The sequence below is a fragment of the Sphingomonas sp. SKA58 genome, assembly GCF_000153545.1.
Classification (GTDB): domain Bacteria; phylum Pseudomonadota; class Alphaproteobacteria; order Sphingomonadales; family Sphingomonadaceae; genus Sphingobium; species Sphingobium soli.
The window spans coordinates 857,277-970,276 of sequence record NZ_CH959307.1 but is presented as its reverse complement, the minus strand read 5'-3'; the positions used below and the strand labels follow the sequence as shown (position 1 = coordinate 970,276).

The window sequence follows — 113,000 nt, the reverse complement described above, 5'->3', positions numbered from 1 at the left end:
AAGCCGAACGGCCCGACACCCATCTCGGAGATTTTGCAGGCATCCTGCAAGTCGACGGCTATGGCGGATACACAGCGCTTGCCAAACGCCGCGGACAGCAACTCAGCCTCGCCTTCTGTTGGTCACATGTCCGGCGCAAATTCTATGATCTTGCCGCCAGTTCCCCGGTCGCGACCGAGATCCTGCGTCGGATCGCCATGCTCTATGCCATCGAGGATGAGGTGCGCGGCTACTCTGCTGAACAGCGCCGCATCCAGCGCGTCGAATGCAGCCGCATCATCGTCGCGGATCTCAGGCTCTATCTGGACGCCCGGCTCCGCCAGATCAGCGCCAAGAGCAAGCTGTCCGAAGCCATCCGCTATGCGACAACGCGCTGGGACGGACTCGTTCGCTTCATCGACGATGGTCGGATCGAACTCGACACCAACACCGTCGAGCGATCAATCCGCCCCTTGGCTTTGAATCGAAAGAATGCCCTCTTCGCCGGTTCCGACGAGGGCGGCGATAACTGGGCGGTCATCGCCACGCTCATCGAAAACTGCAAGCTGGGCGGCATCAATCCGCATGACTGGCTGAACCAGACGCTGACCGCGCTCGCCAACGGCTACCGGGCCAATCGCGTTCATGAACTCATGCCCTGGATCTACGTGGGCTGAGAACAGCGCTTACTGAGCAGTCGCTGCGCCGCTCGCTGAATCCTCAATCTCGTCCGACACCGGCCACCCCGCTCAAAGAGCGGCAATCATCCCCGCGAATGGGCGCCGTGCAAGGCGGCCGTCAGACCTCGCTTACAGAGGTCCGGCAAATCGGTGCCTGAAATTGAGGACATCTTCTGATGGGCCGGCGCAGAGCGCACCTCCCGCCAAGCCTTATTCTCCGCTGGTGCCGCTGGGCTCCGCAGTCGTTGGCGGCTCTGTGGCCTCGAGATCATAAACGAGTCGCTCAGGCAACTTGAATGCGGCGGCGTTCTCTTCAAGCAGTGTCATCGCCCTCGCAACGATCTTCTCGTCGAAACTCGCGAAGCCGAGAGGCACGGCGAGCCCGGAGGCCTGGCCGATCGGCGCATGGACCGTGGCCGCCATGAATGCGCCAGGCACCAGAAGCATCTCGAACCCGCCGGGGAACACCTTCTTGTCGGTCTCACAGCACTTCTCGAAGGCCTCTTGGATCCAGCGGTCTGGTCGTCCCGCGCTGAAGCTTACCGTATCCACGGGGCGGCGGGCGGTAAGTTCCTCGTTCGTGCGCACGATACGGTCCCGGAAGCGCTCCACGACTTCCGGTAGTATGCCACTACTGCCCCATAAGGGCGCTTGCGGCACGACCCAATAGAGCGCGGAAGCGCCGCGCTGGGCCCGACGGAACCCGTAGTTTGCTACCTCCACGAGACGCCGCGCATTCTCGAGCGTGAAGAGGCTGCCCACGATCGGAGTCGTCTTGCGATCGATACGCACATCGCCAAGGTTAGTAAATGCGTTTCTGTAGTAGCGCTGGATGCTCAGACCGTCCTGCCGCGTCCACTCCTTCAGATATTCCGGCGCAAGCCGTAGCAGGAGCTTATAAGCCTCGGTGTCGTCCGCACGCCGGTGGATCGACAGCGTGTCGACAAGTTGTGCCACCGCGCGGCCGACTGCTTCGCGGTCGGAAAGGTCATAGTCCGATTTCCACTCCGACAGGTCGATCTCCGCTGCGGATGGCTTGAGGCCCGTTGACACGAGATGCACGCGTACGACAGTCGAGAATCGCTCCTCTGCTGAAACGGCGTCGATAGAATAGAGCGACCGCCTTGCCGTCGCGTTCGGGTCAACTTTCGGAGCAAACTCCCTGAAGAAGCGCCGGAACGAGTTGGGAACTCGCTCCGTTGCGGTGCTGACTTGATTAGGGTCCGTAAGCGGCAGCTCCGGAAGGCTCTGATCGAAGTAGCTTAAAAAGCGGCGCTCTGCAGGAGCCAGCGACAGCAGGTCGAAAGCGACCCTGGCAGACTTTCGCTCCACCTCGTAAATCAGTGGTTCCTCCACACCTGGCCGGAACAGTCCCTGCCCTGTCGCGGTCAGGCTGATGCGTCCATCGCTGCGTGTGACGTAGTCGGCGTCCTCGACTTCGTGCAGTACATACGCCATCTCACGACGGGTGTAGCCAAAGAAGGCCTGCGCGGCATCCTCGGTGCAATTTCCCATCGAGCGGATGAAGCGAAGTAAGAACTCGGCTGTCACCGACACTTTCCCGACGTCGGCGATCTTGTGTTCAACGGCGAACTGACGGCACGGGAGGGTCACGTCAATCGTAGCCAGCTGCAGCGGGCGGTCCTCAATCTCGTCAATGAGGCCCTCGCGGACCGGGCGAACGGTCAGCTTCCCTCGCTTAATGTCGGTCATGCCACGGTATCCAGAATATTGTCGTCAGGACGGCTCGTGCCGGAGGTCTGCTCTTCTCCCTCAAGAAAGACCAGCGCGTCGATCTCAGCCGCATCACCCGATTCGAGGTTGCGCTCGAACGCGCTTGCTATCCGATCCATCGGTCCATCCGCCTCCCAGCGCGAAAGGCTTCCAACGACCACCAACCGGTCCATCGCGCGACTGATGGCGACGTTGATGCGATTCTGCTTGGCGAGGAATCCGGGGCGGATCGTGCCGATGCCGTCCCTCTGAGCGCCGTCCCAGTTGTTCCGTACGAGGGAGACGATCACAATCGGATTCTCCTTGCCTTGGTAGCTGTCGATCGTATCGACCTTCAACGCGGCTTGGAGCGATGGATGGATCGCAGCCATGGCGATCTTCCTCTTCAATAGGTCACGTTGCGCGGCATATGCGCAAATGATGCCGATGGCGTGCGCGTGCGCCGACGGCTGCTCAAGCCAGCCGATGAAACCCGTGCATTCGCTCCAACGTCTGAGCATCTGCACGATCACATCGGCCTCTACCGTATTCGTTAGGCTCCCTCGATGGTTGCGGTCGGACTGACGGGCGCGCTTCCCGTAAGACGCTGTGTTGAACCAGGTCACTGGCGTCACGAGTTCGTCTGGAATGACATCCGCATCAATCATGGGCTTTGTGCGTCCATGTTCCAAGTGGCCGTCGTAAAACGCGTCCGAGACGATCTTTCCGATCGGGGGCAGCATTCGGTACTGCCGCTGGAGAGTATGACCGGCGGCGCGTCCGTAGGCGGTCTCGAAGACGCGTTCGAAATCGCTTCGCGCCACCTCAGCGACGCTCGTATCAAGCCTGTCCGATACCTCTTCGACCACCGATTCCGGGTGCTGCGGCTCGAGTTGTTTGTGATCTCCGACGAGTACAACCCAAGCTCCCGCCTGGATCGGAACCGCAAGCTCACTGGCAGTACAACGCGCCGCCTCGTCAACAATCACGAGGTCGAACGGTGTTGAGGTGAGACCTAAAGCCGAGCGGCCGAGACCGACGCACGTGCCTGCGACGATCTGCCGTGTGCCAGCAAGAAATGTCTCGAGGCTGCGTTGCTCAGTCGAAACCGTTCCAACGAAGTCGCGCGCTAAAGCCGCGACCGCCTGGAATCTGGCGACCTTATCCGCGCTCGGCCTGATATCAAGAGGAACTGCCTTCAAGCATGCATCTACGACGGCGGGAAGAATACTTTCTGCTGGCGTCGCTCTATCGACAGTCCCTCCCAGCTCAAGCGACCCTATCTGCTGCTCGATCGTATCCCAGAGAGCTTCCGCGCGGCGCTGAGTTCCGTCATCACCACTCAGCGAAACGAGCTTGGTGGCGACCGGCCGGATTGCCAACTCGACGTGCACGAGTGCATCGCGGAGCGAATCCGGAATGCCCAATCCTTGCGCTGCGATAGCCAGCCGCTCTCTCATCTCGGCCCTAAACCGATCCTTCTGTAGCTGCTCAACCCTCTCGACATGGAAGGGTAGCAATCGATCTGACACGACGCCTTCGTTTCCGACGCGCAGGATGCTAGGAACTTCGCCGGCGTTTGCGAACAGCTTGAGCACGGCTTCAGCCGCGTTGTTGACCGCCTCGTGCGCCTGGCTCGCAAGCAGAACGTTCCGTGCGAGCCCCAGTGTAAGCGCCGCATGCACAAGCGCCGCGATGAAGACGGTCTTGCCGGTTCCCGGAGGCCCTTGAACGAGCGCCAACGGACGCGTCCCTAGGACCGACGCTAGCGCCTGCGCCTGCAGATCGTTCAGCGCATATTGCTCCTTGAGCGACTCGGTCCTGTATGCCTCGGTGAGGCGAAACGGGGTCGCGCCCGTCCTCGGATCGAAGATGTCGATGAGGTTTCTGGTTCGCGACTGTCTACCCACGATCCGCGTTACTGCCGCCTGCCGGCGATCCAGACTGGTCTCTTCCATTCGGCTCCGGAAGCGCAGCTCGTCCCCCTCTTCGGTGAGTGCAGCGCCGTTGCTCTGCTCGGCTCGGAAGCTCTCAATGAAGAGATGGTCTGGCTTGGACCTTTGGAGATCCAGCTGTCCGATCGGTCGCCAGTTGCCGCGTCGATCTTCGCGCTCGACCAAGACGCGATCTCGGCGATTGTAATCGAGTGAGCCGCTATGAAGATCGAATTGGACTTTGTGCCGGTTGCTGGAGCGTTCGTAGACGCTGTCCTCTGAGACATGGCCGTAAGTGATCAGCTCCCGTTCGGCATCAACTAGCAGCTTCCATAGGCGCGCGACGTCGACCTTGCCGCTTGGGTGAGACTGAGCCGCAATGGCCTCAATCAGGTCGTCCTCGGGAGGCTCGGACGAGACCACACCGTCCTCCGTCGATGGGGAGGACTCATCGGCATCCTCGATCGGATCTTGTTCTACAGCGTCCTGTTCCTGCGTTATCTGGCCGATAGCCTCCGTCACGGCCTTTACGACGTCATCCCGTTCGAGAACAGGCAGGAGCGCAGTGACATCCGTCACGGCGCCATCCTCCACCACGATGCTGCCTTCAAAGGAACCGAACTCGTGCCGCTCAACCCGGCGGATGCGCGACTGTTCGATATCGCGCCGCTCAATCCGAATCGGCTTGCCTGCGACGTCTAGCCTGATCTCTAGCTCCTCGCAGGCGCCGCGCAAGACGAGCATCCGCTTGCGCGGGGGCATTCGGAGATAATATCGTCCTTCGTCGGCAAGCATTCTTCCCGCCGCAACGTGGGGACTGAAGACACGCAACGGCTCCGCCTCGCGTGCTTCCGGCTCCGACGCCGATAGCGCGTCGAGGAGCGGCATGAGCGTAGCATTCGCTGGCTCGTCCATCCTGATCTTGTTGATAGCCAATCGCGCACGGCCGGCGACGGAACACTCGTCGTCGGCGAACAACTGCTCAGCGATCACGGTGACGGCGAAGCAGTCGCGCTCGAAGCGGCCGCCCGACTCTGGTACATAGGCCGAGGATATCCGTTCACCGTCTGATGCGCTGGAGAAGTCGAGCAAGTCTATGAGGACTGGATCCTCTGGGCGGGTAGGGTCGACCAAGATGTTAGCTGGCTTTAGGTCCCCATGCGCTAGCCTGAGCGTGTGAAGCTCCTCAACGCGCGAGCAAAGGCTGGCAACCAGCGAAAGCCTTGCTGGCCGGTCTAGGTGGCCGGAGGCTCCGTCGATCAGGCTGGCCAAATCCGGACGATCAATCCATTCCTGAATCATGACGATGGCATCGCCCAACCACATCGCGCCAACGATCGGAGCGCAGCCACCAAGATCGCCGGCAGCAATCTCTGCCACCCTATCGAGGAAGTCGAGGATTCGCGGCCCCTCCTTCTGCTGATCTCCCCAAGAGGCCCGCTTCCAGACCTTCACGAGCAATTCGCGGCCATCTTTGCTGGTCCGCCACATTGCGCGGGCGTCGTCGTCACGAAGTGGCTGCTGCGGCGGGTAAGTCATGAAGAGATCGAGCTGGGTCTTGATCGAACCGCGATGTCGCTCGAGCCCCTCGATCACCTCCGCCGGAGTCGGCCGCACCGCGACCGCCGCGTTGAACGCGCTCAGGGCCTCACCAGCGTTGGCGAATCTGACCGCTGGGTCCGCCGATAGAGCGATCCCCAACCAGCCGTGGAGTTCGAGAAACTCGCCTTCCGCATCAGCACCGCTATCCCACTCCGAGAACCCGGAGTTGGCGGAGGGAGGCACATTGAAGAGCAGGCGGTGGACGGCCGATGCAGCGAGGAAAACGTCACGGCGCGTTGGCGAGGAAGGAACGTCGAATAGGTCCTCGGGCAACTTTCCAGTCGCAAGGAACTGGAAGCGTGACTCCCCGAGGGAACGGACGTCTGGATAGCTGGCGGCCATCAGGTGCGACAGCTTGACCGTAGATGGGCGCTGGACCCAGACACTATGTTGCCCGAGATCGAGATGAGCAGCGCCCGCAAGGTGCAGTGCGTCCACCGATGTCAGCAGCTGCCTCGCGAGCTCGATGCGATCAGACCTGCTGAGGTCGCTTAACTCGTTGGTTGCGAAGTCGTTCAGCCGCAGAAGGCGACGGCGACGATCATACACCTCCCAGTATCGGACGCCAAACTCAGGGTCCCGTACCTTGCCGTCGACGAGCACTGCGTCACACTGATCGCAGCGATCCTGAAGGTATGCCACCACCTCCTGCTCGCGGCCCGCGATCTCGCTTCGTCCCTGCTCAGTCTGAAAGTGTGGCTGCGCCTTGGTGAAATCCCACAAGCGAAGCACGCCGAGAGTCGGAGATGGACGCTCATCACTGGCTTCGAACTCGGCATAAACCCCCTCCGGATGTTCGAACACCGAGTCAGTGGAAGTTGCATAGTATCCACCGTAGGTTCTTCGCCCCGGCACAAAAACGCCCTTGCTGACGTTGAAGAACTTGGAAAGCTGAGCCTTCCATTCGGGCGACGTGAGGTTGCCGGCCGGACTGGCCTTGCCTAGTAGTTCTATCCGCTTGTGGAAGGACTTCAACGCAGGCACCAGCGTGGTAACCGGCACAACCGCCATTCGTTCGGTCTCCGATATACCGCTGAAGTCGGCATTCGTCGTGAGGACCACCAACCCCTGCACCTTCGGAACCACGACGTTCTTGTCTTTGGTGTACTTACGAAGGTGAGTCTCAAGCTGCGTGTAAATCGTTCTGGCGTTGGAGAGGATCTTTCCTACAGGCGACGGTCCATGATCCCGGCTGTCGTTAAACCAGTGCCCGTCGCGGCTATCGATCGGCCCCCTCCATTCCTTGAGGTCGATGACCAGGATGCGATCCTCCGCCACTATGATTACGTCGATTTCGCGGCTGTGACCGGTGGTCGTGGCGAGGTCGAGGTTTGTGTAGGCGAACCACTCAGGCGGCAGGCTTGTCAGCGCGCTAACCCCACGCACTTCGCGCTCATGAAGCCCACGGCCAGAATTATTGATTTTCAAGTCGGCCCCCAAGCTCTTGTTTCGTAGACAATACGCATAGTCAGATCGCTTGCAACTAGCTCCCCAACCGCCCCGACTGTCTAGTATTGATATTTTTGTCCGGTGCGTTGTGCTTGATCTGGCAATTTCCGTCCGAGAAAGCAGGTTCGAAGATGTCGGCTGGAGAGTTATCTAATGCTCCATCACGCATCATTGCCAAATGTCCTGAAACTCATTAAATGATGCCATATGGAGATATGGCATGTCGATGCTTGAGTTGGTTGATACGGCGCCTGGGCCCTTCCAGAATAGCCCCGTTACTCAAGAAGAAGGGGCAGCGATGTTTCGGGCGGCCACGACCCTTTTTGGGAAATGGGGCATAACAGACGAGCAGGCAGCAATCCTGACCGACATGCCTGTGCGCACCTACCGACGTTGGAAGGCCGAGGGGCCAGGGCGCATGTCTCGCGATGGGCTTGCCCGGTTATCCAATCTCATGGGCATCCATAAGGCTCTCCGCATCATTTTTCAGGAGCCGCTGCGGGGCTACGACTGGATAAAGGCGTCCAATGCGGCCTTTGAGGGCGCGAGTGCGCTGGCGGTCATGCTGGGCGGCGAACTGACGGACTTGATGCGTGTGCGGCGCTATCTTGATGCGGAACGCGGCGGCTGGTGACCCCGGCTAACGAACTGCCAATCTGCAGAGTTGAATGGGACGGCGCAGTGCGGATCATCCGCAGCGTTTACCCACCCATCGACCTATTCGAGGATATCGCCGATCCGGCGGATTGGCCTCTGTTGCTGTCGGCCGAGCAGAAGACCAACCCGCGCATCAGGGCATCGATCGGGAATCTCGACCGTGTGCCTCCCGAGCGACGGGTGGGTGGGAACGGAGCTTCCTATCTGATGGCGTCCTTTACCCATGTCAGTGTTGACCGTCCTAGCCGGTTCTCCGACGGGAGCTATGGCGTCCTCTACGTCGCCGATCGCTATGAAACCGGCCTGTTCGAGACGATCCATCATCATGCCCGGTTCATGGCGCGCACGGCCGAAGCTCCCGGTTGGACCTCCCAATTTCGGGAAATCATCCTGACGGTTTGCGCGGACCTTCACGATCTGCGCGGCCAGGGCGATCTGTTCGCTGCTTGCCTCGATCCGGATGATTATACGGCCGCCCAGTTGCTGGGGGCTGCCCTGCGCAATGCTGGTTCTGATGGGATAGCCTATCCGAGCGTGCGGCAAGCTGGGGGAGAATGTGTCGGGCTCCTCTACCCCGACTGTGCCTCCAGTCCTGTCCAGGGCAGGCATCTCGACTATCATTGGGACGGTAAACGGGTTGATCTGGTCAGGGATGCCGGCAGCGGCGCGGTTTTCCGGGTGGTGGAAGAATGACAAAGGGATCGTTGGCATCATGACGTTCTCTGCTGACGGTCGTCACGAGCGCGCAGCGGAGGCGCTAAGCAGTCATCCTGATTATCGGGTCCTGCGCCGGTTGATGCCTGTGACGGCTTTCCATGATGCTGATCCACGGGCGCCCAGCAGGATTGGCGTTGCGGTTGACGTAGAAACGACCGGCCTCGATCGAGAAACCGACAGGATCATCGAACTGGCGGTTCAGCGTTTTCGGTTCGATGCTCTGGGGCGCGTGATTCAGGTCGGCGTGCCTCGGGTCTGGCGTGAGGATCCGGGCATTCCGATCGACCTCAGGATTACCAAATTGACCGGGCTTATGGCGGATGACCTTGCTGGTCAGGTCATAGACGAGACAGCAGCCGTCGAGATCCTTTCGTCCGCCGACATCATCGTCGCGCACAATGCGGCGTTCGACAGGCCGTTCATTGACCGTCGTCTGCCTGCCATCGCCGGCAAGCCCTGGGCCTGCTCCATGGCGGAACTGGATTGGCTGGAGCTTGGATTTGACGGCCGCGCCCTTGCCCACCTCGTGTCGCAATGCGGTTGGTTCTATGAAGGCCACCGGGCAGAGAACGATATCCTCGCACTCATCTATCTGCTGGCTCATGGTCTGCCGGACGGCGAAACCGTCCTTGCTAAGCTCATCGCCTGTTCGGAAAAACCCACCTATCGCGTCAATGCGATCGATGCGCCCTTCGACGCGAAGGACCGGCTGAAATCGCGGGGATATCGGTGGGATTCGGCCCTGCGCTTCTGGTGGAAGGCGATCGCCGAGGCCGACAAGGAGGCCGAGGAGGCATGGCTTCTGAGCGACGTCTATGTCGGTCATGGCAGGCCGGCCTTCCTTACTGTCACCGCGATGGAGCGCCACCGCTAGCCAATTTCAAGCGCTCTTCGGACCCACAGCATGTTCGGTGCCGATCAAGGTCTGAAACTCGGCGTCATAACTCGCACACGTTCCAGATTTTGCCTATAGGTTTCGTCTTCACATGGCTGCTCCTGATTCATCCGGATGTCTCCATGCAGCTGCGCACGCAGGCGTTCCCAACGCGTCATCAGAACACGCAGGTTGTGTTCGGCATAAGTGCCCTCGACATATGGGATAATGATCTCAATCTGGGGGGCATCCCCGCTTTGTTCGGATGCCGCCGCAAAGTCAGCGGCCATTTCCCGCCAGAGGCTACCCAGGCGATCGACCCGGCCGATCTGCTGTTCGCATATGGCCGGATTCCATTCTGGATGGAACATTAGGATGGTTCGGCAGGCCGTATGTAAGTCTAGCCCCTCGCTAGCTACTTTCGATTGAGCGACTAGAACACGAGGCCAACTGCGCTTGCGATTAAATGCCAGTTGCAGGTTGCGCCGTGTTTGAGCGGCCACATCGCCATGGAGAAAACTGGCGAAATGTCCGGAACGGCCTTCGAACCCCTTTAGGTATGCCAGAACGGCCTCTGTTGATGTGAGGCCATTTTCGTCCTGATTATCCCCCAAGAGAAGTTCGTCAAAGGCGCATTTTACAGCGGCTTGGCGGTCGATGCCGCCTTGGGCGAGAAGCTCATCCACATGGGGCTCAAGCGCACGGAATAATGCTGCCAAGGAAACATCATCTAGTTCAACGTGGTGGTTACTAAGAAGGCTGGCGAGAATGGGCCGGACTTGCTCACGCACAGGACGTCGTGCATTTTCGTGCTGTTGATATTTCTCGGTAAGATATTTGTCGATCCCGTCGGCGTGCCGGATTTCACATCGCGGGCCGCGCTCAAAAAATGCCACCGAGAAAGCTTGTTTTTGAGCAAGTGATAGGTGGGTTTGTGGCCATTCGAAATTTTCTGGTTCATTGAGCCGCCTGACGAGTTCACGCATGTCGAGTAGGTTCGTTAATGCTGCGAGGGGAGCATTATAACGACCGAACACAAGCACCTTTTCGCCCCGCGCAGTTCGTTCCTCGATCAAGCGAACTGCTTCTTTCAGCAGGGGGTTAGTGAAACGTGCTAGAGGTTTGTCGAGACCAGCGGTTCTCAGGAGATCTAGCCACGGCCCCGTGGTTCCATCTGTAGTAAGCTTCTCCTCATCAAAGATGGCGGGATCAGCATCGACGGCGGCCGCCAGTCCCAATCGGAGACGCCTTTGCTCGGGGGAAACATCCTGTCTCTTCAGTGAGAGAGCTTCCATCGCTAGAAAGGCACGCTTCCAGGACAGCTCCATTTGGCCGAACGCAATCGGATTATCCTTTCGTTTGCGATGGCCGTCATGCTGGTTGAGTTTCGCATGCCGAACAAAACCCTGAATAAATTCATCATCCCGCTGATCTCGGCGAAGAACCCAAGGGCCTAGAATTTCTGTCATCCGACGTGCCGGAGATTCAAACTTCGCTACTGCTGAATTGGTCAACGGTCCCCGGTTGAGGCAGGTGATGGCTTCCTCATAAGCCTGAACGACAGACTTTATTTCCCGAAGTTTTTCGGGAGGTAGGAGCAGGCGTTCTAGAGTTGAAATCCATTGAGAATTTTCCAATTCAATGGGGGTCGCTGTCAGGCCTATATTCAGGCAATCGGGTGCTCTCGATACGATTTTGCTCAGAATACGGCTGATGGAGGAATCGATGCGTCGAGCCTTATGAGCTTCATCTAGAATCACCAGGTCGAAAGGGCCGAGCGCGTGGCCGAGCAGAACCTGAAACCTGGCCCAGATGTCGCCGTTCTCACAAGCATCAAGCCGAGCGCGAAATGCATCAGTTTCGTTTCCACATAATCTATCCGCTAGTTCACGAGCAAACTGCTCATCGGGATGGTTGTTGCGAATGTACCGTCGCTTTCCTTCCAGCGATTTACGCAGCTGATCGAGAAACCGGCGGGCATATTCCTCCTGTTTCCTGGTACGCTGAAATCTACCTAAATTATGCGACAGAAGGAGAATGGGTTCGGCTGCCCAACTATCCTCTGGCAATTCTTTCTGATTGCGTCGGCGCTCATAGACTATGCGCCGATTTTCTGAGTTCGCGAGTTCGCCTTGTCGATAAGCGTCCAGGAGGGTCCAGATGCTGCGCAACGGGAGAAGAGGCTGGTGACGAGTATCGACCAGCCCGATCTCCTTCTGCCATTGACTACCAATGCCTGGCGGAATGACAGCAGCGACGCGACCGCCGGCATCAGCCACCGCGCTGGCGAGAGCCGCAGCGATCCGGGTTTTGCCCATGCCCACTTCGTCGGCAATCAACACACTGCGTTGGCCTTGCTCGATCCGAGAGGCAATGGCGCATAAGGTTTTGCTCTGGCCCGGCGTGAGAGCGAGATTTGTCCAAGGCTGGGCAACGAGTTGCTCGGCCACCTTCGTCCAGTTGCAACTCATTAGGCACTCACAAAAAGGGAGGGGAGGGCATCTAAGCCCCAAGCCGTGCTGACGCGAGACACCATCTCCGCATGGTTAGAGACCAACGGATCGTTTGGCTCCGACCATTCAGGCATGAATCGATATTCAGCCAATGCGGTCAGCGGATTGATGCCAAAGCCTCGTATCTGATTGATGAGTGCATCCTCCAGCGGCAGCAAAGATTTTAATTGCTCCTCGCACCGATTGGTCCACCTGCGAAATTCGTCCCTTGGGATTGTCGGCTGGCGATCACAAAGGCTGACCATCAGTCGCATGATCCGCCGGGTCGCGTAGTCTCCTGTTTGCCGGAAGCCGATCCTCGCTCCATCATTTGGATTTGCGTCATCATCGGAAGGATCATCGTCATCGGGATATTCAGGTGCCTGATCAGGGAAATGAGTAAGTCCGGCAAGTAGGTCTTCGATACGCATCGGTGCGCGGGGAGGAATGATGAAGCCGTCACCCTTTGCCAGAACTGGGATTTCCGCTTTGCTGACAGCTAAAGTGACAGCAGCAGGGGCTGGATCCCATGCGTAAGGAAGCGTTTGCTCCTGCCCGTCGGCGTCAAGGATTGTTAGCGCGAGTTCGGCTGAAACCGTCTCGGGTAAGTGCAGCTTCCCCTCGAACCAGACGAGGTATGGGATCTCTGGGGCATCGACCCCGGCTCCCGGATGCTCGAAATCTTCGCCATGCTTGAGTGATGCAGGTTCGACTTTTGCGCCTGTCACAGGAAGGTGATAGCCGAGGGTGCCCGGATGCTTTCCTTCTCGGATCAGGCTTTTGGGTTCGAATAACACACCTGCTTCAAGGTTATTGGAGGCGTTTGCCGCACGAGCTAGGCCCTTTTGGCTAAGGTTTCCTGAGCCGATGTAGCACCATGCGTTTGTGCATGTGTGGCTTCCGCCCGCCGAGAAGATAAATTTCGCGTGGAGATTTACCTGAGATTTATCGGGTTCGGGCGCCCTAAATGTCCATTGGTCCTTGCTTGCCTGTAGCTCTTTGGATTGGTCTGCGATGCCTTGGCAATTTAGGGTGTTGAGTATCACCTCATTATGTGAACTCTTCGTCAGCGCCTTGATTTCGCGCAGCCTTTGAACGATGTCGGCTAAGAGCCCTGAAGTTCCGCTCTCAAAGAAGCCCGATCCCATAATGAGCTGATTCCGGCGGACCGGCTCCAGCCGTTCCACACGTTGCATGATCTCGTCGAGCAGTGGCTTTTCTATATTAGAGAAAAACCGAGGGGCCGGGCGACGGCGTGCGAGCGCGATCCGGGCTAGATCCGCGTCAAGCGCCTTCGTTGGAGGATCTCCGTCGGCGGCAATCTCTATAATGCTCGTATCGAATTGAGGCTTCAACCAATCGAACATTTCAGCTGCCGCCAATATGTCCGATGCCGCCTGCTTATCTGGTTTGGTGCTGTCCCAATTCACCGACCAGAACAGATCGATGTTGCTAGTCAGCGTTTCATGGGTCCAGTTTCCTGTCGAAACTACAAGACGCAGAACAGTGTCGGACCCGCGGGTGAAGCGCAACAAAGCGACCTTCGCATGCAGAAGGCCACATTTCAGCTGGTGCTTTCGATATAAAAGGTGAAGTCCTGGAGTAACGGGGAAGTGGTTTTCCGGCGGGTGAAGGTAGATTGCAAGAGCGATGCGGCGTTGTCTATGCCCCTGCGTGAAGATCGACGTCATCCTGTGCAGGATGTCTGCATGAGCGGTAAAACCGCATACATAGCCAAAATCTCCCCGGTAATCTTCAGGTGGCCTGAACAGGCTGAGGATGGATTCGGATTTCATGCGAGATCTTCCAACAGAGCATAAAAATTGGCGATCCGTGGCAGCTGCGGCGGATAATCATTCTCTTCGGACATGCTGTGATTCTCGGCAGCAGTGGATTCTTCGATCTCGCCCCCTGCTGCCGGCCCCAGGAAGAGGTGATCGCCTTGCTCGATGACAACGGTGCCATCTCGTCTCGCTAGACTCGATATGACGTTGGTGGCACTACCAAGGCAAATTCTCGCGAAGCTATGGGCCGAGTGCCCCGATGAACTATCCACATGGTCGAGCATTTGTTTTGCTGTGCTGGTCAAGAAAGCTAGTTTCTCAGCTACAGCCGTGTTGCGCGCAAGTTGACCGCAGGTCGCCTTGCTCGGACGACCGCCCTGCTTTTGCAGGTAATTCTCGACCTGGTTGAGAACGGCTAGTGCGGCGTCTCGTAGATCGATAAACGCTATCCCTGCACGAATATCGGCAAAATGATCTCGGGATAGCGGGGGAGGGCAAGCTTTCGCCGAGGCAAGCAGTGCTGCGCCCCTCATGCCGAGTTCCTGAAGTGCTCGGCGGCGGTTAGAATCCCTTCCGCGCTCGAGGAGTTGTCGTTGGATGATCTGACGGGCCTCCTCTCGAACCTTTCCACTGGGGAAAAGGTGCTTCAGAGACTTCGGAGATTCGTACTCCATCATCCATCTCTTCAAAGCGTTATATTCACGCCGATAGATTTCGCAGATTTCGCCTCCGGGCTCGGCGAGCGAATAATCGTTGAACCGCGTGCCTCCAGAGGAGACGAAGCCTAACGCGGGAAGCGCTTGCACTGTCCGCATACGTAGTGGCTGAGTGACGTAGGCGCCTTGCCTTGCAAGGGCTCTGAAGGTTGCGTCTCCCTCACCACGATTGGCAAGCTTTCGATGCCCTATCCCCCGGCTCATATCTCCGCCCTTGCGAAGTGCGGTCCACATGACCCGTGCTTCGATCGCGTTGGCAGTCTGGAGGCGGCGTGGTGACCGGCAATGAACTTGCACCTCTTCGTCTTCGCACAGCGCAATTGCGAGAACTGCCCATACGATTGGCATGGCGTAATAGATGCCGCCTATGCCTGGAACGGAACATTCATTGAAATGTCGAACTACCGATGCCAGCTCGAGTGTGCGGGTCCGCCGCAGTGATGGAACATCCTCTGGTGCGAGAATGCCCCAACTGAAATCTGTCATACCTAGTCCCATGTAGTCAGTGTTAGCGCTGAGTGCGGCTCGCCGCAGGGGAATGTTTAGGCGCTGACTACGGTCAGTTCGCTACGGCCCCGTGCGACTGGTGTCACTTCTATCTTCACGGGAATCCTTTCCTTTATCTCCTCGACATGGCTGATCACGCCGACCCGGCGGCCGGTTGCATGAAGATGCTCCAAGACCGACAGAGCTTGGCCGAGGCTTCCACCATCCAGGGCGCCAAATCCCTCATCGATGAACAGGCTCTCGATCTTGAGGCCGCGGCCAGTGGACATCTCGGCAAGGCCGAGTGCCAAGGCAAGACTGATCAGAAAGCGTTCTCCGCCTGAAAGATTGTGCACCCCGCGAATCTCTCCAGCCATGTCATGGTCGATGACCTGGATAAGCATGTCGCCGCTAGGAGCGCGTTGGAGTTCATAGCGGGGCTTGAGATCCGTAAGCCTCGAATTTGCGTGCGCAAGCAGCCGATCGAGGGTCAGCCCTTGGGCGAAACGACGGAACCGGGCTCCGGTCGCGTCGCCGATAAGTTCATCCAAGGCGAGCCACACCCGCGCCGCTGTGCGCTCGCGTTCCAGCTCGGCACGAAGCTTTGTGGTCTGTGTCCGTACCTCATCGTCCCGGCGCAGGACGAACTGGGCGTCCTGGAGCGCCTTCTGAGCGGCCTCGTCAGCTTGCTTGGCTTCGCTGATTGCCTGAACGAGGGCGTCGCCAGAGAGGTCAGGTGGATCGGTCTGATCGTGATGGATCAGATCCTCCTGTCGCTGCGCCAATAGGGCAGCAGCATTTTCGAAGGCCCGGTCGATTGCGGTAAGCGTTTCAACCTCCCTGTCGATTGCTACCTGCCCTTCCCGCGCTGCAGTAGCGACGGCTTCCTCCTCAATGACCAGCTCAGTGAGTCGTACGTGGAATCGACCTTGGCGGTCGAGATGATCCTGGACCACGCGTTTAGCTTCCTGATCGGCAGCCTCTTTGCGGGCCGCTGAAGCCGCCTGATTTTCACGGCCGAGAGCCGCCGCACTTTGGGCAGTCTCCAATGCCTGGCGACACTGCGACAGCGCGGCTTCGTTTCGGGCGACGACAGACTCAACAGTGTCGCCGCCCAGTAGGTCGTTCCGAGCGTTCGTTAGCAGTATCTGCTCTTGCTCCCAGGCTTTCGCCTGGGACTCGATTTCGTCGAAACGGACGATGGCTGCTGCGGTCTCCGCACGCGCGTCAGCGACCGTTTTCTCCAAGCCAGGCATGGCCTCGACGATCTTAGAATGGTCTGCAAAATGCGTACGCCAGGCGCCAGCTTGTTCATCTAGCCAGCCTATTGGGTCAGCAAGCTGCCGCCAATCTGCGGTGCCGCTAAATCTCACATCGATTGATCGTGCGAGCCGATCCCGCGTTTCGGTAACGTGCGATTTGCGCTCCAGTAGGCTGCTCAATTCCTGTTCGATATCGCGGAAGGTCTGAGCGGCGACGCCGGAAGCTGTGCGACTTTTCTCCCAATCGCTCCGGGCCTTTTCATCAGCGACCTGGGCGATGGTAACCGCCGTCCTGGCTTCGGTCATGGTGGATCGCTGACCATCGAGTGTGGCTAGTGCGCATTCCAGAGTGGCTTCGAAGTTTGGCTCGGCCGGATCAAGGCCCGTCGGGCTGCATTTTTCGGACAGGACAGCAAAGGCGGCCTCGGTCTTTTCTTCGGCCGTCGTCAATGCGGTTGTCTGGCATTCTATGTCGCGCTCCAGACGGTTGATCGATTCGTCAGTGGATTGGATGCGGGCGACAAGAGTGGCCTCTTCAGCGGTCTTCGACGTCAATGATGTGTCAAGATCGACGATGCGGTCCCGCTGTTCGTGGAGCTGCTTTCCCAAAAGGGAATTGATCGCGCTCAACGCATGTTCGGTGGCTCCGCAAACCGGGCAGGCCTGCCCTTCCTCTAGTGTTGCGCGAAGTTGCATTGCTGCTTCGCCAGAGGCTGCTTCGGCTAGCTCGCCAGCGCGGCGCGCCTCCTGCAATTGCGCCCGCACGATGGGAAGGCTGGAGCTTACCTCTGAGTGTCGACTGACGAGGTCTTCGCGCTCAACCTTTGCGTCACCGAAATTACGCCGCAGACGGGCCATAAGATCGCGGCATGCCCCTACCTGGGCTTCATGATGCTTCCAGTCCACCAGAAGAGGGGAAAGGGCTCCCAGGCGATCCCGCTTTTCGAGAAGCGCGGAGAAGTCGCCTTCGGATGGTGCGGAGGCCTTGGCTTCGTCCAATATGTTGCGAGCCCATGTGGCAGCGGCGGCTGTTCCCTCTTCAGCTGCCTTGAAGGCCTCCCATGAACTGTTGGCCGCGATTTTGGAGGCTTCCGCTTCGTCTACGCTCCCTGAAATTTGCGAAAGCTTTAGATCGACAGCGGTGATCTCGACGAGCTCTGCCGCAAGTTCTGTCTGCTGCGTCGCCAAGCTGGCAAATCCAGCGTACTTCGCAAGCCAAGATGCATGACCGTCACGGGATGCAACGGCCTCATACAAGGAACTGCCAGCAGCCCGCTCAACCTCTTGGCATTCGGCTAGAGCTTGCGTGCGCGCAGTGCGTGCGTCTGAAATACCGTTGAGCGATGCGCGCGTTTCGGAAAGCTTGCGGTCGAGTGTACGGGCTTCCTCTATCTCAGGAGATTGCGCCGCCACCCGCGCTGTCTCGCCCTGGAGGTTCACCATCGCCTGGCTCTCGGCGGCGACCGTCTGGGTCGCGCGTTCGCGTGCCTGATCAAGTTCACCTTGTCGCAGGACGGCATTTTGCTCAGCTCTGCGAGCCAGCGTCCCCGCCTCTTGGACGGCGGTCCAATCTCCTGCAAGGGCGAACGCCGCTTTACGAAGACGTAAAATTTCATGCCGAGGAGCGGCTTCCTCCCGGGCAGCGTTTGCGGTCGAAACGGCCAACTCACATTCCGTGACCTTGTTGGCCAAGGTAGCGCGCTCGGTTTCCCAGCGAACGGCTTTGGAAAGTTCTCCAAGCGTGGATGAAGTTCGATCGGCAGCATCTTTCGCGGCGATTTGTTGCTCTTCAGCGGTCCGACGAGCTTCGTCGTCGAGGCCATTTTGAGCTTCGATTCGGTCCAGAATCGCCTGTTGCTGCGCCCGGAGTGTTGCTGCCTTTTCATGCGCTGCGCGGCCAAGGCTCGCATAAATATGCGAACCGGTCAGCCGTTCGAGCAGCTGCGCGCGTTCGTTATCATCTGCCTTGATGAAGGCCTCGAAATCCCCCTGTGCTAGGAGGACTGCTCGCCGAAACTGCTCCGCTGACAAGCCGACTAGGCGGTGTATCTCCGCGAGTGTTTCAGTCTTCGTTCCACCAAGGATCTCGCCATCGGCAAGCCTGGTGAGACTGTGCCGGGTTCCCTGCATGCGACCATCGGCCCTCTTATGGGCCCGCTGAACAGTCCACCGCGCACGGTAACGTTCGCCGTCGCGACCGACGAAGTCCAATTCCGCATAGCCTTCACCTGAGCCATGCCGAAGGACCGCCCTGGGGTCGCCAGCCGACAACTCGTCACCTTGGACCGTCTCAATTCTGGCGCGTGCCGGTGCTGCACCGAGGCGCGGCACGGCATCGAACAACGCGAGGCACATGGCGTCGAGCAGGGTGGATTTCCCGGCGCCCGTCGGGCCAGTGATGGCGAAAATTCCAGCGTCGCTCAGGGGTTCGGCTTCGAAATCGACCTCGAAATCGCCATGGAGGCTGGCGAGATTACGGCCGCGGATCGCGAGCACGCGCATCAGACGTCCTCCCTCGACATTTGTGTTTCAATGAGCAGGGCTTGGAACGCTTGGCTCAAATCCTCTGGCGGCTCGCTGCCATGGGCGCGTTCGAATAGCTCTGCGAAAACAGCCTCGGGGAGGAGCTCGGCAAGATCGACTTCGCGTTCGGCTATGGATTGGTTGGTAGCCTCACGAGCCGAGACGCGCGCGATCCGCGTTAGCCGCAAAGGCTTGCCGTCGAGGGCCGCCATGACTCGAGCTTGCAGGTTGGGTTCGGGGCCATCAACGAGCACTGAAACTTCCACGAAGGGATGAAGCCCGCGAGGAAGCTCTGGATCAAAGTCCAATTCTTGGATCGCGAGCTCAACCTCGCCGATCGGCTTCGGACCCTCAGCGGGAACCGTGAGAAATGGAACAACGCGCGGGATTTCCTCTTCGCGAGCGGCTGCGCCGCCCCCGAGGAGATCGACTATGCTGATCGAATGGCGGTACAGACGCTCGGTCGCGGACAAGGGAAACGGCGATCCTGCATAGCGTATCAGAGTGTCGCCCTTGATCGTCTGTGGACGATGGAGATGGCCGAGCGCGATATAGGCGGCACGGTCGTCAAAGAGTGAAGTTGCCTGGGCCTCCTCACCGCCCACGGTGATCCGACGCTCTGAATGTTCGGAGACATCCCCCTCCGCTACATGGAGGTGGCCGGTCACGATCAGCGGCAGCCCGTTCGCACGTTCGGCACCGGCAGTCAGAACATTCTCATATAATTCTGGAAGCCCGCCCGACCCCATGTCCCCCGGCCGGCAGTAGGGCACCGCTGCTAACCACGCCACGATCGTGCCCGCCCGGTCCTTGAGTGGGACCAGCATCCTCTCGAAATCGGGTATGCCGTTCACACGGGGGAGAGAGCCGATAAGGTGGATTCGTCCAGGACCGAGGAGTGCGGCGGGCAGATTGATTCTTGCTGCACTGTCGTGGTTCCCGCCGATAATGACGATCTGCAGATTGGGGCAGCGTGTCGTCGCATCCCGAAGGAACGCATAAAGGCGTGCCATCGCTGACACTGGAGGGTTCGCGACGTCGTATATGTCGCCCGTGACGAGCAGAAGATCCGCCTCTTCGGCGACGAGGCGGTCGAGGAGCCAGGATAGAAACGCTTCATGCTCCGCCTCTCGTTCATGGCTGAACAGCTCATGCCCGATGTGCCAGTCAGAACTATGGATCAGTCGGAAGGCGGGTCTTGATTCGATCATGGCTTAAGCTTTGCGGAATTGGCGACAGAAATGGACGTAATTTCGACCATGGGTCTGGCCAGCGCTGCCTTGAAGCAGCAATATCAGTTTTGAGTGAGGTGCCTGGCTAGGACGATCATCGCTTCTGTGTCTCGCCCACAATAAGCTCGCAGCGCCGCATCTAAGGCAGCCCGACGATCGTCCGTCGTGGTAGGAGAGATGGCCTCCAGATAGGCAGCCTGGGCGTTACCACCGTCTTTCACCTCAAGCTCTGAATAATCAAGATCGGGGGCAACGGTCGGCAGCACGGCCTTGATTGACCAACTGCCTCGTTGGTCGCGGTGATACCAGTTGGCGCGAGTGACCGGCAGCAGATCAACCACCCGGTCGATGATCGAATTGAGATCGTCTGCTAGATCGGGAAAAAATTCAGAGAGCTCGCGAAGGCGCGCTTTCTCGAAGCCTGCATTGTAGGCAACTACCGCGCCTGAACTGGGAATCATCGTTACCAGCGCTTCGGCGCAAGCCCTTCGCGGGTCCGCACCATCCAGGCTCAGAAATTCATGGTGTTGTAGGCTTCCGTCTTCCGCTTCGACATGAGCGGAAAATTGGAAGGGCACCTGTTGATATGGACGCGTGCCAACCCAGCGCGGAATGGCGAATGCGATTGTCTCAAAGTCCAACCACGTCCGGGGGAAGCACCAATCCGCCATGGCGGTGCGGGCGCCCTCAACGTTATGATCGGGTTCACCTGTCACGGTAGCCTGGTAAACCCGTTGATGGGTGGGGTTCGTCAGCATCGTGGGGTCAATCTCGAAAAGATCTTCAACCCCGCGTCTCAGCCAGTTATTCCCGCCGCCATATGGAAGAACGGTGACCGGCCATTCCGGGCCTTGCGGAAGTGCTCCCTCGCAATATGCCGCGAAATTACATGGTAGGCCGTCGCAATGTGATCCAGGGAGGATGCTGGGTTCCTCACCGGCGAGCGTTTCGCGCGCTGCGGCTACAACCTCGGCCCGTGTTTCGACCCGGTCCTGGATGTTGGAAGTCAGATCGCTGTCGAAAAACAGGCCGTCGAGCGAACCATCTCCTTCGAGAACGAAGTCGGTATCGAGATGCCGGATCGCGGCGCTCTCGATTGGCACACCGGCTTCACGGGCGACCCAGACCTGAGTGGCTAGGTCATTTACGTGATAATCCTTGGGCTTGGTTGAGCTTTTAACCTCAGCCATGTGCCAGCCGCCAATACCGTTCGGCTCGAGAATATCGACTCTCACCAGAACGCCATCATGTTGAAATGTGGCTTCGAAGATCGGATCCTCATGGCCACTTTCAAGCAAAGCCTTCGTAGTGGCAAGCGCCGCGGAAAGATCGGGTTCAGCCTCGACCATGACCCCGCCCGGCAAGAGCGAGCATGCGGCCGCGCCAACCTCATGCCCGGCAGCGAATCGCGCTTCTGCGCCTTCGTCTGTCTCAGCCAGTTCGGGGCGATGCACAGATAACCACAGTCGCTTCGGGCACTGCTCGAAATAAGTGATCCTGGACTTGGAAAGCCCAAAGGTGCGAGGCGCTACGCTCATGCCGTCACCTTTACCGAGAGGCGGGCAAGGGTGAGGCGGAAAATCGAAGAGTTGATCGTCATGTCTTCAACCATGCATCGTAGGCGCGACAAAAATGGTCGTGTTAGGCGAGGCGGCTTCCGGTGGCAGCATCGTCAGCGCCGCCATGATGCGCTGGCGCATCATCTCAATGAGCGCGACAGGCTGCTCTATGATGAGCTCATTGCCCCAGGTGAATAGATGCTCTGCCAGCTCTCGCATGCCGCCGCTGGTGAAGCGGATCAGAAGATCACCATTCTCCAGCTGTTCTATTTGCTGATTGCGGTGGAAACGCCATTCGCGAGCCCGTGAGGCGGCAGATGCATGAATGCGAAGCACGACGTCTTGCTTTTCATCTCGCCAGACCCCGAAACTATCGGCCAGCCAGGCATCAATGTCCCAGTCATCCGGGGCACACCCGAGCTTTTCGCTAAGCCGGGGTTCGATCATACGGTCCAGTCGATAATAGACCGGGTCGTTTTCTCGATCAGGCATCTTTCCTACCAGATAGGACAGAGGGCCGTGAACAATGCCAAAGGGTATAACCCGTCGCCAGCGCGGTTCTTGTTGCTGTACCGCGGCGTAACTGAATTCAAGGCAGCAACCGGACAATATCGCCGCTTGGACGACCGCAATCGTCTCAGGCGGAACTGTAGCGACGGGGCCGGCGGTGACCATCGTCCGCTGGAGCCGGGTAAGAGCCTCCAGGTCAGGGTCAATGCGGCGCTTTTCGCGGTCGTCAAACGCGCCCTTAACCTTGGCGAGGAGGCTCGCCAGTTGGTCGGCACGAACTGTTTGGCCGGCCCCTCGTCGCCCATCAGCCTCGGCCGTAAGTGCTGCAACTTCAGCCGCAGTGGGGCGGGTGTAGACGCGCCGAAGGCTGTCTCTGATGATAAAGCGCTTACGGCGATCTTCTGTTACTTCTTCAAGGTCGAAGTGCCGCGCGATGACGTCGCGCATGCGCTCGGCGGTCCTTCGATTGACCCCCAGTGTTTCAGCCATTTCGTCGAGTGTCAGGCCCTCGGTCGATTCCGATAGCGCGTGTACGAGCGCCAATAATCGGTCCAATTTGGCCATACGATCGGTCATGCTGCACTACCCCCCCATTCGTGCCCAACTACGACCGCTTTCGCCGCTCTTTCAAGAGCCTAATGAAGGAAATCGAGGTTCCCGATGCCGAGGGATGGGGGTAGGGGGCAGGGCGACCGAAGCAATGGCGTCGCTGCTACAGCTTACCGGGATAAGAGCTGATCCGCCATTTCGCCAAGTCGCTCATAAGCGACGATCCGATGCCGCCATGCTTCTGGGATTCCGTCCTCGCCATAAAGGGCACCCGCGAGTTGGCCAGTAATGGCAGCCGTGGTGTCGGCATCCTCTCCGAGATTGGCGGCAGTCAGGACGGCTTCTGCGAAACTGCCGGTTCGACCAATGCACCAGAGTGCGGCTTCCAGCGAATGCGCGACATAGCCCGATGCGCGAATATCTTCCCTTGGCTTACCTTGCCAGGAGCCACCAACGATGTCGGCGATCTTCCTGGCCAGGCCCTCGGCCCTGATGTTGAGAACCTCGTCCAGGGTGCTACCGGAAATCGCGCTCGCGGTCATTCGTGCATAGATGACGCAGGCATCTACTGCTTCGGTCGCTCCATGCGTGACCCGGCTTTGACGTGCTGCCGCGTCATCAAGTGCTGGGATGTCGTCATGATATCGAAGAGCGACTGGCGCGAGGCGCATCAGGCTGCCGTTCCCTGCTGTGGCTGGATCTGTCGATCCGGCGATGGGATCTCCCGATTGGTCCCAGCGAGCCAATGCCGCGCTGACGGTCATGCCTATATCGAAGCAGTGCCCAGTTGACGAATAAGATCCCTCATCCCGCCAAGCCACGAAGCGCTTCATTAGGTCAGCTTCATCGATACCGTTGCGGGTCAAAAGACTATCCGCCAGGGCGAGGGCCATTGACGTGTCGTCTGTCCATTCGCCAGGCCTCAAGCCGAACGGGCCGCCACCGATCATGTCGGTTAGGAGGGGATAGCTGTCCCTGCGCGCAAACTCCAATGTCGTTCCAAGGGCGTCGCCTACAGCCAATCCGATCAGTGCGCCTCGGCCGCGAGCACGAATTGCCGTGGAGGTCTTGGCGGGACGAACCTCTTCGACTGTGACCCTTTGCTGCACATGGGTGAGTTGGTCGTGAGTTTCGATCGCTCCGGGGCGAGCCATTCTCACCCGCGCTATGGCAGCGTTCGGCTCGGTCCCCAGTTCGGCCAGTAGGCGCGCGGCTATCATTCCAGCGCGCCCCAAACCGCCCTTGCAATGTAGCACGATATCGAAGCCTTGGCGTAGGCGGGAGCGCAGATTGGCGCCAGTGACGGCCCATGCCTGCTCGAATGCCGGGGATGGAATGCTGACATCCTCAATGGGCAGATGAAACCAGTCCATGTGATGTGCGCGTACTTCCTCGCCGAGCCGTTCCACGCCGAGGCTAAGGAATTCTTCGGCTTCGATCAGAGAGACTACCGCGGCCGCGCCACTGGCTTGAATGGCTTCTAGGTCTACGCAGAGGTCACGGTTCCATGCCCCCGTCAGCGCATCTTGCTGCTTTTTACCCGGGCAGAATGTAATCCCTATTCTGCCACGGGTGCCGCCGGTTGGGACGAACGCGATCTTCAACGGATGGCTCGCACTGGTGCGAGGCAGATTAGCAGCGTTTCTTTGGTCCATTCATATCCTCTCGGGCCATATTCATGGCGCCAGCGTGAAGTTGGCGAGAGCTATTGCGACCGAATCTGACAGATGTGGTCGTACCTACATGCTCATGGCCTTTGAAAGGCCGAACCATCTTGACCCAGCAGCCAGGATGGGGTGGTGAGAGCATCAAACGGGGGAATTAGCATGAAGATTGATCGAGATACGCTGAAAGAGGCAGGAAACAGCGCCGCGAAGGTCGGCCAGAAAATCGGCGAGAAGACTGTCGATGGGGTGAAGAAAGCCTGGGACACCGAGATGGGACGCACGGCCATCACCGGCGCTGCAGCAGGTGCCGCTATCGCCGCGGTCGTGCCGTTCGTGACAGTTGGGGCAGGCCTGTTGATCGGCGGCGCGATTTCCGTGTTGGCGAAGAACATCAAGTCAGGTCAGTAAGCTTCGATTGGAAGCGGACTGTAGCCGCTGGCAAATGGCCAAAACTCCCAAAGGCTTGGTCCGCCGGTTGATGCTCCGGCAAGTTCGCTACTGCCGGGGCAATCGGTGAAAATCACTGAACGGAATCCATGATGATCGGAATTTTCTTGCTGGCAGCTGCTGTAACCGTCGTCGATGGCGATACCATCCGTTTGGATGGAGAACGCGTCCGCCTGGTCGGCATCGACGCGCCTGAAATCCATGGATGCCCGGAGGGGCGCGCATGTGCTCCGGGAGACGGGCAGGCCAGTAAGCGGAGCCTGCAGAATCTTATAAACGGTCCCATCAGCATCCGCCGCGTGGGATACGACCGTTATGGTCGTACCCTCGCCCACATATATGTGAATGGGGTCAATGTTGCCTGTGAGCAGATTGGCCGAGGGCAAGCAGTCTACATGAGAAAGTGGGACAATGGGCTTGAACTCGCGCGGGAGTGCAGGTGATGTCGCGTCGCTGGGATGAGCGGGATAGTGAGGCTGATGGTTCGCCTTTCCCCTATCTGGTGGCTCTAGAAGCGATTGTCATCGGAGGTCTTGTCCTGCTCGGCACGGGTATGATGTTCGCATCAGGCGTGAGACGGCTCATTGGCCTGTTCGGCTGATATGAAAGGCGACGGTGCGGAGATGCATGCTAATCGCGTTGAAATGGCGCGTGATCTGATCAGAAATTCACGTTCTGGTTCAATAAGCCGATTAGCCAAGGAATTAGAAATTCAATATGCATATGCGCGCCGAATTATGGACGATTTAGAAGCGTCGGGCTTGGTGAGTGCGCCAGACAAAAACGGAGCGCCCATGGTTGCACCAGGCGATTTTGTCGGGAACTTGTAAGTTGGGCCGGCTCATTTTCCTCGCACTTGTTTTGATCATGGGCGTCTTTCTACTACGCTTGATTGGGAAGGTGCTGCGCAAGGGGCTGCGAGGCCTCGTCCATGCCGCTTTTGTCCTCGCAAATGTTGCGGGCGCCGCGTTGGTGGCAGCATTGGCTGGCCTTATCGCTTTCGTTGTGCTGCCCATCGCTCTGGTGGGTGATTGGTTCGGAATTGCCGTATCTGGCGTTGCGATCTTGGTTTTCGTCCTGTGTCTGAGAAAATTCGGACGCCGTGAGGGACTTGCTGATCGTCAGCTGCCGGCGATTGAAGAGGAGTCGACGATTTCTTCTGCGGTCGTCGAGGACGCTTTCGAGCCCGAGGCGGATCCACATATCGCTGAAGCCTGGAAAATCGCTGGTGAACTTGCGCCAGAATACACGCAGCGTCTTTCTTCAGCTCGGCGTAGCTGTGCTCGGGTGCTGGAGATGGCAGCCGGGGAGGCGGTCGAATGGAGCATCATCGACTGTTCTACATTCATCTCCCGCACGGTTCCGGAAGCCGTGTCAACCGCAGCGGCACTGATGAAGGATGCCGCCGCCTCAGAGCGACGCTGCGTTGCTGATGAGCTGGTGGTTGACCTTGAACGGATCGCGAAGCGCGCGCGGGAGGAAATCGACAGCCGCCGGCTGCAGCTACGTAACAGTTGGAATATTGTCCGCACCCATATTGCAAGCAGGACATCCCGCGACGCGTTGTAGCGACGGTCCAGCCGCATCAGTAACATGTCGATCACGGCTCAGGTGATCAGGACGCTGCCGCCTAATCGATCACCGGATAGTGGGGCATCGGCCACTCATGATCTGCATTTTCCATCATCAGGTCGATAAACAGCGGCAGCAGACACCCCAGCAGAGCTGAGCCATCTCGAACTTGCGTCCGATTCACATCGCTGTTCCAAGTCGCGCCGCCATGGACTAGCTGGTTTCGCAGAACGTACAGGCGTCCAAACAGGATCGACAGCAGGGTCGCCGTGTCATGGCGACGAAGCGCATTCGCCGTCGCGTTACGCTCACGTTCCAACATTTCGCGCCAGTCCTCAAAACCAGCAATATGATTATGATGATGCCAAAAAGGCGCGAATACGTAGCGGTTGTCCAGCAGCAGCCTGATTTCCTGGCTGAAGCGCTGCCAGACCATGTCATAAATCCGATGCTTGCCATCGAAACTGACCAGAGTGGAGAAAAAGCGCGCGAAGGCGTCGCGCTCGCGCTGACTCTCGCCACCCAGCGCTAAACCAACGTCACCGGCATAGGCCGCGTTGAAACCGATCCACAGCAGGATGAAGCGTACGTCCTCGTCACCCTCGTCGGCTTCTGCCCTGCGGAGCCAAGAAAGTGCTCGGTGAACTCGAAGGGTGAGAGGCATAGCGAAGCCCTCGCGAAGGCTTCGCTGCTTCTGCTTGAGCGCTTCAGGATGCAGCGGACTAGAAGGTGGGTAACGGAACGACATATGCTCGAGCCTCGCATTCTCGAATGCCTAAATCACAATTTGAGCAGCACCATTTTCATGAATGCGGCACATCTTGTTTCGAAATCAAGAGAGGCGCGGGAGCAGGCTCTTCGCCATCGGCGATATACCCATGAATGATATCGCCCGCCTTGAACGTCGCATTGCCGCCCTTGTTCAGGAGGCCGAAAATGCCAAAGCCCAACACGCCCAAAATGACCCCGCCGGTGTTTGAGGCGCCTTCAGTACCTTTCGTACCGGTCAAAGCGACTGGCCCCCATTGGGTGTCGAGGTGAAGCAATCGGAGGCTTAGCTGCCCTTTGCCACCCGCCGCGCTCGTGCCCGAGACGGAAACAATCTCCCCCCAGGCGATAGCCCCGATTGGAACTGCCACTGCTCCAGCCACGGTGACGGGTGAATTAACGCGCAGCCTGAAACGCTCGCCGGCCTTGGCAGACCGGCTGTTCACTTCGCGAACCACCATCAGTTCAACATCTGTACCCTTCACCCAGCGAGGAGTGAATGAAGGGGCAGGGGCGATGGTGGTTTCCGAAGCGGCAGCGTCCTGAGCAGCTATTGCCTGACTGCTGGCCAGAAGAACGCCAGCGATAAAGGCTGCGCGCAACATCAAGTTAGTGGGAGCCAGCAGGTGCCGTTGCCGCAGTGGTGCTGCCAGCCGGCAAGAAGCGGACCGCCGTGCCGGTCGCGTTCGCTTTGCCCCAGCTGAATGCCGACACATGAGCATCACCATATTGCGCTTTGATCACGGCATCAGCACCCAGCTTCTGCGCGCGTTCCCACAGTTCTCTGTAGATTTTGTCCTGCGAAGGCGATTTGCTGAAGACGGTCGCCTTACGAACCCCAGCCTTAACCTCGCCCAGCACCTCGTAGGGGCGGTCGGTGATATCGTAGGGGAAAACAGGTACGCCGACTTCCTCGTTCACGAGCGACTGAGCCTGGGTTGGTTGGGCAAGGGCAGGCGATGCAATAGCCACCGAACAGGCGGCAATCAGAACGAAACGCATAAGAATTTAAGCTCCGTGTTAAAGTCGAATCACTTTGTATAAGGGGCAACCGCCGGAGCCGTTTTCACTGCGGCAGCAATAGAAGTGCCTGCTGCGACAGGAACGGTCGCAGGTTCAAACGGTTTGGCTTCGGCGAAAACCAACGGCACATCTTCGCCGATGAAACCCTTTACTTGCGATCCAGAAGCGATTTTGGCGCTCGTACCCGTGGTGAAGAAGCCTACGACCGGAACAAAGGCAACTGCGGCGACGACCCCTGCCGTTCCGGTGACGCCCTTATCGTCAAAGGTGCCGGTAAGCCGGATTTGGCGGCCGTTCACGCTCACATTGAGGAGAGAAGCGGTCAGGTGGCCGGATTTGCCCCACATCCCTTTGTTACGGACTTCGGTTATCTCGCCGACAGCAGGCGAACCGACCGGAATGACGATCTGACCACCTACAGATACGGGCTCAATCACCGAGAGCCTAAAATGCTGACCCACACGTAGTTTCTTGCCCTCGGTCGTCAGCGGCTCTTCCATCTTGAGTTGGATCTCCGTGCCCGTGCGAAGAACATTGTTGGCTGCGGGACCAACAGCCAGCGCAGGCGACTGGACCTGAGCATGAGCAAGCGTCGACGAGGCGACGGCGCAGGCGAGCACCGCGTACATGAATCTCATTGAAATACCCCCATATTTGACCTTCCCCAAGGCCAGTGAATCTGTTGTATGGCGCCGACCGAGATGTCAAGTTGTCGGCGCCGTGGTTGAAGTTTGTTATCTCAAAGGCGCGCGGCCATTACTGAACCGAGTCTGCATGTAATATCTGATCCATTTTGGATGCTATTGCCTTCCAGAAGGTTAGTCCCTCCCAGTCTCCGTCGACGGCAAGTTCGCCAATCCGCGCTGCTACCTTGGTGGGTGCTTGGTCGCCATGTCGTCTCAGCAACATTATGGCCGCGCCCAGCGCGATTTGATCGTTGGTCATCAATTCGCTTCCATGGTTGCTGCGAAGGTGGCCACGCTGCGAATCAGCCTCATGGATCCAGCTTCCAGTCATTATCGGCGATGATGTTCCGAATGTTCCAAACCACCCGCGGATTGGGGCCTCCTGCGCCGCTGAACTGTGGGTAAGCCGTGAAATGCGTGCGAAAACCTGGCTTCAGATCAAGTGTCAGATTGTCATGGCTTTCGCTGACGGGGGTGCATCGATCAATGGGTTCGTCGGGCGAATCGCATTCGTAAAGGCGACCTGCCAGGAGCGCGCTTTCGAGCGCCTCGTTCCCGCGATTTTGAAGCCACCCCTGCACCGAGTAGCGAAGTTGCTGATCGTCGGCATTGGATTGGAGATCCTGTGCCTCAATCTGCCATTCTGCATCAGGAGAGCCTGGCGGTAACTCATGTTCGCTCCACCAATCTTGGACGAACAGGAAGCCGAGCCAGGCAGTAAGCGCGTAAATGGCCCAGCGGAATGGGGCCACTTGCATCATCAATGCGAAGACGATGCCCGTTCCCACCCAGGCTAAAAGGCTATTCTCACGCTCCGACACACTTGCTCCCTGCTGGCGATGGGAGTCTGCTAAATTTCTTATGCGTCAAAAGCGGTCGTAAATTTGGAGGCGCGCACCTCATCCTTCTGTTATTGGATTTCAGAGTTTGTCGAACACCGATCCCATCCGAGGGGCAAAGAGCCGCTCATAGGTCCGCAAGAGATGGGCGTCGGTCATGCCCGAAACATAATCGCAGATAATTCGCATAGGTTCGGCAGATGCGCCGAATTTGACGTAGATGTCGTTGGGGAGGAACCGCTTCGGTTCGGACTTCATTACCTCGAAAACGGCGATCACCATCATTTGCCCTTTGAACTCCAGATGCTGGACGCTGGGGCTACAGATCACCTCTTCGTAAACCAGCTTCGTCACGGCGGCCAAGAAGTCCGCCACGGGTTTGGGTACCTCGGCTCGATACATGAGCCTTGGCTCCTCAAACTCGGCTTCCTCACGGATCTGAATGCTCGGAATGACGAAATTGAGAATCCGGTTGATCTGGTGCTTGCGGTCGTTGCCGTCTCCAAACAGGCGGTTAAGCAGGCCGCCATACACGTCATTGCCATATTGGCCACGATACTGGCTGTTCAGATAGTCGAGCAGGCCTTGGCAAGCCGATGCAGGCACATGTGTCTGAAACTGCTGCTGATCAATCAGCTTCAGGGCTAGCGCATCCTCCAGGTCATGGATGCCAAAACTGATATCGTCCGCGAGGTCCATGATCGAGCAGGCAAACCCTTTGTGACGCGCTTTCGCGTGCTTTTCTGGCCGGAGGTCAAACTGCCGAAAGGCCTTCTGATCACTCGTGGTCATCGGAGCGAGGATCCAATCTACGACGTCCTGCTCACAGTCCAGATAGCATTTCGGGGGCTCGGAAGCATTGCGGTCGAGCAGCGGCGTGCCGCTGGTGTCGGAAAGCATCCCCGGTCGGAGATCTGGGTTCGCCACCTGGCTGAAAGCAACAGGGTATTTGAGAACACCCAACAGCGTTTCGCGGGTTAGGTTGGAACCGGCGGACTCGGAGAATTTCTCCAATCTCGACAGGATCCGGAGCGTCTGGCCGTTCCCTTCGAAGCCGCCATGATCCCGCATGCAGTAATTCAGAGCGACTTCGCCGCCATGCCCAAATGGGGGATGGCCCAGATCATGGGTGCAGGCGATGGCTTGGATGAGAGCGTGTTCTGGTAGGTAGTCCAGCGCGGGGTGACCAGGAAGATTGTGTACGAGCTGTTTGACCAAGCCGCCTGCAATCTGCGCCACTTCCAGAGAGTGCGTGAGCCGGGTGCGGTAAAAATCGCTATCGCCAAGATTGAGAATCTGGGTCTTGCCCTGCAGTCGCCGGAAGGAGGCTGAGTGGACCACGCGGCCATAGTCAACATCGCCGGCGGACCGGGCATCGAAAGATTTGCGCGACTCCGGCGTTCTGCGGTCTAGCCAGTGCATCATACCCCCATTCCGTCAGCAGGATGTTTGCGCGCTAGCATGAAGCGTGTCCTGCGGGAACCGAGCCACAAATTTTCAGAGGTGTCGGTCGCAGAAGGGCCGGTTTTATGGAAGTGGGCACCTCAGTCCACTGTCTGTCTATTATCGTTGAGCAATGATCTGGGTTGTCTACTCAGCTGCGATGCATGCTGGCCCTGTCACCTTAGGTGTCCTCGCGACGATCGCGATGAATTTTTCGGCCGCGGCAGTGACCTCGGGCAACTGATCTGCAGGCGCACCAAGGATCGACCAGAATTTGGGTTCATTCATCATAGTCCGCCGAGTCGGTGTCTGCTGGGCTGTTTCGCGCTCGCCCTTCTGCGTAATGAAGCCCCAGAACCACAGATCGTCCCAGAGCGTCGGCCTTTCCTCGCAAATCAGGCCGCTTTTTCTGATTACCGCATTGATCTTGGTGAAGTTGGGAGACTTCATTCCGATTGCCGCGAAGATATGCAGGATCACTTTGTCCACAGGTACATGTAAGGTATCATGCGGATTAACGGTGAAATCCTGCAGGAACCGAAGTTCACGGTTGCAGTCCAGCGTGTGAATCTCGACGATCGACTTGACGAAGAGAGCGGCGGTCTTTTCGCCGAATCCTGCGACAGAACGAAGTGCCAGCCACATTTCTTCGAAAACTGGCAGTTTAGCGAACTTTGTTTCCGCGGCCAGATCCGAATTGCCGATTAGCCACAGGGCCTCAACCAACTCGCCAACTGTTTGGACCTTGCCAAAGGCCGCGCGGTGAATGTGCAGCTTTTTCCAGGCCTGTGCGAGCAGATCCAGTTTGGGGGCCGATTGGGTATTGGCCTTCGAATACAGCAGCGATCGGAGCTTACTTTCCGTGTCGAGCCATGGCAGCACGTCCTGACGATAGGCACAATGCTGCACATGCTCATTGAAGTGGCGATTGCGTTGCAGGAACTCGAATATCTCTTCCAGTTTTCCGGCAAGTTCTGTTGAAACGGTCATATTGTCTCCGCGCACCTCAAAGCGCTCCAATCGTCAATTCGCCAGTATGGGTCCAGAACACACCAGCGTGTGTCACCTTGCCCGCTCCCATACTTTCAACCGCTCCTGCATATGCGGCGAGTTGCGGCCAGTACGTCGCGTAGCGTGCTTCATGATCGGGGACAGGCCCGCTCTTGTGATCGACGATCATGAAGCCGTCCCGGCCTTGCGCTAGAAGGTCAAGGATCACGCACTGAGTTGTGCCGTCGGCGAGTGCGACGTCAAGCGGCTGTTCGACATAGAGCGTTGCAAATCCGCGTGCGGCAAGGTTGCTGCGGAGAGCATCGGCTTGGGCGGCCATCGCTGAAGCTTCGCTCGCGCTCACCTGGCAATGTGCGGCTACCTTTCCGAAAAGCTCGGGCCTCTGGAGACAGATACGCAAGCCTTCATGCAAGGCCGTGCCCTTGTCGGTGGCAAGAACGAGATCGGCATTGGCCAACTCGATGCCGGGGGCAAGGCGAGAGGTTAAAAGCTTTGTCGGCAAAGGCAGGTGCGTCGAGAGGGCAGACGAGGGGGCAACTATTGCTTCCGCCAGGGGCATCACGCCCTGCACAACCGCATGGCGCGCGGCACGAGCGATAGGCGCAGGTGCAACAAAGCCGCCATCGAAAGCAGCAGCGATTTCGTCGCTGCCTACCGTCAGGCGCGCGGGGAAGTTCGTGCTGCCAAGCGTGATGCAGCCGTTGCCGATCGCGAAGCCACATTCCTCGACAAGCATCTGTGCCGGGCTGATATTACCCTCTTTCCATTCCTTCGGCGGCTTGGGCCATTCGATCACGAGCCGGTCGCGTGCTCGGGTCAGCGCGACGTACAAAAGCCTGCGGCAATCCTCTCGCGCTTCTTCGCTGCGTTGGGCCAGCGCGCGCTCCAGCGCTTCCTCAGCCGCGTAATCTGCCGAATAGGAAAGGTCCGCCTTGGCAAGAATCGCATCAAAATCATCGAAATCAGGAATTTCAATACGAAATTCATGGGCTCGGGGATTACGATCGTGCGCCATCGTCGCTACGATGACTAGTGGCCATTCCCGCCCCTTCGAGGAATGCCAGGTAACAACCTCGATGCCATCGGTTTCAGTGCCGCTAGCATGCGGGCGACTGTCATCCTGACTCGTCGCGCGCGCCTCGAGCCAGCCCAGGAATACAGGGATGCCATTGCCGTAAAAGCCGGCGGCTTCGCGCGGGGCTGGCTCCGCGCAGGCAAATGCCGCAGCTTCCGCCTCGAACCGGGCAAGGTCAGCGCGCATTTGCAAGGGGTCCGGCAGCATCTCGCACCATTCGCGCAGACCCGCAACGGCAATAACCTGGGCTACCACGGCATCGGCCGGAAGGCCCCTGGCCTTATCGTGTAGCGCCTTGAGTTGCTCCAGCCCGGTTGCCGGAATCGCAGTTCCCGCCGTTAGCGCGGTGAGCCCCGTTCCAAGATCCAGCCTCTCCGGGCCAAGGCTCGCGAAACAAAGCGCGGCGTGGGCATCGGCCGGATCGGCCACGAGGCTAAGGGCAAAGACGGCGCATTGCACCACCGGACTTTTCCACCAGCCGTTCTCGGCGAGGCGTACGGGCAGGCCGAGGACGCGCAGCTTCTCGGCATAGTCCGCGCACTGCCTGGAAGTCTGGCACAGCACTGCGATATCGCGCGGCGCAAGAGGCCGCCGAACCCCTGTGTGCCGATCCTCGATGATCATCTCGTTCTTGTCGAGGATGTCCGCGATGCGCTCAGCCACGTTATGGGAGGGCTTTGCCGGATTGGGATTTTGCTTCGTGCCTCTTTCCCTGCCCGAGACCATCTGCTCAATCACTTCCAGGGCGGTCCCGTCGCCACCTGTCCGAGTCGGGGCAAGCGAACTGTAGCGCTCGCCGAAAAGGTACTGGCCCAACCCGTTCACAAACTCCATGATCGGTGCCGTGGAACGCCAGTTGCGCTCCAGTGGTGCGTGGGGATGCTGCAACGAAAGCGCCTCCGCAAGGCGTGGGTCTGCACCTTGGAAACCCATGATGGCCTGCTTGTTGTCACCTACAATCAGAGTACGCGGTGCGCGGCGGGCAAGCTGCCACAAGAACGCGAACTGGATCGGGCTCGTGTCCTGGAACTCATCGATGATCACGCAATCGATCTCGGCGAGAACGGCCTCTGTCACCTCATTGCGTTCAGCGAGCATCTTGGCTGCATTCGCGACCATATCGCCGTAATCGATTACGCCGATTTCTGCCTTGGCACGTCCATAGTCGGCCATGACCCGCTGGGCGGCTCGCACAAGTCCTTCGGCATGCGACATGGCATCGTCACGTGGTCCCGGTAGGAATGGCAAGGCTTCAGCGGCCTCAATTACGGCCGTCGCCAGTTCGTCGTAGCCCTCGGGCGCCTTGGTGCGGGTGGTGGAAACCCAAAGATTGCGTAGCTTCTGCCAGGCCCGCCAGTCATGCCTACCCTGCTTCAAGGCCCGCTGTGTGGCGAGCAGATCTTTGAAATTATCACGCAGATCTTTCCGTGCGGTTTTGGTCGTCACGCTGTCAGCGATCGCCCGCGGAAATCTCTCCAAAAGTGCATCGATCGAACGGAGAAGGCGTTCGGCGGTATCCTCGTTCCGCCCGCTGACAGGTCCATAGGCATCGCCGACCCACTGCGCGGCGCTCGCTGCAAGACTAGGGTCGGTGCCGCGTGCGCCAAGCGTACGAAGCTGTTCGACAAGGCGCAGAAAGCGTCTGCGAAATACATGCTCGGCGCTGGCGCCCGAATTGTAGTCGTAAGAATAGCCGTGCGCGGCAAGGTTGCGCGAAATCGTCCCGATCTCGGAAACGGCCTCGATCGAACGACGCAGCAGCAGGTCTTGCTCGCCCTCCTCGATGAGTCGCAGACGCGGCGAAGCGCCGTGTGCCAGCGCATGTTCGCCCAGAAGCCGCTGACCCAGCGCGTGAATGGTAGTGACATAGGCCTGCTCGACCTCGAGCGCGGCCTCGATATTGCCCTCCGCGAGCAGTTCTGCACGAATGCGCTGGCGCAGTTCGCTGGCAGCGGCTTCCGTAAAGGTGACGGCGAGGATCCGCCGCGGCGCAACCACCCCGTTTTTAACCCAACCGCCTAAAGTCGTCTTGATATGGTGGGTCTTGCCGGCGCCTGCGCCGGCGGGAACGATCGCAATCTCAGTCATCGTCATTCTCCGGTGCGAAGGCGGAAGGCATTGGATCTGGGCGAAGGAAGGCCCGGATCAACGGACTGTCGTCGAAAGCATATGTGCCGAGCGACGTCTCCCTGACGAAATGCTTCTCGTCTTCGCTCCAATTGGTTTCGAGATGGCCGCGGCGCAACGCATCGAACCGCCGCTCCAGTTCGACCATCGCGCGCCTGGAAATGTCATCGTCGAACGTCTCCAGGCCAGGCGCTGTAATCCCGGCGACGCCGTTCACCAGCACTCCGGAATCGTTCATCATATTGTAGGCAACGCCTGCTCTGCCTCTTGCCGCGTCCAACACCGCATGCTCGGGTCCTGGGGTCTCGCTGCCGGACTTGCCGTTCTTTACCTTCATCCGGCGGTAAAGCTCGACCTGCAGATCGCAACCGGCCTCCATGCGCTGACGTCGCTTACCCGAACCGCTCTTCTTGTGATCGACGATCACCGGTTGCCCGTCGCCAAGCCGAAGCAGGGTGTCGGCCTTGCCATGCACAGGATGCCCCAGCACTTCGCCCTCCAGCCAGAATTCATTGGCTACCACTTCGGCGTCCAGTTCCTTGAGGATTGCCGCCCAGCCCTCTGCGGCCCGAATGGTGTCGCCGATCATCGCATCGCGTTCCATCGTCCAGGCCGGGCCAGTCATGAAGGGTGCATCGATAGCGATGCATTCGTCGAGCAATTCTGGCACTCGTGACGCAATAGAGGCGGGGTTGCATACCGTCTCCCCCGCCTTGAACAAGCGTTCAAAGACGCCGTGCGTAAGAGTGCCGCGCAGTTTTACATCTAGCGCTTCTGGCACCCAAGGAACATGAGCAGCGTCCAGCTCCTCAAGGATCCATGCAAGCGGACTGACCAGCAGCTTTTCAAGCCTGCTCGGGCTTTGCGGGCGAGGTCTGCCTTCTTCGTCTAGCCTCAAGTGCAGCAGGTTGCGGCCAAGGTCGTAGTGAACCGGCGGCTGCGGGCGCACCTGCGGCTCGAACTCGGGCGGAACACGCCAGTCGAGCAACCGGTCCCATACCGAGGTGCCGGCGCGGCCGAGCGACGTGACGAGATCCTCGGGATCCTTCACCTCGGCGACGAGCCGGGCAAGGAGCGCAAGGCTGGAGGCTGGAAACAGTGCCTTACCGTAACCGTCGCGTTCCGCACACAGAAGCACGATTTCGTCGCTCGCTGCAGACAGTTGGCGGACAAAACGACCCAGTCCGTCCTCAAGCATACGCCGGCGAGTTGGCAGCGCAAGCCCGCACGCCCGCTCGATTTCGTCCAACTCACTATCCAAGAAGACGGCATTGCGCGGCGCCGCCACGGGATAGTTTCCTTCGTTGTAGCCCAGTACGACCAGTTTCTCGAATCGGCGCCTCGGCGTCTCCCCCGAATGCAGCACGCTAACTCCGCAGGAATAGAAAGCGCCACGGCTTTCCCGCTCAAGACGGTAGGTCCCGGCCGTTGCATGAAGTGCGCCCCAGTCAGGCGTGTCCTCCTCGTTCCTTGTTGCTAACGTGCGCAGCAGAAGCGTAATGAGTCTCTTGGCTTCGGCCATGTCGCGTTCGATATCTGGCCGGGAGGGGCCCAGCAGCTTGCGCAAGACGCGCAGGCGCGCTGAAAACTGCTTGTTGGTTTTGGCGCCGCCCCCGGTCAAAAGTTGAACAAGATCGCGCCCGTCCACGCCGAGATCGACGCCAGAAGTTATGGCTCCGCGCCCCTGCATCACCCTCCGTGCCATGCTCGCGCCAAGGTTGCGTGGCCATGGCATGATCGGCGATGCAAGCAGCGAGGCCCGTGCCATTGCTGGCGCCGGTGCGTTCATGCACTGCACGAAAAGATAGATCGTCTCCGCCCCGATGTTACGCGCAGAGGCGCTGGCGGGAAGCCCGCTCAAAAGCAGCCCGGCGCTTTGAGCCACCCCTGCGAGCTGCGCCGCATGCTGACTGCCGTCGGGAACGATCACCGCGATTTCCGCAGGCGAAATTTCGGGTGTTTCCCGCAGCCAGCGCTGGATGATCGCCACTGCCGCTTCGCATTCACCAAGACTGTCGCGCACCGAAAGAACGCTGAAGCTGTCGTCAAGTGGCATGGCCTGTGCAGTTCGGGCAAGCAGACCCCGTTGGATATGCCCGACCAGCCTATCGGCGGGAGCGGCGGCCTCGCGACGCGCGCTAACAAGGCGCGCGAAATCGGGATCATCTGCGTCAGCGATACCGTGATGCTGTGCCAATTTGTCCAGGATGGTCTGTTCCAGCCGGGTGCGCGAGATGGAGCTGGTTGGAGCGATCAGCCGTACCGCTTGCAGTGCATCGTCGGCATTACAGCCGAGGAAGTCGCGCAAACTGGCAATATCTGCTGGCATAACTGCGCTGTTCGTGCGCCACAGGCGCAGCATCGCGTCAAGATGCAAGCGAGCACGGCTGCCCTCGGCTAGAGCCGTGACATCGATGTTCGCCGGTTCAAGGCCCGGCACCTCGAGCATAACCGCGCGCAAGCTTGCGCCAACGACCCGAGCGGTTTCGCGCGGCGCGACCCGGAGACTGTCGGTCCAGGGCCAGACATTCCCGTCGGCCAGCAGCAATTCGGTAAGATCTGTCTCATTGTGATGGGGTAGCGCATACAGACTAGAGATTAGTCCGGCGCTCAGCGGTAGGCAGCCTTTGATCGGACCGCTGCCGATTTTCAGGTAACAATCCTCGAACATAAGCAGTCTTTTCCAGTCTCAACGCCGCAAAACATCTATTATCCCCAGCTTGCCTCCAATTGTGACAATTCCGGTCGTTCGATCGACACGACGCGGCCAAGTCTTTACGCTCTCAATCACGGGTCGGATTGGTGGGGTGTCCTGGGCGTTAAAAAGAAAAAGTAAAATACTTGTCAATCATAGAGATAAGTCTGACATTGCTGTAGCGGCGGCACGAAGTTCTGCTCAGCCAAAATGTCAGTGATGCCCGTGCTCGCAACTCAGTCTTTCGGGACAAAACTGCGTAACCTTGCGCTTACCCACCGTCACTGCATCGGTGCCACTTGGGGGAGAGGACGGGAACGGCTTTTCAATAAACGACCGTTTCTGTCGCCCTAGCCAAGAAACTCTCTCTTTATGACGATCACCGCCTACCAATCCGTACCGACAGGCAACGCGCTTCACCCTTCTGAAAGACATGGGCGAACGTTGGCTTCGGCATATCCGGACATTGGAGGACGGCCAGTACTAAAGCACGAAATGACCTGGGCTGAGCGTTTGCTGGCCGAAACATAGTGGCGGCTTGATTACAGGGCCTGAGAGAGCCGCAAATGCCGTTGAATACGGTGGTGCTTCAATGCGAACGACGTAAAATAATTAGGACATTTCTCATGGAAAAATAGCATCGTTTGCTGCAGAGAATAATGTGATTAAGAACGGGGCTGATTTTTGATGTTGTCCAATTTTGTCAACACCCTGGAGCAGCAAGGTGGCGCCTTTCTGCAATGGGTACTGGGAGTTTTTAGGGGAAAGAAACTCGCAGTCCTCGGGCCTCGCGCATCGGGAAAGACGACACTGATATCGTTCCTATTAAATGGCGAACTGCCACAAGAATATTTTGCGACTGCAAAGCCTGAAAAATTCGAAGGCAAAAAGATTTCCCTTGGAAGTCTGGAACTGCGGGTACACGCGGTCACCGATCTCCCCGGTGACGTGCAATCCCACAGTGATTGGGAACGGCAGTATAAAGACTCAAATATCGCATGTTACATGATTGACGCGAGCAAGGTTTACGCGCGGGACGAAACGTATATTAGAATGATAAGAAGTGAAGCCAGGCATATTGGAGAGTGGCTGGATAGCAGAAAAAGGCGACCACCAGCTTTCTTCTTGGTTGCCACGCATTGTGATTTAATCCCCGATTATGCATCGCTTCCAGAAGGGCAAGTTACAGTTTTTACAGATTCATTCTGGAAAGATGCTGATGTCCAAAAGATTATAAACCTTGCCGGAGGTTCAAAGTACGTAAAATGCGTCGCCGGAAGCTTAAAGGATATAAGTCGAAGTGAACGCCTTATAGGCGAAATTTTGTACCAGGTGATCGCATGAAGGATGCGTTATATTTCAAAGCACAAGCCTTGGATAATACTTCACCTGATCTTTATCAATATGGCGACTCAAAAGTTGTTCCTGACGAGGGTGTGATGCGCCAGCAGATCACTGACCTGATCTCTGATATTTCTCGGAGAGGAAGTCATCATTTAAGGGCAGACGGCGCCGAGTTGATCGTTGTTGATCGTGCTTTCCTTGTACAAGTATCGTGCAGAGAACGTGATGATGCTGGCCGGCGTGCCTCTATCATATGCTGCGGCGAATTTAGCCGAGACGATGATCCAGCAGAGCAGTCTATTCTAATCGTGGGGGCAATCCGAGAATTTGCAGCACGGATCGAGAGAACGGTTGAACCGTGCCATTTAAAGGCGATTGATGACAATCTCGGGGACTTAAAAAAAAAGCCCACCAATCGTGGGATACCGATATGGGTGGTGCTGACGCTCAGTATTGTCGCACTTCTAATTCTACTGCTGACTTACTAGAGGCCGCCACAATTTCAATCCCTATCGAGCACGATTCGATGTCCATCAAGAGCACTAAGGAAGCAGCCTTGTCGACAAGCCTTATGCCTGCCGAACCAACTAGCCGCCGTGTTATCGCGGTACTTGACCAGCATGACATTGAGAAGTGCTCTAGGACCGGTGAAACTCAAATATTGAATGACCCCCAAACGCATATCTTAGCCTATCCGGTCAAGCGGGAACAAGCCACTAAGGCCTTGAGCAACATTATAGATGCGGGCCTTAGTCTTCCAGGTTCGATTTTAATCCAGAGTCCTTTTGATCCCGACGAATACGCTGACGCTGCCGAAGCTGTAGAACGATTTGCTTTGGCTAAGCATATGCTATTTTCTAACTTCTGTCAGCTATTGGGAGCTACTAGGGTCATCGTCACCCAAGTAGATGTTGTCACAAGCGATTCCGTTCAAACCATAACAGCGGACGGCGGCCGTTTGATGACCAAGAGTAAGCTCGGTATCAAAAGGGCTGCGAGCGATAGTCTCAGTTCACAACTGAGTTTGGAAGATGAATATAAAGGCGGTACCCCTGACTTAGAGGCCGCCGAGCTTTTGTTGTCAAAGCATCGTCTTGCGGGAGACAGCAACATGAGATCTTTGCTTCAAGCAAGATCAAGTCCTTCTAACCCCATAAATAAGCGCACGCTGACTCTAAATCTTTCAACAGAAGCCAGCCGAAATCTGAAAGTCGCTAGCAAGCTTAAACTGCCCACATTTTCCTTCAATGCGGATTATCAGGTCGCGCTCAGTCACGCGAAGGAATATACATTGACGATGGAAGTGTTTTTTGAGAATTAAATGAACAAATTTTGCAAATAATTGTGGTAATTATTTTTAAAATTTGTGAAATGTTTGATCCCATGCATTGGCCATTTATCATTCATCAAACTTATATCCGTCGAGTGGATATTCATGAAGCTTTCGGAGGGCAGCGGCAAAGCGGTATCGTGACGCCTAAAGATGTGCCTGGAATTTTCATCTTCACAGGGCATGGCGGTGGCGCAATCGGATACCAGGATGTCTTTCAAGCTGACGGCTCGCTTCGCTATACGGGGCAGGGACAGACGGGCAATATGGTCATGGCCTCAGAGCCCGATCCGAAACTAAGTTGAGTGGTATCAGCGGGTTAGCTTGACGCTTGCGGCAGTCGTTGATTCAGGGGTTTTGCAACAAACTTCCGGAGATCAACGATGTGGACCGATACCACTCGGGCGCAATATGCCCGCGCGGGACTGACTTTGCCAAGCGATTTGACCGATGCCGAATGGTCGGTGCTCGAACCTTTCTTGCCGCCACCCTCCCACGTAGGCCGTCCGCGCAAATGGCCGCTGCGACGGATCGTCGAGGCGATCCTGTATCTGCTGCGTGGGGGGCTGCCGTGGCGAATGCTGCCGCCCTGCTTTCCGCCGGTCTCGACGGTTCGGCGCTGGTTTTACCTGTGGCGCGATAACAAACTGTGGCTCTCGCTCAATCATACCCTGCTGTTGATGGCGCGTGAAGCGACGGGTCGCGAGGCTTCGCCCAGTGCTGGCGTGATCGATAGTCAGAGCGTGAAAACAACGGAAAGTGGCGGCCCTCGCGGCTTTGACGCGGGCAAGAAAATCAAGGGGCGCAAGCGCCACATCCTCACCGACACCGAGGGCCATTTGGTTCATGCGGTGATCCATACCGCCGACATTCAGGACCGCGACGGCGCGCCGCTGGTCCTGTGTGAAATCATCCACCGCTTTCCATGGCTGCGCCATGTCTTTGCCGATGGCGGCTATGCTGGCGACAAGCTCAGGGAAGCGCTCCGGCGTACCGGCAAATGGACTGTCGAGATCGTCAAGCGATCCGATGTTGCAAAAGGCTTCGTGGTTCTTCCGCGCCGCTGGGTCGTCGAGCGAACACTGGCTTGGCTGAACCGCAACCGTCGGCTCGCCAAGGACTTTGAACAGACCATCGCATCGGCAACTGCGTGGCTGTTCATAGCTTCCATCCAGCTATTCGCGCGTCGCATCGCAAGACTATGAAATTTCATCGGATAATTATGAATCAGGCTCTCAGGCAATTTGGCTATCCGTGATCATTCGGTGACGGGTAAAGACCTTCTCGTTTTTGAACAACTCGGTAAAGGTGGACGAATACGCTTCCTCGGATTGTTTGCGTGTGCAGGCTGGGATACTGAGCTTCAGCCTGACATCAAAGGGACTGAACGCGAAGCCATCGTGTTTACCTTAGTTCCGCTCCGTGAAACTGATCTCGAGGGCGACGATCTCACCGTTGAGAAAGCACCTGCAGCCGATCTTGCCACTCTGCGAAATAGGGCGATTGCGGCGGCTGCGCCGGCGCAAATGCGGCAGGCTGCGAGTGCGGCAAGTCTGTATGTCCGCAGTCGCGATGTGCGGGACTATGTTCTTGCACGTGCTGCAGGTCACTGCGAGAACTGCAGTCAACCAGCACCATTTTTGACAGCCGCGGGGCGCCCATATCTTGAAGCGCATCATATCCGCCGCCTAAGCGATGGTGGACCTGACGATCCTCGATTTGTCGCCGCCGTTTGTCCCAATTGCCATCGCCAAGCGCATTATTCGGAGCACCGCTCTAACTTCAATGCGGATCTGAAGGCAAAAGTGGCTGCTCGCGAGGCTTTCATCGCGACTTAGCAGATCTGACCTCCCAACAGGGGCAGAACGGATTCTTTCCAAGCCCTTGTCCTCTAGGTGGCCAATCAAAAATCGGCGCAGGCTCGGCAGAAGCGCATCGTGCAAAGCCGGCGTGTCACCTTCCAAGCAACCGCTGTAGGCTGTCATAGCGGACCAAGGTCGCTCTTCCGACCTTCACGATCTCGATATCGCCCGCCTGGATCAGTTCATAGATGCGGGACCGACTGAGACCGGTAAGACGCACAGCCGCCGCCACGCGCACGGTGATGGGAGCAAGGCCCTGGTCAGCCGCGTCGGTCATGATTGGGCTCGCTGCACTGTTTCTCGCGCGCGGATAAAGTTGCGGTCGCTTTCCAGAAAGGCAGCCAACATCGCTGGGATGAGATCGGCCACCGGTTCCTCGGTCCCATAGGTCTGCGCGTAGATTGCTGCATAATCGCGCAGCGCATTGAGCAGGTCGGGCGTAACGGTGATTGCCAGCTTTACCGGTGTCCTGTCCGGCAGCTTGGCCAATTTCAACTCTGCCATGTTCATTCTCCTGTCGACCCGCGCCATGGCGCGAGGATGAGATCGCGGCTGACCAGCAGGCGGACCGGTGTCCCGGGGCGCACAATGATCGTCGGTTGGATGTCGAGATTGCGCGACGTGATCTGGTCGCCGGCCCGCGAGATATTCTGTTGAGTTGATTCCCGGATCGCCTCGACAAGGTCGCTTTCACCATTGATGGTCAGCTCCGATCCAACACCGAGGAGTGTTGCGATCGCGACGCCCTTGAGCAGTGACCAGCTATGGAAGTCGACCTTGTCCGCCAACCCCGCATAGCCCGCCGCGTCCGTCGCCGGGAAATTGTCGAGCCGGAGCGAACTGCCGTCCGGCAGGATGAGACGCTGCCAGATGACAAGCGCCCGTCGCTGGCCGAAGGCGACGATGCTGTCATATTTCCCGATCAAGCGGGCGCCCTGCGGCACGAGCAGGATCTGACCAGTTGTGCTGTCGAAGACATTCTGCGTCACCTGGGCCGTCACGAGCCCGGGTAGGTCAGAGTTCAGCCCGGTGATCAGGCTGCCGGATATGATGCTGCCGGCAGCCAGGAGGAAGGGCGACGCAGGTGGTGACAACCTGGATGTGTTCACGTCGCTGCCGGTATTGGGACGTTCCGTAAACGCGACCTTGCGACCCTGTGGGGTTTGCGGCGCCGTTGGATCCGGCGGAACCATTATGGTCGGCAGCGCCGGCACCTCGGCGGCATGGTCGTCAGCCTTTGTCTGGACAAGGATCCCGGACTCTCGGGCGGCCTTCAGTTCCGCCAGTCTTGCTTGCCTCTCAGCTTCTGCGGCGTCAGCGGCCGGTCGATTGCCGCCCGGTGCGTCGGCGTCCAGATGCTGTTGCTGGGCGCGCAGAATCGGTCGCCCGAGATCACCCGGCAATGGTGGTCCCAAGCTCGGAGCATCCCCATAGCCTGCCGGCAGGCCGGCCAATGCGTCGCTGGGGTTCGTCGATGGTTTTGAAAGCTCGCTCTCCTGCGTCACTTGCCGGAAGACCTGGGGCTTAAGAGCCATCCACGCGACACCCATGAGGCTTGCCGACCCCAATGCCGCGATGCCTATGATGGCACCGCGGCGGAAACGGATCGCTTTTATCGGTTGCGCCCGCAGGACGAGACTCTCCGGATCAACCTTGGCCTGGGGCGGAACTGGCTGGATCGGGGTGTCGGCCACACTCATGCGCCCCTCCGGCGCTTTGTGCTCTCGATGCGGGTGATGCGGACGATCTCCTGCTTTTTCAGCCCCAATCTTAGCTCCGCTGCGCCAAACAGCCGATCGACGACATAGTAGCGATCGCGCAGGCGGTAGTTGACGAGTTCTGCCTTGCCGTCTGCCCCCAGGACGAAGAGCGGCGGAGCATCGCCCTGGGCCAGCGTTGGCGGGAATTCGATATAGGTCTGCCGGCCGTCGTCAAAGGCGCGCAATGGTCGCCACGGTGGTCGGTCGCCGGAAATCGCATAGTCGAAATGAAGCTGGGCGATGTCGAGCCCGGAGGCGACCGGTTCGGCAGCGCGCGCGGCCTCTTCCTTGCGCTTGAAGGCGATGAGGTCATCCTGAGGGTAAGTCCAGCTTATGCCGGCCATGGCTGTCGCGGCCGTGCTCGCAAGGCGCAGGTGATAGGTCCGTCGGCTCGTCGTTATGACGAGGTTGGTCGCAAGGCCTGCTGAGAAGGGCTTTACGAGGATATGCGTTCGCTTGGGCGCGCCATCGTCACTGCCTCCCCCTCCAGAAGTGGTGTCGCCGATCACCCAGCGCGTCGTGTCGCCGCTTGCCACTGCGACCAGTGTCTCTCCTGGCTGCAGCGCAATATCCGTCACTGACCCTGGCGCTGTATAGGCCAGGAAGATCGAGCCCTCAGCATAGGGATAGACCTGGATCGCATTGACGAAGCCTTGGACTACCGGTTGCGCCATCGCCTTGCGGTTGGCGGAGGCGACGCTGCGCAGGGGGGACGGCCCCGTCTGCGCCTCGGCCTGCGAGGTGACAAGAATGATCGTGGATAGGAGAAGGGTGCGGGTCTTCATGGCTGGATCTCCTGGCTGTTCTGGAGGTTGGATGCGGCCAGCGCTGGCGGAAATGGCGAACTGAGGGCTTCGCCTGGCCGAGTAGGCGGTCGCTGGGGGGCAGGTCGGGCGTCGCTGTCGAGTTCGCGGCTCCAGTTGATCGCATCGACATAGATGCCGAGCGGGTTCTTTCGCAGGACATCGGCGTTGGCGGGCGCCTTGGTCACGATCGTCAGGATCGCGGTCCAGCGGCTGGTCCCAGCCTGCACGCCCCGTTCGAAGACAGTCTCGGTCCACTTGACCTGGAAGGACCTGTCCGAGGCCCGGACGACGCTCGTTACCTGGACCGAGACAGTCCGCTCGCCGATCCGGGAGAAGGGGTCATTGGCGCGGGCATAATCGCCAAGGAACTGTGCGCCGCGCTGGGTGGTGAATGCATAGGCTTCCAGCCAACCGCGCCGCACCAGGACCGGATCGAGCGAGCTGCCCCGCACATTGCTGATGAAGCGGGCGAGGTGCCATACCACCTGCGGGTCTGTCGGACGATAGTCGGTGACCGCCTCATTGACCGCCCTCGCTTCGCCCAGCCGATCGACTTCAACGACATAGGGGATGAGCTGACTTTGCGCCGATTGCCAGACGAGCCCGGTCGATGTTCCGGCGGAAAGGGCAAGGCTGGCCAAGGCTACCAGGCGCCAGTTTCGGGCCTGGACGCGGGCCGACCCGATCCGCTCGTCCCAGACCTGGCCCGCTCGCGCATAGGGCGTTTCGGGCGGCGGGGTGCGGCCATAGCGCTGGACGCTGCGCTTGAATATCATGGCTCAGTCATTCCTTTCTTTGATGTCGGGGGTGGCGGAGGCGCCGCCGCGATCCCCTTGCTGCAGGGCATGAAGGGCGACCTGGCGGTGGTGACGTTTCGCCTGTTCGTTTTGCATCGCGCGGGCCCAGCCAGGCATGGCCTCGCTGGCGCTCGATTCACCCGGGGACGGTGGGCGGCCATTGATGGCGTTCCAGGCTGCCTCGCGACCGCTGCTTGCTGCTCCGCCCAGGCCCAGCGTATCCGACATCCGAGCTCGTGCCGCATTGCCCGCCGCACGTGCGACGCCGGCGAGACCCGCACCCACCGACGGCGGATTGGCAGTCTCCCGGCCGAGACTGTAGGCGGTGCTGGCAGCGGCTCCCATGGATGTTCCTGCCCGCACGGCACCGAGAGTTGCGCCTCCAAGAGCTCGCGCGCCGCCGATGGCAGCGGCGCCGCCGATCATGACGGCGCCCGCAGCACCCACGCCCGTGCCAAGCGCAGCTCCGGCACCCAACTGGGGGGCGCCGGCGGCGAGGCCGCTGGCGATAGATGGGCCGAAGATGCCGAGTCCGAAGAGCGCGAGGGACGCCAGCACGAGGCTCATGGCCTGGCCGATGTCGGGCTCCTGTCCCTGGAGCGCAGCGGTGAATTCGGCGAAGAAATTGGAGCCGATGCCCACGATGACGGCGAGCACCATCACCTTGATCCCTGAGGAAACGACATTCCCCAGCACGCGTTCGGCAAGGAAGCTCGTGCGGCTCCACAGCGCGAACGGCACGAGGATGAAGCCGGCCAGGCTGGTGAGCTTGAACTCGAGGATCGTCACGAACATCTGCACCGCAAGGATGAAGAAGGCGATGATCACGAGCGCCCAGGCGAGCAGCAGGATCATGATGGTGAGGAAATTGTCGAAGAAGGTCGTGAACCCGACCATCTCGCTGGCTTGGTTGAGCAGCGGCCACGCCGCCTGGAAGCCGATACCGGCAAGACGCCCGGGCTTCAGCAGGTCGTCGGCGCTGAGGCTTCCGCCGCCCGCGGTGAGACCCGCTTGCGCAAAGGAGCGGAAGATGATGTCGGCGAGTGTCGCGAAGCTGTTCAGGATGAACGCGAACGCGCCGATGTAGAGGATCTTCCGCACGAACCGGCCAATGACATTGTCCTCGCCGCCCATGGCCCAGAACAGGCCGGCGAGCGTGATGTCGATGCCGATGAGCGTGGAGGTCAGGAAGCCGACGTCGGGGCCGAGCAGGCCGAACCCGCTGTCGATATAGGTGATGAAGGCTGCCAGGAAGCGGTCGATGACATTGAGGTCGTTCATGGGCTTGGGCTTCCTGGGGCTTGGGCGTCCTGCACTTGGCAAGGGACCGCGGGGCATGGCTGGGGGAGCAGAACCACGCCCCGCGGCGGCGGCAGGCGGGAGAGGGATACCGCGTTGCCGCCTTGGACCGGATCGGGCTGGCGCCCGCATGAGAGGGGCTATTGCGGCGTGTAGGCCGATCCGGAGCCGAGGAACTTCCTGGTGGCGGCACGCGCCTCGAGCGCCTGCGTCGCGCGCCGCGCCTGTTCCTGGCTTTCGCTCCGGAACTGGGCGGCCATCATCTGCTGGAGCTGGAACTGCTGCTTGGCGGTGAGCGCCAGCAACTGGTTGGTGGCCTGGGTCGCTTGCAGCGATCCTTCGGCGCCCTGGCTCCGGGCGACGATATCGGCGAGCGCCTGCGTATCGTCGCGGACATTCTCGACCACCTGCGCCTGGACCGTCATCGCATGACGAAACCCGTCCATGCTGCCATCGAGTCGGCTGCGCGCTTCCTGTACACGCTGGTCGGTGCGAAGGGCGTCGGCAAAGTCCCTGGGAAAGAGCTTGGCGAATTTTTCGTCGAGTTCGCTGACATGGAAGTCGATGCCCTGCGCCTGTCCCATCAGGCGATCGATGGCGGCCAGTTTCGCTCGGAGTGCGTCGAGTTGCGGAAAATCGATTCGCGAGAGATTCTTGCCCATGTTGACCAGCATCTGCGCCTCGTTCTGAAGCTGCCTGATCTGCTGGTTGACCTGTTGCAGCGTCCGGGCCGCTGTCAGGACATTCTGCGCATAGTTGCTGGGGTCGAAGACGGTGATGGCATGCGCTGGCGTCGAGGGGGCCATGAGGCCAAATGCGAGCGAGGTGGCAGCGCCTGTGGCTAGAGCAGCCGCGACGAGGTGCTTGGCGGTAATAGCGCGCATTATTGGTCTCCTTGCAGGGGGGATGGAAGATTGGAGGAATGGCCGAGCAAATCGGCAGCCCAGTCGAGCCCGGCCGAAGCGAGGAAGCGCGCGGCGAAGTCCTCGCTGCCACCCGCCTCGATCAGCGCATTGATGCGGGACTGGGTCGACGGATCGGACGTTGCGCAGAGCGCCAGGGCAATCGGCCCCAGGCCCAGTTCGAACAGGCGGTTGCCGCGCGCCGATTGCAGGTAATATTGGCGCTTGGGCGTGGCGCGCGCGACGAGTTCAATCTGGCGCGCATTGAGGCCAAAGCTCTCATAGATAGCGCGGGATTGCGGTTCGATCGCGCGGTCGTTCGGCAGGAGGATGCGCTGCGGGCAGCTCTCGATGATAGCTGGAGCGATCGTCGATCCGGCGATGTCAGCAAGGCTCTGGGTAGCGAACAGGACCGCGACATTCTTCTTGCGCAGGACCTTTAGCCATTCGCGGATCCGGGCTGCGAACAGCGGATGGTCGAGGAAGATCCAGGCCTCGTCGAGGATGAGCAAGGTCGGCCGCCCGTCAAAGCGGGCCTCGAGGCGATGGAAAAGATAGGCGAGGACGGGCGCAATGACGCTGGGCTGGCCCATCAAAGCCTCGGTCTCGAAACATTCCATGTCCCCGAGCGCCAGCCGCTGCTCCGCCGCGTCGAGCAGGCGCCCATGGGGCCCGTCCAGCGTGTAGGGTTGCAGCGCGGTTCTGAGCGCATTGGACTGGAGCAGCAGCCCCAGGCCCGTCAGGGTGCGTTGTTCGACCGGGGCGGAGGCGAGGCTGCCAAGTGCCGACCAGACCATGTCCTTGGCATCCGGCGTCAGCGTCGCGCCCTCATGCTCGAGAAGCGCACCTATCCATTCAGCGGCCCAGCTCCGTTCGGCCTCGCCATCAATCCCCGCCAGGGGCTGGAAGGCGAGCGCCTCCCCATTGTCGGCGCCCAGTTCGTGATGCGCTCCACCGCACGCGAGCACTGCCGCACGGGCGGAAAAGCCCTTGTCGAAGATGAAGACCTGTGCCCGCTCGTAGCGCCGAAACTGTAGCATGATCGCGGAGAGGAGGACGGACTTTCCGGCACCGGTCGGCCCTGCGACGAGCATATGGCCGACGTCCCCCACATGGGTTGAAAGCCTGAAGGGAGTGGAACCGGCGGTCCTGGCGACCAGTAGCGGAGGCCCGTCGAGATGGGCGTTGCGCGCGGGGCCAGCCCAGACGCTCGACAGCGGCATCAGGTGCGCGAGATTGAGCGTATGGACGAGCGGCTGGCGAACATTGGCATAGGCCTGGCCTGGCAGGGAGGAAAGCCATGCCTCCACGGCATTGGTGCCTTCGCGGATCGTCGTGAAGCCAAGGCCGTTGACGATCCGCTCGACGCGGCGGACCTTTTCCTCGACCCGCGCCCGGTCCTCGTCGGCTACCGTGATCGTCATGGTCAGGTAGCCGAAGGCGACATGGTCCTGCCCCAGCACCTGTAACGCGGCATCGGCGTCTGAAACCTTGTTGTCGGCATCGCTGTCGAGCAACTGGCTCGGCTGGTTGTAGAGGACCTCCCGAAGGAGAGCGGTAATTGACTTGCGCTTATTGAACCACTGGCGGCGGATGCTGGTGAGCGCCTTGGTGGCCTGCGTCTTGTCGAGCGCAATGAAGCGCGTGACCCAGCGATAGCCGAAATCCTGGTGGTTGAGGGCGTCGAGGATTGCCGGGCGGCTGAGGCTGGGGAAGCCAAGCACGCTCAGGGTCCGCAGGTGCTTTTGGCCCAGGCGCGGCTCGAGCCCGCCAGCGAGCGGCGTGTCGACCAGCAATGCATCGAGATAGACCGGGGTCTCGGGGACGCTGACCGGATGCACTCTCTCGGAGATGCAGCCATGGAGGTAGGTCAGCGTCTCGGTATCGTCGAGCGCCCGCACCTCTGGCATGAAGCCCGACAGGAGGTCGAGAATCCGGTCGGTCTCCGCCGCGAACTGCACGAGCGTCCCGCGCCAGTCTCGTCCCTTGTCAGCATCCGGTCGTTCGACCAGCGCGCGGCCGGCGCTGTCGATGCTGTCGGCAGGCGGCAGCCATTGCAGCGTCAGGTGGTAGCGGCTCTCGAAATGCAGGCCGGCAGCCTCGAACGCGGCGCGTCTTTCCCGATCGACGAGGGCGCTCGCGAGATCAGGAAAGACGCTGTCGGGGTAGCCCTGGCTCTCGAGCCGCTCAGCATCAAAGTAGAGCGCCCAGCCCGAGCCCAAGCGCTTCAGAACATTATTGGCGCGGGCGCAGGCCGCGATGAGTTCGGCCTCAGTTGCCGATTCAAGATCCGGCCCCCGGAAGGCGAGCGTGCGTTGGAAGCTGCCATCCTTGTTGAGGACAATGCCCGGGGCGACCAGGGCGGCCCAAGGCAGGTGATCGGCAAGACGGTCGGCGCGGCGCCGATATTCGGCAAGGTTCAGCACGAAAGATGCCCTTTCTGACGAAGATGGCGAAGGAGCACCGGGGCGAAACTCGGATCACGCCGCGCCGCGAGCACAGCGAGGCTGTGACCAGCGGCCCAGAGCAGCACCCCGGCGAGCCATTGCTGGAGGCCAAGGCCCACAGCGGCGGCCAGCGTGCCGTTGACGATCGCGAGCATGCGCGGTGCGCCGCCCAGGAGGATGGGACTTCCAAGCGCGCCGTGGATCGGCACCTCAAATCCCTCCAAATGCTGGCCACTGCCGGTCATGCGATCAGCGCTCCGCCACCAAAGCTGAAGAAGCTGAGGAAAAAGCTCGAGGCAGCAAAGGCGATCGACAGGCCGAAGACGATCTGGATCAGCCGCCGGAAGCCGCCGGATGACTCCCCGAATGCAAGGCTGAGACCGGTGACGATGATGACGATCACCGCGATGATCTTCGCGACCGGGCCCTGTACCGATTCCAACACCTGCTGGAGCGGCTCCTCCCAAGGCATGCCGGAGCCGGCTGCCCGCGCCTGGATGGAGATTGCGAGGGCGAATGCGAGACCTGTCGCCGCGCCAGCGAGGCGAGCCGACAAAGATAGGAAGCGAGTTTGGGCCGTCATGAAACATCTCCTTGGGTTTGGGATTTGAGAAGGCTGGAAAGGCGATAGGCGCCGGTGTCGGGATCGAGCCCGGCCATCCGGGCGATGCTGGCGATGCGCCGGGCGCTGCCACGTCCTGCAATGAAGACGATGAGGTCGATGGCCTCGGCAATGAGTTGGCGCGGCACGGTGACCACCGCCTCCTGGACCAGTTGCTCAATCCGGGTCAGCGCGGCCTGCGCGCCATTGGCGTGGACCGTGGCGATCCCGCCGGGATGGCCGGTGTTCCATGCTTTGAGCATGTCGAGGGCCTCGGGGCCGCGGACCTCGCCAACGACGATCCGATCGGGCCGTAAGCGCATCGTCGAGCGCACGAGATCGGTCATGGATGCAACGCCAGCCTTGGTACGGAGCGCGACCGTGTCGGGCAGCGGGCATTGGAGCTCACGCGTGTCCTCGATCAGGATGACCCGGGCGTCGACCCAGGCCATCTCCGCCAGCAGCGCATTGGCGAGCGTCGTCTTGCCCGAACTGGTGCCGCCGGCGATGAGAATGTTGAGGCGCTGCGTTACCGCGGCCCTCAGCGCGTCTGCTAGGGACGGCGGCATGAGGCCGTCGGCGACATAGTCGTCGAGCGTGTAGAGCCGCTCGGCAGGTTTCCGGATCGAGAAACAGGGGGCTGGGGCAACCGGCGGCAGAACACCTTCGAACCTTTCTCCCGCATGACCCTCCGCATGGGGCGGGAGCTCGGCAGAGATGATGGGCCGGTCGGCGTGGATTTCCGCGCGGCCATGGGCGGCGACGAGCCGGATGATCCTTTCGACCTGGGAAGGTTCGATCGATATGCCAGTGTCGACCCGTCCCTCGCCAAGCCGGTCCACCCGCAGAGCCCCATCCGGATTGACCATGATCTCCTGCGTCAGAGGATCGGCAAGGAGGGCTGCGATATCCTCGCCCATGGCTGTCCGCAGCATGGCACGCCGCCGGTCGGAGGCGAGCGAAGGGGGCTGGTGCGGATTCATTGTCCGTCCTCCGACCCGAGCGTCCGTCGTCCACTGGCGACATGGCGGCCAACCTGAGTGACGAAGGCCTCGAAACGCTTCGCTCCCAGCGCGCGCCCGGCCTGGTCATTCTCTGCAAGTGGCGTCTGGATCGCGAGCTCGAACCGGATGAACAGCGCCAATGTCTCGAGGATCACATGCGTGTCGGCTTCCACCCGGCCGATCGACCGGGTCATCCGGTCCAGCCGGATCGAGAACCGGTCCTCAAGTTCTGAGGCGCCCCGACGATTGAGCCAGGCGGTCAGCGCATCGACAAGGATTGCCGACTTGGTGGCGCCAGGCTTGGCGGCGAGGGCCTCGAGCCGGTCGGAGAGCGGGCGCGGCAGGAAAAGCTGGTGGCGGATCTTCTCCATGGTCAAAGCCCCAACTGCAGGTCGTCAGGACGGATGGAGGCTGCGTCGATGCCATAGACGGTCCGCGCAGTGCCCAGCGCCTGGACGCGGTCCATCGTGCGGCGTTCGGCCGCCTGATCGGTGTCGTCTTCGCCCAGGCCCAGGGGGTCGGCGACCTCCGGTTCGGGCGTGATCCTCAGTTCGATCTCGTGCGCAGGATGGCGGGCCTGTTCAAGTCCGCCGGTATCGCCATCTTCGCCGGCGTCGACCTGCACAGCGAGGCGCATGTCCGCCCCGCGAATCTGCCCCGCCCAGTCATCAGGACGTGCCTCGGGGAGGTCTTGATCGCGGGCTGCGTCCAGCGACGGTGGTGGTAGGACGCGCGCGGCAAACCGCCGATCCGCATAGTAGCGCAGCTTTCTGGCGCGGATCGGCGGGCTGCCCGAGACCAGCACCAGTTCGTCGGTCGGTGCCAGCTGCATCACCTCGCCCGGTGTCAGCAACGCGCGCGCAGTCTCCTGACGGCTGACCATGACATGGGCGAGCCAAGGCGCGAGGCGATGCCCTGCATAGTTTCGCATCGACCGCTGTTCGGTCGCGGTGCCGAGCGCGTCTGAGATGCGCTTGGCGGTGCGCTCGTCATTGGTCGCAAAGGCAATACGGACGTGGCAGTTGTCGAGTATCGCGTTGTGTTCGCCATAGGCCTTTTCGATCTGGTTCAGGCTCTGTGCGATGAGGAAGGCACGCACGCCATAGCCGGCGAGGAAGGCAAGGCTCGTCTCGAAGAAGTCGAGCCGCCCGAGCGCCGGAAACTCATCGAGCATCATCAGCAGGCGATGACGGCGGTTGCCAATCTCTCCCCCGCTACCAGGAACGTGAAGCTCTTCGGTCAGGCAACGGCCGATCTGGTTGAGGATCAGACGAACCAGTGGCTTGGTACGGCTGATGTCTGATGGCGGCACAACGAGGTAGAGGGACACCGGATGCCGGGCCTCGACGAGGTCGGCGATCCGCCAGTCAGAGGCCGCGGTCACTGCCGCAACAGTGGGGTCGCGATAGAGGCCGAGGAACGACATGGCCGTCGACAGCACACCCGAACGCTCGTTTTCGCTCTTGTTGAGCAGTTCTCGGGCGGCAGAGGCGACAACCGGATGAACAAGCGGTACATCCGCCGTGCCCACATGGTTGGTGGCCATCATCCGGCGCAGGGTCGCTGCGAAACTGCGCTGCGGATCGGAGAGGAATGTGGCGACCCGGGCGAGGGTCTTTTCCTCTTCCGCATAGAGGACATGGAGGATCGCGCCGACCAGCAGAGCGTGGCTGGTCTTCTCCCAGTGACTGCGGCGCTCCAAGGCACCTTCCGGATCGACAAGGATGTCGGCGATGTTCTGGACGTCGCGGACTTCGTTTATGCCGCGGCGCACCTCGAGCAGCGGGTTGTATCGCGCCGAGCGGGCATCGGTCGGATTGAACAGCAGGCAGTGCGAGAAGCGCGAGCGCCAGCCGGCGGTCAGCTGCCAATTCTCGCCCTTGATGTCATGAACGACGGTCGAGCCTGTCCAGGAGAGCAGCGTTGGAACGACGAGGCCCACGCCCTTGCCTGAGCGGGTTGGCGCGAAAGCCATGACATGCTCGGGACCATCGTGGCGAAGGTCATCGGACCCGACGCGACCGATCGCGACGCCGCGGTCGACGAGAAGGCCGGCATCCTTGATATCCTTGTGCGTTGCCCAGCGCGCCGAGCCATAGGTGGTGACGTTGCTTGACTGCCGAGCCCGCCAGACTGATCCGAAGATGGCAGCGACGCAGCCAATGAGGCCGCCCGCCGCCGCGATCGTCCCTGCTTCGTCGAAGATCGCCGGCGCATAAGCGTCGAACGAAAACCACCAGGGGAATAGCGACCAAGGCGGGTAGATCGGCTGCCCGAAAAGCAGGAGCCAGGGCGCACCAAGCTCAGGCTGGTAGGCGAGCTGCGCTGCTGCCCATTGGGTCGCGATCCATATGCTCGCGACGATGATAGCAAGCACGATCAGGATTTGCCCGATCAGGAGTTTTGTAGGGGTCATGCGGGCCTCCGCCCGCACTCGACTCATTGGTCTGCGGGCTGGCCAAGCATCGCGTAAAGGTGCGTGGCGCAGCAGGCACCGGCTGATGCCGCTGGCTACCTTTGCGGTGCCAGTGCGGCCCCTGCATTGGCCCGGGTCTTAAAGTCTTGGGCGGCGGAATGGACGAGATTGAGACGCCCGCAGGCCTTGTCGGTCCTTTGGCCGAACCTGCGTAAGGGCGGATCATGAAAAGGGGCCGGGAATTGCTTCCCGGCCCACAGTGTTGCCGATTGCCAAGGAGAGGTGTTGGCAATCAGGCGGCCACGCCCATGCCAGCATCGTGCAGATCATAGCTGGCGAGCATGGTGTCGACGAGATTGGTGGAGCTTTCCCAGTCGAAGGTCCGGAAGCTGTGGCCCTTCGTGACGAAGGTGGCTCCCGCGTAGAACATCTCATACTGGTTGTGCCGGCTCGCAAATTCAGAGCCGATTGCATCCCAGGCGAGCTTGAAGAATTTTACGCGGTCCTGCGAATTGGCCACCGGCGACTGCTGCGTTTTCCCGATGAGAGCGGCCGTTTCCGGGTTTACGAAGTCCGCAATGCTCGAGGGCAGCATGATGAGGCCGCCTCCAGCCAGGTCGCGCAGCGAGGTAATGACCTTGGAATAGAGCTGCTGCGTGAGGACCTGGGACGCATAGAGAAGGTGACCATCCGGTATGTAATAGCCGTTGCGAACCTTGCCCTTCGCCTCCATGCCATGGACCATTCCTTCCACGAGCGCGGCTTCGGCGGCCAATTGGCCGAGCATGTCACGGACCGGCGGCAGGGCAAGCGTCCCGTTGATCTCGGCCGTGCGACGCGCGATGCCCATGAGGAAGCGCATCTTGACCATCAGCCGAACCTGGCATTGATAATTCTGCAGTACGTGCGCAGGCGTCGCGTGGAACTGCTTCATCACCATCGCGGTATCGCCAGCGATGAATACCCGATCCCAGGGAACCTTGACGTCATCAAAGTAGATGACGGCATCATTCTCATCGAAACGGCTGGCCAACGGGTTGTCGAACTGGCTGGGCGACGCCGCCTCATAGGACTTGCGGGACAGGAGCTTCACGCCGGGCGCGTTCATCGGCACCGCGAGCGAGATCGCATATTTCTCGTCCCCCACGCCAAGCGGCTGGACGCAGCTGACGAAGACCTCGTTGGCCATGATCCCGCTGGTTGCCAGCATCTTGGCACCCCGGATTGTTATCCCGGTCGAATCCTCGTCGACAATCCCGGCTGTCAGATAAGGGTCTGCCTGCTCATGCGCGGACTTGGAGCGATCCGCCTGCGGATTGATGATCACATAGGTGAGGAAGAGGTCATTGTCCCGGGCGTAGCGGAAATAGTCCGCAAGCGCCCCAGCGCGCGCCCGGTCATGATTCTCGAACAGGTCGATGCCCATCATCATCCCGGCGAAGCAGGAGGCGACATGGTCGGGCGATCGCCCCATGAATCCGTAATGCGTGCCTGCCCAGGCCTCCATCGCCTTGCGGCGCATCACCAGGCCTTCATAGTCGGTCGGCAGGTCCCACGCCCGGTTTACCCGCTCGCCACTCGACGGGCTCGTGAAAGTCATCAAATCGGGATTCGCTGCCTGGAAGTCGTAGAGCCGGGCGGCCGACGCGACCGAATTGCAGAATGCGGGATGCTGAGTGACGTCGCCTGCAAGCTTGCCGTCGATGTAGATGGAACGGCCGTCGCGTAGCGTGGCGAGGTGTTGGCTTCCTGTTTTCATATCTTGTGCCTTTCGATCATCATTGAGCCGGTCCGCAGGCGATCGCGTGATATCCGCCGCGGAAGAAAATGAGGGGGGTGGTTTCGGGCTCGGTCCGGAAATCCAGGACCCGTCCGACGATGATGACGTGGTCGCCGCCATCATAGGTCGCAAAATGCCGACATTCGAACGCCGCGAGGGAAGGTTCGATCAAGGGGCAGCCGGTAGTCCCGGTGATCGGATCAATGCCGGCCCACTTGTCGGGTCTTCCCCCGGCAAACTGGTTGGATATGGCTGCTTGCCGGGCGCCAAGGACGTTGATCCCAAAAGTCTCGGCCTGAAGCAGGTCGGGAAGGCTGGGGGCCTCGCGCCCGACGCTGAAGAGAACGAGCGGAGGGTCGAGCGAAACCGAGTTGAACGAACTCACCGTCATGGCAATGGGCTCGCGCCCATCGGCTTCGGCGGTAATGACCGTGACGCCGGTTGCGAACTGACCGAGGGCGTCACGAAAGGCGCGGGCTTCGAAGCCGGCCATCTGTTGCGTCGTCATGCTGTCTTCCTTCGACGGGCCTGGACATGCAGAAGTGCAAGGGCGTCCTGCGAACCCCCGACGAGCTTGGCGAGGCTGTCGGAAAGGGCGCGCAACTCTCCCGGTGCCAGTGCACCAAAAATGGTGTCGTTGACGGAGCGCTGCAGATCGCCGACTGCCGCCAGCAAACCCCGTCCTTGCGCGGTCAAGGTCATGATCACCCGGCGGCGGTCCGCCGGATGGGGCTCCTTGGTAACCAGTCCGGCGCCAACCAGCTTGTTCACCTCCGTGGTAACAAAGGCGCCCGACAGGTGGAGATAGTCGCTCAGCAGGTTGATCCCGATGTCTGCCTTTCGACTGAGATGCTCGACGGCGACCAGGATGGAATAGGCCGGACCCGAAAGTCCGGCTGCTTGGCCCAGCCCAGCGCGCAGCTCCTGCAGGTGGATGCTGAAGCCCAGAGCGTCCTGGATCGTCCGGCGCAGCAACTGGTCAGAACCGTCGACCAGCAGTTCCGGTCGGCTGGCGGTCATCTCCAGGGCTGGCCTTTCTTGCTTAGCGTGCAGGCGGCCGTCGGCTTGGTCAGGCCGGGTCATAATAATGGATCTCAAGCAGCAGGCAGCCGCCCTCGGACTTGAAGGGACCGTGATAGACGCCGGGCGGGCGGCAGGCGTAGGTCGGGGCGACAAAGGCTTCGCCACCATTGCCTTCTTCGTCATTGCCGACGGTGAGGTCGCCCTCGAGCAGGAAGACTTCCTCCCAATAGTCATGCACGAAGGGCTTGGTGGTGAATACGCCAGGCTGAAAGCGCAGGAGGCGCGTGCGGCTTCCCTGCCGCTGTTCGGGGTCAAGGCTTCCTGACAGGATCTTTTCGTCAACGCCGCCGCCTGGCTTATAGCCCTCGGGCAGCTGCCAGCCGTCTCCCGACATGGCGATCGCGTGGAATTCGCGATGTTCTTTTGTCACGGGCATATCATCAGTCCTTCTGGTTGAGTACGCCTTGGCATGTCTCGGCCACCCCCAGGAGGAGGTCGTCCGAGCCAGCCAGAGCGGCGATGGTCAGACCCACGGGGCGTGCAGCCTCGGGGCAAGGGAGGGAGATCGCGCAGCCATCGAGTAGGTTTGCGATCGTGGAATTGCGCAGCATCAAGGCGTTGGCGGCGTGGTAGGCCGCATCATCCTCTAGCTCCGAGATGCTGGGAGCGAGCACGGGCACTGTCGGCCAGACGATGCCGTGCAAGCCGTTGAGTTGCTCGGCCATGTTGGCGATGAAGGCCTTTCGGCCCTCGACGAGGCGCGCATAGGCCGCCGCGCCCATCCTGTTTCCTGCCTCGATCCGTGCCAGGACCTTGGGATCATATTCGGCGCCCCTGCCCGCATCGAGATAGGATTGGTGCCAGGCTGCCGACTCGCTCGCCGGGAAGGTCGCATCCTTCACAAGCGATGGAAGGCGATCGAGCGGTGGCAGTTCGATAGGCTCGATCGCCACTCCTGCTGCCCCAAGCCGAGCAAGGGCCGCATGGAACGGGCCTGCTACCTCAGGTTGGACGCCCTCCATCACGTAATTGGTGACCACGCCCAGGCGAATGCGATGGGCAGGCACCGCGAACGGCTTGCCCGGAACATCGCGCAGCACGTCGAAGAGGGCCCGACAATCCGCGGCTGATTCGCCGATGATCCCGACCGCGTCGAGGGTGGTCGAGAGCGGTAGGACGCCATCCCGGCTGATGGCAGCCGCGGTTGGCTTGAAGCCCGTTACTCCGCAGAGCGCAGCGGGGATGCGGATGGAGCCACCTGTGTCAGTGCCCACCGCAACCCGTGTCAGACCGAGCGCGACCGAGACGGCTGCGCCGGAGGATGAGCCGCCGGGAATACGCAACTCGCCGGGATAGGCAGGGTTGGCAGGGGTTCCGAAATGCGGGTTGATGCCGAGGCCGGAGAAGGCAAACTCCGTCATGTTCGTGCGGCCGAGCAGGACGAAACCGGCGGCGCGTAGCCGCTGGACGACGACAGCGTCGCGTCTCGCCACGGGCGCGTCCCTAAGGAGGCGCGAGCCTGCCGTGGTGGGATGCCCCATGAGGTCGAAATTGTCCTTCACCGTCACCGGCATGCCCAGATAGGGCGCGCGCGACCTTGCGGCTCGCCGCGCGTCCGCCGCTTCGGCAAATCCTCTTGCTTCTTCATCGAGCCTGGTCGTCAGGACAAAGCGCATGGCATCGCTATCGAGCTTAGCGAGCGCCTCCTCGACGCGGACCTGGCTGGCGCATCCGATCATGCTTCGGCCACCGGCAGTGCCTCGATCGCATAGCTATGCCGCAGAGTGCGTCCGAGGACCGGGTCGTGGAGGGCAATGGTGAAACGATCGGAAAATCGAATTTCGCCCGAGACCGGCAGCGTGCCGCAAAACATGGCGAAGCCGTTCGGTACTGTGCCATGCTGGCGTTCATAGAGCGCCAGCAACTCGTCGGGGCGGCGTAGCCCGGCCACCGAACCATGCTGGTAGAATTGTTCGCCGTCTTCAACCGTATGCGATGAGAGCTGCAGCTGGTCCCAATGTCCGCATACATCCTGCCAGCGCCATGCCGAAGCAGCGATCGGCTTGGCGCAGGCCTGCTTGGACAGGCTGATCCCAAAAGCCTCCAGCGCCCGGTCGGTATGGTCCGACCCAAGGCCGACATAGAGAGCGCCCTCGTGCTTGAACAAGACGACCTCGGCCTCGCCGCTGCTTTCGCGGCCAACCACCTGGATGGCAGGGCGAGTCGACAGGAGCGCATGGTCTACGCGGTAGTAAACAGGGACCGAGCTTGGACGCTTTACCCCAAGCTCCTCCAGTTCCCGAATATGTGCCTCCAGCACGGCCTCATCGCGTCCGGTCCATCCAGCGATGACCAGCCGCTCAGGCTCGAACGGCACTGATTTCGCGCCATCGTCCGAGACGATCTTCAACTCCCTCATGACCTCTCCTTCAGCGAATCACATTAGCGCTAATGTATTGCGTGACGAAGCTTTGTCGATGGTTTTTTTCGGCCGGCGGAAATTTTCGCTGCGCGCGCCCTATTGAGGCGGGGCGGCAGACTCTCGGGCCATGATCGTGAAATCGAGCTGGCGATGGACGATCTTCGGGCTCTTGCGGCCGGACTGGAGTTCCTTGAGCAGAATTTCGGCGCCTAGCTGCACCATCTGCTCGACAGGCTGTTTGACGGTCGTGATTTTTGGCCAGACGGCCGTTGCCAGAACCGTGTCGTCGAAGCCCACGACTGATAGCTCGTCCGGCACTGAGATGCCCTTGCCATGGGCGAATGACAAGACAGCTGCCGCCATGTCGTCATTGCCTGCAAAGATCGCAGTTGGGCGATCAGCTTTGCCAAGGAGCGCCTCTGCCGCCTCGAGCCCGGACTTCCATTTATAGTCTCCCTGGACGACCAATTGGTCGGAGGGATCGATCCCGGCCTCTTCCATTGCCCTTCGATACCCCTGGAGGCGAAAGCCTGTGGAAGCATGTTCGGGATCGCCTGTGATGAAAGCGATTCGGCGATGGCCCATGCCGACCAGCCAGGACGTCATTTCGGCTGTCGCGGCTTCGTCGTCGATCCATACGCAAGAATGAGCCGCTGGCGGCGCGCCGCCAGGCGCGATGCTGACAGGAATGGCGCCGCTTGCGGCAATCATGTCGAGCAATTGCGTTGAAGCCGAGAGCGGCGGCGGGACGATGACGCCTCGTGTTCCGGCAGCCAGGAGCTTGCGAACCGCGAGAAAGGCGTCAGTGAGGCTGGTCCATCGCTCGATCTGCAACTGGGCAGCGAGATTGCCGCTGGCTTCCACCGCTGCCGTGACGACAGCAAGCATATATGGTGTTGCAGGTGTCAGCAGCAGCACGCCAATTCGATTGTCCGCAGCACTTGCGAGGCGCTTGGCGGCCAGGTTCGGAGTATAGCCAAGCTCCTCGATCGCGGCCATGACAGCGCGCTTGGTGGCGTCGCGATAAGATCCTTGGCCATTGAGGATGCTGGAGACGGTCATCTGCGAGACGCCCGCACGATCGGCAACATCCTTCATGGTGACGCCGCCAGCGCGCTTACGCCGTGCTCTACCCGTCGTGGTTGCTTCGGAAATCTCGACCTCCAGGCATCTGATCTGCAAGCAGGCTTCACCCTGCCTCTAGGACATGGCTCGATAACAGCGGCACCCGACAGTGTCGATGCAACAAAAACATTAGCGCTAATGTGATTTTACTGGCAAGGCTTTTGCTGCACTGTTAGATGGTGCGAATCACCAAGGAGATGATGCGTGCCGCTTGACCCACAGTTTGAAGCCTATGTCCTTCAGGCCCCTTTGGCAGAAATGCCGCTGGAGGAATCCCGGCAGTTGTTGCGCGAGGCTTCGGCTTCCATGCCCAAGGCGCCGGTTGCCCGTGTGGAGGATCGCGTGATTACGGGTCCGGCAGGCGAACTGCCCGCCCGAATATATTATCCGGAGAATGCCAAAGGCGCTCCGCTCCTCATTTTTATCCATGGGGGAGGATGGACCTTTGGCGATCTGGAGACCCACGACCATGTCTGTCGGAGCCTTTCCGAGGCGGTGGGCGCGGTAGTTGCCGGCTTTGAATATCGCCTCGCACCCGAGCATAAATATCCGGCCGCGGCCGATGACAGCCAGGCTGCCGTCGAGTGGCTGCTCGACAATTGCGAGGCGCTTGGATGCGATCCACGCCGGGTCATCATCAGCGGGGATAGCGCTGGTGGTAATCTAGCTGCTCTCGTTGCGCAGCGTCTGCACGGCCGTGAAGGCACGGCAATTGCGTTCCAGATCCTGTTTTACCCGGCGACAGATTTTTCGCGCGAACGCGATTCCTTCCGGCGCCATGCGGATGCTCCAGGTCTTACTACCGCTGATGTCGCCTGGGCCATGGGCAATTATCTGCGCGACGAGGCCGATGCGGTCGATCCGCAGGCCGCACCCCATCTTTGCAGCGACCTCTCAGGCCTGCCGCCGGCGTTCGTCCTTACCGCCGAAATTGATCCCCTGTGCGATGATGGGGAGGATTATGCGCACCGGTTGCTCGAGGCGGGGGTGCCGGTAATGGCGCGACGCTATCTTGGCGCCCCGCATGGGTTCCTGTCCGCTTCCGCCGAACTTCCGGCTGTCCGAGAGGCCTTTGGGGACATCGCGCGGGCGGTTCGCTGGGCTCTTGGCTGAGGATCCGCGGACGATCGAAAAAACAGGTCAGCTTTAATAAAATTAGCGCTAATATAAGTAGGGGAGATATGATGGGTAGTCTTCGATTTTGGCTTTTGGGGGGAACGGCCGTGGTGCTCTGCGGTTCGATCCCAACCTTCGCTCAAGAAAAGGGCGTCGCCACGGGCGGATTGTCTGATATCGTTGTCACCGCGCGAAAGCGCAGTGAAAGCATGCAGAAGGTGCCGGTTGCCGTGAGTGTTGCCAGCGCTGATGCACTGGAGCAGCACCAGATTTTCGAGGCGGCCCAGCTGCCGCAGCTGGCCCCAAGCCTTCAGGTGCAGACCGTCAATAGCCAGGTCGGTGCCAAGAATTTCTCGATCCGCGGTGTCGGTACGGCCGTCTATGGCCCCCAGGTGGAATCGAGCGTCGCTGTCGTCATCGATGATGTCGTGATGAGCCGCCCGTCGATGGGCGTCGTGCAGTTCTTCGACCTGGATCGCGTCGAAGTCCTTCGCGGTCCGCAGGGCATGTTGTTCGGCAAGAATGCGTCTGCCGGCCTTATCAACATCGTCACCGCCAAGCCGAAGATCGGCAAGACGGAATTTCTCGCGCATGCCACCTGGGGGAAGACCAACTCGGTCACTTCCGGGAACGAGGCGACGCTCGAAATGGCGGGCAACATGCCTGTGTCGTCCAATTCAGCATTGCGCGTCAGCGGGTTCGTCACCCGGCAGGACGGCTTTGCGAAGAATGTCTACCGTTCCGAGAATCTCGGCCTCACCGAATATGGCGCCCGGGCCAAATATCTGGTCGAAGGCGATGTCTTGCAACTCTATGTTGCGGCCGACATCGCGCATGAGGAAGGTCCTGGCGGCAGCGTCCTGATCCGTCGCTTCGCGGCGCCCGGCGGGGTCATCGACACGGCGAGCCGTGCCGACGGCGTCATCCCTTCAAAGGATAATGGCTTGGTTTCGGGCAATGCCCGCACGACCAACAGCTTTGACTTGGGCGGAATCCAGGCAACGCTGGGCTATGACCTGGGCGATGGCTATTCGCTTTCGAATATCACTGCCTATCGCAGCTACAAGGACAGCCTCCAGTTCGACACGGACTCGACCTCGCTTTCGCTATTCGACCAGAACCAGGGTGGACGGGATTATTGGCAGTTCTCCAATGAACTGCGCCTGACCTCGCCCGGTACCGGTCCCTTCACCTTCCAGGCCGGCCTCTATTATCTCTATGTGAATGCGCGGGAGTTCCTGACCCAGGGGGGCAATCTCGAGACACTGCTCCCGGCGCCGCCGGCGGGGATGAGCAATCTTGGGGTCGTCCTCGATTTTCGGGCCCGCTCCAAGTCGGCCGCCGCCTTTGCTGAAGGCCAGTGGGCGATCACGGACAAGATCAAGCTCATGGCAGGTGGACGTTTCACCCATGATGAGCTTCGCTTTTACAGCTCGCGGACGAACCCCAATGCCTTCGCCCCGCTTGCCGACCTTGGCGTCGACAATGTGGCAGTGAAGAATGACGACTTTTCCTACCGCCTGGGTCTGCAATATGAGGTCAACAACCAGACTTTGGCCTACGCCACCTATTCCCGCGGCTATAAGGGCCCGACCTTCGACCAGGTAGCCGTTACCCCGGTCGACGAGGAAATCGCGAAAAGCTACGAGATCGGCATCAAGTCGACCTTGCTGGACAACCGGCTGCGCCTCAACCTGGCGCTGTTCCGGACCGATTTCTCCGGATACCAGGCGCAGGTTCTGGCAGGCAGCACCCTGGCCTACCGGACCGTCAACGCAGGCGACCTGCGCACCCGCGGCGTGGAACTCGAATTCAGCGCCCTGCCGATTGATGGCCTGACCTTCAATGGCGGTGTTACCTACAATCGGGCGGAATATCGCAACTTCGGGTCGGTTCCCTGTTACCCGGGCCAGCCGACCGGTACGTCGGGCACCAATGTCTGCCTGCCCAACGGGTCAACGAACGTCAGCGGTAACCAGTTGGTCGTTGCGCCCAAGCTGACCGGGACACTCGCGGGGCGGTACGAGGCCGCGGTCTCGTCGGATGCCACGATTTACGTCCAGGCGGACGGCTATTATCGCAGCGCATTCCGCTACACCGCGGACCTCGATCCGCAGATGCGTATCGGAGGTTCGGTGATCGTCGGGGCGTCCATCGGCGCCAAGCTCTTTGGTGACAGCGTCGATGCCAGCCTTTTCGTGAGGAACCTGTTCGACAAGCGTATCCCCACCTGGATCACGGCCGATCCAGTTGCTGGTGCCTATGGCGACGCGGCAGGGGGCGGTGACTATTGGCACCAGTTCGGGACCACGTCCTTCCGCACCGTCGGCATCTCGCTGAACTATCGGATGTGAGGCGAAAGATGGGCGAGACAGAAGCAGAAGCCACCATGAGCCTACAACCGCAAACCAGGGAAGCCGGCCCTTTGCAGGGCATCGCCCTGCTCCTGTCGGGGACGCTTCCCGCCATGGGCGTGGTGCTTGTCTCGCCCAACCTGTCGCTGCTCAATGCAGCCTTCGCCGATGTGCCGGGCGGAGCCTATCTCGTGTCGATCGCCATGACGGCGCCTGCCTTGTGCATCGCGCTGTTCTCCCCCTTTGCGGGGTTAATTGTGGATCGCTTCGGCCGCCGGCGTGCCTTGCTGGGAGCACTGCTGCTCTACGGCCTATTCGGCATGGCGCCGCTCATCCTGGACGACTTGCCCGCGATCATCGCATCGCGGGCAGGCGTCGGCCTCGTCGAATCCGTCATCATGACGGCCGCTTTCGCCTTGTTCGGCGATTATTTCGAGGGTGAACGCCGCAATCGCTGGCTCGCCTATAATGGCGCCTTCAGCGCCTTCGCCGCGACCCTTCTCTACCTGGCAGGGGGCGCGCTCGGTCAATATGGTTGGCGTGCGCCCTTTGCGGCCTATGGGTTCAGCTTCTTCATAGCTGTTTTCGTGGCGCTGACAGCTTGGGAACCCGCGGCGCGATCGGCGATGGAAAACATCTCAGCAGAGGCGATGCCGAAGATATTGCGCTCAAGGCAGTTCGTCGCTGTTTGCGCGCTCGGTTTCCTGTCCTCCATCCTCTTTTTCATCATTCCACTCCAGATGTCGGTCTTCCTCTCGGCACGTGGCGAAGCCTCCACCGTCATGATCGGTGCGATCATTGCTGTGGCCAGCATCGGCAATCCGATCGGTTCCTATCTATTCCGCTTCCTCTCCAGTCGGACGCTGCCGCAGTTGTTGGCGCGATCGTATATTGTCGGCGGCGCCGGACTGGTCGGAATGGCCATCTCGCCCTCCGTGCTTGCGGTCGGGCTCTGTGCCTTCGTTAATCAACTTGGGTGTGGTTTGCTGACGCCCGCCCTTCAGGCGGCCGCCATGCGCGATCTTCCTCCGCATGCACGGGGCCGAGGCGGCGGCTTGCTCATCACCTTCATGTTCCTAGGCCAGTTTGTCTGTCCGCTGGCCATCATGACGCTCACTAACATCACGAGCGGTATCGATCTGACCTTCCTGGCCTTAGGGTTGTTCTCAGTCGCGTCCGCCATCCTAGCCGCCGTGCTTCCACGGCTTCCAGGCCGGCCGGCTCAGTCTGAGAACCAAACGCCCTCAGAGCCGTCCGTGGTTCCGTTCATCTGAGCGGTCTGGAGGGGCTGGAAGGCCGCGGAAGCGGCGTTTCCGGCCCTGCTCTTTTCCCAATCGCCCACTTCGGTCTGACGGCGAGGCCGGCCAGACATTGGCTCCATCAGGAATGATGAAATGCCTTCCATCTTTGTCGGGAACCATATTCTCCTGATGTGCCGTCTAAAGGCCCAATGGGAGGAGGTCCTCCGGGTCTGCCTTGATCGGTGACGCGGGCCAACTGGCAGCCTTGGCCGATGATCTGCTTCGCGCGCTGCGGAAGGTCGCATCGCGCGAGGAACTCGCGGCATTGATGACATGCTTGGCGAGTGAAATCGGCTTTCGGCACTTTGCCCTCATCCATCATGACCCTCTTGCTGGCGAGCGTCCCGACCGGGTCGATATCAGGGACTATCCCGCGGCCATTGTTGACCGCTTGTTCGATCAAGGCCAGCTTCGGCGCGATCCCGTCATTCGGGGCTGCCTCTTTTCTGATGGGGCCTTCCTCTGGTCCGATCTCGACAAGATCATCACCTTCACCCGGCAAGATCGCCATTCCCTCGAATTCGGCGCTGGGCATGGCCTGAACGAGGGAATAACTGTGCCTCATGTCCTGCTCGGAGAGTGCATTGGTTCATGCACATTTGCTGGCGCGACCGATCCGCAACTTGCCTCGCGCTACCTGGGATTCGCCCAGATCACAGGCATCTTTGCCTTCCAGGCGGCACGCCGGATGCTGCTGGCCAGCCCCTTGATCGGTCCGGCGCCAAGGCTTCATCCCAGGCCCAGGGATTGTGTCGTGCTTGCTGGCAGGGGCTTTTCGAACAAAGAAATTGCCCGGGAGCTGGGCCTGACGCCACGCACTGTCGACGGCTATCTGACCGAAGCCCGCCGGCTGTTCGACGCCCATGACCGCGCCGAACTGGTGGTAAGTGCCGTATTGGCTGGAGAGATCGGATTGGACGAACTCAAGCCTCGTCAAACCGAGTAAATGCTCGTTCTATCTGCGCTGCAGTCCCGCTGCTTTCCTTGGCCCTGAACCAAGGCAGCGGAGACGACCATGATCCACCTTGTCGAAGATCACCTCTCAGCGGGGCACCAGCAACTCCTTCGGTCCATGTTCGCAGACCGAAAGCGCCTTTTCGTGGATTGCCTCGGCTGGGACGTCCCGGTGATAAATCGAAAGTGCGAGATCGACCAGTTCGATACGGTCGGCACGACCTATATCATATCGGCAAATGAGAACGGCGAGCATGAGGCCTCGATTCGGCTGATTCCGTCTACCCGCCCGCATATGCTCGCCGAGCTGTTCTCGCATTTTTGTCCCGGCGGCGTGCCGGTTGGACCGACCATCTGGGAAAGCACGCGGCTCTGCCTGCCGCAGCGCCATGGGGCGGAGCGCCGCCGGCAGCTCCGCAACATCCTAATCTCCGCCATGGTGGATTTCGCCTTGGCGCGTGGCATCACCTGTCTCACCGGTATTATCCCCGAACCCTTCCGCAAGGAGGTGTTGGCGATGGGCTGGTCTGCCGAGCCATTGGGTCCCTCCATGCATGTTCATGGCAGCCTGGTCGGCGCCTTCGCGGCCCATATTCGTCGTGATACGCCTGCGCGACTGCGCTGGACCGGCACCTATGTCGACACCCAATCGCAGGTGCAGCTATGAGCGCCCCCATTGATCGGGCAAGCGGCACGCTTGCCCGCGAGGGTTATTGCGTCATCCGGCAGGCGGTCGCGCCCGAATTCATCGAAGGGATCAATCGCAGCTTCGATTCGAAATTCGCTGCGACGCCCATGTGCCAAGGGGATTTCTACGGGCGGCGGACGAAGCGATTTGGAGCCTTGATCGCCCGCGAGCCGCTTGTTGCCGATCTCGTCATGCATGCGCGCATAAGGGCCATTGTCGAGACAATGCTCTTGCCATGGTGCGACCGGATCGCCCTCAATCTCACGCAGGCGATCGAGATCCATCCGGGCGCCTTGGCGCAGGTCCCGCACCGCGACCAGGACATGTGGGCGGGTCCCAAGGGGATGCTGGAATATCTGGTCAACGTCATGTGGCCGCTTGACGCCTTCACCCGGGCGAATGGCGGCACCCGGCTTTGGCCTGGGAGCCATGTCGAACCAGATGTTGTCGAGATGGGCGAGGCTGATGCGTTCGTGCCTGAACTCTGGCCGGGCGACGCGCTGCTTTTCCTCGGCTCGACCCTCCATGGCGGGGGTGGCAACCATAGTGCCGCGCCCCGGCGCGGGATCATCATCAGCTATTGCCTTGGATGGCTCAAACCCTTCGAGTTGCAGTGGCTCGTCTATCCGCCGGCAGTCGCCCGCCATTTCTCGTCCGACCTCGCAGCGCTGGTCGGGTACGCCCAGCATCGACCCAATCTCGGCAATGTCGAAGGACAGTGCCCCTCGATCCTGTTGCGCGGCGATGTGCCCGACCATCTTCCGGCGGTTGATGCGCTCCGCCCAGACCAGGAAGAGGCGATCGCGGCCTTTGTCAGGGGGCAGTTAGGCGAACAGGGCTAAGGCGTAACATCGCTGGTGAAGCGCGATGTCCGGGATCGCGAAATGTTCCTGGCCTTCCGCCCCCTCTCCTTGCAGCCTGTCTGCCGCTGGTCCTGCCGATCTTGCCTGGGAATGGCTTCGGCGGGATCCGGTTTACCGGCAGCTTTCGCCATGCCGGCAAGAGCCTGGGCATAAAGTGACGATCGTAGATGCAGCGTCCGACTCGAGCATAGTGCGCTGGGGCTGCCTAAACCTGCCGGACGCCGCTCTTCCCTGGAGCGACACTTCCATCTTGTGGAGTGCGGACTGTGATCCATCGGTCCTGAAGGTCATGGCCTTGCCATTGTCGGGATCACGAAGTCCGCCCTTCGACCTAGCCCACTGCGGCGCGAACGCGAGAGTGGTATGCAGGACAGGCATCGAGCATGTTCTGCTGCGCGATGGTGCTGAAACCCTCAGAATTGATGTCGTTTGCGGGTCGCTTCTCAATGGGCCGGTATCGCTAGTCCATGATTTTGAGGACGGAAGCGACCTGGAGCCGATGGTCGCCGCACTGCGGCGCTTCTATCATTTATGGCGGAACGGCCAGTTGCCGGCACGTCCTGTACCTGCCGGCTGCCGCATGGAAAGGCAGGCCCTTGCTCTCCATGTCCATGATGCGCTCGCCGAAGGGGCCAGCATCCGGGATGTCGGCATCTCGATCTTCGGACTTGAACGTGTCCGGGACGACTGGGTTGGTGGATCGCTCAAGTCGCAATGTCGGCGGCTGATCGCTCTCGCTCGCGACATGGCTGCTGGAGGCTATCTCAAGCTGTTGCGTTGCTGAAAATCACCGCGCAGCCGTGCCATTGCGAATAAGCTCGCATGGATCAACGTCCATCGCCAGCGCCAGCTTTCCTAACACCGTTATACTCACAGAGACGCGGGCACGCTCGATCGAGCCCACATAACGGGAACTAAGCCCAGTTCGGTCCGCAAGCTCTTCCTGCGTAATCTCTTTTTTCTGCCTTAACAGGCGGAGATTTCTCGCGAGGACATCCTTCAATTCCATCGAAGAATGGTCAGTTCAGAGGAACGATCCTTCTAGGAACGATCGTTCCTATTCGTTATGACATGTGAGATGGAGGCGAAAACGATGGCAGAGAAGGGCGCTTTGATGAAGGTCGCTCCCCGCGGCCCGCTCACGCGATATGACCAAATCAATCTCGCTTTATATGCAGAGTTGCTGGATGCAGAGGCTGCAGGACGGCATTGGCAAGACGTCGCATCGGCCTTAATGCAACTCGATCCCGAGCAGGTGGGCACACAGCATTGCTGGCATTCGCACCTTGAACGGGCGCGGTGGATTGCAAGCGACGGACTTGCCCAGGCGATTCACGCATTTGGAAGACCAGACAGCTAGCCTTCGGGAAGTAGGGGGCACCCCGCGCACTAGGCGCACGGCTGCGCTCTCGCGGCTGCGCCGCCGAGCCGCATAGGCGTCTCGGCCATTCGGCTTCGATCCCTGGCGCATGCCGTTCTCTGAACGGCTGATGGTCGCCGCGCTTGGCGCGGCGGCGTTGTTCGTGGCCTCTCCCGTTGCGGCAGGTGTAGGCGGCGCTCCCGGCTAGGCCCGTCGCGACCTGGGGCAACCCCGGCGCTTCGCTTGGGGTGCTCCACTTGCGTTTCGCCCTGACGGTGCCCCCGGCCGCTGGAGCCGGGCCTCTTGGTCGCTCGTGCCGCCCACCCCCGCCTTTGCGGGGAGGCTTTGTGCTTTTTTGGGGTGGCGCAGGAGACAGACCATGTGTGAACCTCTCAGCCGTCGCGTCCGTGGAAAAGGTGTGGGCGAAGATCGCCAGAAAGACAGTCGGGCCAGCCTCTACGACGAGGTGACCGCCCGCATCATCACCGAGCTGGAGGCAGGGCGCCTCCCTTGGGTCCAGCCTTGGGGGAAGGATGGCGCAACCAACCCCTGCCTACCGCGCAATGCGCTGACGGCGCGGCCCTATTCTGGCGTCAACGTGCTGATCCTTTGGGGTGCTGTGATCGAGCATGGCTGGCCCTCGCAAAGCTGGCTCACATTCCGGCAGGCGCTCGAAGCCGGCGGAAGCGTGCGTAAGGGCGAGCGCGGCTTGACGGTCGTTTATGCCGACCGCTTCACGCCCGATGCCGAGAAGGAGCGGGCGTCTCGTGAGGGGGGCGATCCCAGGGCGGTGTCGTTCCTCAAGCGCTTCACCGTTTTCAACGTTGCGCAGTGCGAGGGTTTGCGCGCGGGACTTGCCGCTGACCCCGCCCCGTTGCCCGAGTGCGAGATTGTGCCGATTGCAGAGGAGGTGATCGCCACATCGGGCGTTGAGTTTCGCATCGGCGGTGACATGGCATTCTATGCGCCGGACCCAGACTTCGTGCAGGTACCGCCGCAGCCCGCCTTCTTCGAGCAGGTCAATTATTACCGGACCTGCCTCCACGAGCTGACCCATGCGACCGGCCATGCCAAGCGGCTAGGGCGTGATTTGCGCAACGAGTTTGGCAGCAAGGACTATGCCCGTGAGGAGCTGATCGCGGAAATGGGATCGGCCTTCCTGTGCGCCGCGCTCGGTATCCAGCCGACCATTCGCCATGCCGACTATATCGGCGCTTGGCTGGCCGTTCTGCGCGAGGACAATCGGGCGATCTTTCGTGCCGCCAGCGCCGCAAGCAAGGCGGCGGATTGGCTGCTCACTCGGCACCGCGAGGCGCAGGCCTCCCAAGAAGCGGGGAGTCGGGCGGCATGATGCTCCTCACCCCGGAACTGCGCTTCGCGTTGAGAGCCAACGACATTGCGCGTCGAGCACATGAGACCAAGGGCGAGCGATTCGATCCACCGCCGGTCATCAAGCTGTTCAATCCGATTGGGGCCGCGACATGGCTCGCAACGGAACTCGCAGAGGATGGCGACGCCCTCTTCGGCATTGCCGACCTTGGCTTCGGTTGCCCTGAATTGGGCTATTTCAGCCTGTCTGAGCTTGCCGCTATCCGCTTGCCCTACGGCCTCTTCATTGAGCGTGACACGGGTTTCAGGAGCGAGTTGTCTCTCTCGGAATGGGCCAATTGGTCGCGCCGCGCGGGTTCGATTCTCTGGGCTGAAACCTTGATCCGTCGTGCCGCCCAATCCGGCTGAAGGAGACCTAAAAGCGGCACTGCCTGCGAAGTGAATGCGTGCAGTGAGGAAGCCTTCGTGAGGCATCCACGAGGGGTGCGGGCGGGGAGACCCGCTCGCTTCCTCGCCTGAAAATCCGGCCGCGCGCCGCCGCCGTTCCGGGCGTCGGCGCGCGGTTCAGTCGAGCATCGAAGCGCAGCGATCAGCGTTTCCGGATGACGATCTTGATGCCGCCGCAGATTGAGCAAGCGTCTTTCTGCCGCTCAAACCCTCCTGTGCCGGCGAGCTCGCGCGTCTTGTGGTTCGCATGCTGTCGGACCGAAAGGCCAAGTCGCTCGCTGATGCAGTCGTCGCAAATCGGGTCGGGCGACAGCCGTTCAATTAACCCGCGAACCTGATCCAATACTGTCATTGCCACCCCCCTTTGTTGAGCCGTCTAGCTCATGTCAGCAGAGAGGCCAATCAAGCAGGCGGAGTATTCGAATTTGCTGCGATGCGACGTTCTCACCATCACTATGACTGTCCCGAATCGTCCGCCTACACCCCAGTTTCTGCTGGTGATGTTGCCCCAGCGGCTCCGATCGATCGCGGTCTGCCGCAAGCCTTCCTTTGCCGTGCAACGGCTTCGCCAAGTTTCTTCCCCGGCGCGGTTCCCGCGCCTTCCTCGCGAGACAAGAAGCTTGGCTCGGGCCGTCCTCCGCTTCGCTCCGGCCTAAAGATGCACGTCGGAAGACTTGCAGCCTGACAACCGCATCGAGGCCGCATGGGGCGGCATCGAACCATTGAATGGAGGTTATTATGGCACAAATCGGCAGCTTCATCCGCGGCGAGAACGGCATCTACACGGGCGAAATCCGTACCCTGACCCTGCGCGTCAAGGCCACCATCCGGCCCGTCGAGCGTGAGAATGACAAGGCGCCTGACCATCGCGTGAATGCCGGCGGCGTCGAGTTCGGGGCGGGTTGGACCAAGGCCGCACGCGAAACCGGGGCCGAATATCTGAGCCTCAAGCTCGACGATCCGTCCTTCCCGGCGCCGATTTATGCGACCCTGATCCAGGGAGACGAAGGCGAGCACAAGCTCATCTGGTCCCGCTGACCCTGCGGCCCCGCGCCAGAAGGCGCGGGGCCTATCCGGCGAGAGGGTGTCGAATTTCATATCCTCGCTTCCGACACTCTTCACGCGGTGTCGGCCCTTGCATGCCTGGTGTCGCGGCCCGCGCTTCTGCGGCCGCCTCGCACCGGGATGACGGGCATATGGACGACGATGAAATCCAGCGAGCCAACCGCGCCAAGCGGGGCTCTCCCTTCCTCAATACCGACCAAGCCGCAGCCTATCTGAAGATATCGGCCCGCACGTTGAAGCGGCTCCGGCGCATGGGAAAGGGGCCGGTCTTTCGTCGCCACAGCCGCTTCGTCCAATATCATATCGACGACCTGGAGAACTGGTCGAGTGACCATGCCGGCCGGGAATTTGAACGATGAGCCGGCGTCGGACCAGCGTTAGCGACGCGCCGCTTCTCGCATGGGGCGAGGTGTTGCGCGCTCAATCTGTACGGCGCGGGCGGCTCGGTCGCGGCATCGCTGTCACAGGCATCGGTGCACTCATCATGCTGGCATCGGTAGCGCTTCCGCCCACGCCACGCCTCGTTTGGAATGTCAGCGCCAGTGCACCGATCGGCCTCTATTGGGTCCGGCCCGGTGCCGAGATTGACCCTGGCGACATGGTGATCGCGCGGCTTCCCCGGGGCTTCCGGCAGATAGCTGCACAGCGCCGTTATCTGCCGATGAACGTGCCACTGGTGAAGCGCGTGGTGGCTGTCGCCGGCGATGAGGTCTGCGCATTGGGGAGCGCAATCTTCCTCAATCGGCGACGGATCGCGACGCGCAGCACGCGCGACGGCGCGGGGCGCATCATGCCGCGCTGGTCAGGCTGCATCCGGCTGCGCGGGCGGCAGCTTTTCCTCTTGATGGATGCGCCGGCATCTTTCGACGGTCGCTATTTTGGCGTCACAGAGGGAGGCGAGGTCGTCGGCAAGGCGCAGTTGCTGTGGGCACGCTGAGGCTGATGTTGGCGATTGGAGGACTGCTCTTCGCAGTGCCGGCAACCGCCCAGACCGTTACCCAATGGCGACCGTTCATCAACGAGGCATCGAGCCGATTCGGTGTGCCCCCGGCGTGGATCGAGCGGGTCATGCAGGCCGAGAGTCGAGGGCGGACACATCTCGCTGGGCGCCCGATCCGCTCGTCGGCCGGTGCCATGGGGTTAATGCAACTGATGCCTGGCACATGGGTCGAGATGCGCGCACGTCTCGGACTTGGAGATGATCCTGATGATCCCCGCGACAATATCCTGGCAGGGACTTTCTACCTGCGGCTGATGTATGATCGCTTCGGCTATCCCGGGCTTTTTGCAGCCTATAATGCGGGCCCTGGCCGTTATATCGAGCATCTCACCGGGCGCCGATCGCTACCAACAGAGACCGTCGGCTACATGGCGAGCGTTGCGTCTTCTGCGCCGGTTTCGACCGGTATCGCCGCCCGGCCAAGGCCGCCACTGTCGATCTTTGTCGTGCGCAAGGATGGTGGTGCGGCCCAATTAGATGGGCAGGCGGCCCCGCCTTCATCGCCGCTTTTTATCGCCTTGTCGCAGGAGAAATGAGGTGATGATGCGCTCAACCGAGAGGAAGGAAGCTCGTCTCGACAGACCCAGCATGACGGGTGGCGAAGCGGCTATCAAGGCCCGTGGGTGCCCCCCAATTTTCTGCGAAAATCGGTTCCCCCCACGTCCGCTTCGCGGCGCTACGCTTCGCTCCGCGGCCCTGACAGCCCCTCCGCCACCCGTCCCCCAGACGCCGTTCTCGATAGTGAGAACGGTAGCGTTGGAGATCATCATGGGCATGGTTCAGGGCATCGGAACGGCGTCAGATCGCATGTTGGACACGCTGGTTGCCGGACTGGAATTGGAGTTTGGACGCGGTGTCGGGGAGGCCTTGGTGCAAGGTTTCCTGGATGCCGAGGATGTCGACTTTCACTGGGACGCAAGGGCCCTGGAGCGCTGGATCGGCGCCTATGAGAGCGCCGACGACGAGGATTTTGAACTCGACCGGATAGCGATCTGCGGGCAGCTGAATGGGGAATGGTTCTGCGCCACCATGCTCGTGGATGGCGATGCGCAGGCCCATGGGATGACTGGATGTCGCCAGTACAGGTCGAAAATGCAGGCGCGCAAGGCGATGTTCGATGCGCACTGACACACCGGAAATTTGCGGAGAGAGGCGGCGGCGCAAGGCGTTCGTCTCTCCCCTTTTTTTGAGCCGGGATGGAAGCAGGGGGAGAAAGGGGAAACAAGATAAAGGCATTGTCTATCGACTCTGCATAAGTCTTTGTCTGCACATCCTTTTTTCGCGAGACAGCTGGCCGCCGTCGCGAGACATTACAGGCATGAATGGCGGCAATCTGCGGATTTATGGCCATGCTCGCGAGATGGGAGGGCGTTGCTATGCCTGACGACGATCTCACGCCGAAGCTCGGCAAGACGCGCGGCAATGATAGTAAGCGCACACTCAAATATGGTGGACGGATCCTGGCGGCGACGCGGCTTGCCGGTAAGAAGACGGGTATTAAGTCGCGGCGCTTCGATGGCAGCCGCATCGGGCGCGGTGCGAGCATGGGGCGCCTCCTTTCCAGTCGCGACCGGCTAGGCGGCTTTCGTGGACGCCGCGCGGTTGTGAAGGCGAGCCTTATGAGGCTCGGTGGCAAGGCCGGCCAAGCTGCCCATGCCCATATGCGCTACATCCAGCGCGACGGGGTCACTCGCGAGGGTCTGCCAGGCGAACTCTACGGCCCGGAAACTGACCAGGCCAATGGCGACGAATTCCTGAAACGTACGGCTGGTGATCGCCACCAATTTCGCTTCATTGTCTCTGCTGAAGATGGGGCAGAATATCCCGACCTCAAGCCCTATGTCCGGCGCCTCATGGCCCAGGTTGAGCAAGACCTTGGCACGAAGCTCGACTGGGTCGCGGTCGACCATTTCAACACCGAACGCCCCCACACCCATATCGTCCTGCGCGGCGTCGATGACCGGGGCGACAATCTGATCATCGCGCGGGAGTATATTTCTCATGGGCTGCGGGAGCGCGCGTCCGAACTGGTGACCCTCGATCTTGGCCCCCGTACCGACCAGGAAATCGAGGCGCGTCTTCGCCAGGATGTCGACCAGGAGCGGCTGACTGCGATCGACCGCCGACTGCTCCGCCGGATGGATGCTGATCGCGAGGTGTCGCCCGCCGACAATGATCCTTTCCAGCAGTCCGTGGCGGCCGGACGGTTGCGGAAGCTGAAGGCGATGGAGCTTGCCGAGGATGTCGGCGGCGGGCGCTACCGTCTGGCCGACGGGATAGAAGATACGCTCCGCCGCATGGGCGAACGCGGTGACATTATCCGCCTCATGCAGCGCGAACTCACGGCACGTCGGCTGGACCGAGCCGGCGTCGAGCAGGTGATAACGACAGATGTCCGCGAACCGATTATTGGCCGGTTGATTCAGCGAGGCTTCTCCGACGAGCATCGGGACCGTCATTATGTGATGGTCGACGGCGTCGATGGGCGGGTCCATTATGTAGACATCGGCCGGGGTGATGCTGTGCCATCGGTCCCTGAGAATGCGACCGTGCGGATTGAGCCGACGAGCGCGAGAGTGACGCAGGCAGATCGTACGGTCGATGCTGTCGCACGCGCCAACGGTGGGCGCTATTCGGTCGATCTTCACCTGGCGCATGACGCCCAAGCCAGTGAAGCCTATGCCGCAAGTCATGTTCGTCGGCTTGAAGCGATGAGACGCGCCGGCGTTGGACCCGAGCGATTGGCAGACGGCAGTTGGACTATCCCAGGCGATCATCTCGCCCGAGCCGAGGCTTATGCGCAGCGTCAGCAACGCGACCGGCCAGTAGTCCTGTCGGTCTTGTCCCGAACGCCGGTTGCCGAGCTTGCAGCCAAAGACGCGCCGACATGGCTCGATCGCGAACTGGCCGATAGATCCGGCAGCGCGGCGCGAGATATCGGTTTCGGGCGTGAGGTTCGTAACGCATTGGTGGCGCGGCGGCAGTGGCTGGTCGAGCAGCAATTGGGCGATGGTCTAGGCGCCGAGTTCCGCCTGCGTGACCGAGCGATGGATACATTGCAAAAGCACGAGTTGCGCAAGGCTGGCGATCGGCTTGCAGACGGTGTCGGCAAGCATTTCGAGCCTGCCCGAAACGGCGAACGGATCGAGGGCATAATTGCTCGCCGCATTGATCTCGAAAGCGGCAGCTATGCCGTTGTCGAACGATCGCGGGATTTTACCCTCGTCCCTTGGCGCGATGTACTTGAGCGCAACATCGGTAAGACGGCGTCCGGGGTCATGCGGACGGACGGTATCAGCTGGCAATTCGGGCGCGGCCGGTCAGGGCCAACCATTTCGTGAATTGCTGGCGCAGCCATTGCCTGCCTGGGAACGAGTCCGTACGCTCAGACGTCAGCCTCGATAAGCAGCGCCTTGGACGGAAGCTATACCTGGTCTGTATGCGGGCAAACGGGAAATAGGCGGTTTACGGTCAGCGGGCCGCGATATGAGTGAGCGCGGCACCGATCATCGCAATTGCCAAGTCGATTTCAGTTTCAGTGTTGAAACGACCGATGGAGAACCGGATTCCCTCTGAGGCTTCCTGAGAATTCATGCCAATCGCCTGCAAGACATGCGATGGGGAGAGCTTTCCGCTCGTACATGCGGAGCCTGTCGAGGCGGCTATGTCAGGTTGCAGTCGGCTCAACAGATCGTCTGCATTAATCCCTGGAAAACGGACGTGGAAATTACCTGGATGCTTAGGGACAGCGCACGCCGTTTCGACAAGATCCGGAATAATCTCGCGAAGCCCGCTTGCAAGCTGTTCGCGGAGCGCTGCAATGTCTGCCCGCTCCTTGGCACCTTTGCGAACAATGATCGCCATGGCTTCAGCAAACGCAACACACAAGGGAGCGGGAATCGTGCCCGGGCGAAGCCCCGCTTCCTGCCCCCCGCCGAACATCAGAGGTTTTGGTCGCCATGGAGCGACGGTCGATAAGTAGAGCGCGCCGATAGCCTTTGGCCCATAGATTTTATGGCTTGAGAAGCTCGCCGCATCGACCCCCCATTCCGACACATTGATGTCCATCGCCAAAACCGCTTGTGTAGCGTCGCAATGCACGAAGGCGCCCGAAGCTGACGCCAACCGCGCTAAGTTTGCGACATCTTGAATCGTACCGATTTCATTGTTTGCAGCCATGATTGAAACGACCGCCACATCCGGCTTCAACAGAGACAGGAAATAGCTGGGATCGATCAATCCTTCCCCATTGACGGGTATAATCTCGACAGCAAATCCATAAGCGACCGCGGCCGCAGCAGACTCGAGGACTGCTTTATGCTCCGTAGCGCCAACCAAAATGCGCCGCCGCTCCGATGGAGCCCCGAGGGCGGCGCCAAGGACACCGAGATTGTCTGCTTCGGTCGCGCCCGATGTGAAAATCACTTCTTCTGCATCTGCTCCGATGCAATCCGCGATGCGACTGCGAGCATCCTCTACAACAGAGCGCGCGCGCCATCCGAGCTTGTGATCCTCCGAACTTGGATTGGCAAACTCGATTGCCATACCCTCATTCAGCAGCTTAAGGACTGCCGGATCGATGGGCGTTGCAGCTTGATTATCGAGGTAGATCGTATCCGGCACAGTGTCGTCCTACTGCCTGGTGAGTGTCACCAGGGAAAGGTTGACATACGAGGGTCAATGGCTGCATTCAACTGGAACAGTTATCCAGTGGAAAAATATGACGCGCAGCATTCTCGATTCAAGCCAAGCAAGGCTGCAATTTGCGGGCCATGAGACATTTCCGCTTCGGTACGGGTGGTTAAAAAAAGCTTACGATGCTGTTATCCGGGAAGAAAAGTCCGGAGAACCCATGGGCGCTATCTTTAATGAAGAAGAGGCGATCGCCACATTCGGCGTAGGTCGAAACATGGTCTTGTCTATAAAGCATTGGGCACTTGCTACAGGTATACTTTGTGCGGAAGATATTCCAGGCGAACGATCCTCGAGAATTTCGCGCGGACAGCTTGGAGATTTGCTTTTTGGTGAACGGCTAGACACTTATCTCGAGCATCCCGGCTCTCTATGGATGCTGCATTGGGCGCTGGCCTCAAAGCCAGGACGTGCCACGGCTTGGCATTGGGCCTTCAACGAATTTCACGAACCGGCTTTCGATCGCGAGTTGATGCGCCGCCGGCTGCAGCGCAGATGTGACGAGCTGTCGCAGTCAGGACGCCTCGGTAATGGCCGAACGATCAGCGACATCACTATTCGCCGCGACATTGAGTGCCTCGTTAGAACTTACTTTGCAGCCGCTGGCGGCGCCCGGCGTGCGCCCGAAGATAGCATCGAATGCCCGCTTGCCGAGCTTGGCCTTATCCAGAAGGCTGGAGTTGGCGAGCAATATCGATTCCGTCGCGGCCCGAAGGCTTCTCTCGCGGACGAGGTGTTCCTGTTTGCGCTCGTGGATTTCTGGCGCACTTATTTCCCGGACCGTCGATCCTTCTCCGTCGACTTCCTGACTTTTGAGCGCGGTTCCCCTGGGCAGGTCTTCCTCTTGGACGAAGAGTCGGTGGCAGAGCGTCTAGTCCGACTCGACGGCTTAACCGACGGCGCTCTGCGCTGGGATGAGTCGTCTGGCATGCGGCAGCTTTACGCGCATGATCTTGAAGGCATTGATGCATGGCAACTTATCCGCGCCATGCTGGTCCGCGACCTCGGAGCGATCGCCGCATGACCGCCATTGATCTCTCCAACGTAAAAGTGGCCCGGCGTTTCACGCGATCAATCCGTGTCGATTCGGACATCTCCGATTCCGCGGCGCTTGACGGATATGTTCTGACGCAATCGGCGGTCGATGCATTGCTGATCATGGCTAGGCACCGCGTCGCCAATCGCCATGGCGCTTTCACCTGGACAGGCCCTTACGGCAGCGGCAAGTCTAGCCTCGCATTGGCGTTGGCTGCCCTGCTTCACTGCGGCAAGGCCGAAGTCAAAAAGATATTCAAAACCGGCGAACCCCGAGACGTAGGGGACCTGCTTGATGCATTCCGCAAGGGGGCCGGCGTTTGGACCGTCGTACCGGTAGTCGGTCAGCGATCCAATCCTGAAGACGTCATCGCAACGGCCGTCGCTGCGGCGGTTGGAACCGATGTCACGAGGAAACCAAAGGAACGCTTTGCCGCTTGGATTGGTCGTGTCGCACAAGAGCAAAGTGGCCAGGGTCTCGTGTTGATCATCGATGAGATGGGCAAATTCCTGGAGCATGCCACTCTTGATGGAGGCGATATCCATGTTTTCCAGGAATTGGCCGAAATATCGTCGCGGTCCGACGGCAGACTCGTTGTCGTAGGAATTCTGCATCAGGCCTTCGACGAATATGCGCACCGTCTGTCTAGGCAGGCTCGCGACGAGTGGCTTAAGGTTCAAGGGCGGTTCGTTGATTTATCGATCAGCTTGGCTGGCGATGAACAAATCGAACTTATTGCGCGCGCTATCGAGGCGCCCGGACACGCCTTAAGCGTGGATGCGACTGTATTGACCGTTGCGTCTGCCGTTCGTGGCGGCCGCGTTGATAAGACGGAGGTGCTAGCTTCGCGCCTCGCATCTTGTTGGCCACTACACCCGCTTACCGCCGCGATGCTTGGCCCACTATCGCGGCGCCGTTTTGGACAAAGCCAAAGGAGTATTTTCGGTTTCCTTACGTCGGCCGAACCCTTCGGTTTTCAGGATCACCTCAAAAGTCCCTCCAGCGGCGGGCTTTTTGAACCATCCGGCCTGTGGGATTATCTGCGCGCCAATCTCGAGCCCGCGATCCTTGCCTCACCCGACGGACATCGATGGTCAACTGCGGTAGACGCCGTCGAACGGTGCGAGGTTCGTGGCGGCGATGCGCGTCATCTCTCAGTTCTAAAAACAATTGCCTTGCTTGATCTGTTTAAAGATCGGTCGGGGCTCCAGCCGACGCCGGACGTGGTCCAACATGCGACCGCGGATCTTGGCGACGCAATGTTCAACAAGGTGATAGCCGACCTGATAGCTTGGTCGGTCATCGTCTTCCGGAAGCATAGTGACAGCTATGCTATTTATGCTGGCAGCGACTTTGACATCGAGAAAGCGATCGAAGAGGCGCGCGCCAACGGCATTAGCGTAAATTTCAAGCAGCTCGCGGCTCAGGCCGCGCTTCAACCCGTATTGGCCAAGCGGCACTATGAGACCACGGGAGCCTTGCGCTGGTTCGAGGTAGATATTGCCCCCTTGCACGACGCAGGCGAACGCGTCCGAACTTACAAACCTGCTGCCGGCTCAGCGGGTCTATTTCTGGTTCTTGTGAGCGCGAACGGTGAAGGCAAGGAGGCTGCAAAGCGGATCGTGAAGTCCGCCGCTGCAGAAGCAGGCCAACATCTTGTCATTATCGGTTGGACCCGCGACAGCTACCGATTGCGGGAGCTGGGCGCTGAGTTGGCATGCCTGGAATATGTGAGGGCGCATCGCCCCGAACTGGAGGGCGATGCGATCGCGCGCAGGGAGGTTGATGCGCGCATCTCCCGAATCTCGGCTGATCTTGACGATCGGCTTAGCAATGCCCTGGAACTGGTCGATTGGCAGGGACCCGCAGATGCTGACCTCGACAAGGTTACTGGGCTTGCCGGTCCGGCCGCATTGAGTGTGCTGGCGTCGCGTCTTGCTGACTGGCGGTATCCTTCGACTCCCCATCTTCGCAATGAACTCGTCAACCGGACCAAGCCCTCGTCAAATGCTGCGGCGGCAACACGGTCACTGTTGCGGGCGATGGTCGAACAGCGTGGTGTCGAACGCCTGGGCCTGAAGGGCTTCCCGCCTGAAGCAGGACTTTTCGTCAGCTTGCTTGAGTCCACTGGGCTTTACGCCCCATCGGTTCAGGGCGGCTTTGCTTTCGTTGCCCCGGACGATGTCGATGAAAGCGGCTTGGCGCCGCTCTGGCGCGCAGCTGATGAAGCGCTCGAGGCTGATAGCGAAGGATGTACGCTCGCCGAGATTTTTGCGCTTTGGCGACAGGCTCCTTTTGGCGTTCGCGATGGCCTGCTCGGAATACTGGGCGTGGCTTATCTGCTCACCCGAGCCGAACGCATCGCGACCTATCTCGATGAAGTTTTCCGACCGCAGTTGGATGGCTTTCTCGTCGACCGCCTGTTACAGGATGCTAGCGCGGTTCGTATGCGTTCCGTTGAATTGAGCGATCTCGATACGAAGTTGATTGCTGGCTTGGCTGAGCGCCTTTCCGGCCATGAGCCGATCGATCCGACGCCGTTGGAGGTCGCTCGCGCGGTCGTCCAGCAGGTGCGCGCGCTTCCGAACTGGACACTGCGAACTTCCTTGCTATCAGATAGTGCCACCACACTTCGAAACCTTGGCAAAAATTCGAGCGATCCCAATCAGCTTCTATTCGAGGATCTGCCCAGGCAAATGAGTCGCAGTGGCGACCCACTGGCTGTTATGGTCCACGAGTCCATCCTCGAACTCAAGTCGGCTTACGCGGAGATGCTCACCGATCTAGCATCAACTATGTTTGCGGAACTGCGGTTCAGCCCTCCTCTGAATGGTAGTTACGCGAATCTGCACAAGCGCGCGGATAATGTACGCGGGCTGTCTGGCAATTTCCGTCTGGACGCTCTGGCGACGCGCCTGTCGAGTTTCGATGGAGATCTCGCCGAGGTCGAAGGTATTGCGAGCCTGGCTGCCAACAAGCCGCCTAGGGACTGGGTTGATCGCGATATCGACGCGGCTAAGGTCGAAATTGCAGCCCTGGCACAACAGTTTTTGCGAGCAGAGGGCCTTGCTCATCTCAAGGGCCGTGCCGATGGTCGCATCACAATGACGGTATATTTGAGCGATCCAAGCTATCCAGCGCCTGCGGCTCCGCATTTTGAGCTCGACACCCAAGAAAGAGAGGCGGCTAGGGATCTTGCTGCCAAAATTGAGGCGCTGATCGGGCTTGAAGGAGCAAGCTCACATATTGCGCTGGGTGCGCTTGCTCATCTCGGATTGGCCCTAGCCGATGCTGCCGACATAGACGAGACCCGTACCATGGTGACACCGGAATGATCGAACGGCACGTCCTTGGCATATCCGGCGGAAAAGACAGTGCCGCGCTCGCTGTCTACATGCGCCAGAATTTCCCCGAACTCGACCTCGAGTATTTCTTTACGGATACTGGCAAGGAGCTGCCGGAGGTCTATGAGTTTTTGGGCCGGCTTGAGGGCTTCCTCGGTAAGCCCATCCTTCGGCTCAATCCCGATCGAGACTTCGACTTCTGGCTTACCGAATATAAAAATTTTCTGCCTTCTCCGCAGACGCGTTGGTGTACTCGGCAGCTGAAGATTAAGCCATTTGAGGAATGGTTGAAACCGGCGCTTAAGGCGGGTGAACGGATCAACAGCTATGTCGCCATTCGGTCCGACGAGGACTATCGGGAAGGCTATGTATCACCACAGGACAACCTGCGGGTCCATTTGCCGTTCCGGTCGGCGGGAATCGATAAAGCGGCCGTCACCGAACTACTGGAATCTGCCGGTGTTGGTCTGCCAGACTATTACCGTTGGCGCTCGCGCAGCGGTTGCACTTTCTGCTTCTATCAGCAGAAGATCGAGTGGGCACGCCTGCTCGATGAACATCCAGACGCGTTTGAGGAAGCCAAAAGCTACGAAAAGAACGCACTCGACCACGGGTCGCCATTTACTTGGAGTCATGGAGAGTCGCTTGATGAATTATCGCGCCCAGAACGGCTCGAACAAATTCGCGCCGACCATGCGCGCCGGGTCGAACGACTGCTCGCCAAGCGCCCTCGAAACATGCTTGCAGACGAAGAGGCAATAGACATTGACGCCGTCTATGGTACCGGTAAACTTTGCCTAACCTGTCACAAATAAGTCCTACATCAGCGATCACGATTACAACCGAAATGGCTTTTTCTCACCTTGCTGGGTTGGCTGTTAACGAAAACTCAGAATTTATAGACTTTGTCGTCAGTGCAAATTCAGGGGGAATGCGAGATGGACGACAGTCCGCCGATTAGTGAGGATCAGCAGCGGCGCGTGATTGCCCAGATTGTCGAGCTTCAGCGCGAATTCTACTTTGAGAATAAGAACAAGGAAACCGAGCGTCGTCGTCGGCTACGAGACATCGTTGATCGGGCTACTCCGCAAGGGGAGAGCTGACGATGTGGCTCGAGGAGATCACGCTTAAAGATTTTCGCTGCTTTTTTGGGGAGCATGTTCTCACCCTTTCCACCGATGAGGATGAAAATGTGACGCTCATCCACGCCGAGAATGGTGTGGGTAAGACGACGCTCCTCAACGCGATGCTTTGGTGTTTCTACGGCCTCACCACCGCGAAATTCGAACGCAAGCATGACCTTGTCAACCATGACGCGATGGCGGCTGGCAGCACCTCGGCGTTCGTCGAGGTGCTGTTCGAGCATAACGACAAGCGCTACCGTGCCCGGCGCTATGCGCCCGCTCCGGGGTCGTCTGTCGAACGAGCCTTCTCCATTATGCGAATGGATGAGGGTCACAGCCACCAGATCGATAATCCCGATAGCTTCATAAATACCGTTATCCCCAAGACCATGGTGGGCCACTTCTTGTTCGATGGCGAACACGCCGAATTCATTCTTGGCGAGGAAAATCGGGGCAGCGTGAGAAAAGCAGTTCAGGACATTCTTGGCTGTAATCTCATCAATACCGCCATAGCGGACCTCGAAGATGCAGCGAGCTATTATCGCAAGCAGATGCCGAAGACGCGGGCGAGCGCGTCAATCAGTTCGTTATCACAGGCGATTGAGACGCTCGACGGACAGATCGCTTCGGCTAAATCCGCTGTCGACGGGCTCAAGCAGGAGACCGACACGGTCAATCAGCAGATCGCCGATATCGACGCGAAGCTTCGAAATTCGGCCGCGGCGAAGGAGTTGCAGCGTCGGCGCGACGGGGTCGAGCGACAGCTTCTTGGCGCGCGCAAGCGGGCGAAGGACGCCCAAGACGAGGTTTTGAAATGGCTCGGCGATAATGGCCGCTTCCTTGTATCCACGCGCATTGCCGAACAGACATTCGACCATTTGCAGGCCCAGGAGAACAAGGGCGGAATTCCATCGCCCTATAATGAGGAGTTCGTCAAAGACCTTCTCGAGATGGAAGAATGCATTTGTGGTGCAGAGCTGGTGCCGGGGTCAGCTCCCTATCTTCACGTGGAAAGCCGCCTCCATAAGGCGGCCAACGCAACTCTTCGAAGCCGCCTTAACGGCATTCGCGCGATAATCTCTCAGTTGAAAACCGAACGAGAGCGTGCGCCGGGGCGGCTGGACGCTGCCAATAAGCGGCTGTTCGCCGCGCGGACCGATGTGACATCAGCGGAGGCTGAACTCGGAGAGATATCCGAGAAGCTACAGGGGATCGATTTCGGTGAGATCGCCGCGCGCGAAACAAAGCGCAATGAACTGCGTGCTCGCCTCAGTGAAATCGACCGCAGTATCGGCGCATTCGGCAATCGGATCGTAGCAGCCGAATCGGACAAGGCTGCTAAACAGAATGAGCTGCGGCGGCAGGCGGAAGATGACGACGGCGCGCGCATCTTCGTGAAGCGCCACACCGTTTGCGACACTTTGAAAAAGCGCCTTGAGGCCGAATTACAGGAGGAAGAAGAGGAGGCTCGCAGAATCTTGCGTATGAGCATCGGCAAGGTGCTTCAGGCCACCTCCCGCAAGACATTTAAGCTTAAGCTCAGTGATGAATATGGCGTCTCCTTGGTCAACGAGGCCGGAACGCAGCTCCCGAAGTCCAGCGGCGAAAATCAACTCCTGGGTCTGGCCTTTACTGCCGCGCTCGTCGAATTTGCCAAACTTCGCCAGAATGCCCAGGATCATCGGCTCCTGCGCGGAACCGTAGCTCCTCTGGTTTTGGACTCTCCTTTTGGTCAGCTTGATGAAAGCTACAGACAGACGACGGGTGAATATGTCCCGCGCATGGCAAGCCAAGTTGTTCTGATGGTGTCTGGATCTCAAGCCAAGGGGGGCGCGGTAGAAGCACTGCGGGAAAGGATTGGAAAGGAATATGTTCTTGTGCGAACCAACAAGAGTGCGCGCAAAGAGGGCGCGCGCGAGGTAAAGCAGCTTCGTGGTAAGGATTACGAGACCAGCCTCTTCGATCAGCCCGCTGATGGTACCGAAATCGTGGAGGTGAAGTAACAATGGTTGCGCGGGCTCCAAACATTAATCGCAGCAGGGTCTACGAGGATATCGTCCAGAGGCTGGCCGCGATGCCACTTCCCGATTCCGATCGACGGCTCTTTCCGACGATCCGCGAGCTTCTCTGCTTCGCCGCCTTACTTGGCTACTCGGAGGGGCGCCGCACGCCGCTAGATCGGTCGCAAGGAGTTGAAGACATCTCCTATCAGCAGTTCGAGCGCGGGGATGCCGAACACCTCATTTTCCTTATCGCTCTGGCCGAGGCACAGGATACGGATATTCTGCGTGAAGGCGAAGAAGTGCGCTGCGCAGAGATTTTCGAGGAATACGCAAATGGCGGGCTTGCCATCATCAAAGACTTTCTGCTGCGGTCTGGTGGCGAATATCCCGATCGTGCCTTGATGGGGATGTTACACGATCTGAAGTATTTGATCGTGCCGAAGGCAGAGCCCGATCTAGCCGCCGTCAAATTTTGACATGCTGCGCGATATTGCCGCAAAAGGCGTCTACAAGTCGGACCAGGACAACATTCTGGAGGACTTCTACTTTCCAGCACTCTCGATAGCGTCGAGCTATGATCGTGCGGTGGGATTTTTCTCCGGCTCGACCCTCTCCTACGCCGCGCAGGCGCTATCGACCTTCATAACGAATGGCGGCAACATCCGACTGATCCTGGGCGCTTTCGCTGACGCGCGAGATATCGAGGCGGTGAAACGGGGCGAGGATTTAAAGGCACTAGCATCCCGGATTGGAGAGCAGTTCCTTGCAGAAATCGAGGAGGCGAAAGATCCCCTCTTCACCGAACGCTTCGCCACATTGGCTTGGCTTGTCGCCCACAATCGCATGGAAATCAAAATCGCCCTGCGCGCCCATGGGATGTATCATGACAAGATCGGCATCATCACCGATGCGACGGGAGATGCCTTCGTCTTCGCAGGGTCCGCCAATGAAAGCGCGCATGCGCTGCTGCCCACTCATAATTATGAGTCGATCGATGTGTTTCCAACTTGGAAGCCTGAGCTCGAATCCTATTATCAGCCACATCGAGAAAGCTTCGAGCGGCTGTGGGAAAATCGGAGCCGAGGCACAGCGGTGCTCGATATGCCAACGGCGATCCGAGAAAAGCTGTTGGAGGTATCAGCAGCGTTGGATGTCCCGCCCGACCCCGCGCGAGAGGCTGCGATTGCCCGCCGTTTGCAAGCGGCCGCCGCAGACGAAAATGTCAGTCTAAGGCCGATCGGTCCCATATTGCCTGAGACGATCAACGGTTACCCGTTCGAAATTCGGGAGCACCAGCGCGATGCCCTTAATGCCTGGGCGGAAAAAGGCGCGTTTGTGGGAGTTTTCGACCTCGCAACCGGCGCCGGCAAGACCATCACCGCAGTCTATGGCATCGTGCAGATGTCCAAGCAAGTGCCAGGCCTGACCGTCGTGATCGCGGTTCCTTATCAGAATCTGGCGGACCAATGGTGCGACATATTGGAGCAATTCAATATCCATGCGGTCCGGTGCTATGTCGCCAAGTCGCAGTGGTCGGAGGACCTCATCCAAACGGTGCAAAACATTCGGCTCGGTGCTCAATCCTTCGCTGCCATCGTCGTGGTAAACCGGACGTTGAAAAGCCCCGAGTTTCAGAGCGCAATCGCTCGCATTCCAGACAAGCAATTTCTGTGGATCGGCGACGAGTGCCATCATCACGCATCAGAGGCCTACGTCGGATTTCTCCCCGGAAACGCCGCTTATCGCATTGGCCTTTCTGCAACGCCAGAGCATTATCTCGACGGCGATAGAAACGCCCGCTTGGCTGCCTACTATGGCCAGACGGTCTACACCTACACGCTTGCACAGGCGATCAGCGACAAGGTGCTGACTCCCTATGACTATCACCCGACGATCGTCGAACTCACGCCCGAGGAGGCTACTGATTTCATCGAGGTTTCCGACGAGATCGCGCGCCTTTTTGCGCGCGAGGCGCTAGCAAACAAGCCGAGCCAAGGGCTAAAGGCACTCTTGATGAAAAGGGCGCGCATCGTCGCGTCGGCCCACAACAAGATTGCGGCACTTCGATCTGTGTTGAACGGCAAGCGAAGGCAACAACACACTCTCTTCTATTGTGGCGATGGCACTGTCGATCTGACCGCCGACTTCGATGACGATGACGATGACGACAATGACGATTTGGAGCGCGGTTTCGCGGGGCGTCAAATCGAAGTGGTGAGCCAGATCCTCGATCAGATGGGATGGAGAATTTCTCGTTTCACCTCGCGGGAGCCCCGCAAAGAGCGGGCATCAATCCTCAATAGCTTCAAAATCGGCCTTATCGACGGCATGGTTGCGATCAAATGCCTAGACGAGGGAATAGACGTACCTGCTTGCAGCACTGCCTACATTTTAGCGAGTGCCCGTGATCCACGGCAATTCATTCAGCGTCGCGGTCGAATTTTGCGTCGAAGCCCGGGCAAAGAGGTGGCGACCATATTCGATTTCATTGTTGTCCTTCCGCCAGGCACCCACGATGGCGGAGGGCATGCGCGAAAACTTATCCAGGCGGAGCTGAAGCGGGTGGCCGAATTCAACACGCTCGCCCGAAACAGCAGCAATGCCTACCAAGTGCTCCGGCCTGTGCTGCAGGAATATGATTTAGAGCACCTTGTTTAACGGTCGCCTCTGTGGCTCCAATCGATTGGGACTTCTGCACCCGAATATTTTGTTTGAAGGGTGTTCATCGTAAAAATATGGCGGTTCGTCGCGAACAAAAGTCGAACTAAAAATGAACGAATTTTGATGGTATTTTTAATGGTACCGTCAAATGTCGAGTGAGAGAATTACATTCCAATTCAAATGCTTGATGCTTCAATTCGATGTCGTCCCCGGCACCATAATTTCTTTTTCCCTCATCCCGCAGCACCCACAGCCGTTCAGCGACGGCTTAGACGGGTTTTGAACACCGCGTCGTTTAAGCGAGGGATTGCCCGGTAAGCCCGGCTCAGGAAAATAGGGGTATTGCGCCGGTCGGTTCATCACCATGCCCACCACCTGCATATCGTTCTTGGCTGATGGCTCGACGAAATCGATCGCGATCATCTCGCCGGCGGTGAGAAAATCCATTCTCAGGCGTTTCGCAGAAATGACTGACACGATCGAGACCCTGCAAGCCAGAATGGAAGCCGCAGTCCGTGCCCTGGATTTTGAGCAGGCGAGCCGCGTCCGAGACATGATCAGCCTGATCCGCGGCGGTGCCACAGTGACCGAAGCTGAGAGGGCGGACCTGTCGGGCGTCGAGCGTCAGCGCCCCGGCGCTATGGGACTCGGCACCAACCGACAGCAAGTGACGGCACCGGAGGGTTGGAAGCCCCCTGCCAAGCCCGATCCGATGACTGCGGGGCGGTCGTCGCGCAAAGGGCGCCGGAAGCAGTGACGGCAAGCGCGCGACACACGGTCTTGGCGCTGCTGGCCAAGCGAACGGCAGACGCGACCATATGCCCGAGCGAGGTGGCGCGCGCCATGACTGGATCGGAGGAGCCATGGCGAGACGCGATGCCGATGGTGCACGCCGCCGTTGACGCGCTGCTTGGCGAGGGCCAGCTCAAGCTGAGCTGGAAGGGGGCGGTGCTGACGGAGCGCAATGGACCGTATCGCATCGGGCGCAAGTAATGGCGCGGCTTTTGCTGCGGAACAGCCTATCCTGCCGGTCAGGACGATGGGATCGGGCTTTGCATGCGGTATTGCGCCAGATGGCATACCGGCCCCAGCGACAGCGTCTGGTCGGACCGACGCGAGCCGCCCCTGTGCGCACCAATGCGGCGCCGATGGCGGCGGAGGTCTGAAGGCCGTTTAGCGCAGCGCTGCCCCGCCGTCGCGGATCGTCGCGTCCAGCCCTCGGGCGCGCAGCCGCGCTTCGAGCTCCTTGAGCGCCTCATTCCTGTCCTGCGCGTCTGCGCCAAGGTCGATCACCACGGACAGCCCACCTTGCTGCGCATCGATCCGCACATGTTCGGCGCGCCACTGGTCGCCTGGCAGACAGAGGTGGGTGGAGGCCGATGACGGGGCTCCTGCATCCATCCGCTGCACCCACATTTGCGCGCTCGCCGCCTCTTGCACGGCCGCGCCGGCAGGGGATGTCGCCACTGGCGCGCCCTGCGCCTCGCCCGTCCGCTGGAGTTGAGGCGCGAGCGCCTGGCTCACCTTGTCATCGCTCGGCCCTGACGCGGAGCCATGCTTTGCCACCCCCAGGGTCTGCGCCGACAATGCCAACGGCATGGCGGTAGCCGGCGCGGGCGCGGGGAGCGTCGCCGCTTCGTCCGCACCTTTCTGCTTGCGCAACGGCTTGCCCTCGCCGCCGCCATTCCTGGTCTTGCGCGCCAGCAGGTTGCGAAAATTTTCCGCCGCTTCGGAGCCGGCCGCGTCCTTGGCGACCGTATCCGCCCGCGTCCCTGTGCCCGTGCGCAGTGCCACCGGCTGCGGCGTTGTCGAGTCGATCGCCGCGCTCATGCCAGCATCGCCGGGATCGGGGCGGGACGCACCTCGTCCTCGGCGCGGCGGCCGACCTGGCGCTGCCAGCTCTGCACCGCGCGCTCCAGTTCCTGCAACATCGCATCATGCCGCGCCTGCGCGCGCAGCCATTCGCGCTTAAGCCGGTCGGCCAGCGCACGCGCCTCCGCCAGCGCCGCGCCGGCCTGGGTGCGTAGCAGCTGCGATGCCTCCGCTCGTGCGGATACGGCCTGGCAATGCAGCTGGACCAGCGGGTCGCAGGGCTGGCCGAGCCGCTCCGTCATCGCCGCCGCCCGGCTCGCCAACGCGTCGGCGCAGGCGCGCGCCGCCTGCTCCTCCTGCACCTGCGCGGCGACGATTGCCTGCCGCGCGGCTGCTACATCGTGCGCGCACCGCTCCAGGTCGCGCTTGCGCAGCCGGACGATGGTCTTGAGCTGGTCGATCTGGTCGCTCATCATTCAAATCCTCTCAGGATGGCGCGTGTCATCGGCAAGGACGCCGTTTCATGAGTCGATTGCCGCAGGAAGCCGTCCATTTCGTCGCGCCGCGCGATGGCGCGGTCGGCCAGTGCGTCCTGCCCCGGCTTATAGTCGCCGACCTGCAGCAGCAGCTCGATCTCGTCGAGCTTGGCGAGCATCGCGCGAAAGGACAGGGCGGCGCGGCGCTCGCCGTCCTCCATCAACTGTCCCATCAGCCGGCTCTGGCTCACCAATATGTCGATCGCAGGATAGTGGCCGCGCGCCGCCAGCTTGCGTGACAGGATGACATGACCGTCGAGCAGCGATCGCACTTCCTCGCCGACCGGGTCATCCTCCTCCTCCTCCAGCAGCACCGTATAGATACCGGTGATCTCGCCGCAGGCGTCGCATCCGGCCCGTTCAAACAGGCGCGGCAGTTCGGCGAAGACCGAAGGGGGAAAGCCGCGCCGCACCGGCGGCTCGCCCGACGCCAGACCGATCTCGCGCAGTGCGCGGGCGAAGCGTGTCACCGAATCCATGAGCAGCAGGACATGCTTGCCCTCGGCGCGAAAGCCCTCGGCGATGGCGGTGGCGGCATGGGCGGCGCGCGCGCGCTCCAGCGCCGGGCGGTCGGATGTCGATGCAATCACCACCGATCGCGCCAGTCCCTCGCTGCCCAGATTGTCCTCGATGAATTCGCGCACCTCGCGACCGCGCTCGCCGATCAGAGCGATGACAATAACGTCGGCCTGGGCTTGCCGCGCCAGCGTGCCGAGCAAGGTACTCTTGCCGCCGCCTGCCGCGGCAAACACGCCGATCCGTTGCCCGCGTCCCAGCGGCAGCAGCCCGTCGATCGCGCGCACGCCCGTTTCCACCTGCCTGTCGATCCGCTGGCGCTCCATCGGATTGGGCGCGGCGGCATAGAGGGGCTGGCTGGCCGGCGTTTCGACCGGTGGCCGCCCGTCGAGCGGTTGCAACCGCGCGTCCAGCACCCGGCCCAGCAGCGCGCCCGACACCGGCACGCGGTCCTCGCCCACGCGCACCATCACTTCGGTTTCGCCCGACAGGCCGCGCAGGTCTCCCATCGGCGACAGGATCGCTTCATGTTCGGACAGGCCGACCACCTCGGCCAGCAGCGAATGGCGGCCCGCCGGGCTCGCCAACTCGCAAATGTCGCCGATGCGCACGGTGACGCCGCTCACGCGGATCGCCGTGCCGATCGCGCCGCGTACCTTGCCACGCTGCTCGAAGCCCGGCCCGGCCTCCAGCGTGTCGAACAGGGCGGACAGGCGGGTGTCAGAGCGCATCGGCCACCTCCCAGCGCGCGGCGAAGGATTGTATCTGTACGCCCACATCGGCGACGATCCGACCATCCGGGGCCGTTAGCCGGCACTGGTCGTCGGTTAGGCCTTCGCGCGGCCGTACCGCCAGTTCGACCGATGACGGCCGGTCGGCGAATGCGCGCTCGATATGCGGCTGCATCGCGGCGGACACTTCGACCAATATCGGTCCGCGCGACCCCAGCGCCTCGACGGCGCGGCGGGCGATGCCGGCCATTCTATCCTCGGCGGGTAGCGCGCCGACCATCTGGCGCAGCGCCGCCAAAGCCAATGCGGCGACATCCTCGTCGCGGCGGGCGGCATCGGCCTGCGCCTCCTCGGTCAGCGCGACGATCGCCTCGGCAAAGGCAGCGCGGCCCTCCTCTTCACCGGTGCGCCGGCCCTCCGCAGCCGCCGCCTCGCGCGCCTCGGCCAGGGCTTGTGCCTGCCTGTCATGCCAGCCCCGCACCGCGTCCAGCAGCGCGACGGCCTCGGTAATCGGCGCGCGCTCCTGGTCGCGCAGCAGCGGCTTGTCGCTCGCTAGCAGGCTGCGCCCATCGGCGTGGATCAGGTGAAAGGCCATGCGTCCAGTTCCTTGAGAAGCGCTTCGGCCTGGCCCAAGCGTTGGCGCGCCTCGGCGTCCGTGGCCGCCCCGCGCAGCAAGCGCTCGGCTGCATGAGGCAGCACCTCAATTGGGGGCAGTGGATCGCGACCGCCATCTTCCAGCATCCACAGCCGTTCCAGTACCGGCGCGCCCACCAGCATGGCGTAGCCGCGCAGGCGCGCGCCGTCGATCAGTCGCCCCAGCGCCGACTGCGCGCCGATCAGCAGCGCGACCGTCGCGACTCGCTGCTGCCGCGCGGGGGCCAGAGCCGGCCATCGCGGTAGCGCGCGCAACGTCGCAAAATCCGGTCGCGCCGGGCGACCAAGGCGCGCGCCACGAGTCATCGGCCAGCCGCCATGACGCGCCACCTGCGCCAGTTCGCGCCGCGCCGCCGAACCGCTGCTCATGCCTGCTCGCTCTCGACCCGTGCGGGGACCGCGACGGGGCGCCGCCGACGCCAGAACAGGGTGGCGAGCCCGCCCAGCCCGGCCAGCGCCAGCAGCAAGCGGCTTGCCCAGCTGTCGAAGCTCGCTACCAGCATCGACTGCTCGGGCGGCGGCGCGGCCTGGCTTGGCACCATCACCACCGACACCTTGTCATAGGCCAGTCCTTCGATGCTGTTGGTCACCAGCGACTTAATCGCCCCGGTCTGGCTGCGCAGGTCATAGCCGGGCTGATATTTGACGAAGATGGCGGCCGATGCGGGCTTGATTTTGTCGGACAGGGGGTCGGCTTCCGGCATGGCGAGATGGACGCGCGCCTGGACGACGCCGTCAATCTCGCTCACGGTGTGGCTCAGTTCCTGGCTCAACCCGTAGATCAGCCGCGCCCGTTCCTCCACTGGGGAGGAGACGAGCCCCTTCTTCTCGAACAGCGACCCCAGATTGGCGAAATCCTCGCGCGGCAGGCCCTTGGCCCGCAGCAGCTGGATCGCCTTGGAAAAATCGTCGGGGCTGACGGCGACGGCCCACTGGCCGTCCTTGTCCGCTGATTTGGCGGCATCGATATGCGCGTCGCGCAGCGCCGCGATCATGTCGTTGGCCTGACCCTCCTTCAATTGACCGTAGATTTCCTGGCTGCCGCACCCGGCCAGCGCCAGCGCGGCGACCAGGGCCAGGCCCGACCTTCCGATTCTGGGGATCACCGTCTCTCTCCTCTCAGTTTCAGCCCTGCTGGCGGAACAGCTGCTGCACGCCTTCCGAGCTGCGATTGGCGATGTTGGACGTCAGCTGGCAATGGAACATGAATTCCTGGCAGCGCATCGTCAGCTGGACGACCTCGCCCGGCGTCAGTTCGCCGCCCGTGCCTTCCACCGACCGGGCATAGTCGGCGACCGACTTGGCTTCGCCATTCACCTTGTCCAGCGTGCCGAGCATGCCGCGCAGCGCCGGCGACATGTCGGTGCCGCCGATATGCTCGGTCGCCGCGACCTTGAGCGACGCCGCAAAATCGGCCGCCGCGTCCTGCCCGGCCTGCTGGGGCATGGCCGGGGCCAGCTCCACCTGCCGGGCGGGGATCGCCGCCTGCGCGGTGACGGGATCGACCATCATTGCTTGCGCGCCATGGTTTCGAGCGCCTTGGACACGCTGTCAATCGAACTGTGCGAGCTGTTCGACAGGAAGCTCATCTTCATCGCCTCGGCGGTCAGCATGGTGATCTGCGAGGGGTTATCGCCGCCTTCATTGGCGATCAGGTCGGATTTCTGTTCGATCGTCGCGGCCTGGCGGTCGAGCGCCTTGCCCCAGGCGGAGGCAAAGGCTTCGAACCAGTTGCCGGGCGCGTCGTCCTGGCGCATGCGCGCGCCGGTCAGCGGCGTATTGGCCAAGGTCGCCATGTCGGCGCGGGAAATGCTGTCGGTCATGTCAAATCTCCTTATGTGCGTCTTCAGGGGGTGATGCGTTCCATCCGGCCGTCCTTCTCGAAGGTGACGGCATTGGGGGCGACGGACACCAGATGATGTCCGGTGGGCAGGGTGGCGCCCGGAAACCAGTGCGACCCGTCGGCGGTCACGATATGGGCGGGATCGGCGACGATCGTCGCCAGCCCCGCGCCGCTCTGGGTGAAGAAAGATTGCAGCGGGCTCGCGTCCAGGCTGTCGTCCACGCGGAATCCCACCTGCCGCACGGCGGGCAGGTCTTTGCGCAGGTCGGCCCTAATCTGGGCCTGCCGGTCGGCGGGCATATAGCCCGCGCGCACGACCAGCGCGCCGGGCTGGGCCGGGCTGACGCGCGCAGCGACGCCCTTGCCCTGCAGGATGTCGGTAGCCGCACTGGCGAGTTGCGGGCCGGTCTGGGCATCGACGATCACGCCGTCGCCATGCTGGGGCGCGAGCGCGCGCAGCCGGGCCAGCTCCTCTTCGTCGCGCACCACGCCGCCGATGCTGAGCGCGCCGCCCGGCGCTTCGCCGACCGTGACGCCGCCGAAGCCCGCCTGCCGCACGGCGCGACTCAGGGCGGCCTTGTCGCCGCTCTGGCCGGCGACCAGCGTTCCCAGCGGTTCGGCCGCCGCGACGCACAACAACCCGGCGCAGCCCGCGCCTAGCGCCAGCCGCGCCATCTTGCGGTCGATCCGGCCAACATGCGCGCGGCCCATGTCCAGCATCCGGTCGATCAGGCGCGGCGCCTGCAACGGCCCGACCGCAACGCCGCAGGGTGTATCGGCGATCTTGCTCGCATCCTCCCAGCGCGGCGATACCGGGGCGCCATGCGCGACCAGATATTCGCCCAGACGGAAGGGCAGATAGGCCGGCAGCACCGCCTGCTCGCCCGCTGCCAGTGTGCGGCCCAGCAACTCCACCTGCCCCTGCAGCACGCGCAGCTGCGCCGTGTCGGGGTTGAGTTCCAGTTCGATCGCGCAGTCGCGCGTGCCCGCGCCGCGCAGCACCACGTCATTGGCCAGGCCATGGCCGATGCTGACGCGCGCGCGCCCGTCGAGCGGGTAGGCCTTGCCGGACAGGCGGCCCGACAGGAGTTTGAGCACGCGGTGCGCGACGGCGGTGCCGCGCGGCATGTCGATACCTCGGATGGTTGCAGCGGTCATTGCAGGGTCTCCATCTGCAGACGGGGCGCAGGCGGGGACGCGGGCGCCCCGCCGAAGCTGGTTGGCATGGGCGACGTCATTGTCGGCGTGTCCAGCCGGTTGATGCGCGGGGAAATCAGGAAGAGCCGCTCCACATGCTGGCGGCGCTTCGATCGTGACTTGAACAATTCGCCCAGCACCGGGATCTGCCCCAGCACCGGAATGGCGGTTTCCGCGTCCATGTCGGAATTGACGGTCAGGCCGCCCAGCAACAGGCTTTCGCCCTCGGCGATCAGCGCCTGGGTATTGACGCTGGCGCGCTCCACCACCGGAATGCGGTCAACCGTGCCGTCGAGCAGCGCGCCATCCTCGACATTGACGACCATGCGGATGCGCGGCTGGCCATTATCGACCAGCACGTGCGGGTTGACGCGCAGCACCGTGCCGGCAGTCACGTTGAACAGGTCGACCTGCCGATCGCCCGCGACCCGGACATAAAAGGTGCGGGTGCGGTCGAACACCGCCTCGACATTGGACAGGGTGACGAGCTGCGGTCGCGACACCACCTTTGCCGCGCCCTTTTCCTCCAGCGCGCTGATGCGGGCGATGAACTCGTTGTTCGCGCCGATGATGCCCGACAGCGACAGGCCGCGATTGACGCTGCCGGTGTTCAGCGAGTCGGTCAACGGATTGCCCGTGCGCCGGACGATGTCGCCGCCGAACAGCGCGCCCCAGTCGCCGCTCCGGAAGCGCCAGTTGATGCCCAGCTCGCGCAGCCGATCGACATTGATGTCGATGATCGTCGCTTCCAGCTCCACGATCTGCGGCGCGACATCCAGCGACCGCACCAACCCCTCATAAGCGGGCATGTTTTCGGGGCGGTCGCGCACGATGACGGCGTTGAGCGAAGGATCGACGGTGATGCGCGGGCCGGCCTGCGGTACAGGCTGAGCCTGGACCACGATCGGCTCCTGGCCCGGCAGGCCCAGATAATCCTCCTCGTCATTGTCATAAGGGGTGGAGCGCGACGCGTCGGGCGCGACGCTGTCCAGCCCCTTGCCCATCAGGCGCGGCACCGACTGGCGCACCTGCTGCGCGCCATAGCTGCCGCCAACAGTGCCGATCGGCAGCCTGTCGCCCATCACGCGCGCGACGATGGTGGCGACGCCTGGCACGCGCACTTCGCGATCGCCCGTGTGCAGCGTGGTGTCATCGGCGCGGGCGTAGCGCAGGTAGAAGACGCGTAGTTCATAGGGGTCGATGCCGCCGGGCGTCAGCGGCTGGGCGCGACCTGGCGCGATCGCGGCGACCGGCGGCCGCTCGCGCACGGCTGTGCGGGGCAGGGCGCTGGCGATTTGCTGCACTTGGTCCAGAAAACGGGGCACGCCGGTCGCCAGCACGCTTTCGGCCGATGTGATGCGCACACGATTGTTGCCGTCGCTCAATCGCCCGCGCGTGACCGCGCCCGACAGGTCGGCCGCGCGCCCTGTCGCCACGCTCATCGTGCGGCTCTGCACGTCATTGGCGCTGTAGACGGTGACGACCGACCCGTCATAATAGGCGATCAGGTTGAACGCGCTCGCCACCTGCCGCCAGATATCGGCGGGCATGCCCGAAAAACGGCCGTTGATCTTGCCAGACACCGTGCCGTTCACCGCGACCCGCAGGCCCGATGCGGCAAAGAACTGGTTCAGGAAATCGGGGGCCGGCTGATCGCGCGCGGTGATGTTGACCTTGCGGTCGCCAAAGGGCGGCTCGGCGGCATGCAGCGCGGGCGTGGCGCTGGCCAGCGCGAGCGCACAGGATAGGCGCAGCATCCCCCTCATGCCGCGGCCTCCATCGGCGCCTGTTCCTCGATCGCGTCGGGCGTCCGGTCGAGCGTGCCGACAACGTCCAGCGGCAGCGCGGGCGTCAGCTCATTATAGCACAGGATCGGCAAGCCGAAGAGGTCGCCGGCGGTCAACTGCCGCAGCGGCCGGCGCAGATCATAGGCGGTGATGATCGCCCGCGCACCGCATTTGGCGGTTTCGCTGCGGATCATGCCGATCAGCGTGCGCGCTTGGTCAGGCGGCATGGCGAGGTGCGCGACGCCCTCCACCGTCTGTAGATTGTCGCGGAAGAAACGCTCCAGCCGGCCGCCCACGACCAGCACGGGGAAACGGCCATCCGCCATATGGGGTGCGGCGATATAGCGGCGCAGCGCCACCCGCGTGCGGTCCGCGATCGGTACCGCATTGCGTTCCGATTGACCGATTTCGGCGATGGCTTCCAACACGTCGCGCAGATTCCGCAAACAGACCTCCTCTTCGGCAAGCAGGCGCAGCACTTCGGCGATGCGCGGGGATGACACGGCGCGCACGACTTCCTTGACCAGGTCGGGATAGTCGGCGCCCATGCGGTTGAGCATGGTGGTGGTTTCCTGAAGCCCCAGGAAACGGGCGGCATTGCGCCGCAGCAGCGCCTCGATCGCCGGCGCGATCGCCTCTTCGAACGGCCCGTCCACTTCGCCCGATCCGACCGGCGCCTCATAGGCGCTCAGCGTCCAGCGCGGCCGCTCCCCCTCGGGCAGCAGCCGGGTCGTGACTTCGCCCGCCGGCATCGGCAGCCCCAGCCGCGCCTGCACGGCTTCGATCACCAGCACGAAACGGGCGCGCAGCCGTTCGGCCTGGGCCGCATCGAGCGCGGGCGCGGCGATCTCCAGCACCAGCGGCCGCACCGGGCGCGGCGCTTCGGGCTGTGCCGCCAGCGTTTGCGGCAGCGGCTTCTCGCCTTTGTCGAACCGCGCTGCCTTGCCCATGATCCAGGCGTGCGACACCGGATGCTGCCACGCCGCCGCGCTGCCCAGCGCAAAGGCGATGCCGATGAAGACCGCAGCGGGAAAGCCGGGGATCAGCGCCATCAACAGGCACAGGATCGCGGCGGGCGCCAGCACCTTGGGCTTGCTGCCGATCTGCTGCACGATCGCCGGGCCCAGGCTCCCGTCACGGCTTTCGTCCGTCGTGCGGGTAACCAGCAGGCCGGCCGCCATGGCGCTGAACAGCGCCGGGATCTGTGCGACAAGGCCGTCGCCGATGGTCAGGATCGAAAAGACCTGCATCGCCTCGCCCGCTTCCATCCCGTGGGAAAAGACGCCGACGGCCAGGCCCCCGACCAGGTTGATCAGCACGATGACGATGGAGGCGATGGCGTCGCCCTTCACAAACTTCATCGCGCCATCCAGGCTGCCGTGCAGCTTGCTTTCCAGCTCCAGCGTCCGCCGCCGCTCACGCGCTTCGTCTTTGCCGATCAGCCCGGACCGCAGGTCGCTGTCGATCGACAATTGCTTGCCGGGCATCGCGTCCAGGCTGAACCGCGCCGCCACTTCGGCGACGCGCTCGGCGCCCTTGGAAATGACGATGAACTGCACGACCGTGACGATCAGGAAGACGACCAGCCCGACGATCAGATTGCCGCCGGCGACCATTTCGCCGAACTGCTGGATGATGTGCCCGCCCTCGGCGGTCGTCAGGATCATGCGCGTGGTCGCGATCGAAAGCGACAGGCGAAACAGCGTCGAAAGCAGCAGCACTGTGGGAAAGGTGGAGAAATCGAGCGGCTTGGTGATGTGCAGCGTGGAAAGCAGCAGCAGCAGGCCGATGGCGATATTGGTCGCGACCAGCATGTCGATCATGATTGCCGGCAACGGCAGGATCAACAGCGCGACGATCGCCACCACGGCGACGATCAGCATCAGGTCGGCCGGGCGCACCGCGCCGCGCGGCAGGCGGGAAATCAGGCTGGCGGCCATCAGCGCGTCGCTCCGCCGCGCAGCGCGGCATAGCGCGCCATCACCTTGACGACATAATCCTGCGTTTCGCGATAGGGGGGGATCTGGTTGCCATAGCGCGCCACCGCGCCTTCACCTGCATTATAGGCGGCCAGGATCAGGTCGAAATCCTTGCCGTAGCGCTTCTGCAGCGATTTCAGCAGCCGCGCGCCGGTTTCGATATTGGTGGCCGGATCATAGAGTGCGTCCCGCGCAACGCCGAAGCGGGCGCCGGTACCCGGCATGATCTGCATCAGCCCGCGCGCGCCGGCATGCGACAGTGCGCTGGCGCGATAGGTCGATTCGGTGCCGATGATTGCGTGCAGGAACAGCGGGTCGATGCGGTGGGCGGCGGCGGTCGCCTGGATATGCGAGTCGAAATCCGGCATGAAGCCGGCAATCTTGACCGGACGATCCAGCATGGCACTGACCCGGCGCGTGCCCGGCGGCGGTTCGGCCAGCGCGGTCTTGCCGCGGCGGCGCTCCGGCTTCTTGGGCTTGTCTTCCTTGACACCGATGATGCGCGCCACGTCGGGCGTCGTGCTGATCGGCGCGCGCGGAGCGACGACGATCCGCGCCGCACAGCCCTGTAACGCCATATAGCCGTTCGTGCTGCCGCCATCGGCGACGCGCAGATTGGCGTTCAGCGGGCAGGACCCGAAATCGATGTCCCGCCAGCTTACATTATCCTCAGCATAGGCAATGCTGCCCGCCGATGAACATGCGAATAGAGTCGCAATAGAAATATTGCGAAAAATTGCGATTGCCATCCTGACGATCTCCTATCTGGTGACGTCCACACACCAAATTCTCGATCAGTCTAAGTCTGTAGTAATCTAACGATATTTGTCGTCATATACTTGTGCTTATCCGCCCAGAGAGCGACGGATTGGCGAGGGCTTTGTCGCGCTACAATTTCGGCGAAGCCACTGTAACGAGACGGATTGTGGCCAAGAGGCGATGAAGTGAAATCAACTGGTCGATTGCTATGGAACCGTGACGAATCAGTCACATAATCGTTACGACTAGATGAATTACCATGTCGAAGTCGAAACATCTGCGAAGATGAACGGCTCGTCCCAATCCTGCCATCGAGGGTTGACGAAGCGACGCTTTGTCTAAACTTTTACTTGGGTCCACACACGCACTTCATGAAGCTGTTTGGCGCCGGTTCCCATTGACTGCCGCACAGCTTCTTCCCGGTTCATGCCTCCAGGCACGGTGTGGAGTTTCCATGGCGCAAAAGAATGACGGCGGTGACAAGACCGAGAAGCCGACTCCCAAGCGGCTGCGCGACGCCCGCCGCAAGGGCGACATCGCCAAGTCGAAGGATGTCGGGCCCGCTCTCGGCATGATCATGTGGTTCCTGCTGCTGCTGTTCGCGGCCGGCCATGCCGGCGCGCAGATCACCGGTCTGATGCGCGATACGCTCGGCACGGCGACCAGCATGCCCTTCGATGCGGCCGCGCCCGTACTGGGCTGGGCGGCGCTGCTCGTGCTGGTGTCGGTCAGTCTATTGATCCTGGGGCCTGCCGCGCTGATCGGCGTAATCGCTGAATTCGTACAGGTCGGCGCCCTCGTCACCACCGAAAAGCTCAAGCCTTCACTCGACAAGCTGAACCCGATCGAAGGGCTCAAGCGCATGTTCAGCATGGACAATCTGGTCGAGCTCCTCAAGACCGTCGCGAAGGCTACGCTGATCCTGACGATCGCCGGGGTCATCCTCTGGCGCTCGGCCGATGGTTTCGTCAGCTTGGTGCAGGCGGCGGGATGGTCGCCGGTTGACCATCATGGCGACCAAGTGGCGAGTGCGATGCTGGCGCTGATCCGGTCGGTGTCGATCCAGCTCTTCGCCTGGACCTGCGCCATCTTCCTGCTTGTCGCCGCCGCCGATCGCGCCTGGGCGCAGCACAGCTTCATCAAGAAATTGCGGATGAGCCGGCGCGACATCAAGCAGGAGCATAAGGATAATGAAGGCGATCCAATGCTGCGCGCGCAACGCCGGCAACTCCATGAGGAATGGGCCAATCAAAATGCCGTGGCGGCCGCCGGCCGCGCCAATGTGCTGCTGACCAATCCGACGCATCTCGCCATCGCACTCGACTATGATCCCGAAGACTGTCCGGTGCCGATGGTCGCGGCCAAGGGCGAAGGGCCGCTCGCCGCCGCCATGCGCGCCGAGGCGGAGCGCGAAGGCGTGCCGATCGTGCGCAATATCGGCCTGGCGCGCGGCGTCTGGGGCGAAAGCGAGGTGGGCGGGCCGATCCCGCGCGACCGGTTTGATGCGATTGCCGAAATCATCCTGTGGGCGCGCCGGGCGCGCGACGGGTTGGAAGCTCCGGTGCGGGAGGATGCGGAATGAACGCGGGGACTTTCTTCCTCAGCCTGCTGGCCGTTGTGCTGGCGCTCGCCGTCGTGCTGGGCCTGGCATGGGTGGCGCTGCGGCTGCTGCGGCGGTGGAACGATCATTTCCAGGGCGGCGGCGAAGCCACCGAGCAGCCGATCCGCTTCCTGCGCGCCATGGCCGTGGGCCAGCGCGAGCGCATCGCCCTCGTCGAGGTGCGGGGCGAGGTCATGCTGATCGGCGTCACTGGCGGCAATATCAGCCTGCTCGCGCGCTGGCCCGAAGGCCGCGCCGCGCCGTTCGCCCCGGATGGACGGCCCTGATGACGCCCGAGCCGCCTCGCTTTCCTGTCATGGGTGCGGAGGAGGCGCATCTGCGCCAGAGCCTGCTCGGCGCGCTGTGCGGCCTGAGCGTCGATGATCAGGTACTGCGCGCGCAGCTTCTGCCGCGCGGCGACGATGCGACCGCCTGGTTCCGCTGCGCTGACGCCATCGCCTTTCGCCTGCTCCGCTTCGGCGGCCGCGCGCTGTCCATGGATGCCGGCGATGGCCCGGGGATGGCGGCGCTGCTGGACGCGGCCGACGATCTGCTCAGCGCCGTCGAAGCTGCGCTCGGCCTGACGTTGGACCCGCTCGACATCGGTCCATGTCCCGACACCGCCGGGCTGACTGTGCGGATCGGCTCGCTCGACCAGCAGATCGTCCTGCTGCTGTCGGTCCCGTTCGACGCGGTCATTCTGGCCCAGCCCGCGCCGCTCGCGCCATCGCTGCTCGGCCATATCGCGCTGCCTGTCGCGATCGCTGTCGCGGGACCGCGCCTGTCCCCGGCCGACGCGGCGACGCTTTCGCCCGGCGACCTGCTGCTGATCGGGCCGGCTCCCATCGCTGCCACGCTGTGCCCGCCGCACGGCGATGCGATCCCGGGCCGGCTCGATCCGGTCGCCCGCTGCTTCCGGCCGCACTGAGCCGCTTGTTCCCAAGAGGAGAAGATCATGGATGATGCCGATACGCCTGCCATGTCTCCAACCCCCGCCGGCTCGACATTCCCGGCGGACGATTTTTCGGTGCAACTGCGCTTCGAGCTGGACCAGACCGATGTCCCGCTCTCTCGGCTTCAGGCGGTGCAGCAGGGCGGCGTGCTGCCCTTGCAGGATCGCGACGGCGCGCTTCCCGTCCGTATCATCGCGGGCGGCCGCGCTATTGCGGCGGGCCAGATCGTGTCGGTCGGCGACAGCTATGGCGTGCTCATAGAGACGGTTCTCAAGGAGGGCTGAACCCATGGACGTGTCCGCCTTCACGCCCGGCAGCGCTCTTGTCGTCGTCGTCCTCATCGCACTCGCGCCCTTCTTCGCCGTGATGGTGACCAGCTTCACCAAGATCGTGGTGGTGCTGTCCTTGCTGCGCAATGCGCTGGGGCTGCAGCAGGTGCCGCCCAATGTCGTGCTGAACGGCATGGCGCTCGTTCTGTCGGTCTATGTCATGTATCCCACCATGCAGCAGATGGCGGCGGCCTCGGGGCAGCAGGCCGTACCATCCCAGACCAGCGAGATATTCTCCGCCGCCGACCGCGCCAAGGAGCCGCTGCGCGCCTTCCTCATCAAGCATAGCGCCGCGGACGAGCGTGCCTTCTTCCTGCGCACGCAGCAGCGAGTCGCCAAACAGAGCGGCACGCAGGCGGCGAGCGCCACCGACTTCATCGTCGTCGTGCCTGCCTTCGTCGTGCGCGAACTGACCGTCGCCTTCCAGATCGGCTTCCTCATCTTCCTGCCCTTCCTGGTGATCGACCTCGTGATCTCCAACATTCTGCTGGCGATGGGCATGATGATGCTCTCGCCCGTCACAATATCCCTGCCGTTCAAAATCTTGCTGTTCGTGCTGGTCGACGGGTGGGTGAAGCTCTCGCACGGACTGGTGCTCAGCTATGTCTGACAGCATCATCCGCATGACGATCGACGCGCTGTGGCTGGTGCTGCTGCTGTCCGCCCCGCCGATCGTTGCGGCCTCGGCCGTCGGGCTGCTGGTCGCGCTGGTGCAGGCGGCGACGCAGCTTCAGGAACAGACGCTGCAATATACGCTCAAATTCTTCGCCATCGTCGCCACCATCTTCCTCACCGCCTCGCTGCTGGCGGGCAGCCTCTACCAATATGGCAACACCATCTTCACCCAGTTCCCGGCCATGGTGCGCCAGTGATGGCGGGCGCGATGGGAGGCATGCAGGGCGTGCCGGGATGGATGATGGAATTGCTGCTGGTCGGCATCGCCTCGGCCCGCTTCGGCTTTGCCTTCGCCATCATCCCCCTGTTCGCGCAAAACACCATTCCCGCCACGGTCCGCAACGCGATCATCCTCACCTTCGGCGGCGTCGCCTTCGCCCTCCAGCCCAATTTCATGGTGCAGGATATCGGCACTTTCGGCTGGGCGATCATGCTGCTGCGCGAAGCCGGGATCGGCATCGCCATCGGCTTCTTCTTCGCCACCATCCTCTGGGCGATGGAGGCGGCGGGCGAGATTATCGACGCCAAGGTCGGCGCGACCATCGGCCAGATATTGGAGCCCAATGGCGGCACCATGACATCGCTCACCGGATCGCTGCTGCAACGGCTCGCCCATGTCCTCTTCGCCGCCTGGGGCGGACTGTTGCTGCTGGTTGGCACCATCATGGAAAGCTTCGTCATCTGGCCGATCGCCAAGAGCTGGCCCGTGCTGGATCCGCAGTCGCTGATCCTGTTCGAAGGGGAATTCGGTCGCTTGATGACGCTGGCGCTGGTCTTCGCCGCGCCGATTCTGGTGATGCTCTATGTCGTCGATGCTGCGCTCGGCCTGCTCAACCGCTTTGCGCAGCAGCTCAACGTCTTTTCCCTGTCGCTCTCGATCAAGAGCTGGGCCGCGACCGCGCTGCTCCTCATCCTGGTGCCGCTGCTCGCGCAGGCGGTGCTGAAGGACCTGTCTACCCGTAGCGACATCGTCCGCGCGGTGGCAAGGACGCTGGCGCGATGACCGACGGGCAGGACGAGGAAGCCCGCCTGCGCGAATTGATGCGCTTGCTGCGCCAGGCCGATGCGCGCGCGGCGGAGGAGGATGTGCCGATCGGCGAGTTTCGCATCCCCCGCTCACGCGTGCCCGAACGGCATAGCCAGGCGATCGGCACGCTCACCCGAACCGAAGTGGCGGTGCTGCGCTTCCTGGGCTGGGGCCGCGCCAATGCCGACATCGCGACCCTGCTGGTCATCAGCGAAAATACGGTGCGCGTGCACCTCAACAATATGTGCCGCAAGCTGGAGCTGGACGGCGTGCGCGAACTCAACGCGCTTGCCGGCCTGCTCTTCCACCCGCTCAGCTAGTCGGATCGCTTAGGACCCTAGTCGGATCGGGGAGGGCGGACGGCTGGCAGGTCGGTCATACAGGATGGCGACGACGGCGGTTCGACCCGTTCGCGCCGCCGTTCAGGCGCCCTTTGAGGGCCGGATTTTCAAGGACAGGAGAATAACGATGTTTGGCATTGGTTCCTTCAACCCCATTTCCCTCCTCGCCACCTCGATGCTCGGCCCGATCGGCGGCGTCGTCGCCCAGTTGGCGCAGCAGGTCTTCTCGCAAATGGGTCAGCAGATCCTGCAGCAGTTCGGCGACAAGCTTGGCTTGCCCCAGGGCATCATCGACATGGCGCAGAGCCAGTTCGCTGGTTCGATCGGCGACTTCCAGGGCGCGGCCAGCAACATCGATGAAGCGATCGACCAGTTCGGCGCCGGTGTCGGCGCTTCGCCCTTTGACATCGCCCAGGCCCAGAATGGCGTCCAGCAGATGATGATGCAGTTCATCGAGGAAATGAGCCAGAGCGAAGAGTTCAAGGACGCTAAGGCTTCGGGCGGCAAGGGCAAGGTCGCTGGTGCCGGTTCGACCGGTGCGCCGGGCTGGCTGATGGCGATGGCGCAGGCGCTGGGCGAGGAACTGGACCGTCTGGGTCAGGACATGCAGAGCCGCGCCGAATCGCTGAAGGGCGACGACGCCAGCGCCTCGGCCGAATTCGGCGTCGTGTCGCAGCAGTTCAGCATGCTGATGAACGCGACCAACAACGCCATCAAGACGATCGGCGAAGCCATGTCGAACACCGCGCGTAAGCAATAATCCGCTTACCCCGCAAAGCAAACGGTTGGAGGCCCATCCCTTGGATCGGGCCTCCGCCTCTTTTATCAGGGGCTTGACAGCACAGGAGGACGATCATGTTCCGAACTGTAATCATTGCGCTGGCGCTTGTGGCACCCGTCGGCGTCGCAACCGCTCAGGATATCGCGCCCGTCATCAGCCCAGGCCAGGCGGCCGAGGGCATATTCCATCGCTCCGTCGCCGAAGGCCAAGCGCGTCGCATCCGCGAAGGCAGATCGAGCGCCAACGCTGCTCCCACGGCTGGCCAGCGGCGCGCGTGCGCCAGCCTTCCGCGCTTCCGGGCGGAACTGGGCGCGAACGAGCCGCGCGTTCGCAAGCTGGAAGGGCTGTGCGCGGGCGCCGGCCTCTAATCGGATCGACTAGGGGACTAGTCGGATAGCGGAGTGCGACGGCGGCGGGCCGCCGCCATCCTGCCGGACACAGGCAGAGACAGGAGACCCGCCATGATGCTCTTGGGCTATCTTACCAATCAGGTCGGCGATTCGGTTCCGCTGCTGGACCGGCCGTTCAACACCATGGCCTGGTATCTGCCGCCCAAGAGTGCGGCGAACCGCAGCGCCAACACCAGCTGCCAGCAAATGGGCCCCGGCATCTACGGATCCTTCGGCAGCGACGTGCACGGCGGCACCGCCTTTCCCCGCATCGCCCGCCATTATGAGGCTGTCGGCGGCGGCCTTGCCGATCCTGAAGCCGCCGGCGATGTGACGCTCGCGCCCGGCACGGGCTGCGCCGCTCTGGACCTTGGCGCCGATTATCGGCTGCTGCTCGATGGCGCGACGGGGCAGGTCCTGATCGAACATCGGCCCAGCGACACGCGCAGCCCGATCTGGGGCGGCGAGGCCGCGCTGCATGCGCAAAGCTGGTTCGGGCTCGACAATGGCACCGCCATCGCGATCGAAGCGGGCGCAGCGGCCGACCATGCCGATGCCGTGGTGCCGGCGCGGATCGACATCACCCGCGACGGCGCGACGCTCAGCCTGTGCGCAGACGACCGGGCGTGAGGGCGGGACGACAGGGATGATGCTGCACAGCCTGACCGCGGCCTCCGCCTTGCTGGCGTCGCTCTTCGCGCCCGCAGGACCTCAGCAGGGCGCGCCGCCCGCACGCTTCGATCCGAGCAGCTTGCCGGCGCTCGACCTCTCCCCCGGCCAGGGCGTGGTTGCCAATGTCGATGGCGGCTATCGTCCCGATCCCGCGGTGCGGCGCAAGCTGGCCGACATCATGGGCGAAGCCGCTGGCAGGGAAGGCGCGGCCCAGGAAGCCGAAATGCGGCAGATCGTGCTGTCGGGCCGCGCCGTCGCCGAATATAAAAAAGTGGCGCCACAGCTGGGCTACAGCGCCAATGACGCGATCGACGGCCTTGCCTTCTACATGCTCGCCCAATGGGGCGTCGCCAACGACCATCGGCCCGACATCACCCGCGCGCAGGCCGCAGGCGTGAGGCGACAGGCGGCTGGCGCTTTCGCCCGTGTCGCCGACCAAGTGAACAGCGATGCGCTGCGCCAGGAATTTGGCGAGATGCTGATGATCCAGGGCGCGATCATGGCGGGCACGCATGAGGCGGCCCTGCGCAGCGGAGACAGCACCGCGCTCGCCCGCTATGCCGAAATGGCGCGGCGCGGCGGACGGCAGATATTCCAGGCCGATCCTGTCGACATCCTTCTCACTGACGATGGTTTCCGCCACCGCTAATCGGATCGACTAGCCCCCTAGTCGGATCGCGGAGCGCATTCGCCCGCCCGATCTGCTTTTATGCTCAGCGACAGGACGGCGCTGGCCGTCGACAGGATGAGACAGGACCCATGACGATCGACCCCAATATCAGCAGCGCCAGCGCGATCGGCGCCCTCGGCCAGACGGGTGGCGCTTCCGCTGGCGTTGGCCCGGTCGATCAGGCCCGCGCGCTTGCCAGCCAGATCGTCGGCCAGATCGCTGGCAACTTCGGCCTGCTGCCGATCAGCGCCCCCGGGCAGGGCGACGTCTATGGCCTTCGCGCCTTGGCGGACCAGATAAGCGCGAGTTTTGGCGGCTCGGCCGCTGATGCCGGCGCGCTCACGCGCGCTGTCGAGGATTTCGCCAGCGCCGTCGCGACCGACATGGCGGCCTATGCCGATGGTCGGACGCTCGACCTGGCGGACAGCGCGATCGGCGCTTCGACACTCGGATCGGCCAGCGACATTGCCGGCATCGTTGATGGACTGGATCAGGCGCGCGTCGCTCTGGAAGGCGCGCGTCCCGCATGAACTGCCGGCCTGCGCCGGTTCTTTGCAACGAGAGGGAATGAACATGACAACGATCATCAACAATACGTTCAATCTCAACGTCACGAACAATTTCGGGGCGAACCCGCTGGCCGGGGGAATGACGCTGCAACTCGCCAGCGGCATCATGGCCAGCTATTTCCAGCCGCTCATGGCCAGCGCCTTCGCGTCGGCTGCGCTACCGATGATGTTCCAGATGCAGGGCGGCACGATGCTGCCGGGCACGGGCGGCCAGGCGTCGAGCTTCGCCCCGACCGAAGGCGCCAGCTGGTCCGCTTCGATGGAGGGCGAAAGCCAGGCGTCGATCGATCTGGGCGATGGCTATTCCCTGGAACTGGACGAGCGTAACTCGGAAATCCGCATCTACAACGCCAGCACCGGAGAAACTACGCGCGTCTGGGGTGATCCCCATGTCGACATCGATGGCAAGCATGCCTTCGACTTCTGGGGCACGACCAGCTTCGAACTGGAAAACGGCACCAAGATCACCATCGACACCGAACAATATGCCGCCAACCCCAATGAATATCTGGCCAGCAAGCTGACCATCACCAAGGGCGATCAGGCGATCGTGGTGGACGGCATCAGCCAGAACCAGATTGGCGACCTGTCGATCACTCAGTCGAACAATGGCCAGATGCTCGACATGCTGACTCGCGACGGTTTCGTGCTCCAGGAAAATGCCACCGGCGCTGGCTGGCGCTCGGAATTGACCGGCGACATCGCCACTCAGGCCGATCTCAACCTGACCAAGGTCGGCGCGATTTACGGCCCGGGCAGCGAGATGCCGAGCATGGGCGAGATCACGCAGCAGCTCTCTTCCTTCCTGCTGTTCGGCCTGGTCAACGCGCTCACCAACGCGGCGCGCGGCTGACGCGCATCGCGCGGGGAGCGGCTTCCCCCATCCCCTTCACGCCGCTCCCCCCTTTCTTCAGTCCCAGAGGTATCGAGGGTGTAATCATGGGTACGGAAGCTGCAGACAGCATTGGCCAGGGCTCGGCTGGCATTGGTTCGAGCACGTCCACATCGACAGATGTTGCGGCCGACATGGTGAGCGAACATCGCACCGCAGGCACCCTCGATACAACCGCGCTCGCCGCCGATGTCCGCGCCCATACTCCCGATGATCCGCAGGCCCAGGCGGATCTCGCCGCCGCGATCGAAGCGCAGCTGACCCCGGTCGAACAGGGCCAGTTCAGCGCAGCGATGCAGGCGGCGAACGACAATGCGCCCTTCGGCGTGTCGATCGAGGGACAGGAATTCGCCGTCGGCAACTTCCCCGATGCGCCCGCCGCCGCCACTTGGGGCAGCCAGCCTGCGGGCTTGGGCTACAAGGAGGCATGGGACGCCACCGCCGCGCGGCTCGGCACCACTGATCCCGCCGCTATCACCGCCGCGATCGAAGCGCAGCTGACGCCGCCATCGGACGTCACGACGCTCGCGCCGATCACGATCGAGGCGACGCCTGAACCGACCCCGCAACCCTCGCCCCAGGCCGCGCCGCAGCCGGTCGCGCCGGATGCGACGCTGCAGGACGCGCAATCGGAAGAAGGCGTCGGCGCCTTCTTCGAAGGTCTGGTTAAGGGCGACTTCAGCGACAATGACAGCTGGTCGGCGACCGCCGGCCAGGTGGTCGGCGGCTTCATTCCCGTCGTCGGGCAGATTGGCGACGCGCGCGATACCGTCTCCGCGATCGGCGACGTGATCCAGGGCAAGGACGGCGCCTGGGGCAATCTCGGTCTCGCCGCGGTCGCTTGGGTGCCGGGCGTGGGCGATCTCGCCAAGGGCGCGATCCGCGGCGGCGACAAGGCGCTCGATGCCGGCAGCGAAGTGGCGCAGCAGGCGACCCGGCATGGCGACGAGATTGCCGATGCAGCGCGCCCGCGGATCGAGATGGATGGCGGCAGCAAGGGCGACTGGTCGCCCGAACTCAACGCCCGCAATCTAACGCCCAACGCCGATTATGTCGTCAACGGCTACACCTATCGCACCGATGCGCAAGGCCGGGTCGCTGATGTCGAGGGCCAGCTTGATCTCCACACCGCCGACCGCAACAGCTATCAGCAGGGCGTGTCCGGCCGCGAAGATCGCCTGCCCGACGACCAGGGCGGGCATTTGATCGCCTCCATCTTCAATGGTCCGGGTGAGCGCGTGAACCTCGTGCCGATGAATGGCAACTTCAACATGGGCGCGTGGCGCGATCTGGAGCGCACCTTCCAGACCGCGCTCAACGAGGGTAAGACGGTTGATGTGAAGATCGAGGTGAAATATGGGTCCGACAGTCAGCGGCCCGACAATTTTCGGGTAACCTACAGCATCGACGGCGTGCCGCGCACGCGCATGTTCGACAATGTGCCCGGAGGACAGAAGTGAGCGAAGCCGATCCGCATCTGACCATCGCCCGGCAACTGGCGCAGGCTGCGCCGGCGGGATGGCAGAAGCTGTGGACCGAAGGCGAAGTGGGCGACGGCTATAGCGACCTTCTGTTCGCTTATGCCTCGCCCGACAAGGACCGCAATTATTTCGTGCCGTCCTATGAGCAGAATGAAACCATTCACGCCGAACTGGCGAAGCTGCGCGATCGCATGCAGCAGCAGGGGCGCGCGAAGTGGAAGCATTTCGTCTTCACGCTTCAGCCCGACGGCAAGTTCAACCTGCACGTCGATTATGACGACTGACGCTGGCCATCTGGCCGGCTCGCGATAGATCGCCCAGCGCCTTGGCCTTTAAGGAAGGGGCGGCGCGTCCCATTGCTTGCCCCCCCATCGACCCTGCCTAATCGGATCGACTAGCCCGCCTAGTCGGATCGCCGAGCGCCAATCGCACGCGCCTGCGCCACAACGGGTCCAGTCGCAAACATCATCGGAGCGCCCGCCATGACCGATCCCGTCGGCGATGCCGTCACCACCATTCATGACAAGCTCGATACGTCGGGCTGGTTCAACACTGTCAGCAACGACGAAACCCATGATGTCGTCAACACGCTGACCGCTCTGCCTGCGGACCAGGCCGACCAGGTGGTCGATCGCCTTGCACAGTCGGGTGATCTGGACCGCGTCGCACATGAGGTGATGGATGGCGACTGGTTCGGCAATGGCGGCCTGTCGGGCGACGAGCGCCGCGCCTTCTTCGCCGACATGGCTGGCAAGCTGGACGGCGACAGCCTTGCCGCATTGAGCGATGCCTTTGCCGGCGCGGACAATGGCGGCTTCGATCCCGTCACCGAATTGGGCCAGGCGGTCGCTACCCATGGATCGTCCCAGGCCAAAGTCGATTATATTGCCGCGATGAAGGGCGGCGTCGATGACGCGACTCAGGCGCATTATGGCTTGGGCTATTCCAGCAGCCAAATGCAGGATGCGGAGGCCACGGCGGTCGGCGACGTGCTCGGCTCGCTGCGCGGCAGCTATGCGCAGCTGGGGTTCGAAGCCATTGGCGACAAGTTGCCCGATGTGCTGACGTCCGCCACCGACGGCCAGTTGATGACGATCGCGAGCCAAGCGGGCGCAAGCAACTCGATCAGCTGGAATGCCGACAGTTTCGAAGCGATCATGGGCGCCGCCGCCAGCACCTATGACCCCGATCTCAAGGCGCAGGTCTTCGACGCGGGCGTCCAGACGCTGCGCGCGGTGCGCGACACCGACAGCGTCCTTGGCGGCTTGACCGTTGTCGGCAAGGATGAAACGCTGCGCCAGATGACCGACGGCCTCACCGCCATCATCGACAGCGACACCACAGGCGTCATGCGCGAACTCACCTACAACCAGCAGACGATGGATGGCTCCAGCTTCGCCGCCTATGCCAAGGAAATGCTGAACCAAGGCCGCGAGCAGGAACTGGGCCAGCAGATGGGCCGGTTGCAGGTTGGCAATTATGCGACCGAAAATCCGGTCGACTATCTCAACCAGGTGGAAACCGTCGTCGGCACCGATCAGGAACGGCGCGCCAATGCCGGCGCTCTCGGCTATTTTGTGGGCGGCGTCTATGCCGCAACCACGGCACGGTCCGCCGATGTGGCCGATCAGCGCGAAACCGTCACCGCTATCCTGAAATCCGCACTCACCGTGGTGGACAAAGTCGCCTCGCTGGGCGGTCCGACCGGCCGGGTCGTGGCCGGGGGCGCGGCAGTGGGCAAGGAATGGATGCAGATCGCGGTCAAGAACGCCATCGCCGATGAAGGCGCCGCCGCCGGCATCCGGCTGGAGCGCGGCGCGTTGCCGGTCAACGGGCAGACGGGTGAACTTGGTGTCGGTGACGCGGTGGCCAGCGCCTTTGAAGATCGGCTGGCTTCGGTCACCCGGACGGCTCAGCCCTGATCGGACGGTCGGGCCTTGGCTGGGCATGGCTGTTGCCGGCGATGATGATCGCCGCTTGCGACGCTGCGCGGCGGCCCGACCTGCCGCCCGTGCCGGCCGCGCTGATCGCCAGCGACGAATTGCCGCTTGGCGACGCGACCTCCGCGCGGTTGACGCGCGCCAGCCTGGCGGTGCGCGACCGGATCGAACCAGACGCCGGGCTGCTGGAGGCGCGCATCTATCTACTGCCGCGTAAGCAGGTTCAGCCCTTCGTCGCCAGCCTGGCCCAGCCGCCTGCGCCGGGCTGGACCATCGAGCAGCCGCCCGAGCGGCAGGCCGATGGCAGCCTGCTCGCCATCTACGCGCGCGGGGGCAGGGTGCTCGCTTATCTGCTACTGGACAAGGCCGTGGGCGAACGCGTCGCGGTCCAGCGGCTTTACAATGTCGACCATCCTTAGATCAGGGCGTTTCAAGACGCGCGGCGCATCACATTGTGCGCATGCAGCCAGTGACCCTGTTCGCTCACATCACTGGGTCCTGAACCCTAAATTGGCCACGATCCGAAATTTGTCGCGTCGAT

General features: G+C 61.3%; 114 protein-coding genes and 2 pseudogenes (1 of these 116 only partly in view). 59 read left to right on the top strand and 57 right to left on the bottom strand.

The features are described from left to right. Window positions 1–656, top strand: a pseudogene (tnpC, locus tag SKA58_RS14120) (IS66 family transposase); its annotated part reaches 166 nt to the left of the window's first position; the annotation flags it as partial. 213 nt (window positions 657–869) lie between these two features. Here tnpC and SKA58_RS14115 read toward each other — a convergent pair. Together SKA58_RS14115 and SKA58_RS14110 are read right to left on the bottom strand one after the other, a co-directional pair. Then, complete coding sequence (locus SKA58_RS14115) at window positions 870–2,372, bottom strand: hypothetical protein (RefSeq protein WP_009823140.1); 1,503 nt, start codon at window positions 2,370–2,372, stop codon at window positions 870–872. Further along, window positions 2,369–7,336 (bottom strand): AAA domain-containing protein, encoded by a 4,968-nt coding sequence (locus tag SKA58_RS14110; RefSeq protein ID WP_156784217.1) that lies wholly within the window; start codon window positions 7,334–7,336, stop codon window positions 2,369–2,371. Before SKA58_RS14110 ends, SKA58_RS14115 begins: the two co-directional genes overlap by 4 nt. Window positions 7,337–7,577: 241 nt before the next feature. On the opposite strand from SKA58_RS14110, the gene SKA58_RS14105 reads away from it, so the two are divergent. From SKA58_RS14105 to SKA58_RS14095, 3 genes are read left to right on the top strand one after another with little or no spacing between them, the layout of a single operon-like run. Further along, window positions 7,578–7,991 (top strand): MbcA/ParS/Xre antitoxin family protein, encoded by a 414-nt coding sequence (locus SKA58_RS14105; protein WP_037543214.1) that lies wholly within the window; start codon window positions 7,578–7,580, stop codon window positions 7,989–7,991. A 47-nt stretch (window positions 7,992–8,038) separates the two neighbouring features. Next, complete coding sequence (locus tag SKA58_RS14100) at window positions 8,039–8,707, top strand: RES family NAD+ phosphorylase (protein WP_009823137.1); 669 nt, start codon at window positions 8,039–8,041, stop codon at window positions 8,705–8,707. 19 nt (window positions 8,708–8,726) lie between these two features. Then, window positions 8,727–9,605: a 3'-5' exonuclease gene (locus SKA58_RS14095; RefSeq protein ID WP_037543660.1), complete on the top strand. Its 879-nt coding sequence runs from the start codon at window positions 8,727–8,729 to the stop codon at window positions 9,603–9,605. A 44-nt stretch (window positions 9,606–9,649) separates the two neighbouring features. On the opposite strand, the gene SKA58_RS14090 is transcribed toward SKA58_RS14095, so the two are convergent. The 8 genes from SKA58_RS14090 to SKA58_RS14055 form a co-directional block, all read right to left on the bottom strand. Next, a complete protein-coding gene (locus tag SKA58_RS14090) occupies window positions 9,650–12,055 on the bottom strand; it encodes a helicase-related protein (RefSeq protein WP_198005973.1) in 2,406 nt (801 codons plus the stop codon). A gap of 20 nt (window positions 12,056–12,075) precedes the next feature. Further along, window positions 12,076–13,893 carry a hypothetical protein gene (locus SKA58_RS14085; RefSeq protein WP_009823130.1) on the bottom strand — a complete coding sequence of 606 codons (1,818 nt, stop codon included), beginning with the start codon at window positions 13,891–13,893 and terminating at the stop codon, window positions 12,076–12,078. After that, a complete protein-coding gene (locus tag SKA58_RS14080; protein WP_156784216.1) occupies window positions 13,890–15,083 on the bottom strand; it encodes a hypothetical protein in 1,194 nt (397 codons plus the stop codon). The genes SKA58_RS14085 and SKA58_RS14080 overlap by 4 nt, the downstream gene beginning before the upstream one ends. 56 nt (window positions 15,084–15,139) lie before the next feature. Beyond that, entirely contained in the window at window positions 15,140–18,847 is a 3,708-nt protein-coding gene (locus tag SKA58_RS14075; protein WP_009823128.1) for an AAA family ATPase, read from the bottom strand. Further along, complete coding sequence (locus SKA58_RS14070; protein WP_009823127.1) at window positions 18,847–20,079, bottom strand: exonuclease SbcCD subunit D; 1,233 nt, start codon at window positions 20,077–20,079, stop codon at window positions 18,847–18,849. Before SKA58_RS14070 ends, SKA58_RS14075 begins: the two co-directional genes overlap by 1 nt. 83 nt (window positions 20,080–20,162) lie before the next feature. Next, the gene (locus tag SKA58_RS14065) at window positions 20,163–21,638 is read right to left on the bottom strand and encodes a DUF2779 domain-containing protein (protein WP_037543212.1); all 1,476 of its coding nucleotides are present in this window, start codon (window positions 21,636–21,638) and stop codon (window positions 20,163–20,165) included. 66 nt (window positions 21,639–21,704) lie between these two features. Next, on the bottom strand, window positions 21,705–22,733 hold the full coding sequence (locus SKA58_RS14060) for a helix-turn-helix transcriptional regulator (protein WP_232209434.1): 1,029 nt from the start codon (window positions 22,731–22,733) through the stop codon (window positions 21,705–21,707). Window positions 22,734–22,888: 155 nt separating this feature from the next. Continuing rightward, the gene (locus tag SKA58_RS14055) at window positions 22,889–24,322 is read right to left on the bottom strand and encodes an ADP-ribosylglycohydrolase family protein (RefSeq protein WP_232209433.1); all 1,434 of its coding nucleotides are present in this window, start codon (window positions 24,320–24,322) and stop codon (window positions 22,889–22,891) included. Window positions 24,323–24,544: 222 nt separating this feature from the next. On the opposite strand from SKA58_RS14055, the gene SKA58_RS14050 reads away from it, so the two are divergent. Beyond that, on the top strand, window positions 24,545–24,793 hold the full coding sequence (locus SKA58_RS14050; RefSeq protein ID WP_009823122.1) for a hypothetical protein: 249 nt from the start codon (window positions 24,545–24,547) through the stop codon (window positions 24,791–24,793). Here the strand turns inward: SKA58_RS14050 and SKA58_RS20105 are convergent. Continuing rightward, the gene (locus SKA58_RS20105) at window positions 24,787–25,035 is read right to left on the bottom strand and encodes a hypothetical protein (RefSeq protein ID WP_009823121.1); all 249 of its coding nucleotides are present in this window, start codon (window positions 25,033–25,035) and stop codon (window positions 24,787–24,789) included. The genes SKA58_RS14050 and SKA58_RS20105 overlap by 7 nt on opposite strands. Between SKA58_RS20105 and SKA58_RS19545 the strand changes: the two genes are divergently transcribed. From SKA58_RS19545 to SKA58_RS14040, 4 genes are read left to right on the top strand one after another with little or no spacing between them, the layout of a single operon-like run. Further along, entirely contained in the window at window positions 24,922–25,275 is a 354-nt protein-coding gene (locus SKA58_RS19545) for a thermonuclease family protein (RefSeq protein WP_332249873.1), read from the top strand. The genes SKA58_RS20105 and SKA58_RS19545 overlap by 114 nt on opposite strands. After that, a complete protein-coding gene (locus tag SKA58_RS20355; protein ID WP_156784215.1) occupies window positions 25,275–25,433 on the top strand; it encodes a hypothetical protein in 159 nt (52 codons plus the stop codon). Before SKA58_RS19545 ends, SKA58_RS20355 begins: the two co-directional genes overlap by 1 nt. Window position 25,434: 1 nt before the next feature. Beyond that, entirely contained in the window at window positions 25,435–25,662 is a 228-nt protein-coding gene (locus tag SKA58_RS19540; protein WP_083784910.1) for a DNA translocase FtsK, read from the top strand. 1 nt (window position 25,663) lies between these two features. Then, window positions 25,664–26,401 carry a hypothetical protein gene (locus tag SKA58_RS14040; RefSeq protein ID WP_009823119.1) on the top strand — a complete coding sequence of 246 codons (738 nt, stop codon included), beginning with the start codon at window positions 25,664–25,666 and terminating at the stop codon, window positions 26,399–26,401. A gap of 61 nt (window positions 26,402–26,462) precedes the next feature. Here SKA58_RS14040 and SKA58_RS14035 read toward each other — a convergent pair whose 3' ends face one another. From SKA58_RS14035 to SKA58_RS13990, 10 genes are all read right to left on the bottom strand, one after another. Continuing rightward, on the bottom strand, window positions 26,463–27,152 hold the full coding sequence (locus SKA58_RS14035) for a HEPN domain-containing protein (protein ID WP_037543208.1): 690 nt from the start codon (window positions 27,150–27,152) through the stop codon (window positions 26,463–26,465). Between the two features lie 55 nt (window positions 27,153–27,207). Further along, window positions 27,208–27,777, bottom strand: coding sequence for a hypothetical protein (locus SKA58_RS14030; protein WP_037543206.1), 570 nt, complete (start codon window positions 27,775–27,777; stop codon window positions 27,208–27,210). Window positions 27,778–27,781: 4 nt separating this feature from the next. Beyond that, complete coding sequence (locus tag SKA58_RS14025) at window positions 27,782–28,174, bottom strand: heavy metal-binding domain-containing protein (protein ID WP_009823116.1); 393 nt, start codon at window positions 28,172–28,174, stop codon at window positions 27,782–27,784. Window positions 28,175–28,203: 29 nt separating this feature from the next. Next, complete coding sequence (locus SKA58_RS14020) at window positions 28,204–28,824, bottom strand: hypothetical protein (protein ID WP_037543654.1); 621 nt, start codon at window positions 28,822–28,824, stop codon at window positions 28,204–28,206. Window positions 28,825–28,951: 127 nt separating this feature from the next. Further along, window positions 28,952–29,140 (bottom strand): DUF6961 family protein, encoded by a 189-nt coding sequence (locus SKA58_RS20575; protein ID WP_009823114.1) that lies wholly within the window; start codon window positions 29,138–29,140, stop codon window positions 28,952–28,954. A 49-nt stretch (window positions 29,141–29,189) separates the two neighbouring features. Further along, a complete protein-coding gene (locus SKA58_RS14010) occupies window positions 29,190–29,702 on the bottom strand; it encodes a hypothetical protein (RefSeq protein WP_156784213.1) in 513 nt (170 codons plus the stop codon). Between the two features lie 99 nt (window positions 29,703–29,801). Further along, complete coding sequence (locus SKA58_RS14005; protein ID WP_009823112.1) at window positions 29,802–31,145, bottom strand: anti-phage deoxyguanosine triphosphatase; 1,344 nt, start codon at window positions 31,143–31,145, stop codon at window positions 29,802–29,804. A gap of 165 nt (window positions 31,146–31,310) precedes the next feature. Then, window positions 31,311–32,153 carry a hypothetical protein gene (locus SKA58_RS14000; RefSeq protein WP_009823111.1) on the bottom strand — a complete coding sequence of 281 codons (843 nt, stop codon included), beginning with the start codon at window positions 32,151–32,153 and terminating at the stop codon, window positions 31,311–31,313. A 16-nt stretch (window positions 32,154–32,169) separates the two neighbouring features. Then, on the bottom strand, window positions 32,170–35,337 hold the full coding sequence (locus tag SKA58_RS13995; RefSeq protein WP_037543652.1) for a UvrD-helicase domain-containing protein: 3,168 nt from the start codon (window positions 35,335–35,337) through the stop codon (window positions 32,170–32,172). After that, window positions 35,330–38,047, bottom strand: coding sequence for a PD-(D/E)XK nuclease family protein (locus SKA58_RS13990; protein ID WP_009823109.1), 2,718 nt, complete (start codon window positions 38,045–38,047; stop codon window positions 35,330–35,332). Before SKA58_RS13990 ends, SKA58_RS13995 begins: the two co-directional genes overlap by 8 nt. Window positions 38,048–38,758: 711 nt before the next feature. On the opposite strand from SKA58_RS13990, the gene SKA58_RS19920 reads away from it, so the two are divergent. The 6 genes from SKA58_RS19920 (at window position 38,759) to SKA58_RS19535 (ending at window position 42,583) form a co-directional block, all read left to right on the top strand. After that, a complete protein-coding gene (locus tag SKA58_RS19920) occupies window positions 38,759–39,415 on the top strand; it encodes a GTPase domain-containing protein (RefSeq protein ID WP_156784212.1) in 657 nt (218 codons plus the stop codon). Further along, window positions 39,412–39,903, top strand: coding sequence for a hypothetical protein (locus tag SKA58_RS19915; RefSeq protein ID WP_156784211.1), 492 nt, complete (start codon window positions 39,412–39,414; stop codon window positions 39,901–39,903). The genes SKA58_RS19920 and SKA58_RS19915 overlap by 4 nt, the downstream gene beginning before the upstream one ends. Window positions 39,904–39,941: 38 nt before the next feature. Beyond that, on the top strand, window positions 39,942–40,736 hold the full coding sequence (locus SKA58_RS13985; protein ID WP_009823105.1) for a hypothetical protein: 795 nt from the start codon (window positions 39,942–39,944) through the stop codon (window positions 40,734–40,736). Window positions 40,737–40,759: 23 nt separating this feature from the next. Beyond that, entirely contained in the window at window positions 40,760–41,050 is a 291-nt protein-coding gene (locus SKA58_RS19910) for a hypothetical protein (protein WP_232209432.1), read from the top strand. 78 nt (window positions 41,051–41,128) lie between these two features. Continuing rightward, window positions 41,129–41,950 carry an IS5 family transposase gene (locus SKA58_RS13975; protein ID WP_009823103.1) on the top strand — a complete coding sequence of 274 codons (822 nt, stop codon included), beginning with the start codon at window positions 41,129–41,131 and terminating at the stop codon, window positions 41,948–41,950. A 39-nt stretch (window positions 41,951–41,989) separates the two neighbouring features. Then, entirely contained in the window at window positions 41,990–42,583 is a 594-nt protein-coding gene (locus SKA58_RS19535; RefSeq protein ID WP_156784209.1) for an HNH endonuclease, read from the top strand. Window positions 42,584–42,698: 115 nt separating this feature from the next. On the opposite strand, the gene SKA58_RS13965 is transcribed toward SKA58_RS19535, so the two are convergent. The 20 genes from SKA58_RS13965 to SKA58_RS13870 form a co-directional block, all read right to left on the bottom strand. Continuing rightward, the gene (locus SKA58_RS13965; protein ID WP_009823102.1) at window positions 42,699–42,884 is read right to left on the bottom strand and encodes a helix-turn-helix domain-containing protein; all 186 of its coding nucleotides are present in this window, start codon (window positions 42,882–42,884) and stop codon (window positions 42,699–42,701) included. Further along, window positions 42,881–43,111 (bottom strand): DUF2274 domain-containing protein, encoded by a 231-nt coding sequence (locus tag SKA58_RS13960; protein WP_037543651.1) that lies wholly within the window; start codon window positions 43,109–43,111, stop codon window positions 42,881–42,883. The genes SKA58_RS13965 and SKA58_RS13960 overlap by 4 nt, the downstream gene beginning before the upstream one ends. A gap of 2 nt (window positions 43,112–43,113) precedes the next feature. After that, window positions 43,114–44,307 carry a TrbI/VirB10 family protein gene (locus SKA58_RS13955; RefSeq protein WP_009823100.1) on the bottom strand — a complete coding sequence of 398 codons (1,194 nt, stop codon included), beginning with the start codon at window positions 44,305–44,307 and terminating at the stop codon, window positions 43,114–43,116. Then, entirely contained in the window at window positions 44,304–45,152 is an 849-nt protein-coding gene (gene trbG, locus SKA58_RS13950; RefSeq protein WP_009823099.1) for a P-type conjugative transfer protein TrbG, read from the bottom strand. Before trbG ends, SKA58_RS13955 begins: the two co-directional genes overlap by 4 nt. Then, entirely contained in the window at window positions 45,149–45,949 is an 801-nt protein-coding gene (gene trbF, locus SKA58_RS13945; RefSeq protein WP_009823098.1) for a conjugal transfer protein TrbF, read from the bottom strand. Before trbF ends, trbG begins: the two co-directional genes overlap by 4 nt. Before the next feature lie 3 nt (window positions 45,950–45,952). After that, on the bottom strand, window positions 45,953–47,251 hold the full coding sequence (gene trbL / locus SKA58_RS13940; RefSeq protein ID WP_009823097.1) for a P-type conjugative transfer protein TrbL: 1,299 nt from the start codon (window positions 47,249–47,251) through the stop codon (window positions 45,953–45,955). A gap of 158 nt (window positions 47,252–47,409) precedes the next feature. Continuing rightward, window positions 47,410–48,153 (bottom strand): P-type conjugative transfer protein TrbJ, encoded by a 744-nt coding sequence (trbJ, locus tag SKA58_RS13935; RefSeq protein WP_009823096.1) that lies wholly within the window; start codon window positions 48,151–48,153, stop codon window positions 47,410–47,412. Further along, entirely contained in the window at window positions 48,153–50,597 is a 2,445-nt protein-coding gene (trbE, locus tag SKA58_RS13930) for a conjugal transfer protein TrbE (RefSeq protein WP_009823095.1), read from the bottom strand. Before trbE ends, trbJ begins: the two co-directional genes overlap by 1 nt. Beyond that, complete coding sequence (locus SKA58_RS13925) at window positions 50,591–50,863, bottom strand: VirB3 family type IV secretion system protein (protein ID WP_009823094.1); 273 nt, start codon at window positions 50,861–50,863, stop codon at window positions 50,591–50,593. Before SKA58_RS13925 ends, trbE begins: the two co-directional genes overlap by 7 nt. Then, entirely contained in the window at window positions 50,860–51,201 is a 342-nt protein-coding gene (locus SKA58_RS13920; protein ID WP_009823093.1) for a TrbC/VirB2 family protein, read from the bottom strand. The genes SKA58_RS13925 and SKA58_RS13920 overlap by 4 nt, the downstream gene beginning before the upstream one ends. After that, window positions 51,198–52,202 (bottom strand): P-type conjugative transfer ATPase TrbB, encoded by a 1,005-nt coding sequence (trbB, locus tag SKA58_RS13915; RefSeq protein WP_009823092.1) that lies wholly within the window; start codon window positions 52,200–52,202, stop codon window positions 51,198–51,200. Before trbB ends, SKA58_RS13920 begins: the two co-directional genes overlap by 4 nt. Further along, window positions 52,199–52,594, bottom strand: a complete 396-nt coding sequence (locus tag SKA58_RS13910; RefSeq protein WP_009823091.1) for a hypothetical protein — start codon at window positions 52,592–52,594, stop codon at window positions 52,199–52,201. Before SKA58_RS13910 ends, trbB begins: the two co-directional genes overlap by 4 nt. A gap of 2 nt (window positions 52,595–52,596) precedes the next feature. Then, the gene (locus SKA58_RS13905) at window positions 52,597–54,639 is read right to left on the bottom strand and encodes a conjugal transfer protein TraG (RefSeq protein WP_009823090.1); all 2,043 of its coding nucleotides are present in this window, start codon (window positions 54,637–54,639) and stop codon (window positions 52,597–52,599) included. Between the two features lie 292 nt (window positions 54,640–54,931). After that, complete coding sequence (locus tag SKA58_RS13900; protein ID WP_009823089.1) at window positions 54,932–56,398, bottom strand: 4-hydroxyphenylacetate 3-hydroxylase family protein; 1,467 nt, start codon at window positions 56,396–56,398, stop codon at window positions 54,932–54,934. Between the two features lie 19 nt (window positions 56,399–56,417). Beyond that, a complete protein-coding gene (locus tag SKA58_RS13895) occupies window positions 56,418–56,912 on the bottom strand; it encodes a flavin reductase family protein (protein ID WP_050763050.1) in 495 nt (164 codons plus the stop codon). 11 nt (window positions 56,913–56,923) lie between these two features. Continuing rightward, window positions 56,924–57,439, bottom strand: a complete 516-nt coding sequence (locus SKA58_RS13890; protein ID WP_037543650.1) for a MarR family winged helix-turn-helix transcriptional regulator — start codon at window positions 57,437–57,439, stop codon at window positions 56,924–56,926. A 49-nt stretch (window positions 57,440–57,488) separates the two neighbouring features. Further along, on the bottom strand, window positions 57,489–57,878 hold the full coding sequence (locus tag SKA58_RS13885) for a cupin domain-containing protein (RefSeq protein ID WP_009823086.1): 390 nt from the start codon (window positions 57,876–57,878) through the stop codon (window positions 57,489–57,491). 4 nt (window positions 57,879–57,882) lie between these two features. Further along, a complete protein-coding gene (locus tag SKA58_RS13880; RefSeq protein ID WP_009823085.1) occupies window positions 57,883–59,181 on the bottom strand; it encodes an amidase in 1,299 nt (432 codons plus the stop codon). Continuing rightward, complete coding sequence (locus SKA58_RS13875) at window positions 59,178–59,861, bottom strand: DUF2848 domain-containing protein (RefSeq protein ID WP_009823084.1); 684 nt, start codon at window positions 59,859–59,861, stop codon at window positions 59,178–59,180. The genes SKA58_RS13880 and SKA58_RS13875 overlap by 4 nt, the downstream gene beginning before the upstream one ends. Before the next feature lie 99 nt (window positions 59,862–59,960). Further along, window positions 59,961–61,046 carry a LacI family DNA-binding transcriptional regulator gene (locus SKA58_RS13870; RefSeq protein ID WP_009823083.1) on the bottom strand — a complete coding sequence of 362 codons (1,086 nt, stop codon included), beginning with the start codon at window positions 61,044–61,046 and terminating at the stop codon, window positions 59,961–59,963. Between the two features lie 147 nt (window positions 61,047–61,193). Between SKA58_RS13870 and SKA58_RS13865 the strand changes: the two genes are divergently transcribed. From SKA58_RS13865 to SKA58_RS19530, 8 genes and pseudogenes are all read left to right on the top strand, one after another. Next, entirely contained in the window at window positions 61,194–62,102 is a 909-nt protein-coding gene (locus SKA58_RS13865; protein ID WP_009823082.1) for an alpha/beta hydrolase, read from the top strand. Window positions 62,103–62,170: 68 nt separating this feature from the next. After that, window positions 62,171–64,459 carry a TonB-dependent receptor gene (locus SKA58_RS13860; protein ID WP_083784907.1) on the top strand — a complete coding sequence of 763 codons (2,289 nt, stop codon included), beginning with the start codon at window positions 62,171–62,173 and terminating at the stop codon, window positions 64,457–64,459. Window positions 64,460–64,494: 35 nt separating this feature from the next. Beyond that, window positions 64,495–65,733: an MFS transporter gene (locus SKA58_RS13855; protein ID WP_198005970.1), complete on the top strand. Its 1,239-nt coding sequence runs from the start codon at window positions 64,495–64,497 to the stop codon at window positions 65,731–65,733. A 232-nt stretch (window positions 65,734–65,965) separates the two neighbouring features. Continuing rightward, window positions 65,966–66,706, top strand: coding sequence for a LuxR family transcriptional regulator (locus tag SKA58_RS13850; RefSeq protein ID WP_232209430.1), 741 nt, complete (start codon window positions 65,966–65,968; stop codon window positions 66,704–66,706). A gap of 69 nt (window positions 66,707–66,775) precedes the next feature. Then, window positions 66,776–67,381, top strand: a complete 606-nt coding sequence (locus SKA58_RS13845) for an acyl-homoserine-lactone synthase (RefSeq protein ID WP_037543199.1) — start codon at window positions 66,776–66,778, stop codon at window positions 67,379–67,381. Continuing rightward, entirely contained in the window at window positions 67,378–68,244 is an 867-nt protein-coding gene (locus tag SKA58_RS13840; RefSeq protein WP_009823077.1) for a phytanoyl-CoA dioxygenase family protein, read from the top strand. Before SKA58_RS13845 ends, SKA58_RS13840 begins: the two co-directional genes overlap by 4 nt. A 25-nt stretch (window positions 68,245–68,269) precedes the next feature. Continuing rightward, window positions 68,270–68,380: pseudogene (locus SKA58_RS20570) on the top strand (transcriptional regulator domain-containing protein); the annotation flags it as partial. Window positions 68,381–68,419: 39 nt separating this feature from the next. Further along, on the top strand, window positions 68,420–69,049 hold the full coding sequence (locus tag SKA58_RS19530; protein WP_198005969.1) for a DUF2285 domain-containing protein: 630 nt from the start codon (window positions 68,420–68,422) through the stop codon (window positions 69,047–69,049). A 3-nt stretch (window positions 69,050–69,052) separates the two neighbouring features. Here the strand turns inward: SKA58_RS19530 and SKA58_RS13830 are convergent, their stop codons facing one another. Next, on the bottom strand, window positions 69,053–69,274 hold the full coding sequence (locus tag SKA58_RS13830) for a helix-turn-helix domain-containing protein (protein ID WP_009823075.1): 222 nt from the start codon (window positions 69,272–69,274) through the stop codon (window positions 69,053–69,055). Between the two features lie 84 nt (window positions 69,275–69,358). Here SKA58_RS13830 and SKA58_RS13825 point away from each other — a divergent pair, with 84 nt between their 5' ends. The 3 genes from SKA58_RS13825 to SKA58_RS13815 all read left to right on the top strand — a co-directional run bounded on the left by SKA58_RS13825 (window position 69,359) and on the right by SKA58_RS13815 (window position 71,362). After that, a complete protein-coding gene (locus tag SKA58_RS13825) occupies window positions 69,359–69,625 on the top strand; it encodes a hypothetical protein (protein ID WP_232209429.1) in 267 nt (88 codons plus the stop codon). A gap of 379 nt (window positions 69,626–70,004) precedes the next feature. Further along, the gene (locus SKA58_RS13820; protein ID WP_037543194.1) at window positions 70,005–70,976 is read left to right on the top strand and encodes an ArdC family protein; all 972 of its coding nucleotides are present in this window, start codon (window positions 70,005–70,007) and stop codon (window positions 70,974–70,976) included. Next, window positions 70,973–71,362 (top strand): DUF2958 domain-containing protein, encoded by a 390-nt coding sequence (locus SKA58_RS13815; RefSeq protein ID WP_009823072.1) that lies wholly within the window; start codon window positions 70,973–70,975, stop codon window positions 71,360–71,362. Before SKA58_RS13820 ends, SKA58_RS13815 begins: the two co-directional genes overlap by 4 nt. Before the next feature lie 181 nt (window positions 71,363–71,543). Here SKA58_RS13815 and SKA58_RS13810 read toward each other — a convergent pair whose 3' ends face one another. Then, window positions 71,544–71,753 carry a hypothetical protein gene (locus SKA58_RS13810; protein ID WP_009823071.1) on the bottom strand — a complete coding sequence of 70 codons (210 nt, stop codon included), beginning with the start codon at window positions 71,751–71,753 and terminating at the stop codon, window positions 71,544–71,546. A 386-nt stretch (window positions 71,754–72,139) separates the two neighbouring features. Between SKA58_RS13810 and SKA58_RS13805 the strand changes: the two genes are divergently transcribed. The 6 genes from SKA58_RS13805 (at window position 72,140) to rlxS (ending at window position 76,807) form a co-directional block, all read left to right on the top strand. After that, window positions 72,140–72,439: a DUF736 domain-containing protein gene (locus SKA58_RS13805; RefSeq protein WP_009823070.1), complete on the top strand. Its 300-nt coding sequence runs from the start codon at window positions 72,140–72,142 to the stop codon at window positions 72,437–72,439. Window positions 72,440–72,597: 158 nt separating this feature from the next. Then, on the top strand, window positions 72,598–72,825 hold the full coding sequence (locus SKA58_RS13800) for a helix-turn-helix domain-containing protein (RefSeq protein WP_037543192.1): 228 nt from the start codon (window positions 72,598–72,600) through the stop codon (window positions 72,823–72,825). After that, a complete protein-coding gene (locus SKA58_RS13795; RefSeq protein WP_009823068.1) occupies window positions 72,822–73,403 on the top strand; it encodes a S26 family signal peptidase in 582 nt (193 codons plus the stop codon). Before SKA58_RS13800 ends, SKA58_RS13795 begins: the two co-directional genes overlap by 4 nt. Then, window positions 73,391–74,002, top strand: a complete 612-nt coding sequence (locus tag SKA58_RS13790; protein ID WP_009823067.1) for a lytic transglycosylase domain-containing protein — start codon at window positions 73,391–73,393, stop codon at window positions 74,000–74,002. The genes SKA58_RS13795 and SKA58_RS13790 overlap by 13 nt, the downstream gene beginning before the upstream one ends. Window positions 74,003–74,222: 220 nt before the next feature. Beyond that, complete coding sequence (locus SKA58_RS13785) at window positions 74,223–74,594, top strand: hypothetical protein (RefSeq protein ID WP_232209428.1); 372 nt, start codon at window positions 74,223–74,225, stop codon at window positions 74,592–74,594. A 248-nt stretch (window positions 74,595–74,842) separates the two neighbouring features. Continuing rightward, complete coding sequence (rlxS, locus tag SKA58_RS13780) at window positions 74,843–76,807, top strand: relaxase/mobilization nuclease RlxS (protein ID WP_037543634.1); 1,965 nt, start codon at window positions 74,843–74,845, stop codon at window positions 76,805–76,807. Window positions 76,808–76,937: 130 nt separating this feature from the next. On the opposite strand, the gene SKA58_RS13775 is transcribed toward rlxS, so the two are convergent. Further along, window positions 76,938–78,089 (bottom strand): cysteine desulfurase family protein, encoded by a 1,152-nt coding sequence (locus SKA58_RS13775; protein ID WP_009823063.1) that lies wholly within the window; start codon window positions 78,087–78,089, stop codon window positions 76,938–76,940. Window positions 78,090–78,186: 97 nt separating this feature from the next. Between SKA58_RS13775 and SKA58_RS13770 the strand changes: the two genes are divergently transcribed. The 7 genes from SKA58_RS13770 to SKA58_RS13745 all read left to right on the top strand — a co-directional run bounded on the left by SKA58_RS13770 (window position 78,187) and on the right by SKA58_RS13745 (window position 88,323). Then, a complete protein-coding gene (locus SKA58_RS13770) occupies window positions 78,187–79,182 on the top strand; it encodes a DUF4007 family protein (protein ID WP_083784905.1) in 996 nt (331 codons plus the stop codon). After that, window positions 79,179–82,529 (top strand): ATP-binding protein, encoded by a 3,351-nt coding sequence (locus SKA58_RS13765; RefSeq protein WP_009823061.1) that lies wholly within the window; start codon window positions 79,179–79,181, stop codon window positions 82,527–82,529. The genes SKA58_RS13770 and SKA58_RS13765 overlap by 4 nt, the downstream gene beginning before the upstream one ends. Continuing rightward, window positions 82,526–83,353: a phosphoadenosine phosphosulfate reductase domain-containing protein gene (locus SKA58_RS13760; protein WP_009823060.1), complete on the top strand. Its 828-nt coding sequence runs from the start codon at window positions 82,526–82,528 to the stop codon at window positions 83,351–83,353. The genes SKA58_RS13765 and SKA58_RS13760 overlap by 4 nt, the downstream gene beginning before the upstream one ends. A 123-nt stretch (window positions 83,354–83,476) precedes the next feature. Next, window positions 83,477–83,641, top strand: a complete 165-nt coding sequence (locus SKA58_RS19905) for a hypothetical protein (RefSeq protein ID WP_009823059.1) — start codon at window positions 83,477–83,479, stop codon at window positions 83,639–83,641. A gap of 2 nt (window positions 83,642–83,643) precedes the next feature. Further along, on the top strand, window positions 83,644–85,665 hold the full coding sequence (locus SKA58_RS13755) for an AAA family ATPase (protein ID WP_009823058.1): 2,022 nt from the start codon (window positions 83,644–83,646) through the stop codon (window positions 85,663–85,665). 2 nt (window positions 85,666–85,667) lie between these two features. Further along, the gene (locus tag SKA58_RS19205; RefSeq protein ID WP_009823057.1) at window positions 85,668–86,141 is read left to right on the top strand and encodes a DNA phosphorothioation-associated protein 4; all 474 of its coding nucleotides are present in this window, start codon (window positions 85,668–85,670) and stop codon (window positions 86,139–86,141) included. Window position 86,142: 1 nt separating this feature from the next. After that, window positions 86,143–88,323 carry a DEAD/DEAH box helicase family protein gene (locus SKA58_RS13745; RefSeq protein WP_009823056.1) on the top strand — a complete coding sequence of 727 codons (2,181 nt, stop codon included), beginning with the start codon at window positions 86,143–86,145 and terminating at the stop codon, window positions 88,321–88,323. Window positions 88,324–88,518: 195 nt separating this feature from the next. Here the strand turns inward: SKA58_RS13745 and SKA58_RS19900 are convergent, their stop codons facing one another. Beyond that, on the bottom strand, window positions 88,519–88,773 hold the full coding sequence (locus SKA58_RS19900) for a hypothetical protein (protein ID WP_156784207.1): 255 nt from the start codon (window positions 88,771–88,773) through the stop codon (window positions 88,519–88,521). Window positions 88,774–88,792: 19 nt separating this feature from the next. Between SKA58_RS19900 and SKA58_RS13740 the strand changes: the two genes are divergently transcribed. Next, entirely contained in the window at window positions 88,793–89,083 is a 291-nt protein-coding gene (locus SKA58_RS13740; RefSeq protein ID WP_037543624.1) for a UvrB/UvrC motif-containing protein, read from the top strand. Then, complete coding sequence (locus SKA58_RS13735; RefSeq protein ID WP_009823053.1) at window positions 89,080–89,319, top strand: DUF3253 domain-containing protein; 240 nt, start codon at window positions 89,080–89,082, stop codon at window positions 89,317–89,319. Before SKA58_RS13740 ends, SKA58_RS13735 begins: the two co-directional genes overlap by 4 nt. Window positions 89,320–89,499: 180 nt before the next feature. On the opposite strand, the gene SKA58_RS13730 is transcribed toward SKA58_RS13735, so the two are convergent. The 12 genes from SKA58_RS13730 to SKA58_RS19190 are packed head-to-tail and all read right to left on the bottom strand — an operon-like array spanning window position 89,500 to window position 100,130. Further along, on the bottom strand, window positions 89,500–90,156 hold the full coding sequence (locus tag SKA58_RS13730) for a hypothetical protein (RefSeq protein ID WP_009823052.1): 657 nt from the start codon (window positions 90,154–90,156) through the stop codon (window positions 89,500–89,502). After that, window positions 90,153–90,614, bottom strand: coding sequence for a hypothetical protein (locus SKA58_RS19200; protein WP_156784206.1), 462 nt, complete (start codon window positions 90,612–90,614; stop codon window positions 90,153–90,155). The genes SKA58_RS13730 and SKA58_RS19200 overlap by 4 nt, the downstream gene beginning before the upstream one ends. Continuing rightward, window positions 90,611–91,921, bottom strand: a complete 1,311-nt coding sequence (locus tag SKA58_RS13720) for a FliI/YscN family ATPase (RefSeq protein ID WP_009823050.1) — start codon at window positions 91,919–91,921, stop codon at window positions 90,611–90,613. The genes SKA58_RS19200 and SKA58_RS13720 overlap by 4 nt, the downstream gene beginning before the upstream one ends. Further along, window positions 91,911–92,516 carry a hypothetical protein gene (locus SKA58_RS13715; protein ID WP_009823049.1) on the bottom strand — a complete coding sequence of 202 codons (606 nt, stop codon included), beginning with the start codon at window positions 92,514–92,516 and terminating at the stop codon, window positions 91,911–91,913. Before SKA58_RS13715 ends, SKA58_RS13720 begins: the two co-directional genes overlap by 11 nt. Continuing rightward, window positions 92,501–92,944, bottom strand: a complete 444-nt coding sequence (locus tag SKA58_RS13710) for a hypothetical protein (protein ID WP_009823048.1) — start codon at window positions 92,942–92,944, stop codon at window positions 92,501–92,503. Before SKA58_RS13710 ends, SKA58_RS13715 begins: the two co-directional genes overlap by 16 nt. Further along, the gene (gene sctJ / locus SKA58_RS13705; RefSeq protein ID WP_009823047.1) at window positions 92,941–93,681 is read right to left on the bottom strand and encodes a type III secretion system inner membrane ring lipoprotein SctJ; all 741 of its coding nucleotides are present in this window, start codon (window positions 93,679–93,681) and stop codon (window positions 92,941–92,943) included. Before sctJ ends, SKA58_RS13710 begins: the two co-directional genes overlap by 4 nt. Before the next feature lie 19 nt (window positions 93,682–93,700). Further along, window positions 93,701–94,087, bottom strand: coding sequence for a hypothetical protein (locus SKA58_RS19195; protein WP_009823046.1), 387 nt, complete (start codon window positions 94,085–94,087; stop codon window positions 93,701–93,703). Then, window positions 94,084–94,398 carry a hypothetical protein gene (locus tag SKA58_RS13695; protein WP_009823045.1) on the bottom strand — a complete coding sequence of 105 codons (315 nt, stop codon included), beginning with the start codon at window positions 94,396–94,398 and terminating at the stop codon, window positions 94,084–94,086. The genes SKA58_RS19195 and SKA58_RS13695 overlap by 4 nt, the downstream gene beginning before the upstream one ends. Before the next feature lie 23 nt (window positions 94,399–94,421). Next, window positions 94,422–95,576, bottom strand: coding sequence for a hypothetical protein (locus SKA58_RS13690; RefSeq protein WP_009823044.1), 1,155 nt, complete (start codon window positions 95,574–95,576; stop codon window positions 94,422–94,424). Next, window positions 95,573–97,381: a type III secretion system outer membrane ring subunit SctC gene (gene sctC, locus SKA58_RS13685; RefSeq protein ID WP_083784904.1), complete on the bottom strand. Its 1,809-nt coding sequence runs from the start codon at window positions 97,379–97,381 to the stop codon at window positions 95,573–95,575. The genes SKA58_RS13690 and sctC overlap by 4 nt, the downstream gene beginning before the upstream one ends. Beyond that, a complete protein-coding gene (locus SKA58_RS13680) occupies window positions 97,378–99,342 on the bottom strand; it encodes a flagellar biosynthesis protein FlhA (protein WP_009823042.1) in 1,965 nt (654 codons plus the stop codon). Before SKA58_RS13680 ends, sctC begins: the two co-directional genes overlap by 4 nt. Further along, entirely contained in the window at window positions 99,342–100,130 is a 789-nt protein-coding gene (locus SKA58_RS19190; protein ID WP_009823041.1) for a lytic transglycosylase domain-containing protein, read from the bottom strand. Before SKA58_RS19190 ends, SKA58_RS13680 begins: the two co-directional genes overlap by 1 nt. Window positions 100,131–100,594: 464 nt before the next feature. Between SKA58_RS19190 and SKA58_RS13670 the strand changes: the two genes are divergently transcribed. The 18 genes from SKA58_RS13670 to SKA58_RS13585 all read left to right on the top strand — a co-directional run bounded on the left by SKA58_RS13670 (window position 100,595) and on the right by SKA58_RS13585 (window position 112,878). Then, on the top strand, window positions 100,595–101,722 hold the full coding sequence (locus SKA58_RS13670; protein ID WP_009823040.1) for an EscU/YscU/HrcU family type III secretion system export apparatus switch protein: 1,128 nt from the start codon (window positions 100,595–100,597) through the stop codon (window positions 101,720–101,722). Next, window positions 101,719–102,027 (top strand): flagellar biosynthetic protein FliO, encoded by a 309-nt coding sequence (gene fliO, locus SKA58_RS13665; protein ID WP_009823039.1) that lies wholly within the window; start codon window positions 101,719–101,721, stop codon window positions 102,025–102,027. The genes SKA58_RS13670 and fliO overlap by 4 nt, the downstream gene beginning before the upstream one ends. Further along, a complete protein-coding gene (locus tag SKA58_RS13660) occupies window positions 102,027–102,668 on the top strand; it encodes a hypothetical protein (RefSeq protein ID WP_156784205.1) in 642 nt (213 codons plus the stop codon). The genes fliO and SKA58_RS13660 overlap by 1 nt, the downstream gene beginning before the upstream one ends. Before the next feature lie 27 nt (window positions 102,669–102,695). Beyond that, window positions 102,696–102,977: a FliM/FliN family flagellar motor switch protein gene (locus tag SKA58_RS13655; protein ID WP_009823037.1), complete on the top strand. Its 282-nt coding sequence runs from the start codon at window positions 102,696–102,698 to the stop codon at window positions 102,975–102,977. Between the two features lie 4 nt (window positions 102,978–102,981). After that, window positions 102,982–103,632 carry a type III secretion system export apparatus subunit SctR gene (sctR, locus tag SKA58_RS13650; RefSeq protein WP_009823036.1) on the top strand — a complete coding sequence of 217 codons (651 nt, stop codon included), beginning with the start codon at window positions 102,982–102,984 and terminating at the stop codon, window positions 103,630–103,632. After that, on the top strand, window positions 103,625–103,894 hold the full coding sequence (sctS, locus tag SKA58_RS13645) for a type III secretion system export apparatus subunit SctS (protein ID WP_009823035.1): 270 nt from the start codon (window positions 103,625–103,627) through the stop codon (window positions 103,892–103,894). Before sctR ends, sctS begins: the two co-directional genes overlap by 8 nt. 11 nt (window positions 103,895–103,905) lie before the next feature. Continuing rightward, the gene (sctT, locus tag SKA58_RS13640) at window positions 103,906–104,700 is read left to right on the top strand and encodes a type III secretion system export apparatus subunit SctT (protein WP_232209427.1); all 795 of its coding nucleotides are present in this window, start codon (window positions 103,906–103,908) and stop codon (window positions 104,698–104,700) included. Next, window positions 104,697–105,044: a helix-turn-helix domain-containing protein gene (locus SKA58_RS13635; protein WP_009823033.1), complete on the top strand. Its 348-nt coding sequence runs from the start codon at window positions 104,697–104,699 to the stop codon at window positions 105,042–105,044. The genes sctT and SKA58_RS13635 overlap by 4 nt, the downstream gene beginning before the upstream one ends. 148 nt (window positions 105,045–105,192) lie before the next feature. After that, window positions 105,193–105,825 carry a hypothetical protein gene (locus SKA58_RS13630; RefSeq protein WP_009823032.1) on the top strand — a complete coding sequence of 211 codons (633 nt, stop codon included), beginning with the start codon at window positions 105,193–105,195 and terminating at the stop codon, window positions 105,823–105,825. 95 nt (window positions 105,826–105,920) lie between these two features. Then, complete coding sequence (locus SKA58_RS13625) at window positions 105,921–106,214, top strand: hypothetical protein (RefSeq protein WP_009823031.1); 294 nt, start codon at window positions 105,921–105,923, stop codon at window positions 106,212–106,214. A gap of 93 nt (window positions 106,215–106,307) precedes the next feature. Beyond that, window positions 106,308–106,865 (top strand): hypothetical protein, encoded by a 558-nt coding sequence (locus SKA58_RS13620; protein ID WP_009823030.1) that lies wholly within the window; start codon window positions 106,308–106,310, stop codon window positions 106,863–106,865. 16 nt (window positions 106,866–106,881) lie between these two features. Continuing rightward, window positions 106,882–107,556 (top strand): DUF6683 family protein, encoded by a 675-nt coding sequence (locus SKA58_RS13615; protein WP_009823029.1) that lies wholly within the window; start codon window positions 106,882–106,884, stop codon window positions 107,554–107,556. A gap of 110 nt (window positions 107,557–107,666) precedes the next feature. Beyond that, a complete protein-coding gene (locus tag SKA58_RS20100) occupies window positions 107,667–108,107 on the top strand; it encodes a hypothetical protein (protein ID WP_009823028.1) in 441 nt (146 codons plus the stop codon). 43 nt (window positions 108,108–108,150) lie between these two features. Continuing rightward, window positions 108,151–108,999 carry a DUF1521 domain-containing protein gene (locus SKA58_RS19185; RefSeq protein ID WP_198005968.1) on the top strand — a complete coding sequence of 283 codons (849 nt, stop codon included), beginning with the start codon at window positions 108,151–108,153 and terminating at the stop codon, window positions 108,997–108,999. An 86-nt stretch (window positions 109,000–109,085) separates the two neighbouring features. Then, complete coding sequence (locus tag SKA58_RS20095) at window positions 109,086–110,498, top strand: DNA/RNA non-specific endonuclease (RefSeq protein ID WP_009823026.1); 1,413 nt, start codon at window positions 109,086–109,088, stop codon at window positions 110,496–110,498. Continuing rightward, window positions 110,495–110,803, top strand: a complete 309-nt coding sequence (locus SKA58_RS13595; protein ID WP_009823025.1) for an immunity protein YezG family protein — start codon at window positions 110,495–110,497, stop codon at window positions 110,801–110,803. The genes SKA58_RS20095 and SKA58_RS13595 overlap by 4 nt, the downstream gene beginning before the upstream one ends. 198 nt (window positions 110,804–111,001) lie before the next feature. Then, complete coding sequence (locus tag SKA58_RS13590) at window positions 111,002–112,441, top strand: hypothetical protein (RefSeq protein ID WP_009823024.1); 1,440 nt, start codon at window positions 111,002–111,004, stop codon at window positions 112,439–112,441. 41 nt (window positions 112,442–112,482) lie between these two features. After that, window positions 112,483–112,878 carry a hypothetical protein gene (locus SKA58_RS13585; protein WP_009823023.1) on the top strand — a complete coding sequence of 132 codons (396 nt, stop codon included), beginning with the start codon at window positions 112,483–112,485 and terminating at the stop codon, window positions 112,876–112,878. Window positions 112,879–113,000 lie beyond the last annotated feature (122 nt).

Coding starts and splice junctions, on each gene's coding strand:
- SKA58_RS14115 (WP_009823140.1), bottom strand. CDS start 2,372: ATGACCGACATTAAGCGAGGGAAGCTGACCGTTCGCCCGGTCCGCGAG.
- SKA58_RS14105 (WP_037543214.1), top strand. CDS start 7,578: ATGTCGATGCTTGAGTTGGTTGATACGGCGCCTGGGCCCTTCCAGAAT.
- SKA58_RS14095 (WP_037543660.1), top strand. CDS start 8,727: ATGACGTTCTCTGCTGACGGTCGTCACGAGCGCGCAGCGGAGGCGCTA.
- SKA58_RS14085 (WP_009823130.1), bottom strand. CDS start 13,893: ATGAAATCCGAATCCATCCTCAGCCTGTTCAGGCCACCTGAAGATTAC.
- SKA58_RS14080 (WP_156784216.1), bottom strand. CDS start 15,083: ATGACAGATTTCAGTTGGGGCATTCTCGCACCAGAGGATGTTCCATCA.
- SKA58_RS14075 (WP_009823128.1), bottom strand. CDS start 18,847: ATGCGCGTGCTCGCGATCCGCGGCCGTAATCTCGCCAGCCTCCATGGC.
- SKA58_RS14070 (WP_009823127.1), bottom strand. CDS start 20,079: ATGATCGAATCAAGACCCGCCTTCCGACTGATCCATAGTTCTGACTGG.
- SKA58_RS14065 (WP_037543212.1), bottom strand. CDS start 21,638: ATGAGCGTAGCGCCTCGCACCTTTGGGCTTTCCAAGTCCAGGATCACT.
- SKA58_RS14060 (WP_232209434.1), bottom strand. CDS start 22,733: ATGGCCAAATTGGACCGATTATTGGCGCTCGTACACGCGCTATCGGAA.
- SKA58_RS14050 (WP_009823122.1), top strand. CDS start 24,545: ATGAAGATTGATCGAGATACGCTGAAAGAGGCAGGAAACAGCGCCGCG.
- SKA58_RS19545 (WP_332249873.1), top strand. CDS start 24,922: ATGATGATCGGAATTTTCTTGCTGGCAGCTGCTGTAACCGTCGTCGAT.
- SKA58_RS20105 (WP_009823121.1), bottom strand. CDS start 25,035: ATGGATTTCAGGCGCGTCGATGCCGACCAGGCGGACGCGTTCTCCATC.
- SKA58_RS20355 (WP_156784215.1), top strand. CDS start 25,275: ATGTCGCGTCGCTGGGATGAGCGGGATAGTGAGGCTGATGGTTCGCCT.
- SKA58_RS19540 (WP_083784910.1), top strand. CDS start 25,435: ATGAAAGGCGACGGTGCGGAGATGCATGCTAATCGCGTTGAAATGGCG.
- SKA58_RS14035 (WP_037543208.1), bottom strand. CDS start 27,152: ATGTCGTTCCGTTACCCACCTTCTAGTCCGCTGCATCCTGAAGCGCTC.
- SKA58_RS14030 (WP_037543206.1), bottom strand. CDS start 27,777: ATGTTGCGCGCAGCCTTTATCGCTGGCGTTCTTCTGGCCAGCAGTCAG.
- SKA58_RS14025 (WP_009823116.1), bottom strand. CDS start 28,174: ATGCGTTTCGTTCTGATTGCCGCCTGTTCGGTGGCTATTGCATCGCCT.
- SKA58_RS14020 (WP_037543654.1), bottom strand. CDS start 28,824: ATGTACGCGGTGCTCGCCTGCGCCGTCGCCTCGTCGACGCTTGCTCAT.
- SKA58_RS20575 (WP_009823114.1), bottom strand. CDS start 29,140: ATGACCAACGATCAAATCGCGCTGGGCGCGGCCATAATGTTGCTGAGA.
- SKA58_RS14005 (WP_009823112.1), bottom strand. CDS start 31,145: ATGATGCACTGGCTAGACCGCAGAACGCCGGAGTCGCGCAAATCTTTC.
- SKA58_RS14000 (WP_009823111.1), bottom strand. CDS start 32,153: ATGACCGTTTCAACAGAACTTGCCGGAAAACTGGAAGAGATATTCGAG.
- SKA58_RS13995 (WP_037543652.1), bottom strand. CDS start 35,337: ATGACTGAGATTGCGATCGTTCCCGCCGGCGCAGGCGCCGGCAAGACC.
- SKA58_RS13990 (WP_009823109.1), bottom strand. CDS start 38,047: ATGTTCGAGGATTGTTACCTGAAAATCGGCAGCGGTCCGATCAAAGGC.
- SKA58_RS19920 (WP_156784212.1), top strand. CDS start 38,759: ATGTTGTCCAATTTTGTCAACACCCTGGAGCAGCAAGGTGGCGCCTTT.
- SKA58_RS19915 (WP_156784211.1), top strand. CDS start 39,412: ATGAAGGATGCGTTATATTTCAAAGCACAAGCCTTGGATAATACTTCA.
- SKA58_RS13985 (WP_009823105.1), top strand. CDS start 39,942: ATGTCCATCAAGAGCACTAAGGAAGCAGCCTTGTCGACAAGCCTTATG.
- SKA58_RS13975 (WP_009823103.1), top strand. CDS start 41,129: ATGTGGACCGATACCACTCGGGCGCAATATGCCCGCGCGGGACTGACT.
- SKA58_RS13965 (WP_009823102.1), bottom strand. CDS start 42,884: ATGACCGACGCGGCTGACCAGGGCCTTGCTCCCATCACCGTGCGCGTG.
- SKA58_RS13960 (WP_037543651.1), bottom strand. CDS start 43,111: ATGGCAGAGTTGAAATTGGCCAAGCTGCCGGACAGGACACCGGTAAAG.
- SKA58_RS13955 (WP_009823100.1), bottom strand. CDS start 44,307: ATGAGTGTGGCCGACACCCCGATCCAGCCAGTTCCGCCCCAGGCCAAG.
- trbG (WP_009823099.1), bottom strand. CDS start 45,152: ATGAAGACCCGCACCCTTCTCCTATCCACGATCATTCTTGTCACCTCG.
- trbF (WP_009823098.1), bottom strand. CDS start 45,949: ATGATATTCAAGCGCAGCGTCCAGCGCTATGGCCGCACCCCGCCGCCC.
- trbL (WP_009823097.1), bottom strand. CDS start 47,251: ATGAACGACCTCAATGTCATCGACCGCTTCCTGGCAGCCTTCATCACC.
- trbJ (WP_009823096.1), bottom strand. CDS start 48,153: ATGCGCGCTATTACCGCCAAGCACCTCGTCGCGGCTGCTCTAGCCACA.
- SKA58_RS13925 (WP_009823094.1), bottom strand. CDS start 50,863: ATGACCGGCAGTGGCCAGCATTTGGAGGGATTTGAGGTGCCGATCCAC.
- SKA58_RS13920 (WP_009823093.1), bottom strand. CDS start 51,201: ATGACGGCCCAAACTCGCTTCCTATCTTTGTCGGCTCGCCTCGCTGGC.
- trbB (WP_009823092.1), bottom strand. CDS start 52,202: ATGAATCCGCACCAGCCCCCTTCGCTCGCCTCCGACCGGCGGCGTGCC.
- SKA58_RS13910 (WP_009823091.1), bottom strand. CDS start 52,594: ATGGAGAAGATCCGCCACCAGCTTTTCCTGCCGCGCCCGCTCTCCGAC.
- SKA58_RS13905 (WP_009823090.1), bottom strand. CDS start 54,639: ATGACCCCTACAAAACTCCTGATCGGGCAAATCCTGATCGTGCTTGCT.
- SKA58_RS13900 (WP_009823089.1), bottom strand. CDS start 56,398: ATGAAAACAGGAAGCCAACACCTCGCCACGCTACGCGACGGCCGTTCC.
- SKA58_RS13895 (WP_050763050.1), bottom strand. CDS start 56,912: ATGGCCGGCTTCGAAGCCCGCGCCTTTCGTGACGCCCTCGGTCAGTTC.
- SKA58_RS13890 (WP_037543650.1), bottom strand. CDS start 57,439: ATGACCGCCAGCCGACCGGAACTGCTGGTCGACGGTTCTGACCAGTTG.
- SKA58_RS13885 (WP_009823086.1), bottom strand. CDS start 57,878: ATGCCCGTGACAAAAGAACATCGCGAATTCCACGCGATCGCCATGTCG.
- SKA58_RS13880 (WP_009823085.1), bottom strand. CDS start 59,181: ATGATCGGATGCGCCAGCCAGGTCCGCGTCGAGGAGGCGCTCGCTAAG.
- SKA58_RS13875 (WP_009823084.1), bottom strand. CDS start 59,861: ATGAGGGAGTTGAAGATCGTCTCGGACGATGGCGCGAAATCAGTGCCG.
- SKA58_RS13860 (WP_083784907.1), top strand. CDS start 62,171: ATGATGGGTAGTCTTCGATTTTGGCTTTTGGGGGGAACGGCCGTGGTG.
- SKA58_RS13855 (WP_198005970.1), top strand. CDS start 64,495: ATGAGCCTACAACCGCAAACCAGGGAAGCCGGCCCTTTGCAGGGCATC.
- SKA58_RS13845 (WP_037543199.1), top strand. CDS start 66,776: ATGATCCACCTTGTCGAAGATCACCTCTCAGCGGGGCACCAGCAACTC.
- SKA58_RS13840 (WP_009823077.1), top strand. CDS start 67,378: ATGAGCGCCCCCATTGATCGGGCAAGCGGCACGCTTGCCCGCGAGGGT.
- SKA58_RS13830 (WP_009823075.1), bottom strand. CDS start 69,274: ATGGAATTGAAGGATGTCCTCGCGAGAAATCTCCGCCTGTTAAGGCAG.
- SKA58_RS13825 (WP_232209429.1), top strand. CDS start 69,359: ATGGCAGAGAAGGGCGCTTTGATGAAGGTCGCTCCCCGCGGCCCGCTC.
- SKA58_RS13820 (WP_037543194.1), top strand. CDS start 70,005: ATGTGTGAACCTCTCAGCCGTCGCGTCCGTGGAAAAGGTGTGGGCGAA.
- SKA58_RS13815 (WP_009823072.1), top strand. CDS start 70,973: ATGATGCTCCTCACCCCGGAACTGCGCTTCGCGTTGAGAGCCAACGAC.
- SKA58_RS13810 (WP_009823071.1), bottom strand. CDS start 71,753: ATGACAGTATTGGATCAGGTTCGCGGGTTAATTGAACGGCTGTCGCCC.
- SKA58_RS13805 (WP_009823070.1), top strand. CDS start 72,140: ATGGCACAAATCGGCAGCTTCATCCGCGGCGAGAACGGCATCTACACG.
- SKA58_RS13800 (WP_037543192.1), top strand. CDS start 72,598: ATGGACGACGATGAAATCCAGCGAGCCAACCGCGCCAAGCGGGGCTCT.
- SKA58_RS13795 (WP_009823068.1), top strand. CDS start 72,822: ATGAGCCGGCGTCGGACCAGCGTTAGCGACGCGCCGCTTCTCGCATGG.
- rlxS (WP_037543634.1), top strand. CDS start 74,843: ATGCCTGACGACGATCTCACGCCGAAGCTCGGCAAGACGCGCGGCAAT.
- SKA58_RS13770 (WP_083784905.1), top strand. CDS start 78,187: ATGACGCGCAGCATTCTCGATTCAAGCCAAGCAAGGCTGCAATTTGCG.
- SKA58_RS13765 (WP_009823061.1), top strand. CDS start 79,179: ATGACCGCCATTGATCTCTCCAACGTAAAAGTGGCCCGGCGTTTCACG.
- SKA58_RS13760 (WP_009823060.1), top strand. CDS start 82,526: ATGATCGAACGGCACGTCCTTGGCATATCCGGCGGAAAAGACAGTGCC.
- SKA58_RS19905 (WP_009823059.1), top strand. CDS start 83,477: ATGGACGACAGTCCGCCGATTAGTGAGGATCAGCAGCGGCGCGTGATT.
- SKA58_RS13755 (WP_009823058.1), top strand. CDS start 83,644: ATGTGGCTCGAGGAGATCACGCTTAAAGATTTTCGCTGCTTTTTTGGG.
- SKA58_RS19205 (WP_009823057.1), top strand. CDS start 85,668: ATGGTTGCGCGGGCTCCAAACATTAATCGCAGCAGGGTCTACGAGGAT.
- SKA58_RS13745 (WP_009823056.1), top strand. CDS start 86,143: ATGCTGCGCGATATTGCCGCAAAAGGCGTCTACAAGTCGGACCAGGAC.
- SKA58_RS19900 (WP_156784207.1), bottom strand. CDS start 88,773: ATGGATTTTCTCACCGCCGGCGAGATGATCGCGATCGATTTCGTCGAG.
- SKA58_RS13740 (WP_037543624.1), top strand. CDS start 88,793: ATGACTGACACGATCGAGACCCTGCAAGCCAGAATGGAAGCCGCAGTC.
- SKA58_RS13730 (WP_009823052.1), bottom strand. CDS start 90,156: ATGAGCGCGGCGATCGACTCGACAACGCCGCAGCCGGTGGCACTGCGC.
- SKA58_RS19200 (WP_156784206.1), bottom strand. CDS start 90,614: ATGATGAGCGACCAGATCGACCAGCTCAAGACCATCGTCCGGCTGCGC.
- SKA58_RS13720 (WP_009823050.1), bottom strand. CDS start 91,921: ATGCGCTCTGACACCCGCCTGTCCGCCCTGTTCGACACGCTGGAGGCC.
- SKA58_RS13715 (WP_009823049.1), bottom strand. CDS start 92,516: ATGGCCTTTCACCTGATCCACGCCGATGGGCGCAGCCTGCTAGCGAGC.
- SKA58_RS13710 (WP_009823048.1), bottom strand. CDS start 92,944: ATGAGCAGCGGTTCGGCGGCGCGGCGCGAACTGGCGCAGGTGGCGCGT.
- SKA58_RS19195 (WP_009823046.1), bottom strand. CDS start 94,087: ATGATGGTCGATCCCGTCACCGCGCAGGCGGCGATCCCCGCCCGGCAG.
- SKA58_RS13695 (WP_009823045.1), bottom strand. CDS start 94,398: ATGACCGACAGCATTTCCCGCGCCGACATGGCGACCTTGGCCAATACG.
- SKA58_RS13690 (WP_009823044.1), bottom strand. CDS start 95,576: ATGACCGCTGCAACCATCCGAGGTATCGACATGCCGCGCGGCACCGCC.
- sctC (WP_083784904.1), bottom strand. CDS start 97,381: ATGAGGGGGATGCTGCGCCTATCCTGTGCGCTCGCGCTGGCCAGCGCC.
- SKA58_RS13680 (WP_009823042.1), bottom strand. CDS start 99,342: ATGGCCGCCAGCCTGATTTCCCGCCTGCCGCGCGGCGCGGTGCGCCCG.
- SKA58_RS19190 (WP_009823041.1), bottom strand. CDS start 100,130: ATGGCAATCGCAATTTTTCGCAATATTTCTATTGCGACTCTATTCGCA.
- SKA58_RS13670 (WP_009823040.1), top strand. CDS start 100,595: ATGGCGCAAAAGAATGACGGCGGTGACAAGACCGAGAAGCCGACTCCC.
- fliO (WP_009823039.1), top strand. CDS start 101,719: ATGAACGCGGGGACTTTCTTCCTCAGCCTGCTGGCCGTTGTGCTGGCG.
- SKA58_RS13660 (WP_156784205.1), top strand. CDS start 102,027: ATGACGCCCGAGCCGCCTCGCTTTCCTGTCATGGGTGCGGAGGAGGCG.
- SKA58_RS13655 (WP_009823037.1), top strand. CDS start 102,696: ATGGATGATGCCGATACGCCTGCCATGTCTCCAACCCCCGCCGGCTCG.
- sctR (WP_009823036.1), top strand. CDS start 102,982: ATGGACGTGTCCGCCTTCACGCCCGGCAGCGCTCTTGTCGTCGTCGTC.
- sctS (WP_009823035.1), top strand. CDS start 103,625: ATGTCTGACAGCATCATCCGCATGACGATCGACGCGCTGTGGCTGGTG.
- sctT (WP_232209427.1), top strand. CDS start 103,906: ATGGGAGGCATGCAGGGCGTGCCGGGATGGATGATGGAATTGCTGCTG.
- SKA58_RS13635 (WP_009823033.1), top strand. CDS start 104,697: ATGACCGACGGGCAGGACGAGGAAGCCCGCCTGCGCGAATTGATGCGC.
- SKA58_RS13630 (WP_009823032.1), top strand. CDS start 105,193: ATGTTTGGCATTGGTTCCTTCAACCCCATTTCCCTCCTCGCCACCTCG.
- SKA58_RS13625 (WP_009823031.1), top strand. CDS start 105,921: ATGTTCCGAACTGTAATCATTGCGCTGGCGCTTGTGGCACCCGTCGGC.
- SKA58_RS13620 (WP_009823030.1), top strand. CDS start 106,308: ATGATGCTCTTGGGCTATCTTACCAATCAGGTCGGCGATTCGGTTCCG.
- SKA58_RS13615 (WP_009823029.1), top strand. CDS start 106,882: ATGATGCTGCACAGCCTGACCGCGGCCTCCGCCTTGCTGGCGTCGCTC.
- SKA58_RS20100 (WP_009823028.1), top strand. CDS start 107,667: ATGACGATCGACCCCAATATCAGCAGCGCCAGCGCGATCGGCGCCCTC.
- SKA58_RS19185 (WP_198005968.1), top strand. CDS start 108,151: ATGACAACGATCATCAACAATACGTTCAATCTCAACGTCACGAACAAT.
- SKA58_RS20095 (WP_009823026.1), top strand. CDS start 109,086: ATGGGTACGGAAGCTGCAGACAGCATTGGCCAGGGCTCGGCTGGCATT.
- SKA58_RS13590 (WP_009823024.1), top strand. CDS start 111,002: ATGACCGATCCCGTCGGCGATGCCGTCACCACCATTCATGACAAGCTC.
- SKA58_RS13585 (WP_009823023.1), top strand. CDS start 112,483: ATGATGATCGCCGCTTGCGACGCTGCGCGGCGGCCCGACCTGCCGCCC.